The 113144-nt window shown below is 59.3% G+C and carries 115 protein-coding genes, 1 tRNA gene and 1 pseudogene (1 of these 117 running past the window's edge); 56 read left to right on the forward strand and 61 right to left on the reverse strand.

From position 1 onward, the window contains the following. Window positions 1-304: 304 nt before the first annotated feature. From ACFWW2_RS11300 to torA, 3 genes are read left to right on the forward strand one after another with little or no spacing between them, the layout of a single operon-like run. Window positions 305-916, forward strand: coding sequence for a hypothetical protein (locus ACFWW2_RS11300; protein WP_393928171.1), 612 nt, complete (start codon window positions 305-307; stop codon window positions 914-916). Beyond that, the gene (locus ACFWW2_RS11305) at window positions 906-1541 is read left to right on the forward strand and encodes a molecular chaperone (RefSeq protein ID WP_393928173.1); all 636 of its coding nucleotides are present in this window, start codon (window positions 906-908) and stop codon (window positions 1539-1541) included. Before ACFWW2_RS11300 ends, ACFWW2_RS11305 begins: the two co-directional genes overlap by 11 nt. Beyond that, window positions 1534-3990, forward strand: coding sequence for a trimethylamine-N-oxide reductase TorA (torA, locus tag ACFWW2_RS11310; RefSeq protein WP_393928175.1), 2457 nt, complete (start codon window positions 1534-1536; stop codon window positions 3988-3990). Before ACFWW2_RS11305 ends, torA begins: the two co-directional genes overlap by 8 nt. A gap of 84 nt (window positions 3991-4074) precedes the next feature. Here torA and ACFWW2_RS11315 read toward each other — a convergent pair whose 3' ends face one another. After that, window positions 4075-4437 (reverse strand): cytochrome c3 family protein, encoded by a 363-nt coding sequence (locus tag ACFWW2_RS11315; protein ID WP_393928177.1) that lies wholly within the window; start codon window positions 4435-4437, stop codon window positions 4075-4077. Between the two features lie 3 nt (window positions 4438-4440). Beyond that, entirely contained in the window at window positions 4441-6039 is a 1599-nt protein-coding gene (locus ACFWW2_RS11320) for an FAD-dependent oxidoreductase (RefSeq protein ID WP_393928179.1), read from the reverse strand. A gap of 110 nt (window positions 6040-6149) precedes the next feature. On the opposite strand from ACFWW2_RS11320, the gene ACFWW2_RS11325 reads away from it, so the two are divergent. The 6 genes from ACFWW2_RS11325 (at window position 6150) to ACFWW2_RS11350 (ending at window position 11720) form a co-directional block, all read left to right on the forward strand. Further along, window positions 6150-6272 (forward strand): hypothetical protein, encoded by a 123-nt coding sequence (locus ACFWW2_RS11325; protein WP_393928180.1) that lies wholly within the window; start codon window positions 6150-6152, stop codon window positions 6270-6272. Between the two features lie 30 nt (window positions 6273-6302). After that, the gene (locus ACFWW2_RS11330) at window positions 6303-7604 is read left to right on the forward strand and encodes a surface lipoprotein assembly modifier (RefSeq protein ID WP_393928182.1); all 1302 of its coding nucleotides are present in this window, start codon (window positions 6303-6305) and stop codon (window positions 7602-7604) included. A 165-nt stretch (window positions 7605-7769) separates the two neighbouring features. Beyond that, complete coding sequence (locus ACFWW2_RS11335; RefSeq protein WP_393928183.1) at window positions 7770-8147, forward strand: hypothetical protein; 378 nt, start codon at window positions 7770-7772, stop codon at window positions 8145-8147. 72 nt (window positions 8148-8219) lie between these two features. Continuing rightward, window positions 8220-8519, forward strand: coding sequence for a hypothetical protein (locus tag ACFWW2_RS11340; RefSeq protein ID WP_393928184.1), 300 nt, complete (start codon window positions 8220-8222; stop codon window positions 8517-8519). Window positions 8520-8657: 138 nt separating this feature from the next. Beyond that, on the forward strand, window positions 8658-11075 hold the full coding sequence (locus tag ACFWW2_RS11345; RefSeq protein ID WP_393928185.1) for a calcium-binding protein: 2418 nt from the start codon (window positions 8658-8660) through the stop codon (window positions 11073-11075). A 33-nt stretch (window positions 11076-11108) separates the two neighbouring features. After that, on the forward strand, window positions 11109-11720 hold the full coding sequence (locus tag ACFWW2_RS11350; RefSeq protein WP_393928186.1) for a hypothetical protein: 612 nt from the start codon (window positions 11109-11111) through the stop codon (window positions 11718-11720). A 707-nt stretch (window positions 11721-12427) separates the two neighbouring features. Here ACFWW2_RS11350 and ACFWW2_RS11355 read toward each other — a convergent pair. Next, window positions 12428-12517, reverse strand: a tRNA-Ser gene (locus tag ACFWW2_RS11355). Between the two features lie 312 nt (window positions 12518-12829). Between ACFWW2_RS11355 and ACFWW2_RS11360 the strand changes: the two genes are divergently transcribed. The 3 genes from ACFWW2_RS11360 to ACFWW2_RS11370 are packed head-to-tail and all read left to right on the forward strand — an operon-like array spanning window position 12830 to window position 17017. Continuing rightward, window positions 12830-14908, forward strand: a complete 2079-nt coding sequence (locus ACFWW2_RS11360) for a tetratricopeptide repeat protein (RefSeq protein ID WP_393928187.1) — start codon at window positions 12830-12832, stop codon at window positions 14906-14908. Window positions 14909-14951: 43 nt separating this feature from the next. Further along, window positions 14952-16181, forward strand: coding sequence for a putative DNA modification/repair radical SAM protein (locus ACFWW2_RS11365; protein WP_393928189.1), 1230 nt, complete (start codon window positions 14952-14954; stop codon window positions 16179-16181). Further along, complete coding sequence (locus ACFWW2_RS11370) at window positions 16181-17017, forward strand: TIGR03915 family putative DNA repair protein (protein WP_393928191.1); 837 nt, start codon at window positions 16181-16183, stop codon at window positions 17015-17017. The genes ACFWW2_RS11365 and ACFWW2_RS11370 overlap by 1 nt, the downstream gene beginning before the upstream one ends. Before the next feature lie 17 nt (window positions 17018-17034). Here ACFWW2_RS11370 and ychF read toward each other — a convergent pair whose 3' ends face one another. Then, window positions 17035-18132: a redox-regulated ATPase YchF gene (gene ychF / locus ACFWW2_RS11375; RefSeq protein ID WP_393928192.1), complete on the reverse strand. Its 1098-nt coding sequence runs from the start codon at window positions 18130-18132 to the stop codon at window positions 17035-17037. A 126-nt stretch (window positions 18133-18258) separates the two neighbouring features. On the opposite strand from ychF, the gene trpA reads away from it, so the two are divergent. Together trpA and ACFWW2_RS11385 are read left to right on the forward strand one after the other, a co-directional pair. Continuing rightward, window positions 18259-19050 (forward strand): tryptophan synthase subunit alpha, encoded by a 792-nt coding sequence (trpA, locus tag ACFWW2_RS11380; protein ID WP_393928193.1) that lies wholly within the window; start codon window positions 18259-18261, stop codon window positions 19048-19050. A 58-nt stretch (window positions 19051-19108) separates the two neighbouring features. Next, window positions 19109-21118 (forward strand): prolyl oligopeptidase family serine peptidase, encoded by a 2010-nt coding sequence (locus tag ACFWW2_RS11385; RefSeq protein WP_393928194.1) that lies wholly within the window; start codon window positions 19109-19111, stop codon window positions 21116-21118. Window positions 21119-21130: 12 nt separating this feature from the next. Here ACFWW2_RS11385 and ACFWW2_RS11390 read toward each other — a convergent pair whose 3' ends face one another. After that, window positions 21131-21925: a GGDEF domain-containing protein gene (locus ACFWW2_RS11390; protein ID WP_393928195.1), complete on the reverse strand. Its 795-nt coding sequence runs from the start codon at window positions 21923-21925 to the stop codon at window positions 21131-21133. Window positions 21926-22075: 150 nt separating this feature from the next. On the opposite strand from ACFWW2_RS11390, the gene ACFWW2_RS11395 reads away from it, so the two are divergent. Next, window positions 22076-23239, forward strand: a complete 1164-nt coding sequence (locus ACFWW2_RS11395) for an L-lactate dehydrogenase (protein WP_393928196.1) — start codon at window positions 22076-22078, stop codon at window positions 23237-23239. Here the strand turns inward: ACFWW2_RS11395 and ACFWW2_RS11400 are convergent. Next, window positions 23236-23379, reverse strand: coding sequence for a hypothetical protein (locus tag ACFWW2_RS11400; protein ID WP_393928197.1), 144 nt, complete (start codon window positions 23377-23379; stop codon window positions 23236-23238). The two genes, ACFWW2_RS11395 and ACFWW2_RS11400, sit on opposite strands and share 4 nt — an antisense overlap. A gap of 95 nt (window positions 23380-23474) precedes the next feature. Between ACFWW2_RS11400 and ACFWW2_RS11405 the strand changes: the two genes are divergently transcribed. Both ACFWW2_RS11405 and ACFWW2_RS11410 read left to right on the forward strand, forming a co-directional pair. Then, window positions 23475-24167 carry a helix-turn-helix transcriptional regulator gene (locus tag ACFWW2_RS11405; RefSeq protein WP_393928198.1) on the forward strand — a complete coding sequence of 231 codons (693 nt, stop codon included), beginning with the start codon at window positions 23475-23477 and terminating at the stop codon, window positions 24165-24167. 142 nt (window positions 24168-24309) lie between these two features. Continuing rightward, window positions 24310-24555, forward strand: a complete 246-nt coding sequence (locus tag ACFWW2_RS11410; RefSeq protein WP_393928199.1) for a hypothetical protein — start codon at window positions 24310-24312, stop codon at window positions 24553-24555. A gap of 57 nt (window positions 24556-24612) precedes the next feature. On the opposite strand, the gene ACFWW2_RS11415 is transcribed toward ACFWW2_RS11410, so the two are convergent. Next, on the reverse strand, window positions 24613-25773 hold the full coding sequence (locus tag ACFWW2_RS11415) for an MFS transporter (protein WP_393928200.1): 1161 nt from the start codon (window positions 25771-25773) through the stop codon (window positions 24613-24615). Between the two features lie 142 nt (window positions 25774-25915). Here ACFWW2_RS11415 and ACFWW2_RS11420 point away from each other — a divergent pair, with 142 nt between their 5' ends. Beyond that, window positions 25916-26695, forward strand: a complete 780-nt coding sequence (locus ACFWW2_RS11420; RefSeq protein ID WP_393928201.1) for a universal stress protein — start codon at window positions 25916-25918, stop codon at window positions 26693-26695. Window positions 26696-26702: 7 nt separating this feature from the next. Here the strand turns inward: ACFWW2_RS11420 and ACFWW2_RS11425 are convergent, their stop codons facing one another. Further along, window positions 26703-27959 (reverse strand): NADH:flavin oxidoreductase/NADH oxidase family protein, encoded by a 1257-nt coding sequence (locus ACFWW2_RS11425; protein WP_393928202.1) that lies wholly within the window; start codon window positions 27957-27959, stop codon window positions 26703-26705. A 232-nt stretch (window positions 27960-28191) separates the two neighbouring features. Between ACFWW2_RS11425 and ACFWW2_RS11430 the strand changes: the two genes are divergently transcribed. After that, the gene (locus ACFWW2_RS11430; RefSeq protein WP_393928203.1) at window positions 28192-28848 is read left to right on the forward strand and encodes a 50S ribosomal protein L25/general stress protein Ctc; all 657 of its coding nucleotides are present in this window, start codon (window positions 28192-28194) and stop codon (window positions 28846-28848) included. A 352-nt stretch (window positions 28849-29200) separates the two neighbouring features. Then, a complete protein-coding gene (locus ACFWW2_RS11435; RefSeq protein ID WP_393928204.1) occupies window positions 29201-30133 on the forward strand; it encodes a jacalin-like lectin in 933 nt (310 codons plus the stop codon). Between the two features lie 178 nt (window positions 30134-30311). Here the strand turns inward: ACFWW2_RS11435 and ACFWW2_RS11440 are convergent, their stop codons facing one another. The 6 genes from ACFWW2_RS11440 to ACFWW2_RS11465 all read right to left on the reverse strand — a co-directional run bounded on the left by ACFWW2_RS11440 (window position 30312) and on the right by ACFWW2_RS11465 (window position 34784). Next, window positions 30312-31052 (reverse strand): leishmanolysin-related zinc metalloendopeptidase, encoded by a 741-nt coding sequence (locus tag ACFWW2_RS11440; protein WP_393928205.1) that lies wholly within the window; start codon window positions 31050-31052, stop codon window positions 30312-30314. 126 nt (window positions 31053-31178) lie between these two features. Further along, on the reverse strand, window positions 31179-31637 hold the full coding sequence (locus ACFWW2_RS11445; RefSeq protein ID WP_393928206.1) for an OsmC family protein: 459 nt from the start codon (window positions 31635-31637) through the stop codon (window positions 31179-31181). A 212-nt stretch (window positions 31638-31849) separates the two neighbouring features. Next, window positions 31850-32797: a 2-hydroxyacid dehydrogenase gene (locus ACFWW2_RS11450; RefSeq protein WP_393928207.1), complete on the reverse strand. Its 948-nt coding sequence runs from the start codon at window positions 32795-32797 to the stop codon at window positions 31850-31852. Beyond that, window positions 32794-33132, reverse strand: coding sequence for a tRNA-binding protein (locus ACFWW2_RS11455; RefSeq protein WP_393928208.1), 339 nt, complete (start codon window positions 33130-33132; stop codon window positions 32794-32796). Before ACFWW2_RS11455 ends, ACFWW2_RS11450 begins: the two co-directional genes overlap by 4 nt. Further along, window positions 33125-33940 (reverse strand): pyrroline-5-carboxylate reductase, encoded by an 816-nt coding sequence (gene proC, locus ACFWW2_RS11460; RefSeq protein WP_393928209.1) that lies wholly within the window; start codon window positions 33938-33940, stop codon window positions 33125-33127. The genes ACFWW2_RS11455 and proC overlap by 8 nt, the downstream gene beginning before the upstream one ends. 340 nt (window positions 33941-34280) lie before the next feature. Then, window positions 34281-34784 (reverse strand): YbjN domain-containing protein, encoded by a 504-nt coding sequence (locus ACFWW2_RS11465; protein WP_393928210.1) that lies wholly within the window; start codon window positions 34782-34784, stop codon window positions 34281-34283. A gap of 235 nt (window positions 34785-35019) precedes the next feature. On the opposite strand from ACFWW2_RS11465, the gene ACFWW2_RS11470 reads away from it, so the two are divergent. Both ACFWW2_RS11470 and ACFWW2_RS11475 read left to right on the forward strand, forming a co-directional pair. Then, a complete protein-coding gene (locus ACFWW2_RS11470) occupies window positions 35020-36051 on the forward strand; it encodes a M42 family metallopeptidase (protein WP_393928211.1) in 1032 nt (343 codons plus the stop codon). 330 nt (window positions 36052-36381) lie between these two features. Further along, on the forward strand, window positions 36382-36774 hold the full coding sequence (locus tag ACFWW2_RS11475; protein WP_393928212.1) for a hypothetical protein: 393 nt from the start codon (window positions 36382-36384) through the stop codon (window positions 36772-36774). Window positions 36775-36819: 45 nt separating this feature from the next. On the opposite strand, the gene ACFWW2_RS11480 is transcribed toward ACFWW2_RS11475, so the two are convergent. Together ACFWW2_RS11480 and ACFWW2_RS11485 are read right to left on the reverse strand one after the other, a co-directional pair. Next, the gene (locus ACFWW2_RS11480; RefSeq protein ID WP_393928213.1) at window positions 36820-37044 is read right to left on the reverse strand and encodes a hypothetical protein; all 225 of its coding nucleotides are present in this window, start codon (window positions 37042-37044) and stop codon (window positions 36820-36822) included. Window positions 37045-37131: 87 nt separating this feature from the next. Beyond that, window positions 37132-37380, reverse strand: coding sequence for an accessory factor UbiK family protein (locus ACFWW2_RS11485; protein ID WP_393928214.1), 249 nt, complete (start codon window positions 37378-37380; stop codon window positions 37132-37134). 102 nt (window positions 37381-37482) lie between these two features. Here ACFWW2_RS11485 and lgt point away from each other — a divergent pair, with 102 nt between their 5' ends. From lgt to ACFWW2_RS11510, 5 genes are all read left to right on the forward strand, one after another. Next, window positions 37483-38361 (forward strand): prolipoprotein diacylglyceryl transferase, encoded by an 879-nt coding sequence (gene lgt / locus ACFWW2_RS11490; protein WP_393928215.1) that lies wholly within the window; start codon window positions 37483-37485, stop codon window positions 38359-38361. Further along, window positions 38358-39416 (forward strand): class I SAM-dependent methyltransferase, encoded by a 1059-nt coding sequence (locus ACFWW2_RS11495; RefSeq protein ID WP_393928216.1) that lies wholly within the window; start codon window positions 38358-38360, stop codon window positions 39414-39416. Before lgt ends, ACFWW2_RS11495 begins: the two co-directional genes overlap by 4 nt. Next, window positions 39413-40168, forward strand: a complete 756-nt coding sequence (gene pgeF / locus ACFWW2_RS11500) for a peptidoglycan editing factor PgeF (RefSeq protein ID WP_393928217.1) — start codon at window positions 39413-39415, stop codon at window positions 40166-40168. Before ACFWW2_RS11495 ends, pgeF begins: the two co-directional genes overlap by 4 nt. A 225-nt stretch (window positions 40169-40393) precedes the next feature. Then, the gene (locus ACFWW2_RS11505; RefSeq protein WP_393928218.1) at window positions 40394-40555 is read left to right on the forward strand and encodes a hypothetical protein; all 162 of its coding nucleotides are present in this window, start codon (window positions 40394-40396) and stop codon (window positions 40553-40555) included. Window positions 40556-40765: 210 nt separating this feature from the next. Further along, the gene (locus ACFWW2_RS11510; RefSeq protein WP_393928219.1) at window positions 40766-41500 is read left to right on the forward strand and encodes a Hint domain-containing protein; all 735 of its coding nucleotides are present in this window, start codon (window positions 40766-40768) and stop codon (window positions 41498-41500) included. Here the strand turns inward: ACFWW2_RS11510 and ACFWW2_RS11515 are convergent. The 3 genes from ACFWW2_RS11515 to ACFWW2_RS11525 are packed head-to-tail and all read right to left on the reverse strand — an operon-like array spanning window position 41493 to window position 44551. Beyond that, a complete protein-coding gene (locus ACFWW2_RS11515; RefSeq protein ID WP_393928220.1) occupies window positions 41493-42872 on the reverse strand; it encodes an MATE family efflux transporter in 1380 nt (459 codons plus the stop codon). The two genes, ACFWW2_RS11510 and ACFWW2_RS11515, sit on opposite strands and share 8 nt — an antisense overlap. Before the next feature lie 42 nt (window positions 42873-42914). Beyond that, on the reverse strand, window positions 42915-43811 hold the full coding sequence (locus ACFWW2_RS11520; protein ID WP_393928221.1) for a nickel/cobalt transporter: 897 nt from the start codon (window positions 43809-43811) through the stop codon (window positions 42915-42917). After that, window positions 43793-44551 carry a DUF1007 family protein gene (locus tag ACFWW2_RS11525; protein ID WP_393928222.1) on the reverse strand — a complete coding sequence of 253 codons (759 nt, stop codon included), beginning with the start codon at window positions 44549-44551 and terminating at the stop codon, window positions 43793-43795. The genes ACFWW2_RS11520 and ACFWW2_RS11525 overlap by 19 nt, the downstream gene beginning before the upstream one ends. Between ACFWW2_RS11525 and ACFWW2_RS11530 the strand changes: the two genes are divergently transcribed. Continuing rightward, complete coding sequence (locus ACFWW2_RS11530; RefSeq protein ID WP_393928223.1) at window positions 44535-45182, forward strand: TIGR02453 family protein; 648 nt, start codon at window positions 44535-44537, stop codon at window positions 45180-45182. The genes ACFWW2_RS11525 and ACFWW2_RS11530 overlap by 17 nt on opposite strands. Before the next feature lie 23 nt (window positions 45183-45205). On the opposite strand, the gene ACFWW2_RS11535 is transcribed toward ACFWW2_RS11530, so the two are convergent. Genes ACFWW2_RS11535 through ACFWW2_RS11550 form a run of 4 tightly spaced genes read right to left on the reverse strand, consistent with a single transcriptional unit; the run spans window position 45206 to window position 49086 of the window. Continuing rightward, the gene (locus tag ACFWW2_RS11535) at window positions 45206-46831 is read right to left on the reverse strand and encodes an SDR family oxidoreductase (protein ID WP_393928224.1); all 1626 of its coding nucleotides are present in this window, start codon (window positions 46829-46831) and stop codon (window positions 45206-45208) included. After that, window positions 46828-47232 (reverse strand): thiol-disulfide oxidoreductase DCC family protein, encoded by a 405-nt coding sequence (locus tag ACFWW2_RS11540; RefSeq protein ID WP_393928225.1) that lies wholly within the window; start codon window positions 47230-47232, stop codon window positions 46828-46830. The genes ACFWW2_RS11535 and ACFWW2_RS11540 overlap by 4 nt, the downstream gene beginning before the upstream one ends. A gap of 37 nt (window positions 47233-47269) precedes the next feature. Next, complete coding sequence (locus ACFWW2_RS11545) at window positions 47270-48205, reverse strand: isopenicillin N synthase family dioxygenase (protein ID WP_393928226.1); 936 nt, start codon at window positions 48203-48205, stop codon at window positions 47270-47272. Continuing rightward, window positions 48202-49086, reverse strand: a complete 885-nt coding sequence (locus tag ACFWW2_RS11550; protein WP_393928227.1) for an NAD-dependent epimerase/dehydratase family protein — start codon at window positions 49084-49086, stop codon at window positions 48202-48204. Before ACFWW2_RS11550 ends, ACFWW2_RS11545 begins: the two co-directional genes overlap by 4 nt. A gap of 109 nt (window positions 49087-49195) precedes the next feature. Between ACFWW2_RS11550 and ACFWW2_RS11555 the strand changes: the two genes are divergently transcribed. From ACFWW2_RS11555 to ACFWW2_RS11580, 6 genes are all read left to right on the forward strand, one after another. Further along, on the forward strand, window positions 49196-50482 hold the full coding sequence (locus ACFWW2_RS11555; RefSeq protein ID WP_393928228.1) for an alpha/beta hydrolase family protein: 1287 nt from the start codon (window positions 49196-49198) through the stop codon (window positions 50480-50482). A 175-nt stretch (window positions 50483-50657) separates the two neighbouring features. Continuing rightward, entirely contained in the window at window positions 50658-51845 is a 1188-nt protein-coding gene (locus ACFWW2_RS11560; protein WP_393928229.1) for a hypothetical protein, read from the forward strand. Next, window positions 51842-52627, forward strand: a complete 786-nt coding sequence (locus tag ACFWW2_RS11565; protein ID WP_393928230.1) for a trypsin-like serine peptidase — start codon at window positions 51842-51844, stop codon at window positions 52625-52627. Before ACFWW2_RS11560 ends, ACFWW2_RS11565 begins: the two co-directional genes overlap by 4 nt. Before the next feature lie 78 nt (window positions 52628-52705). Next, window positions 52706-54664 carry a DNA topoisomerase IV subunit B gene (gene parE / locus ACFWW2_RS11570; RefSeq protein WP_393928231.1) on the forward strand — a complete coding sequence of 653 codons (1959 nt, stop codon included), beginning with the start codon at window positions 52706-52708 and terminating at the stop codon, window positions 54662-54664. Between the two features lie 108 nt (window positions 54665-54772). Further along, window positions 54773-55147, forward strand: coding sequence for a hypothetical protein (locus ACFWW2_RS11575; protein WP_393928232.1), 375 nt, complete (start codon window positions 54773-54775; stop codon window positions 55145-55147). 682 nt (window positions 55148-55829) lie between these two features. After that, window positions 55830-56552 carry a DUF1194 domain-containing protein gene (locus ACFWW2_RS11580; protein WP_393928318.1) on the forward strand — a complete coding sequence of 241 codons (723 nt, stop codon included), beginning with the start codon at window positions 55830-55832 and terminating at the stop codon, window positions 56550-56552. Here ACFWW2_RS11580 and ACFWW2_RS11585 read toward each other — a convergent pair. From ACFWW2_RS11585 to ACFWW2_RS11595, 3 genes are all read right to left on the reverse strand, one after another. Continuing rightward, the gene (locus tag ACFWW2_RS11585) at window positions 56520-56912 is read right to left on the reverse strand and encodes a c-type cytochrome (protein ID WP_393928233.1); all 393 of its coding nucleotides are present in this window, start codon (window positions 56910-56912) and stop codon (window positions 56520-56522) included. The two genes, ACFWW2_RS11580 and ACFWW2_RS11585, sit on opposite strands and share 33 nt — an antisense overlap. A gap of 75 nt (window positions 56913-56987) precedes the next feature. Then, the gene (locus ACFWW2_RS11590; protein ID WP_393928234.1) at window positions 56988-57629 is read right to left on the reverse strand and encodes a DUF3047 domain-containing protein; all 642 of its coding nucleotides are present in this window, start codon (window positions 57627-57629) and stop codon (window positions 56988-56990) included. 97 nt (window positions 57630-57726) lie between these two features. Then, the gene (locus ACFWW2_RS11595) at window positions 57727-58110 is read right to left on the reverse strand and encodes a c-type cytochrome (protein WP_393928235.1); all 384 of its coding nucleotides are present in this window, start codon (window positions 58108-58110) and stop codon (window positions 57727-57729) included. Window positions 58111-58217: 107 nt separating this feature from the next. On the opposite strand from ACFWW2_RS11595, the gene ACFWW2_RS11600 reads away from it, so the two are divergent. Next, window positions 58218-58652: a DMT family transporter gene (locus ACFWW2_RS11600; protein ID WP_393928236.1), complete on the forward strand. Its 435-nt coding sequence runs from the start codon at window positions 58218-58220 to the stop codon at window positions 58650-58652. Here ACFWW2_RS11600 and ACFWW2_RS11605 read toward each other — a convergent pair. The 5 genes from ACFWW2_RS11605 to ACFWW2_RS11625 all read right to left on the reverse strand — a co-directional run bounded on the left by ACFWW2_RS11605 (window position 58636) and on the right by ACFWW2_RS11625 (window position 62992). Beyond that, window positions 58636-59610, reverse strand: a complete 975-nt coding sequence (locus ACFWW2_RS11605; RefSeq protein ID WP_393928237.1) for an Ldh family oxidoreductase — start codon at window positions 59608-59610, stop codon at window positions 58636-58638. The two genes, ACFWW2_RS11600 and ACFWW2_RS11605, sit on opposite strands and share 17 nt — an antisense overlap. Continuing rightward, entirely contained in the window at window positions 59607-60290 is a 684-nt protein-coding gene (locus ACFWW2_RS11610) for an ABC transporter ATP-binding protein (RefSeq protein ID WP_393928238.1), read from the reverse strand. Before ACFWW2_RS11610 ends, ACFWW2_RS11605 begins: the two co-directional genes overlap by 4 nt. Next, window positions 60283-61551 (reverse strand): ABC transporter permease, encoded by a 1269-nt coding sequence (locus tag ACFWW2_RS11615; protein WP_393928239.1) that lies wholly within the window; start codon window positions 61549-61551, stop codon window positions 60283-60285. The genes ACFWW2_RS11610 and ACFWW2_RS11615 overlap by 8 nt, the downstream gene beginning before the upstream one ends. Before the next feature lie 125 nt (window positions 61552-61676). After that, entirely contained in the window at window positions 61677-62384 is a 708-nt protein-coding gene (locus ACFWW2_RS11620; protein ID WP_393928240.1) for a ThuA domain-containing protein, read from the reverse strand. Continuing rightward, entirely contained in the window at window positions 62384-62992 is a 609-nt protein-coding gene (locus tag ACFWW2_RS11625) for a DUF2937 family protein (protein ID WP_393928241.1), read from the reverse strand. The genes ACFWW2_RS11620 and ACFWW2_RS11625 overlap by 1 nt, the downstream gene beginning before the upstream one ends. 91 nt (window positions 62993-63083) lie before the next feature. Between ACFWW2_RS11625 and ACFWW2_RS11630 the strand changes: the two genes are divergently transcribed. Next, a complete protein-coding gene (locus ACFWW2_RS11630) occupies window positions 63084-63962 on the forward strand; it encodes a hypothetical protein (protein ID WP_393928242.1) in 879 nt (292 codons plus the stop codon). 2 nt (window positions 63963-63964) lie between these two features. Here the strand turns inward: ACFWW2_RS11630 and ACFWW2_RS11635 are convergent, their stop codons facing one another. Both ACFWW2_RS11635 and proS read right to left on the reverse strand, forming a co-directional pair. Beyond that, the gene (locus ACFWW2_RS11635; RefSeq protein ID WP_393928243.1) at window positions 63965-64525 is read right to left on the reverse strand and encodes a peroxiredoxin; all 561 of its coding nucleotides are present in this window, start codon (window positions 64523-64525) and stop codon (window positions 63965-63967) included. Further along, the gene (gene proS, locus ACFWW2_RS11640; RefSeq protein ID WP_393928244.1) at window positions 64522-65862 is read right to left on the reverse strand and encodes a proline--tRNA ligase; all 1341 of its coding nucleotides are present in this window, start codon (window positions 65860-65862) and stop codon (window positions 64522-64524) included. Before proS ends, ACFWW2_RS11635 begins: the two co-directional genes overlap by 4 nt. Window positions 65863-66010: 148 nt before the next feature. On the opposite strand from proS, the gene ACFWW2_RS11645 reads away from it, so the two are divergent. The 7 genes from ACFWW2_RS11645 (at window position 66011) to ACFWW2_RS11675 (ending at window position 73666) form a co-directional block, all read left to right on the forward strand. Then, entirely contained in the window at window positions 66011-66133 is a 123-nt protein-coding gene (locus tag ACFWW2_RS11645) for a hypothetical protein (RefSeq protein ID WP_393928245.1), read from the forward strand. Between the two features lie 73 nt (window positions 66134-66206). After that, window positions 66207-67331, forward strand: coding sequence for an RNA ligase (locus tag ACFWW2_RS11650; protein WP_393928246.1), 1125 nt, complete (start codon window positions 66207-66209; stop codon window positions 67329-67331). Window positions 67332-67454: 123 nt separating this feature from the next. Continuing rightward, complete coding sequence (locus tag ACFWW2_RS11655; protein ID WP_393928247.1) at window positions 67455-68033, forward strand: YceI family protein; 579 nt, start codon at window positions 67455-67457, stop codon at window positions 68031-68033. A 67-nt stretch (window positions 68034-68100) separates the two neighbouring features. Next, a complete protein-coding gene (locus ACFWW2_RS11660) occupies window positions 68101-69204 on the forward strand; it encodes an AI-2E family transporter (protein ID WP_393928248.1) in 1104 nt (367 codons plus the stop codon). Window position 69205: 1 nt separating this feature from the next. Next, on the forward strand, window positions 69206-69865 hold the full coding sequence (locus ACFWW2_RS11665; RefSeq protein WP_393928249.1) for a chromosomal replication initiator DnaA: 660 nt from the start codon (window positions 69206-69208) through the stop codon (window positions 69863-69865). Between the two features lie 50 nt (window positions 69866-69915). Continuing rightward, window positions 69916-72084: an RNA degradosome polyphosphate kinase gene (locus ACFWW2_RS11670; protein ID WP_393928250.1), complete on the forward strand. Its 2169-nt coding sequence runs from the start codon at window positions 69916-69918 to the stop codon at window positions 72082-72084. A 40-nt stretch (window positions 72085-72124) separates the two neighbouring features. Continuing rightward, window positions 72125-73666 carry a Ppx/GppA family phosphatase gene (locus tag ACFWW2_RS11675; protein ID WP_393928251.1) on the forward strand — a complete coding sequence of 514 codons (1542 nt, stop codon included), beginning with the start codon at window positions 72125-72127 and terminating at the stop codon, window positions 73664-73666. A gap of 181 nt (window positions 73667-73847) precedes the next feature. Here ACFWW2_RS11675 and ACFWW2_RS11680 read toward each other — a convergent pair whose 3' ends face one another. The 5 genes from ACFWW2_RS11680 to scpA all read right to left on the reverse strand — a co-directional run bounded on the left by ACFWW2_RS11680 (window position 73848) and on the right by scpA (window position 78796). After that, window positions 73848-74216, reverse strand: a complete 369-nt coding sequence (locus ACFWW2_RS11680) for an AAA+ family ATPase (protein WP_393928252.1) — start codon at window positions 74214-74216, stop codon at window positions 73848-73850. Window positions 74217-74252: 36 nt separating this feature from the next. Further along, window positions 74253-75251, reverse strand: coding sequence for an endonuclease/exonuclease/phosphatase family protein (locus ACFWW2_RS11685; RefSeq protein ID WP_393928253.1), 999 nt, complete (start codon window positions 75249-75251; stop codon window positions 74253-74255). Continuing rightward, the gene (locus tag ACFWW2_RS11690) at window positions 75248-75928 is read right to left on the reverse strand and encodes a TerB family tellurite resistance protein (protein WP_393928254.1); all 681 of its coding nucleotides are present in this window, start codon (window positions 75926-75928) and stop codon (window positions 75248-75250) included. Before ACFWW2_RS11690 ends, ACFWW2_RS11685 begins: the two co-directional genes overlap by 4 nt. A 107-nt stretch (window positions 75929-76035) precedes the next feature. Further along, window positions 76036-76629, reverse strand: coding sequence for a VOC family protein (locus ACFWW2_RS11695; protein ID WP_393928255.1), 594 nt, complete (start codon window positions 76627-76629; stop codon window positions 76036-76038). A 40-nt stretch (window positions 76630-76669) separates the two neighbouring features. After that, window positions 76670-78796: a methylmalonyl-CoA mutase gene (scpA, locus tag ACFWW2_RS11700; protein ID WP_393928256.1), complete on the reverse strand. Its 2127-nt coding sequence runs from the start codon at window positions 78794-78796 to the stop codon at window positions 76670-76672. Between the two features lie 93 nt (window positions 78797-78889). Here scpA and ACFWW2_RS11705 point away from each other — a divergent pair, with 93 nt between their 5' ends. Then, window positions 78890-79360 (forward strand): DUF4174 domain-containing protein, encoded by a 471-nt coding sequence (locus tag ACFWW2_RS11705; protein WP_393928257.1) that lies wholly within the window; start codon window positions 78890-78892, stop codon window positions 79358-79360. 19 nt (window positions 79361-79379) lie between these two features. Here ACFWW2_RS11705 and ACFWW2_RS11710 read toward each other — a convergent pair whose 3' ends face one another. The 5 genes from ACFWW2_RS11710 to ACFWW2_RS11730 form a co-directional block, all read right to left on the reverse strand. Beyond that, window positions 79380-81377 (reverse strand): acetyl-CoA carboxylase biotin carboxylase subunit, encoded by a 1998-nt coding sequence (locus tag ACFWW2_RS11710; RefSeq protein WP_393928258.1) that lies wholly within the window; start codon window positions 81375-81377, stop codon window positions 79380-79382. A gap of 96 nt (window positions 81378-81473) precedes the next feature. Beyond that, window positions 81474-81680 carry a hypothetical protein gene (locus ACFWW2_RS11715; RefSeq protein ID WP_393928259.1) on the reverse strand — a complete coding sequence of 69 codons (207 nt, stop codon included), beginning with the start codon at window positions 81678-81680 and terminating at the stop codon, window positions 81474-81476. A gap of 341 nt (window positions 81681-82021) precedes the next feature. Then, complete coding sequence (locus ACFWW2_RS11720; RefSeq protein ID WP_393928260.1) at window positions 82022-82369, reverse strand: hypothetical protein; 348 nt, start codon at window positions 82367-82369, stop codon at window positions 82022-82024. 68 nt (window positions 82370-82437) lie between these two features. After that, window positions 82438-82581 carry a hypothetical protein gene (locus ACFWW2_RS11725; protein WP_393928261.1) on the reverse strand — a complete coding sequence of 48 codons (144 nt, stop codon included), beginning with the start codon at window positions 82579-82581 and terminating at the stop codon, window positions 82438-82440. Window positions 82582-82915: 334 nt separating this feature from the next. Further along, a complete protein-coding gene (locus tag ACFWW2_RS11730; RefSeq protein WP_393928262.1) occupies window positions 82916-84445 on the reverse strand; it encodes an acyl-CoA carboxylase subunit beta in 1530 nt (509 codons plus the stop codon). 192 nt (window positions 84446-84637) lie between these two features. On the opposite strand from ACFWW2_RS11730, the gene ACFWW2_RS11735 reads away from it, so the two are divergent. Further along, window positions 84638-85849 carry a multidrug effflux MFS transporter gene (locus ACFWW2_RS11735; protein ID WP_393928263.1) on the forward strand — a complete coding sequence of 404 codons (1212 nt, stop codon included), beginning with the start codon at window positions 84638-84640 and terminating at the stop codon, window positions 85847-85849. Between the two features lie 51 nt (window positions 85850-85900). Further along, entirely contained in the window at window positions 85901-87301 is a 1401-nt protein-coding gene (locus ACFWW2_RS11740) for a short-chain fatty acyl-CoA regulator family protein (protein WP_393928264.1), read from the forward strand. Window positions 87302-87314: 13 nt separating this feature from the next. On the opposite strand, the gene ACFWW2_RS11745 is transcribed toward ACFWW2_RS11740, so the two are convergent. The 6 genes from ACFWW2_RS11745 to betI all read right to left on the reverse strand — a co-directional run bounded on the left by ACFWW2_RS11745 (window position 87315) and on the right by betI (window position 93575). Beyond that, window positions 87315-87533 (reverse strand): hypothetical protein, encoded by a 219-nt coding sequence (locus ACFWW2_RS11745; protein ID WP_393928265.1) that lies wholly within the window; start codon window positions 87531-87533, stop codon window positions 87315-87317. A gap of 82 nt (window positions 87534-87615) precedes the next feature. Then, a complete protein-coding gene (locus ACFWW2_RS11750) occupies window positions 87616-88212 on the reverse strand; it encodes a thermonuclease family protein (RefSeq protein WP_393928266.1) in 597 nt (198 codons plus the stop codon). A 115-nt stretch (window positions 88213-88327) separates the two neighbouring features. Further along, the gene (gene betA / locus ACFWW2_RS11755; RefSeq protein WP_393928267.1) at window positions 88328-89986 is read right to left on the reverse strand and encodes a choline dehydrogenase; all 1659 of its coding nucleotides are present in this window, start codon (window positions 89984-89986) and stop codon (window positions 88328-88330) included. A 2-nt stretch (window positions 89987-89988) separates the two neighbouring features. Continuing rightward, entirely contained in the window at window positions 89989-91440 is a 1452-nt protein-coding gene (gene betB, locus ACFWW2_RS11760; protein ID WP_393928268.1) for a betaine-aldehyde dehydrogenase, read from the reverse strand. Window positions 91441-91485: 45 nt separating this feature from the next. Then, window positions 91486-92994, reverse strand: coding sequence for a choline-sulfatase (gene betC / locus ACFWW2_RS11765; protein ID WP_393928269.1), 1509 nt, complete (start codon window positions 92992-92994; stop codon window positions 91486-91488). Next, window positions 92991-93575 carry a choline-responsive transcriptional repressor BetI gene (gene betI, locus ACFWW2_RS11770; RefSeq protein ID WP_393928270.1) on the reverse strand — a complete coding sequence of 195 codons (585 nt, stop codon included), beginning with the start codon at window positions 93573-93575 and terminating at the stop codon, window positions 92991-92993. Before betI ends, betC begins: the two co-directional genes overlap by 4 nt. A gap of 92 nt (window positions 93576-93667) precedes the next feature. Here betI and choX point away from each other — a divergent pair, with 92 nt between their 5' ends. From choX to choV, 3 genes are read left to right on the forward strand one after another with little or no spacing between them, the layout of a single operon-like run. After that, window positions 93668-94591, forward strand: a complete 924-nt coding sequence (gene choX, locus ACFWW2_RS11775; protein ID WP_393928271.1) for a choline ABC transporter substrate-binding protein — start codon at window positions 93668-93670, stop codon at window positions 94589-94591. 54 nt (window positions 94592-94645) lie between these two features. Next, complete coding sequence (gene choW / locus ACFWW2_RS11780) at window positions 94646-95476, forward strand: choline ABC transporter permease subunit (RefSeq protein WP_393928272.1); 831 nt, start codon at window positions 94646-94648, stop codon at window positions 95474-95476. After that, the gene (gene choV, locus ACFWW2_RS11785) at window positions 95473-96486 is read left to right on the forward strand and encodes a choline ABC transporter ATP-binding protein (RefSeq protein WP_393928273.1); all 1014 of its coding nucleotides are present in this window, start codon (window positions 95473-95475) and stop codon (window positions 96484-96486) included. The genes choW and choV overlap by 4 nt, the downstream gene beginning before the upstream one ends. Here choV and ACFWW2_RS11790 read toward each other — a convergent pair. From ACFWW2_RS11790 to mgtE, 6 genes are all read right to left on the reverse strand, one after another. Continuing rightward, on the reverse strand, window positions 96483-97385 hold the full coding sequence (locus tag ACFWW2_RS11790) for a DMT family transporter (RefSeq protein ID WP_393928274.1): 903 nt from the start codon (window positions 97383-97385) through the stop codon (window positions 96483-96485). The two genes, choV and ACFWW2_RS11790, sit on opposite strands and share 4 nt — an antisense overlap. A gap of 36 nt (window positions 97386-97421) precedes the next feature. After that, the gene (locus ACFWW2_RS11795) at window positions 97422-98171 is read right to left on the reverse strand and encodes a YebC/PmpR family DNA-binding transcriptional regulator (RefSeq protein ID WP_393928275.1); all 750 of its coding nucleotides are present in this window, start codon (window positions 98169-98171) and stop codon (window positions 97422-97424) included. 72 nt (window positions 98172-98243) lie between these two features. Then, on the reverse strand, window positions 98244-100025 hold the full coding sequence (locus ACFWW2_RS11800; protein ID WP_393928276.1) for an SLC13 family permease: 1782 nt from the start codon (window positions 100023-100025) through the stop codon (window positions 98244-98246). A gap of 70 nt (window positions 100026-100095) precedes the next feature. Then, entirely contained in the window at window positions 100096-100911 is an 816-nt protein-coding gene (locus ACFWW2_RS11805) for a TIGR00282 family metallophosphoesterase (RefSeq protein WP_393928277.1), read from the reverse strand. Window positions 100912-100989: 78 nt separating this feature from the next. After that, window positions 100990-101532, reverse strand: a complete 543-nt coding sequence (locus tag ACFWW2_RS11810) for a 5-formyltetrahydrofolate cyclo-ligase (protein WP_393928278.1) — start codon at window positions 101530-101532, stop codon at window positions 100990-100992. Further along, on the reverse strand, window positions 101532-102905 hold the full coding sequence (mgtE, locus tag ACFWW2_RS11815) for a magnesium transporter (protein ID WP_393928279.1): 1374 nt from the start codon (window positions 102903-102905) through the stop codon (window positions 101532-101534). Before mgtE ends, ACFWW2_RS11810 begins: the two co-directional genes overlap by 1 nt. Window positions 102906-103003: 98 nt before the next feature. On the opposite strand from mgtE, the gene guaD reads away from it, so the two are divergent. Next, window positions 103004-104308, forward strand: coding sequence for a guanine deaminase (guaD, locus tag ACFWW2_RS11820; protein WP_393928280.1), 1305 nt, complete (start codon window positions 103004-103006; stop codon window positions 104306-104308). Then, window positions 104305-104754, forward strand: coding sequence for a Tsi3 family protein (locus tag ACFWW2_RS11825; RefSeq protein WP_393928281.1), 450 nt, complete (start codon window positions 104305-104307; stop codon window positions 104752-104754). The genes guaD and ACFWW2_RS11825 overlap by 4 nt, the downstream gene beginning before the upstream one ends. A gap of 18 nt (window positions 104755-104772) precedes the next feature. Here ACFWW2_RS11825 and ACFWW2_RS11830 read toward each other — a convergent pair whose 3' ends face one another. The 3 genes from ACFWW2_RS11830 to ACFWW2_RS11840 are packed head-to-tail and all read right to left on the reverse strand — an operon-like array spanning window position 104773 to window position 107356. Next, window positions 104773-106110: an 8-oxoguanine deaminase gene (locus tag ACFWW2_RS11830; RefSeq protein ID WP_393928282.1), complete on the reverse strand. Its 1338-nt coding sequence runs from the start codon at window positions 106108-106110 to the stop codon at window positions 104773-104775. Next, window positions 106103-106942 (reverse strand): inositol monophosphatase family protein, encoded by an 840-nt coding sequence (locus tag ACFWW2_RS11835; RefSeq protein WP_393928283.1) that lies wholly within the window; start codon window positions 106940-106942, stop codon window positions 106103-106105. The genes ACFWW2_RS11830 and ACFWW2_RS11835 overlap by 8 nt, the downstream gene beginning before the upstream one ends. 42 nt (window positions 106943-106984) lie before the next feature. Further along, the gene (locus tag ACFWW2_RS11840) at window positions 106985-107356 is read right to left on the reverse strand and encodes a helix-turn-helix domain-containing protein (protein WP_393928284.1); all 372 of its coding nucleotides are present in this window, start codon (window positions 107354-107356) and stop codon (window positions 106985-106987) included. 273 nt (window positions 107357-107629) lie between these two features. On the opposite strand from ACFWW2_RS11840, the gene ACFWW2_RS11845 reads away from it, so the two are divergent. Then, complete coding sequence (locus tag ACFWW2_RS11845) at window positions 107630-108589, forward strand: NADPH:quinone oxidoreductase family protein (protein ID WP_393928285.1); 960 nt, start codon at window positions 107630-107632, stop codon at window positions 108587-108589. Here ACFWW2_RS11845 and ACFWW2_RS11850 read toward each other — a convergent pair. Then, window positions 108579-109484 (reverse strand): LysR family transcriptional regulator, encoded by a 906-nt coding sequence (locus tag ACFWW2_RS11850; protein WP_393928286.1) that lies wholly within the window; start codon window positions 109482-109484, stop codon window positions 108579-108581. The genes ACFWW2_RS11845 and ACFWW2_RS11850 overlap by 11 nt on opposite strands. A gap of 81 nt (window positions 109485-109565) precedes the next feature. Between ACFWW2_RS11850 and ACFWW2_RS11855 the strand changes: the two genes are divergently transcribed. From ACFWW2_RS11855 to ACFWW2_RS11870, 4 genes are all read left to right on the forward strand, one after another. Then, the gene (locus ACFWW2_RS11855) at window positions 109566-109787 is read left to right on the forward strand and encodes a DUF1127 domain-containing protein (RefSeq protein WP_393928287.1); all 222 of its coding nucleotides are present in this window, start codon (window positions 109566-109568) and stop codon (window positions 109785-109787) included. Window positions 109788-109938: 151 nt separating this feature from the next. After that, window positions 109939-110715, forward strand: a complete 777-nt coding sequence (locus tag ACFWW2_RS11860) for a Bax inhibitor-1 family protein (RefSeq protein ID WP_393928288.1) — start codon at window positions 109939-109941, stop codon at window positions 110713-110715. A 356-nt stretch (window positions 110716-111071) separates the two neighbouring features. Then, window positions 111072-111620 carry an integrase arm-type DNA-binding domain-containing protein gene (locus tag ACFWW2_RS11865; protein WP_393928289.1) on the forward strand — a complete coding sequence of 183 codons (549 nt, stop codon included), beginning with the start codon at window positions 111072-111074 and terminating at the stop codon, window positions 111618-111620. Between the two features lie 149 nt (window positions 111621-111769). Further along, the gene (locus tag ACFWW2_RS11870; protein WP_393928290.1) at window positions 111770-112276 is read left to right on the forward strand and encodes a tyrosine-type recombinase/integrase; all 507 of its coding nucleotides are present in this window, start codon (window positions 111770-111772) and stop codon (window positions 112274-112276) included. 406 nt (window positions 112277-112682) lie between these two features. Here the strand turns inward: ACFWW2_RS11870 and ACFWW2_RS11875 are convergent. Together ACFWW2_RS11875 and ACFWW2_RS11880 are read right to left on the reverse strand one after the other, a co-directional pair. Then, a pseudogene (locus ACFWW2_RS11875) lies at window positions 112683-112772 on the reverse strand (integrase core domain-containing protein); the annotation flags it as partial. Between the two features lie 214 nt (window positions 112773-112986). Further along, on the reverse strand, window positions 112987-113144 hold the 3' portion of the coding sequence (locus tag ACFWW2_RS11880) for a hypothetical protein (protein WP_393928291.1). The gene runs 274 nt beyond the window's last position; only the last 158 of its 432 coding nucleotides appear in the window; its start codon lies off the right edge, out of view; it ends in the stop codon at window positions 112987-112989.

Raw genomic sequence — 113144 nt, forward strand, 5'->3', positions numbered from 1 at the left:
GAATGGGGACTTGATCTGCGGAAACCATCAAGGCCAGCGGACCTAAGAACCGCGCGAACAGGCCGAACACAAGACCGTATCTGACAAATTGCTAACTGCTTCGAAAAAAGTCTTGCTTTGCAGGGACCATCCACACAGGACAGAGTGGGCTTCTGCAGATTGACTATTGTCAATCTTGCCGTGACGAATTTGCGCATTCTCATCACACAAGGTGCCTTGGTGCGAAACCTCGCGGGAGAGTTCATTTTTTATGGCTGTCACTTCAGCATGCAAAATCTGTCTACAATCCATTGGTTTTCTGCTGTTGAGCGGCCTGTTGGTTGCTGATCAGGCTCTCGCAGAAGAACATCGCCTTTATACAAACGCGGAAAAAAATCTGTATTTGCAACCACACCACGTTGGGCGCACCCAAATCGCTGGCATCATCTTTGCTGCGACAGAAGTGACCCTGCTGGAACAAACCCAAGACGCGCTGCACGTCCGTTTGACCGGCTGGCGAGAACAGGGTGCGGATCGCGCCATCTATGAACAAATGGGCCAACGTATTCTGGCGGCCAGCCTCAGGGTCGGTGCGCAAGAGCGAACGATCCTGGGCGATCCGGTTGTTGATCCTGAAACCGATCTGATCTGGCACCCTATCAGCCTCGATGTGTGGGTCAGCCCTGATCGGCTGACCCCTGATCCAAATCTGCTTTGGGACCAAGGGGTGGCGATGTTTCAAACGGCTTGCGCAAATTGCCACAGTTCGATGCGTCCCAATGATTACCTGTCGAACCAGTGGATCGGGCTGATGAAATCCATGGAACGCTACATCACGCTGGACAAACCCGACTATCGGTTCTTGCAAAAGTACCTGCAACTGCATGCCAGCGACATGGATCCTCCGCTCTCAGTGGAGAACCCCCATGCAGATTAAACAGGACACATCGGCATCGCGCATTGTGGTTTACCGGCTGCTATCGGACCTGTTTGCGCAACCTGCAACCGCTGCAAAGATCAGCCAACTGGCGGCGGTGGCAGTGCAAGAGGATTTGAACGACGACCCCTGTATCGGCCCGCTGCTGGCCCGCTTTCAGGTGTTTGACAAAGACCCCACCCTTTCGGAAAGCGACCTCGCTGGGGCCTATGCCTTCCTCTTTCTGGGTGCCGGGGGGCCGCAGAGTGTGCCGTCATCCCAAAGCTCTTTTGTTGATCCCCGTGGGCGTGTTTGTCAGGCGCCGACGGCGGCCATGGCGCAGCACCTCAAAGACCTGAATATGCATGTCGCGGGCACCTATCGTGAACCTGCAGATCACATCGCGGTCATTCTTGCTGTGGCGGCGCAGCTGATTGCGTCGGGTAGGCCAACGGCCCAGCAAATTGAATTTCTGGAGGATCATCTGGCCGCATGGCTGCCGGAATTTGGCACGGCCTGCGCCCGCAGCGATCAGCATGGTTTCTACACCCTGCTTGCGCGCACTGCCGAAGATGTCGTTGCAGAGGATTTGAAATGGCTCCGGACCCGTCCGGTCCGGGTCAAGGAGGAAGAAGAAAATGTCTGACCAATCACCACATCGGGGACTGACCCGCAGGGGCTTTCTGGAAACCACATCGCTGACGGGTGCCGCCGCTGTGCTGGGGCCATCTGTGCTGGGCGCTGGCATGGCACAGGCCGCGCAAAACGGCGAGGTGCTGACTGGATCACATTGGGGTGCGTTTCATGCCACCGTGACGGACGGCAGGTGGACCGCCGTGCGGGGCTGGGAAGAAGATCGCTTTCCCACCAAGATGCTGGAAGGTGTGATGGACAGCGTCTATTCCCCGACGCGGATCAAATACCCCATGGTGCGCCGCGCCTATCTGGAAGGCGGCCCGGGGACAGCATCAGACACGCGTGGCCGCGATGATTTCGTCCGCGTTAGTTGGGATCAGGCCCTGCAGCTTGTCGCGGATGAGGTCGCACGGGTGCAGGAAGAGAGCGGTCCAAAGGGCATCTTTGGTGGCTCCTACGGTTGGAAAAGCCCCGGCAAGTTCAACAACGCGCGCAACCTGTTGCGGCGGTTCCTGAATGGCACAGGCGGATTTGTCAGCCATGTAGGGGATTATTCAACGGGGGCGTCTCAGGTCATTATGCGGCATGTGCTGGGCACAATCGAAGTCTATGAACAGCAAACAGCATGGCCTGTTGTGGTCGAAAATACGGACCTGATGGTTTTATGGGGCGCCAACCCGGTTGTGACCAACAAGATTGGCTGGGTCGTGCCCGATCACGGTGCCTATGAGGGGATGGAGGACTTCAAGGCCGCCGGCAAACGCGTGATCTGCATTGATCCGATCCGCAGCGACACAGCCGCGTATATGAACGCCGAGTGGATCGCGCCCAAGCCGCAGACGGATGTCACCATGATGATGGGCATCGCACATACGCTGCTTGAGGAAGGCCTACATGATCAGGCGTTCATGGATACCTACACAACCGGATTTGATCAGTTCCTGCCTTATCTGACGGGCGAAAGCGACGGCCAACCCAAGGACGCAGATTGGGCCGCCGGTGTCTGTGGGGTAGAGGCTGATGTCATCCGCCAGTTGGCCCGCGACTTCGCGGCCAATCGCACGATGCTGGCCAGTGGCTGGTCGACGCAGCGGATGCACCACGGTGAACAGGCCCATTGGATGCTTGTGACATTGGCAGCTATGCTGGGGCAGATCGGTTTGCCCGGTGGGGGGTTTGGGCTCAGCTATCATTACTCCAGTGGTGGGTCGCCTTCGGCCAAAGGGCCAAGGCCATCGGGGATGAACGCAGGGTCCGTACAGCTTATGCGTACAGACGCGCAGCCCGATGCATCAGACCGTATTCCGGTGGCACGGATCACCGATATGCTGGAAAATCCCGGTGGTGCCTTCGACTTCAATGGTGAAGCAGGCATCTACCCCGATATCAATCTGGTCTATTGGGTCGGCGGCAACCCCTTTGCCCACCACCAGGACCAGAACCGCCTGCTGCGCGCGCTGCAGAAAGTCGATACCTTCATCGTGCAGGATTTCCAATGGACCCCAACGGCACGGCACGCCGACATCGTCCTGCCTGCCACCAGCGCGTTTGAACGCAATGACATCGAAATGTACGGCGACTATTCGCAAAAAGGCGTTCTTGCGATGAAAAAAGTGATCGAGCCGATGTACGAGGCGCGATCCGACTTTGATATCTTCGCCGACCTGTCCGACCGCTTTGGCACCCGCGCGTATTTCGACGAAGGCAAGGACGAGATGACGTGGATCAGGCAGTTCTACGAGACGACCTTTGATCAGCAAGAGGCGACAGGCATCACAATGCCGGACTTCGATACGTTCTGGGATCAAGGCTATGTCATGTATCCGGTAACCGATGAAGGGCGCAGCTTTGTCCGCTATGCGGCGTTCCGCGACGATCCGGTGCTGGAGCCCTTGGGCACACCGTCCGGCCTGATCGAGATCTATTCGCGTAATATCGAAAAGATGGGCTATGACGATTGCCCGCCGCACCCCACATGGATGGAACCGATTGAGCGGCTCGATGGCCCGGATGCCAAATATCCGTTGCATGTGTCCAGCCAGCACTCCATCGGGCGGTTGCATTCGCAGCTTTGCGGCACGTCATTCCGCGAAACCTATGCAGTTGCGGGGCGTGAACCGTGCCTGATCAACACTGCAGATGCTGCGGCGCGCGGTATTGCGGATGGCGACGTTGTCCGGGTCTACAATGATCGCGGGGCATTATTGGCCGGCGCAGTAGTGACCGACGATATCCGGCGCGGTGTGCTGAAAGTCAGCGAAGGCGGTTGGTATAGCCCGGCTGAGCCGGGTACCCCCGGCACCGTTTGCGCCTATGGCAACGTGAACATCCTGACGCCTGATCTTGGGACGTCCAAACTGGCGCAGGGCAACTGCGGGCACACGGCCAACGCTGAGGTGGAAAAGTTCGTCGGCACCCCACCTGCGGTGACCGTGTTCGACACACCGCGCAACGGCTGAATGATGCTCAATCTGCCAGCTAAAAGCCACCTGCGTTTGCGCGGGTGGCTTAGTCATGTGGCAGGGTCTCAGTCAGCGACTGTCTTAGGGTACGGTGTATCCCCAACTGTGACAGCCCGCGCAGGCGTCAACCGAAGCGCCATGCATGCGGTGACAGCTCGCACAGGGCAAATCACCCTTGTGGGAGGCATGGGGGTTGGGTTCGATTTCGGCCGTTGTTTCGGCAAGGCTCTGGCCCAGACCATGACAGACCGTACAAGTCTCCGTCGCAACAGGTTGGGCTGGCGGGTTTTCCACATGACAGGCCATGCAGGACAATCCGGCATAGGCATGGGTTGTTGCCAAAGTGTTGTCATCCGCCGCACCCGCAGATCCAATGCAAATCCACATTGTAGCAGCGACCAGCAAGGTCGCCGCGCGCGTGCAGAGTGACCTGTTGCAGGCCATGACTTATGCGTCCCGTGGCGACTCGGCAGCTGCATTTGCGCCAGCAATCCGCCCGAACGCCAGACACTCACCAATGTTCGCGCCTCCTTGCGGGTATTGCACAAAGATCGACCCAAGTTCACCGGCACTGTAAAGCCGCTCAATCGGTGCGCCAAAGGTATCAAGGATCTGAGATTTGGCATTGCGGCGTGGTCCGCCAAAGGTGTTGTTCAAGCCCGGCCACAAGGGAACGGCGTAATAAGGCGGCGTATTAAGTGGCGCGATCGTGTTCATCGGACGATCAAACGCCCTGTCACGACCCCGACCATGCCCAGCATTGAAGCCTCGAACTTCATCGGTGAGGGCATCAGGGGCTACGCCGATCTTGGCTGCGAGACCTTCCAGAGTGTCGCTGCTGGAAATCCAGCCACTTTCAACCTCGGCGCTGTTGTCGTCGCTCCAGTCGTACATACCGATGGGTCCCGCCGCGCCAAAGGCCGTCCACACAATCGGGCCTGCCTGACGACGCTTTTCATCAAACACGAACCATGTCGGGATGCGCGGCCACGTGTAGTTGACAGTGTCGTAAACCAAAGCATTCCAATAGCCGGAATACCCGCCAAGCTTGGTTTCAGAATTGAAGCGCCTGCCGCTGCGATCGACGATCACATAGCTACCGGTCCCAAAGCTGGGTGCAAAGGCCGTTGGAAAGTCATCAAATTTGAATTTGAAGCCACCGCCAAGCACGGTCATGTGCCATAGGTCTGCACCCACATCCTGTGCCATGCGCAACCCGTCACCGGTATTGTCAGGGTTGCCGTAAAACACCATGGGATAAGAAGGCAAATAAGTGCGATGCGCAGCCTGATCGAATTCATATCCGCCAGTCGTCAAGACAACTGCACGCGCGGCACGAATAGATTTTTCGACACCGTCTTGAAGGACCCGCACACCCACAATCGCCCCAGACGGATCAGCAATCAGCCGGTTTGCAGGGGTGTTCCAGCGCACCTCAATGCCGCGCTCTTGAACCAGACCATCAAGGAATGCAAAGAGGTCAACACCAACACCCGCTGTGCCATCCGGTTTTTTCATCTGGTAGGCTTTGATGGCGTCGTTGCCCGGCCAGTCAGAGTCCCGACCAGCGTTGGAAAACATCTCAAAACCCGTGGCACCCATCGCGGTCAACCAGTCGCGGTTCTTGACGCTTTCTTCGGCCCAGACCCGAATGGTATCATCATCGATGTCCTTGGATTCCGGCATATCGACATTCACCAGTGATGCTACGCTCATATAAGCGAGCGTATCCTCGACCGTGTCGGGCGACAAAAAGACGCCAAGGCACATCTGCGTGTTTGATGTGTGAGCGTCTTCGGCTTGTTTTTCAATGACCATCACCCGGGCACCGGCGTCATGGGCGGTCACGGCTGTGACAGCTCCTGCCCCGCCATACCCGATGACCAGCACATCCGTTTCAGCATCCCAGCTTTCAGGCACTGGAAGTGGTGACGCGAGCGCGGGTGTTCCGGACGCTGCGACTACGGCTATGCCGACGCCTGCTCCTTTAATGACATCCCGGCGAGTGGTGCTTGATTGGGACTTTGTTTTTGCGTGATGTGTCATGATGGTCTCCTTCAATCTTGAGTGCGGTGCCTTGGCCTCATCAACACGAAAAGCTGATCCAAAGGCGTCGTGCGAGGCCTTCGCTGCACGCAATTGCCTATCCTCGATTCATGATCGATCTGGCACACAACCCATTGAGCATTATCAATCATGCAGCACACTTGGCACTTAGACTGGTCAGCGAGGTCAACGCGCCATTTGGTGTGTCTGACGCGACGATTTCCACCGCTTAGCGAGTGATGTGCAGCAAGGAAGGCAAGCCAATGAAACAGACAAATCTTCGCAACTACGGCCAGTTGTTTTTGGCGTCATTGACACTGGCTTTGTCGGTGCATGCGGGCGTCGCACAGGCCTTGCCCCGGTTTGGTAGCGAATGCATTACCTGCCACGAAACCAGCACTGGCCCCGCTCCCGCCACAAGCACTGCCATCGCGCCTACGCCGGTGCCCGAAGTACGCGTGCCCCCGCTTTGGGAGACAACGGAAGACGCTGTGACCGACGAAAATACGCAAATCCTGCCAAAACCATCGCCACAGGCACCTCAGACCCAGGTTGCGCAACCAGCAAGCAGGCCGACTACCACCGCCGAAACCAGCCCAGTTGCAGCAACTCCGTTGCAACAGCCAGGGCACACAGGACGGAATGCGCATAGAGATCCATTGTCGTTCGGACTGACCGTTGGGTTCTTGTCCAGCACGGACATTGAGCAACATCGGTCTAACTCCATCTTCCACGGGTCAACCGAGGCCTCCTTCTTCCAACCCGGTGCAGAGGGTGGCGGGGAAAATGAAGACACCGATCCGGAGGCGGGAAACCGGCTGCATCTGGGGGCGCTCGCGAACTATCAGGTCGGGCTGGGCAACAGGTCTTCCCTCACCTTTGGCGCGCACGTGTTCCGTGATGATTTCATCGATGAAGACTTCCATCGCCTGAACGCCCGCCTGAGCGTCGGATGGCGCCAAAGATATGACGGGCAGATGCTGCGACTGACAACCTATTTCCAGCAAACTACCTTTGACGGCGATGCCGATGACCTCAACGATGACTTTATAGCGCTTGGGTTTAAGGCGGACTACAACCGCGATCTGGCCAGTGGTGCGACATTGGTGGGTGCCCTGCACGTCCGTCAGCGCGACTATGATGACGAAGACGACCCGCGCAAAGGCGAGTTCAGCTCGGCTCTTGGCTTGCGGCACATCGGTCCAGACCTGAGCAGCGAAGAGTATGGCGTCGCCTTCGTGACCCGCAACAATGCCAGGCGGAAACGCAATCGCTATTACAGCCCCTCCGTCTATGCCTCGATGACGCGCCCGATCACCCCGACAACAACGCTTGGACTGTTTGGCGAGTTGGGCATCCGGTCTTACAAGGCAGATGATCCAACCGAGGGCGAAGCCCGGTCTGACAGCTTTGGCGAGCTTGGTTTTTCGCTTCAGTACAGCCGCCTGAACATCATGTCCGCATCGCCGCGTTTTTCATGTGCCTATAACCAAACCGTCTCAAACATTGAACGCTTTGATAGTCACGCGACATATTGCGCATTGGTGCTGGAAACTCGGTTCTAAGGCAGGCGCGGGCTGAGAAATGATTGGTATGCAGCTGCAACAGCAGTCGTTGAGGCATGCTTGAGCGATGTCAATCACGGCGCATTTCGCATTGCTAGAATTGCAAGATCACAACTGCGCCATTGTCGCGGCAAGTGAAGAATACTGCAATTGAGAGGATACGACATGACACATTCAAAATGGCTCGCCGCCTTGGGCGCAGGAACCATGGCGCTTTTGTGGGCTTGTGCCCCAGCGCCGGAACCTAGCATTGGAGTCATCTATGCTGAACCAACATTTGACAAATTCGGCAATCCGTCTTGCCGTCCGGGCGATGTGCCCATCGGTGGGCCCTACACCGCGGACTTGCCGCTATGCTCTGTAATTGGAGGTGCGCCTGTTGATGTGGTGGCCGATGTTGACACTGTGGATGATAGCAATGGTGTCGTGATCGTTGATCCAACTGATCCAAACGGGGGCAACCAGAACCAGAACCAGAACCAGAACCAGAACAACAATCAGAACCAGAACCAAAACAACAATCAAAACCAAGGTGGTGGCTGATATGCGCGCCCCTTTGCTATGATCAGCAAGCAAAGGTTGGCCCGCGCAACGTTGACGACAGCGCGCGGGCTGTTGGTGCTGATCACGCTGTTTTGGGGAGGGTTTGCGCTGCTTTCGGGAATTGATCCCGACGGGGGCCTTCCATGGTGGCAAAACCTTACGAACGCCGCCCCGTGGGTCGCACTTGCTGGCGTGGTTTGGATTGCATTCAAATGGCCGCGCATTGGAGGCTGTTTGATCATCTTGCTTGGGGTGGCCTCGGTAATCTTCTTCAATGCATGGACCACACCCGTGGTCCTGTTTGGCATCGCACTTCCAATGTTACTTGCAGGGGGAATGCTGGTGCTTGGCGGTGTGCTTACTGTCAGATAGCCACGCCCTCGACTATTGAATGTCAGGATTGATTTTCGTCAATCCGCGTCTCTCAATACAAATCACAATTAGTGAATATGTTGGGGCAACGATGCCCTCACCCGCGTAATTAAGCGCGAGTCGGAGGAGAAACGAAAGATGGCCATTCCAATTAATCCAAGCGAAGTTCTGGACTTTGATCAACCGCTGAACACAGATCCTGATTATACAGCGGTGCATGTGTTCAGTACCGCTGATGTGACCGCGACATTTGATGGCGACAAACAAGGTGACGAGGGCGCAAATTACGTTGATTTCAGCGGTGCCAACGGGACTAGAGTCACCAAAGAAGGCGTCACACTTTACCCGATTGACAGCGAGTTCGGGTTTAACGTGACCGATTTTGTCGGTGCGGAAGAAAAAGTAATTGATGGCTCATATACTGAAGGCTGGGTCGGCGACCTGGTCGAAGGTGGCAAACAAATCGGTCTGGTGGTCTCGGACGCCCCGACAGACACGTTCAAGACCCCCGCTGTCCTTGGCACTTGGTTGACTGGATTGGGCGACAACAAGGTCAAAGCTTCGACTGAGCACTACGTGACAATGCAGAACATCCTGTCCGATCAGATGTTTCCCGGCGATCCAGATGCGGAATATCTGCTGGACGATGATCTGATCCTGCTTAGCCAGAATGAATTGTACGATGGACAGTATGTGTCGGACCTATTGAATAATGTCAGAATAGACGCCGATGGCATGGAAGTCGCACTTGCGGTGGAGGACCAGGTCACGGACGCCAACCAAGATGGCGTTATAGACCTTAAGGATCTGCTGAACCCCAACGAATCCACGATTGAATACGACATCGCCTATGGTGACGACTACTCGGTCACGATGAAGGATGACGGCAAGCTGCTTTATCGTTGGGGCAATGCGGTCAAACGGCCTAATGACGTGCGTCTAGATGTGGAACTGCCGCTTCCGGATGAATGGGAAGAGGTTGATAACTTCAGCTCGCTGAAGCCACTCTTCAGGATCATGGCGGCGGAACTGGTGATCCACCACACGATTACCAACAACCCCAATGATCAGGTCCGCCCCGAGGATTTCGAAAACGAATCCGCGATTGGTAAGTTGCCCACCTATGAGGAAGAGATCATCGGTGATCGGATCATCTGGCGCACCACCGATGATTACTATGCCGGGAACGGTGATCTCTACGAGGCTGGCACAATCCTGCGCGACACAGCACTGGTTGATGCGGTTGCCGGCTCCACCATTGTTGAGATCGGTGCGGCCTCCGAAGACCTAGAGATGGGCTTTACCAATGCATGGTACACCACCATGGACCGCGAACCGTTCGAGCCTGTGTTGAACGCCGATGGCACAGAATACATCACTGGTCCGCGCTGGCGCTTGCTGCCTGACAAGTACGGCCAAGACTTGCCCGGTGTCGTGATCCCGATCGACCCAAGCGATCCGTTGCCGGTCACCAAAGACGAGGAAAAGTACGAGGTTGGGGCCGAAACCCAAACCGTTCTGAACCTGCTGGATTGGGCCACCCCGATTTCACCGCTTGAGATCAGCGCAGGCTGGCAGAACAACGCCGGCCAAGTGTCGGTCAATGGCGTCAATATGACCAACGATCTGAACGTGGCCTTCTATATCAAAGGCGATGTGAAACCAGCGACGATCTATAGCACCGAAATTCTGCTGGACTATGAAGAGGTCGATCTGTTCGACTTTGGCACATCCATTGCTGGCACGGCTGAATCTGACTTCCTTGTCGGGATTGGCGAAAACACCTTCACAGGTGGCGGCGGTGATGACCTGTTCGTGCTGTCCTACGGTACCAGCGTCAGCGATGTTGTCACAGCAAGCGTGATCACCGATTTTGAGGTCGGCAGCGACAAGCTTAGCCTCATCGGCTTTGACGCTTTGGCCGGGTTCAATGTCGATTTGCTCGAAGATCGCCAGTTGATCCAGCAAGGCGTCTCGGGCGATGATCTGACGATCTCAGTCGCCGATGGCACCGGCTTTTCGCTTGTGGCCACGCTGGAAGGGGTCGCCGCTGAACTGGGTATCCTTGACGGCACCGTTGATCCAGGCGAGGGCCTGTCCCTTCTGGACAGCTTCCTGATTACAAACCCCGGCGATGGCACAGCCGGTGCACCAGATCAAAACATCATTATCGGGACTGAAATGGCCGATAGTCTGACTGGCACCCTAGGGGTCGATCTGATCTCGGGTCTTGGTGGGAACGACTACCTTTACGGCCTGGCGGGCGATGACGTGCTTGACGGTGGCGCTGGCATCGACTGGATTCACGGTGGCGCGGGCGCGGATGATTTTGTCTTCGCAGCCGGCAATGGGTTCGACATTGTCTATGACTATGAAGACGGTGTTGACCAGATCCAACTCGATGGCCTGCTGTTCAGCGACCTGACGATTTCGGATTACCGCGGTACTGGTGCCGCAATCCAATCCGGCATGGACGTCATGATCCTTCGCAATGTCGATTTCACCGCAATCACCGAAAGCGACTTCATCCCGGATGATGCTTTGTTGGTGGCCTAATGGCCGGATCGCGCTCTTAGAAAGGAAAGACCTATGTTGAAAATATACACCTTAGTTGCTTTTTCTGCATCAGCAGCCTTATTGGCAGGATGCAGCAATAACAGCAGCGACGATGGCACAACGACGACGCAAAACTACACATCCTTCGCCGAAATCCAGCCAGATGCAGCCACGATGCAAAGCACATACACCGACCCCAACGGCACGCTTTTGATGTGGATCACCCGTGCGACGGAAGCGCAAATTCCTGACACCGGAGGCGCGACTTATAAAGGTTTTGTCAATCTGCCTTTGTCCGATGGTGACCTGATTGGAGAGCTAGCGATGGTTGCAAGTTTCAGTGCTGCCGCCGGAAGCATTGACAGTTCGGCAACCGGTTTCTTTCACGAAAACAATGGTGCCTACACCGGTACGCTCACTGGCACGGGTGCATTGGTCCAAGACGCGCCTCCGGGTGTGCCGCAGGTATCAACAGCTCTTGATGGGCCTTTGTCAAATGGTGGAACCGACTACACGACAAGCTTAGCTCTTGCCGGTGATATCGTTGCGAACGGCGCCGATCCGTATGGGGCCGTGGCAGGAACGGCAGACGGAAACGTTGGCACGGACGTCTTCCTTGGCGGTGTCTTTGCAGCCGAGCGGTAGCGCGCAACTTGTCCAAAATCGAAACGCCGCCGCTGAAACAGCGGCGGCTGTCCGTGCAAAGATCAAGCGCGATGATCACAACCGCTGCGAACATCCTCGAGACTAGTCTTGGCCACATACACCTTGGTTGTCTTCTTTGCGCACCGGAAACAAAACGATTCCAAGCGCACATGAGGTGTCTTCTTTGCTGAAGAAGATCAGAGCGGGCGTACGCACGCTCGACCTCTGATCCAATCTGATGAGCAAGGCTCATTTCAGCTAGTTCTCTGCTGTATCCCTGCTGCTCCGCAGTCCAGTCGCGGAACGCCGACCGAACCGTCGATACTCCAGCGCGCGGTCGCGTGCTTCGTTTAAGGTGACGACATCAGCGCCGCCAAGGCCAAAGTCTGTGCGCAACGGTTTGCCTTCGCGGTTGCGCTGTCCCTTCACTGTGACGCGCAAATCCAGCGTCTTGCGCCAGATGGATCGACCACGAGGTACAAGCCGCTCCCGTCGCCGTGGCGACCGGGGCCAAGGGTTCGGACCAGATTTTTCGTCAGCTTTCCGCTCAGAGCAGCCATGAAAATACCACGATTTCTACCACGCAATGAATAGAAACGAATCTAATCGAAGAGAAATCAAAAGCAATAACGAATGCATATAAATCAACAAAAACAGCCCCATATGGGGCTGAATGAGTACCAACAGAATTGAATGAGAATGGGGGGTGGCGGAGACGAAGGGATTCGAACCCTCGAGACGGTTTCCCGCCTACTCCCTTAGCAGGGGAGCGCCTTCGACCACTCGGCCACGTCTCCGCTGACCCGTTTATCCATGCCGCCTGACCGGGGCAAGGGGCGAAATAGCCAAGGACCGTTATTTCTCGGCCCGGTGGAACGGTGCGGATCATGCAAAGCATTTGCACGTGCACTGCGCTCTACTTTCCTTGACCAGATGGGAGCGGTTCGAACCAACCGGGTCGACGGTCTACAGCGTATCTGCCAGCACAACCCACATTTTTGCTTTCTCGATGCGGACAGCCGACACCAATCAATCTGTGATTGTGACTAGTCTGACGATCAGGTTTGTGTTCCTTTGAACAACAAACAATCGACCAGATAAGAGGTGGCATGTTCGAAAGGGCCCTTCATGGCGATAATATCGCAGCGGCCTTTGCAGTGGCTGCGACAACCGCAGATCTGACTATCGCGGCTGGTACAGCGACCACGATAACCGCCGCATTGTCGGGCGTCGCGATCTACAAATCCGCGGACAAGCCGGTTAAGGCGCTGGCCCAACAGATGGCAAGGCTGATGGAAACCGCGTTGGCCAGCGCCCAGATAGCCGACCAGCGGAAACGGATCGTGGTGCAGATGCTGGGCCAGTATCAGCCCAATGAGACCGCGTTTGTCCGACACGACTTGAATGCGGCGGCCATCGCTGACAGCCTGTGCCATCAGATCACAACAACAGCCAAAGACCCCGCACACAAAACTGACATCGCACTGCGGGATTTTACCACCGTCATCATCGCAACGCTGACACCTGTCCTCGAGGACCCAGCGGTCATTCAGTGGATTCAGCCCGCCATCTTCAAGGCTTTGCTCGAGCGCACGCAAAAATCGGGCCAGGCCGACCGGTTGCGTGACGAAGGGATCACGGAGAAAGCCATCATCCGGTTAGCCCAGCGCTACTCCGAAGGGATCACGGATGTGGGCGAGGCCTGGCTGGAATTGCAGAATGCAATGGATGTGGCGGTGCGCGTTCAGCAGGAAGGGCGGGTCACCTCCAACCAGGGCAATTTCGTTGATGCAGTGCTGAGGCGGGTGGCGGATCTGGCGGCACAAGGTGCCTATGTCGACGCTGGCGCCGCTATTGACGCCGCACTGGCCGAGGAAGAAGCCGCCCACACTGCCCGCAAGATCCGGCTACTGGATCGTGGGGTTGAGATCGCGCGGCTGGACAACAATCCAAGGAAAGCCGCATCACTGCGTTTCGCCAAACTGCAGATACAAGTCCCACCAAACGCGTCTTTTGATCACCTGCGCGGCCTGCAGAACAAATGGTACTGGCGCGGAAGGGATAGAGGACTGCGGTTTGATCTGGAGGTTGCGATGCATCTTGCAGAGCGCAGTGTCTCGCTATCCCAGAGCAAGAAACAGCAAGGTATGGCTCTCAATGATTTGGGTAATGCGTTGTGTCTCCTGGGGGAGCGCCAGACCGGCACAGAAAGGCTTGAACAGGCCGTCGCCGCTTATACGTCCGCACTCAACAAAAGAGATCGGTCCCAAAGCCCGACAGACTGGGCCATGACCCAGAACAATTTGGGAAATGCGCAGGCCATACTTGGCGCACGCGAAAGCGGCACGGACCATCTGGAGCAGGCTGTGACCGCCTTTGGCGCAGCTCTGCAAGTCAAAACTCCAGACAGTCCGCCACAGTATCGGGCCACGATACAAAACAACCTCGGCAACACATGGGCAATCTTGGGTGAGCGCAAAGGCGGCACGGCGGAGCTTGAACAGGCCCTAGCTGCTTATACTGCCGCCTTGCAGGTCAGGACCCGGGACATAGCACCAATGGACTGGGCCATGACGCAGAACAATCTGGGGAATGCGCTCTGCACACTGGGAGAGCGTGAAGACGGCACCGAACAGCTGGAGCAGGCCATTGCTGCCTGTAATGCCGCGCTTCAGGAGCGGACTCAGGACAAGGTTCCCTTGGATTGGGCCACGACACAGGACAATCTGGGCAAATCGCTGACATCCCTTGCAATACGGGAAGGCCGGACCGACAGGCTACACCAAGCGGTCACCGCGTTTACCGCAGCCCTGTCGGTAAGAAAACAAGACCAGCTTCCGCTGAACTGGGCTACCTCGCAGAACAACCTCGGTCATGCGCTGACAGCGCTTGGTATACAAGAAGGTGATGAAGACAGGCTTGAACAGGCCGTCGTCGCACTCAACGCAGCTACCGAACATTGCACCCTCGAGAGTAGCGCGCTCGAATGGGCGAAGATACAGTGTAATCTGGCCAAGGTCGCTATCGCTTTTTTCGACCTGACCGGCGGTGTGTCGCGGCTTGATCAGGGCCAGGCATATCTTGAATTGGCGCGACAGGTTTATGCGAACGCAGGCGCAGCGTCCTATGTGGCCGTAACCGACCGCCTTTTGATCGACATCACCAACCGCCGCGACGCTTTGTCCTGACGCCGGGCTTGCCCATGAGCGAATGAGAACATATCATGAACAAATGACCCAACTCGCCGAAAAGCTTGCCATTCTGTCCGATGCCGCCCGTTATGACGCCTCTTGCGCGTCCAGCGGGACGACCCGACGCGATAGCCGTGATGGCAAGGGGCTGGGGTCGACCGAAGGGTCGGGCATTTGCCATTCCTACGCACCCGACGGGCGCTGCATCAGCCTGCTCAAGATCCTGATGACGAATTTCTGCATCTATGATTGCGCCTACTGCGTGAACCGGGTGTCATCCAATGTGCGCCGGGCGCGGTTCACCGTGGATGAGGTCGTGCAGTTGACCATCGAATTCTACCGGCGCAACTATATCGAGGGGTTGTTTCTGTCCTCCGGTATCATCCGGTCGCCGGACGCAACGATGTCCGACATGGTGCGGATCGCCAAGCGGCTGCGTCAGGATGAGGGGTTTCGTGGCTATATTCACCTCAAATCCATCCCGGACGCCGCCCCTGAACTGATCGCGGAAGCCGGGCTTTATGCCGACCGCCTGTCGATCAATGTCGAACTGCCGACTGATCGGGGGGTCAAGGCCTATGCGCCCGAGAAAAACCCGACCACCATTCGCAAGGCGATGGGCGATGTCAAAACGCGGTCTGCCGTGGCGGGCGAGCGCAGCTATACCGGCAAGCGCCCGAAACGCTTTGCCCCGGCTGGCCAGTCAACACAGATGATCGTAGGCGCAGATGGATCAACCGATGCCACCATCCTGGGGCAATCCACCCGACTTTATGGCAACTACGGGCTGCGCCGGGTCTATTATTCGGCCTTTTCACCGATCCCGGATTCATCCGCCAATCTGCCCCTGATCAAGCCACCGCTGATCCGGGAACACCGGCTCTATCAGGCCGATTGGCTGCTGCGGTTTTACGGGTTCGATGTGGATGAAATCACGGCGGCCCGGACCGACGGGAACCTCGATCTCGACATTGACCCGAAACTCGCCTGGGCGCTACAGAACCGGGCGCTGTTCCCCGTCGATGTCAACCGCGCCAGCAAGGAGATGCTACTGCGTGTTCCCGGCTTCGGCACACGTACAGTGGGCCGGATCCTGCAGACACGGCGGCACCGGGCATTACGCTACGACGATCTGTTGCGGATGGGCGCGTCGCTAAAGAAGGCAAAGGCGTTCATCACCGCCCACGGCTGGACACCCGGCAAACTGACCGACAGCACCGATTTGCGCGCCCGTTTTGCACCACCTCCCGAACAGTTGAGCCTGTTTTGATGTATACCGTCCCACTGCCTATCATCGGAACCGATATGGCTTGGCGTGATGCGGCCAAGCGATTGATCGGCGCCGGTGTGCGCCCGGCCGACATCCTTTGGGATTATGGGACCGGGATGGGTGAGCTTTTCGCCACCGCAACGCCCCTTCCTCCGCCCAGCCGCAAGGTGAAGGCCCCCAAAAGCTTTGTGCAGATGGCTGACGTGGTTGTCTGGCACAAGGACCCGCAACGCTTTGCCCGGTTATACGACCTGTTATGGCGACTGCGGCATCAGCCCGGCGTCATGCAGGACCGGGCCGACCCGGAACTGGCTAAACTGCGGCAAATGGAAAAGGCGGTGCGCCGCTGCCAGCACAAGATGAAAGCCTTTGTGCGGTTTCGTGACTTGCGCCAGGGCGGTGACAGGCGCAGCTTTGCCGCCTGGTTTGAACCGACGCATCACACGGTCGAACCCACTGCGCCATTCTTTGCCCGCCGCTTTGCCGATATGGACTGGATGATCGCCACCCCCGATGTCTCCGCACAATTTGTCGATGGCAACCTGTCATTCCATCCCGGCCAGCCCAAGCCCGACCTGCCCGAAGACGCGGCAGAGGCGCTGTGGGGCACCTATTTCTGCAACATCTTCAACCCGGCACGGGTCAAGATACAGGCGATGACATCTGAAATGCCCAAGAAATACTGGAAAAACCTGCCAGAGGCGCAGTATATCCACGACCTGATCGCCGGGGCCGAGGCCAAGGTGCGAAAGATGCAAGAGGCCGGGCCGACAATACCGCCCGAGCGGGTTCAGAAGATCAAGGATCAACTCAGAAAACGACAGAACGACCCGTAAGTGCGTTTGATCCCGTCTTAGGTATTGAAAAGGAAATGCATCACATCGCCATCCTTGACGATGTAACCCTTACCTTCGGCCCGCATCTTGCCTGCTTCCTTGGCTGGCTGCTCACCCCCCAAGGTCACAAAGTCATCATAGCTGATCGTTTCTGCCCGGATGAAACCCCGTTCAAAATCGCCATGGATCACGCCTGCGGCCTGCGGGGCTGACGTGCCTTGCTTGATGGTCCAGGCGCGCGCCTCTTTCGGGCCGACGGTGAAATAGGTCTGCAGATGCAGCAATTCGTACCCCGCGCGGATTAACCGATCCAGACCGGCCTCTTCCAACCCCATTTCGGTCAGGAACATCTCCGCCTCTTCGGCGTCAAGCTGGCTGATTTCCTCTTCAATCCGGGCGCTGATCACAACGTGGGAGTTGCCTTGGGCAGCAGCCATCTCGGCCACCTTAGCCGACTGGCTATTGCCTGACCCGGCGCTGTCTTCCTCGACATTGCAGACATACAGAACCGGCTTGGTCGTCAGCAGCTGCAACATCTTCCAGGCCTTGGCATCTTCGGCATCCACCGCAACAGTGCGGGCCGGTTTACCCTCTTCCAGCGCGGCCTGGGCCATCTTCAAAAGGCGTTCCTGCTGCACCGCCTCCTTGTCGCCGCCGCGCACCTTGCGCACGATATTCTGCATCCGCTTTTCGATGCTTTCCAGATCGGCCAGCATCAGTTCCGTCTCGATCACTTCGGCATCGGCGACCGGATCAACCCGGCCATCCACATGGGTTATGTCATCATCTTCAAAGCAGCGCAGCACATGGGCAATGGCATCGCATTCACGGATATTGGCCAGAAACTGGTTGCCCAGCCCCTCACCCTTTGACGCGCCTTTGACCAGCCCGGCGATATCGACAAATGTCATCCGGGTCGGAATGATCTGTTTGGATTTGGCAATCGCCGCCAGCTTGTCCAGCCGGGCATCGGGCACGGCCACATCGCCCACATTGGGTTCGATGGTGCAAAACGGGAAATTCGCGGCCTGCGCAGCAGCCGTTTTCGTCAGCGCGTTGAACAGGGTCGATTTGCCCACATTCGGCAATCCGACGATACCCATTTTGAAACCCATTTGCGTTCTCCTGATCTGTTCGCGCGCTTCTAGGGGGTTGCAGCGCCCGGTGCAATAACCCCCTACCCCATTGCCTTTCGCCGGGGTTTCGCGCAAACCCTGTTGCGGACCAAGCCGGGGACAAGAATGAGCAGAATAGACGCGAAATTTGCGCAGTTGCGCAGCGAAGGGAAAAAGGCCTTTGTCGCCTATGTCATGGCGGGCGATCCCGACTATGAAACCGGGCTAGAGCTGGTCAAGGGTCTGCCCGGCGCGGGCGTCGATATCATCGAACTCGGCATGCCCTTCACCGACCCGATGGCCGATGGCACCACCATTCAGCTTGCCGGTCAGCGGGCGCTGGAAGGCGGGCAGACCCTTGAAAAGACGCTCGAATACGCCCGCGCGCTGCGGCAGACCGATGACGTGACCCCGATTGTGATGATGGGCTATTACAACCCGATCTATTCGCGCGGCGTTGACGCGTTTCTGGCCGATGCGGTTGCGGCCGGGATCGACGGGCTGATCATCGTTGATCTGCCGCCCGAAGAAGACGACGAACTCTGCATTCCGGCCCAGAAGGCGGGCATCAATTTCATCCGGCTGGCAACCCCGACCACGGATGACAAACGCCTGCCCAAAGTGCTCGAAAACACATCAGGCTTTGTCTACTACGTCTCCGTCACCGGCATCACCGGCACGGCAGAGGCGCAGACCGCCGATGTCGCCCCCGAAGTCGCCCGGATCAAGGCGCAGACCGATCTGCCCGTAATCGTGGGCTTCGGCATCAAAACGCCCGAGGCCGCACAGGCCATTGCCGAAATCGCAGACGGCGCCGTTGTCGGCTCTGCTATCGTTGCGAAAATCGGCGCGGGCGACAGCGTGGATGATGTGTTGGCATTCGTGAAATCGCTCGCCGACGGCACCCACAGGGCCTGATCCGCGCGGCTGTCAGTTTGGGCTGGAACATCGCCAAACGGCGTGCCAGCCTTGCCGCATGACAGATATATTCCCAGAGCTTGAAGCCGACGCTGACGCCATCGCGCGTTTCACGAAAACCCAGGTCGCCCGAACCGAGGCGGCATTCTGCGACGCGCAATTTGATGCGGATGTGGCGCGGGTCACCGACATTATCGAGGACCCGGATAATCTGGGCGGCCTGATCCGGCGCGGCACCTGGATCTACAACTTCCACCGCAGCGCCACCCACCCACGCGGGTTGTGGCGACGGTTGCCCGAAACCACAAAGCCCGCGCCAGATGCCGACTGGCAGCCGGTTTTTGATCTGGATGCATTCTGTGCGGACACGGGCGAGGATTGGCATTGGGGCGGCGCCGAAACGCTGTATTCCAATCCCGACCGGGTGTTGATTATCCTTTCCTTCGAGGGGTCCGACCGCGACAGACTGCTGGAATGGGATTGCAACGCAGCAGCCCCAGTCCCCGATGGCTTTGACATCGCACCGGCCCGCTGTGGTGCCGCCTGGCTGGACGCTAACACGATCCTTCTTGCCACCGCAGATCTGCCCGGCGCCGCAACGCGGTCCGGCTGGCAGGGTCGGGTCATCAGGTTGCAACGGGGCATGGCCCTGGCCGCCGCGCCGGTGGTCTTCGAAGTCGACCACGACGATCTGCTGGCCACCACCTATACAATTTCGTTGCGGGATGGCGGGCGGGGGATCGCATTCGGCCGTATTCGCAACATCGGCGATATGGTGACCACCCTTCATCTGAATGATCAGGACTATGTGCTGGACGCCCCAGCGCATACCATGTGCAGCCACAATGACACGCATTTCGCCTATGTCGCCGCTGATGAAGGGCCCGATCCAGCGGGCACGCTGGTCCTCGCCCGGATTGACGGCAGCGACAAGCGCATCCTGTTTGAACCCTCAGCGCGGCGGGCCGTTAATGCTGATACCATTCTGTTCACGCGCGATCATCTGTTCTGGGTGGAACAGGACACGCTGGAACCCACATTAATGCGGCAGGACCTGACAGATCCATCAGCCACCGCGACACCGCTGCCCCTGCCGGTGGAAGCGCAATCCATCTGGATCATGCCATTCGATGCCGAGCCGACGGGAACCGGCCCGCTGCAAATCCTGCCCTCGGGGTTTCTGTCGGTGTCACAGGTCTGGACCTTCGGCCCCGATGACGCGGTGCCGGACTACACATTGCTCACATCCGCGACGGAGACGTTTGACAGCACCGGGATGGAAGTACGGCTGCATATGGCAACCTCGGACGATGGCACCGAAATCCCCTATCACATCGTACTGCCCAAGGATCATGCCGAAAAACAGGCCAAATTGCCCGTTCTACAATACGGTTATGGCGGGTTCGGCGTTGCACTCTCGCCCGGCTATCAGCGGGTCAATGGCCCGCTTTGGCTGGAACGGGGTGGGGCCTATGTGCAGGCTTACATTCGTGGCGGGGCCGAGTTTGGCAAAGGCTGGCATTTGGCCGCCAAGGGCAAAAACCGCATCCGCGCACTTCAGGATTTCGCCGCCGTGGCGACAGATCTGGTCACGCGCGGCTACACCACACCCGACCGCATCGCCTGCCATGGCGGCAGTAATGGCGGGCTGCTCTGCGGGGTGATGCTGACCCGCTATCCTGACCGTTTCGGCGCGGTCTGGGCCAGCGTCGGCGTGCTGGACATGCTGCGGTTTCACCTGTTTCCGGCAGGGGCTGGCTGGATCGACGAATATGGCGACCCCGATGATCCGGACGCACGCCAATGGCTTTTGGACTACTCGCCGCTGCACAACGTGGCGCAACACAGCGAACAGCCCTATCCGCCTGCCCTGATCGACACCAACGAAAGCGATGACCGGGTGGATCCGTCCCATTCCCGCCGCTTTGCCGCAGCCTTGCAGGCCGCCGGGCAACCGGGTTGGTTTCACAGCCGCTCTGGCGGGCATGGCGGCGGCGGTCAAAGCAAGGGGATCGCGCGGGAAGAGGCGCTTGGCTTTGCCTTTCTGCGGCACAGCCTGCCCGATTGAACCCGTCCTGTTTTAAGAGGCGCGGGCAACCGGCCCCGCCGTGGGCAAGGCCGCCATATGCCAGCGGTTCTTGCCCGCCTGTTTTGCCTTGTACATTGCCCTGTCGGCTTCGCGCAGCAGATCGGACGGGTCCGTTGACGGCGGCAGGAACGCGACCCCCACCGACGCGGTTACGCGCAGCGGCACACCGGGCAATTCACGCAGCGACACCTTGTCACGCACGGTTTCGCAGATCGCCTCTGCCAAGACCTCGGCCTCCTGGCGCAGGGTTTTGGGATTTACCGCATCCATCACAACGGCAAATTCATCGCCGCCCAGCCTGACACACAGGCCCCGATCATCGGTCAAAAGGTTGATCCGCGCCGCAATCACCTGCAGCAGCCCATCACCAACACGGTGGCCGTGTTTGTCATTCACCGCCTTGAACCCATCAAGATCGACCAGGATCAGGGCCGCCTTCGGGGACGGTTCACGTTTCAGTTTGGCATCCATGTGCTGCGTGAATTTCCGGCGATTGCCAAGACCGGTCAGCACATCATGCAGTGCCAGATGGGTGGCATGGGCCTCTGCTTCCTCTTTCTCCGTGATCACCGCGCGCAGGCGCCGGTTTGCGCGGTACATCAGCAACGGCAAGACCACCGGCAAGATAAAGGCGAGCGAGAAATACTCATCCAGTTGCCAGTCTTCATGCGCCCGTGTGTATTGATAAACGGCCTCGAACAGTTCGATCTCTGCCGCGATAAAAAAGGTCGTCACGGCCAGACCGACAACAACCCAGACAACCCAGTCTTTGTAAAACGGTTTCATGATGCTCACCCACAGCAACTTTGCCGACAATATCAAGGCAAAGAACAAGAAAACGTTAACGAATGTTCGATAACGGCCCTTGCGGCCCAAAACTGGTTGAACTTTTCCGCCAAATCGGTAAGGTTTAATTACCAATTTCGGGAAAATACCATGCCGGTAATCACCACAATCGACGACCTCAGACGCATTCACAAGCGCCGCGCGCCCAAGATGTTCTATGACTACGCTGAAAGCGGCAGCTGGACGGAACAGACCTTTCGCGAAAATACCTCCGATTTCGACCTGATTCGCCTGCGCCAGCGGGTGGCGGTGGACATGTCCAACCGGACAACCACATCGCAGATGATCGGGCAGGACGTGGCGATGCCCGTCGCCCTCGCCCCTGTCGGCCTGACCGGCATGCAATGCGCCGATGGTGAAATCAAGGCTGCTAAGGCAGCCGAAAAATTCGGCGTGCCATTCACCCTGTCCACCATGTCAATCTGCTCGATCGAGGATGTGGCCGAACACACCAGCACCCCATTCTGGTTCCAACTTTACGTCATGCAGGACGAGGAATTCGTTGATAACATCATCGCCCGGGCCAAGAATGCAGGCTGTTCCGCACTGGTGCTGACCCTTGATCTGCAAATCCTCGGTCAGCGGCACAAGGATCTCAAAAACGGGCTGACAGCCCCGCCGAAACTGACCATCCCCACCATGATCAATCTGGCCACGAAATGGCGCTGGGGGCTGGGGATGCTGCAGACCAAACGCCGGTCTTTCGGCAATATCGTCGGCCACGCCAAGGGCGTCGGCGACACCAGCAGCCTGTCATCCTGGACCGCAGAACAGTTCGATCTGCAATTGGACTGGGATAAAATCGCCAAGCTGAAGGAAAAATGGGGCGGCAAGCTGATCCTCAAGGGCATTCTGGACGTTGAGGACGCAAAGAAGGCAGTTGAAATCGGTGCCGACGCCATCATCGTCAGCAACCACGGCGGGCGGCAACTCGACGGGGCGTTGTCAGCCATCCGCATGCTCCCCTCTATCGTGGCCGCGGTGGGCGACCAGATCGAGGTGCATATGGATAGCGGCATCCGCTCGGGCCAGGACGTGCTCAAGGCGCTCGCTCTGGGGGCCAAAGGCACCTATATCGGGCGCGCCTTCATCTACGGCCTCGGCGCCATGGGCGAAGAAGGCGTGACCAAAGCGCTGGAGGTGATCCATAAGGAACTGGATATCACCATGGCCCTTTGCGGTCGCCGGGACGTGCAGACATTGGACCGCGACGTGCTGCTGGTGCCGAAAAACTTTGAAGGGGAATGGGCCTAACCCCGCCGCAAGACCGCAATCAACCACGCGATCAGGCGGGCCTGCCGTGCCCTGTCTCGGGCCACCCGACGCTCGACCGCTTTGGCATCCCACGGACCCAGCTTATAGTGCATCATCACCGCATGATCATAGTGGCTCATCTGACATCCTCGCTTTTGACCAGATGACCACAAGGCTCCTGACAGGCTGATGTCAGCAGGGCCTGTGCTAGTGTCAGCAGCGAAAGGGTGCAGACATGCCAAAATCCAACCGGCTCTTCGAGATTATCCAGCTCCTGCGGGCGGCCAATCACCCCATGCGGGCCGAGGATCTGGCCACAAAGCTAGAGGTTTCGACCCGCACGATCTATCGCGACATCGCGGCTCTTCAGGCGATGCAAACGCCGATCGAGGGGGCGGCAGGCATCGGCTACGTCATGCGGCGCGGTTATGATCTGCCGCCACTGAACTTCGACACAGAAGAGATCGAGGCGCTGCGCGTGGGTCTGGCCATGTTGTCACGCACCGGCGACGGCGCGCTGCAAAGTGCCGCCTACCGCATCCACGCCAAGATCGACGCCTTGCATGGGGCCGCGGACTGGCTGCAGGTCTCTCCTTGGGGTGCCGCACCTGACGATCCATCACAGGGCTGTGTTTCGGTCGCGCATCTGCGGCAAGCGATCCGCGACGCGCAAAAACTGCGGCTGACCTATTGCGATGGGCAAGGGAAAAGCACATGCCGCACCATCCGGCCTCTGGCGCTGGTCTATCACGTGGAATGCGTGATCATAGCGGGCTGGTGCGAGTTGCGCGGCGGGTTCCGGCATTTTCGGGCGGACCGGATCTATGCCTGTGAAATGCTGGCCGATACCTTTGCCGATCAGGCCGAGGCCCTGCGCAAACTATGGGCCGAACATAACCGCTGGGACACGCGAGAGGAGGCCGGTTGAAACCGCTTCCCAGCGCTTTCTGACCGGCCCCAAAACGTCAATCCATTGACTCAACGTAAATTTGAACACAATGTGATCACTAATCCGGCCAGTTTTCCGGGTCGGTTTTCCGAGTGTGAACAAATAACAAGGAGTTTCTCACATGCGCTATTCAACACATCTGATTGCAGCCGCTGCGCTGACGTTTTCGGCAGCAACGGCCAATGCGGGCGGCCTGTCCCCCGAAATCATGGAAACACCACCGCCGATGGAAGACAAGATGGAGCCCGCAGGGTCCTCAATCAATTCCACCTATGTCATTCTGGGCATTCTTGCCGCGCTGCTGATTGCAGCGGCTATCAACGCCAATGATGATGACGACGATCCGGAACCCACACCTGATGCATGAACTGGCAAACTGATTGCCGAACATACCCAAGGGTCGGCCACCGCCGGCCCTTTTTCGTCAGGCGGCCATCTTGGCCCGACCAGTCGGAGCCAACCGCGAGACGGCCATCGCCAGCGGCACCGCGCTGATCAACAACAGTGCCACCGCCGCAAATGCGACCCGCAACCCAAACGCCTCTGACATCAGCCCCATCAGCATCGGCGCAAAAAAGAACCCGGAAAAGCCGATCACGGCCACCCGGCTGATCGCCTCGGTCCGCAGATGGGGTGCGACCAGCTTGCCCACCAGCGCCAGCCCCATGGGGCCGATGACCGACACGCCCAGCCCCAAAATACCAAAGCCCAGATAGGCGATCACCGGGGTGGGTGCGACCGCAGCAATCACGGCACCCGATGCGGAAATCAGCGATGCGGTGACCACAACCACCACTTCGCGGTAACGCTCGGCAATGGCCTGGCCTGAAAACCTGCCAACGGCCATGGTCAGGCCCAACATGGCCGGACCCAGTGCGCCTTCCGCAGCACCCCCGCCAAGGGTGCGTTCCACATGCAGCGCCGACCACGCCTCGACCGTCGCCTCTGACATGAACGCCACCAGCACGATCGCGCCGCACAGCACAATCGGCCACAGCGGATAGCGTCCGGCGTAACCGTCCTCAGCGGCAACATAGGTGACATCCATCCGCATGAAGGGGACCATCAAAATACAAAGCACGCTGAACGCCGCAAATACAGGGGTCGGGGGCAGCCCCATCTCTCGGGTGACACTGACAACAATTGCAGCAGCGGCATAAGCTACGGAAAACATCGCATGATTAGCGTTCATCAAAGGGCGGTCATGCTTGGCCTCCAACTCGCTCACACGGGCATTCATCACCACGTCCAACAGGCCAGAGGCCAGACCAACCAGCGCCATAGTCGCCGCAAAAAGCAGGGGCAGCGTCATCCACCCGGGCAACAGCCATGCCAGCGACAAAAACACAACGCCCACCTGCATGCCGCGTCCGCCCAGCACCCGGTCGGCGCGGGGGGCCAGCCACATTGCCGAGACAAGGCCCGTGGCAGAGCCCAAAAGCAGCAGGCCGAACACCGCATCGTTCACGCCAAGCTGCGCCTTGATGACCGGCACATGGGCCGCAAAACAGCCCCAGAATACGCCAACCACAACAAAGGCGGCGGCGGGGCGACGGGACACGGACAAGGCATTCAGAACAGACATGCGCCCATGCCTGCCCGCGATTTTTTCCCAAAGCAAGTTTCAAATGAGGCACCGGATTTCCGCCTGGACATCCGGTCGCAGGTTCTTGTGCGGCGCTCGCCAATTCTTACATCGAGGGTGGGAATAAAAGGGGATCACACACATGGAACATATCATCGTCGCCAGCGACCTGTCGGACCGCTCAGAACAGGCATTGCTGCGCGGTGTGAACCTCGCACGACGCCTGGGCGCGAAGCTCAGCGTGCATTACGTTGTCGACAGTGCAATGCCGCTGGCCATCGCCGAGGATGTGAAGTTTCAGGCACAAACCGCGCTCGAAACCGCGATGCAGGCTCATGTGCAGAACGGTGATGTGACCTACAATATCAGCGTTGAGATCGGCGATGTTGTTGATGAAATCACGCAGGCCGTCCGGCAGATCAACCCCAGCCTTCTGGTGGTCGGCGTTCACCGTAGACGGCTGTTTCTGGACCAGATCAAGGAAACCACGATGGAGCGTCTGATCCGCGCCAGCCGCCAGCCCGTTCTGCTGGTCGCAGGCCCGGCCGATCAGGAATACACCAATGCGCTCGGGGCGATCGATCTGTCCCGCGCTTGCGAATCCGCTCTGCGGCACCTGCGGCGCATCGCCCCCGATGCGGCGCTGACACTGTTCCACGCGCATGAGGTGTCATTCCTCAAGGAATCGCAACGCGACTACGCGACCTGGAAAGCCGTCGCATCACTGCCCGAAAACATCCCCGATCCGATCTTTGTCGAAGCATCCCCAGCGGATGCCGTCCATGATCTGATGAAAACGGGCAAATACGATCTCTTGGCCCTCGGCGCGCATACCCGCTCCAACCTCAGCCGTCTGATGCTGGGCGGTCTGACCGCAGGGCTGATCCGCAACCCGCCCTGCGATCTACTCGTCGCGCGGTAGCCGGCGTTCAAGCCCGGCGCTTGCTGAACGCGGCCTTGCCCAGCGCCCAAGCGTTTGCCAGCACCGTGCGCCATGCCGACATACCGGGATCGGGGTCCTTGCCCTGCCCCATCCGCCTGATTTGGGTTTCGTAGTAAGTGATCGCGAGCATGAACATGATATCCAGCTTGCGAATGCCTGTACTGGGACGGCCCACCTCTCGGGTATAGGCCGGATCGGCAGCGGCATGTCGTGGCAGCTCAGGATCAAGCGTCAGCGCCCGCGCGATACCCACAAAATCAGTGGCACCTGACGCCAGCGCGGCCTCCATCGCCGCGACAGACCGAAAACCGCCGGTCACGGCAAGGGGCACATCGGTGCGCTTGCGGGCCTCGGCCGCGAAATCCAGGAAATAAGCCTCCCTCTCACCGCTGGATTGCCTTGCCCCGGTCATTGCCGGGCTTTCGTAATTGCCGCCGGAAATCTCGATCAGGTCAATGCCCTCATCCGATAGGGCGGTGATCAGATCATAGGCTTCTTCGCCTTCAAACCCGCCTTTCTGGAAATCCGCGCTATTCATCTTGATAGAAACAGGAAAATCCGGGCCGACCGCCTGCCTGACGGCGCGATACACCTCCATCACGAAACGACGGCGGTTTTCGGCGGTCCCGCCCCAGTCATCGGTGCGACGGTTGTGGTGCGGCGACAGGAACTGACTGACCAGATAGCCATGTGCGCCGTGTATCTGGACACCATCAAAACCGGCACGCTGCGCAAGGGCCGCCGTTGTGGCATAGCGCAGGATCAAGGCTTCGATCTCTGCCTGCTCAAGCGCACGCGGCGTGGCAAATGACGCCTGAAGCCCCGCACCCAGCGCAACAGCACTCGGGGCCACCGGCGCCGGGGTCAGAAATTTAGGGCTTTGCTTGCCGGGATGGTTGATCTGCATCCAGAACCGGGCGTCAGGGTTGGCACGATGAACCGCATCGGCCCAGGCCGCAAAGCGGTCCAGATGGGTGTCATCCTCCAACACGACATTCCCCGGCTCACCCAATGCGGCACGATCAATCATCACATTGCCGGTCACGATGATCCCCGTGCCACCGGCGGCCCAGCGTTCATAGACGCGGTAATGGGCGTCCGTGGGCAGAAACACACCCTGCTCCGCCATCACCTCGCTCATTGCTGATTTTAGAATGCGGTTCGGCGCCGCGATCCGGCCCTGCGGATCAAACGAGCTGAACAATATCGGGGCGTGCTCCGGGGTTTGTCCGTGGGTGGTCATTATCTGCCTGATCATTATTGGAAGGGTGTCGCGCGATCAGCGTCACCCATCCTTGCCCTATCTTCAATCAGCAACGTTGCGTCGGTTCAAACTGTCTGCAAAAGCAGGGCTGGCCAGGTTTCAGCAAATTCGCCAAAAACCTCTTTCCAAACGCCCGAATCCCGCCTATAGCGCAGGCTTCATCGGGCTCGGACACCCTTGGAGGCGGGCCCCTACATCAAAGGACTATACTATGGCTGGAAAGATCCCAGATCTGAACGCCACGGTACGCGCGGGGACAGGCAAGGGGGCCGCCCGCCAAGCTCGCCGCGATGGCGACGTACCTGGCATTGTTTATGGCGGTGGGGCAGACCCACAGGCGATTAACATCCCATTCAACTACCTGCTGACCATGCTGCGCAAAGGGCGCTTCATGTCAACGCTGTTCAACCTGAAAATCGACGGTCAGGAAGACGTGCGGGTGATCTGCCGGAACGTGCAGCGTGACGTGGTCAAAGACCTGCCAACTCATATCGACCTACTGCGCCTCAAGCGCACAAGCCGTGTGAAAATCTTCATCCCGGTCGAGTTTGCAAACGCAGACACCTGCCCTGGCGTGAAAAAAGGCGGCGTTCTAACCGTTGTGCGCAACGAAGTCGAGATGGACGTGCTGGCCGGTGACATCCCTGATCACATCACCGTCGATCTGGCCGATGCCGAGATGGGCGATGTGATCCACATCAGCGAAGTCACACTGCCTGAAGGTGCAAAGCCGGTCATCGACCGCGATTTCGTCATCGCCAACATCTCCGCGCCACGCGCCTTGGTTGCCGAAGACGATGACGACACCGAAGAGGTCGCAGCGGACGAAGTACCGACAACGACCGAAGAAGAAGCCGAAGCCGAATAAGCTGCCCGGCAGCGACGAATTGAAGGGCACCCAATGCGGGTGCCCTTTTTTGTCGCGTGTGTTGTCCTTGGTGTTCGAAAGGCATCAAACTATGATCCCATACGTTCGACGTGCGACCGCGTCGAAAAACACCTTCACAGGAAAGCCGAACTTCGCCGGATTTGGAAAATGCCCCGGCGAAGCTGAGAAAACAGACACTAAACCTTCGCATTCACGCACGTTAACTGCGAGCGCAGAAACATTTTTCCACCTGAGCGAGAATAAACCCCGGCGTTGCCGCGTAACTCCATCACAAGGCAAAAATATTGAGGCCTTGGTTAAGTTCAACGCATAGCTAGATGGAGATAAAGTAATGTCTATTGTAACCAAACCAATCGGTGGAGACGGCGGAAAATCGTTTGAGATTGAGGCCGTTCGGACCATCGGATTCCGTTCAGGCAACCGGGTGGATGCGCTTGTCCTGAATGGGTCGCGCAAAGGCGGCGGCGGTGGCCGCGAGAGCCAGGTCCTGGAACTTCAGGGCGACGAGTATATCGAGCATATGGAAATCTGGGCCAACAAACACAAGAACAGGTCCACGCGCATTCATAAAATCTTCCTGCGCACAAGCCGCGGCCGCACCCTGTCGGTGGGCAAGGCGTCCGGCACCAAGACAACCCTGTCGGGCGTGCGCATTCTTGGTCTTGGCGGTAAGAGCGGCGCAGAACTCGACAAACTTCGGGTGCGCTACATCGAAAACTACACGCCGTCGGACATTATCGAACAAGGCGCTTTGGCCGTGATCGGCGTGATCCCGCAAGGGCAGACGACGGAAACATTCGTCTCCAGCCGGGTGTCGAAACTATCAGCGTCGAGCCTCTTTCTCGAGATTGTCTCAACCGTTGAGACCTCAAGCGAGACCGGCGGTGCCGTTGGTGAATTTACCGCCAAAGCCAGCTCAACGTTTGGGCTGTCGGTCACCACGTCAAGTGAGTTCCGCGAAGAGATCGAGACCGAAACCTTCGAGAGCGAAAAGATCACTTACGCACCGCCGGCAGGTCATGTCGGGCTTGAGGTTATCCAGATCGACGTCTTCAAGGCGAGTGATGGCACAATCTGGCAGTTCCCCGTGTCGGAGCCGTCGATTGTCTCCACACCGGTAGCCAGCAGCCCGGCGCTGTTTGCCAATGTCTACGACATGACTGGAACGCTGAGCCTGAACTTCCCGGCTCTTGCCCAGGATCGTGTTGAGAAGAACGGTCAGGACTATTACGCGCTCAAAGCTTTGACCGCAGCAGCGGCCTGATCACATCCAACCTTGCTGAGGGGCGCAGATTTCCCCTCAGCCCCTGACCGAACCACGGCTTCCGCAGAAAGGCTCTTCTTCAGAGGAACCTGCTGCGGAGGCCTCACTGTTCTTCAGCCCGCCGATGATTTTCTCTTCGGTGACAGGAAGGTCACCAGCATAGTTTGAGACAACCCTACTAGCACGCAATCACGATCGGCTCTGGCCGGTCCACACGGCACAGATCGCAGGTGCGCACCGCCTCTGTCACACCCATCAATGCCAGTTGGCGGAAACTGGGCAGTTCAAACGGATCGGCGGCGGAATAATCCACCTCGTAACCGATATCCTCGAACGACCCGATCGACATCCGGCTCAGCGGGCGGTCGGCACCGGACAGAAATCCGGTCAGTAACTCATCCCCAAAGATCAGTTCGCGCCAATGGGCCTCGCGCGTGCCACCGCCGCCGGTATTCGCCACGGGCACGGCAGATCCGCCATCGGGATCAAGTGCTATGTATTCGCGTGACGCCGCAGGACCGACGAACCGAGGGTCAGCCGTCCCGGCCCCGGCAATCAGGCGCTTGGCCGACCACAGCGTGCCGAACCCCAGCACATGGGCCATCTCATGCAGGATCACATCAGCAAAACTGCCCTCTGCCTCCAGCCGGGCGATATCGGCCTCATCAAATTGCATCACCCCGGTCACCGGCAGGCCGGTATCGCTGCGCAGGGCGGTTGGCCCCGCCTGCCCCAGAACGCCCTGTTCGCCGTCAATCGGTTCGATACTCGCGTCGATCTGAAGACCGCGCAGGGTCTCACCATCCACATCAATCGGATCAAAGGAACTATCAATCACCCGATCCCACATCGCCGCCGAACGCTCAAAGACATCTCGGCGGGCGGCTGACATGTCTCCTGAAAAAACAAGTGTGATCATCGACGATACCTCCTTGTGATGGGTCTGGGGCCAAGACAACCGCAAGATGCCGGAATTGACCAGCCCGTACAGCGATGGGTGGCAAAAACGCGCAGGCGGCGGGCAGCGGCAATGGGCGCAACCTCGCTACGTCAAACGGATCTCAACCTCGGTCTTGACCGATTGCGCAATGTAACATTTCTCATGGGCCGCCTCATGCAGCGCCTGCAACTCCCGGTTATCCGGCCCCGGGCCGGCCCATCGGGTCGTCGGAAACAGGGTAACCTTCGCCATCCACATCCCGCCATCTGCCGCCTGTGACATTTGGCCCACTGCGGGATCATGATAAGCTTCTGCCTCATGCCCCGCCTGCCGGGCCAGATCAAGAAACCACAGCATATGGCAGGACGAAATCGAAGCCACAAATGCCTCTTCAGGATCAATGGCGCCGGGGTCCGAATAGGGCACCGGCACCACCTGTGGTGAGGCAGAGGCGCGGCAAACAGCCCCGCCCCCCAATTGCCACTGGTGGTTGCGGCTGTATCTGCCATCCGCGAACGGACCGCTTTCGCGGACCCAGATCACGCTTGCCTGATATTCGTGCATCCTTGCCGTTCCTTGCCACCATCAAGAGAGCCGACCACCCCGGAAAGCCAAAACCAACGATCACTGACAAAATACGCGCACCATCCCCCAATGCCCGACACTATTCCTGCGCCACACCGACATGGCATTTCGCAGCAAAACCAAGCTATTACGGCATATCAATGGAATTCAGTTCAGGCCAGCAGCGCGGCACAAGAGACGCAAAAGCGGCGTCAGACCGCCTGTGGCAGCGGGCGGCCTTCATCCCAGGCAATGATGTTATCGAGCGCCATTTGCCCCATCGCCTCGCGCACTTCCAGCGCCGCCGTGCCCAGATGCGGCAGCAGAACGACATTTTCCAAGGCACGCAACGCCTCCGGCACCAGCGGCTCTTTTTCGTACACATCCAGCCCCGCCCCGGCGATCCGCCCGGCCTGCAACGCGGCAATCAGGGCGGCCTCATCCACCACATCGCCACGGGCGATATTCACAAAAATGCCGGTCGGTTTCACCGCGGCCAGCGCTTCGGCATTGATCAGATGGGTATTGTCGCCACCACCCGGCACGGTGACCACTATGATATCAGCCTGAACCATCAGATCGGTCAGGCGATCCACCTGACGGGCGGGCAGATCGACTTCCTTACGCGAACGGTTATAAAAAATCACTGGCATATCAAAGCCATAATGGCAGCGCCGCGCCACCGCCTGCCCGATCCGGCCCATCCCCACGATGCCCACGGTCTTGCCTGTCACATGGGTGCCAAGCATCTGGATCGGCGTCCAGCCCTCCCATTTCCCGGCCCGGACAATCCGCTCTCCTTCGCCTGCACGGCGACAGGTGGACAGTATCAGGGTCAACCCGATATCGGCGGTAGCATCGGTCACGACATCCGGGGTATTGGACACCTGCACGCCTGCCGCCTTGGCGGCAGCCGCGTCAATATGGTTATACCCCACCCCGAAATTCGCCAGCACACCGCAGCGCAGATCACCGGCAAAGGCATCGGCGACAAACTGATCCCCCAGCGTCGGCAATATCGCGTCATAGTTGCGCAACGCCTCCGCGGCTTCGGCAGGTGTCAGCCCCATATCGGCCTCGCGCAAGGTGACATCAAAGCGGGCGCGGGCGGCGGCAATATTGGCATCGGGCAAGGCCCGGGTGATCAGCAGCTTTTTCAATGCAAACGCCCTCCATTCGGCACATTCTGGTCCGGGCCGACAAGTACAACCTCACCCGCTTCATCCGGCATCCCCAGCACCAGCACCTCTGACATGAACTTGCCAATCTGGCGGGGCGGGAAATTGACCACCGCCAGAACCTGCTTACCCACAAGTGTTTCTGGCCCATAATGGGCCGTGATCTGGGCCGAAGTTTTCTTCTCCCCCAGCTCACCGCCGAAATCGATCCACAGCTTAATGGCCGGCTTGCGCGCCTCCGGATAAGGCTCGGCCCGGATCACGGTACCGACCCGCACATCAACCTTCAAAAAGTCATCAAACGAGATCTCAGCCACGGGCCAACTCCTCTGACCGGCGGGTCGCGGCGGCGACCGTTTTGTCCATCAATGGTTTCAGCCCCTTGGCCTCATCCATCAGCACCTCCAGCCCGGCCTGGGTGGTGCCATTGGGCGAGGTCACATTGACACGCAATTGCGCAGGGTCCTCATCCGCCGCCATGGCAAGCGCCCCTGCCCCGGCAACGGTCGCCTTGGCCAGTTGCATCGCCAGATCGGGGGCCAGCCCTTGCGCTTCGCCTGCGGCGGCCATCGCCTCGATCATATGAAACACATAAGCCGGGCCGGACCCGGACAGACCGGTGACCGCATCCATCTGTGCCTCGCTGTCCAATCGCACCGTCTGCCCTACTGCCTGCAACAATGCCTCGGCCAGCGCCATATGCGTCTCCGTCGCCCGCGCATTGCCAATCAACGCCGTGATCCCCTGCCCCACCGCAGCGGGGGTATTGGGCATCGCGCGGATAATCGGGGTGTCAGCCCCCAGCACCTCTGCGAATTTGGCGATCGGGGTGCCTGCGGCCACAGACACGAGCAGCGCATCACCATTGCCAAGGTCCTGCATGGCCGGCAATGCATCACCCATCATCTGCGGCTTGACCGCGATCAGGACAATCGCCGGGTCGGCGGGCAATTCGGTGTTCAGATGCAAGCCCTGCGCCTGCACCCAGTCTGACGGATGCGGATCGATCACCCAGACAGACGCGGGCGGCAGACCACGGTCCAACCAGCCAGCCAGCATGGCCGACCCCATCTTGCCACAGCCCAGCAAGACAAGACCGCGCCGCTTCAGATCACCATCAATCATGGAAACTCCCCCATTCGTTGCCCGGAGGTCAGGGCCTGTTGCCATTCAACATGTGCCACCGGTTTCAGGCAAAATTGCTCAGTTCTAGGAAAAAGAGCGCAGGACTAACGGGTTAATTCAAGCTCTTTTGACGCAGAAATGGGCAATTTTGACGAAATCCTTGCTGGACGCGGCGCATTTTGCCTCTGCCATCGCGGATTTGCCCTGCCGATGAACCACATCGCTGCGGTCAAATCAGCTTGTCAGCGGCAAAATGTGTCTCGCGCTGGTGGCGCATGTTGAATGGCAACAGGCCCTCGCCAAACGTAAGATGGGTTTAAACCCATCCTACGTGAAAAAATCAGGCGCGCCCGTAAGCCCCGCCAATGGCAACCTGCACGGCCTCTTCAGGGGTGCGGTCGGCCCAGGTGACCAGTTGAATGGCCGGGTAATACTGCTCGCAAGCCGATACTGCCGCATTGATCATCGTATCGACCTGATCGGGTCCGGCCATCTGGTCGCCGGTCAACACCAGGCCATAGCGGTAGACCATCAGTTTCTGCTCACCCCACCATGTGAACGATCCGGCCCAGCAGCGATCATTGATGGTGTTGAGCGTCTCGAAAAGGGCCGGCATCCGCTCTGCGGGTGGCTCCATCTCATAGGTGCAGATCAGACGCAGCGTCTCATCATAGGCCGACCACGCCAATGTGATCGAATAGGTGCGCCACTGGCCTTCGACGGCCATGGCGATCTGGTCATCATGGATACGGTCAAATTCCCATTCGTGGTGTTCTGCGATATGTTCCACCAGATCAATCGGGTGAAGGTCCTCTGCCTCAAGGTAGTGTTCAGATAATGCCATAATACGCAGCCTCACTGCTTTGGCGCTCGGGTCATGGCAGCGCCCCAAGCGCTAGGTGCCTGCTCTAGGGGCGGTGTTGTTCACGTTTATCCCCTACGAGATATGGTGGAGGCAATCACCCCCTCCTGTAAAGCAATTTCTTGGGGATAAGTGATCCGTCACGAATTTTTCTGCCCGAGAATTGCGTTCGGGCCAACTTGATGAACAAAGTGTTAACAAAACAGGAGCCAGCGCCATGAACACCGATCTTCTCAAACGTCTGTGCGAAACCCCGGGCGTGCCGGGCCACGAACAGCGGGTACGCGATCTGATCATGGATGAGATCAAGGGCATGTTTGATGAGGTCACAACCGATCCCATGGGCTCGCTCCTCTGCCGGCGAAATGCCAAAGCCAAGGACGCCCCCAAGGTCATGCTGCTTTGCCATATGGATGAAATCGGCTTTCTGGTCAGCCATATCAGCAAGGACGGGTTCATTTATCTGCAGCCTGTCGGCGGCTTTGACGCGCGCAACCTGTTTTCGCGGCGTGTGCTGGTCTGCACGGATGATGGCGACTTCAAGGGCGTGATGAACCCCGGCGGGAAACCGGTTCACATATCGACCCCCGAAGATCGCAAGAAAATCCCGCCTGCCGGTGACTTCTTTGTTGATCTGGGCATGGGCAAAAAAACCCGCGATCTGGTCAAGGTCGGCGATTTCGTCGTGATGGACGAACCCTTCCTGGAAATGGGTGACAAATACGTCTCAAAGGCGCTGGACAACCGCATCGCATGCTGGCTGGGGATCGAGGCGATGCGCAAGCTGGGCAAGAAAGGCAAAGGGGCTGAAATCCACGTGGCCTTCACCTGCCAGGAAGAGGTGGGGCTGCGCGGCGCGCGCACTGCATCTTATGGCATCAAGCCCGATATCGGGTTGGGCATTGACGTGACACTCGCCTGCGACACGCCGGGTGTGCCGGACAAGGACGCCACGACACATCAGGGCAAAGGCTTCGGGCTGCATGTGCGCGACAGTTCCTTCATCGCCGACAAGGCACTGGTAAGCGACATCGAAACCCTCGCGAAGAAAAAGAAAATCCCCTATCAGCGCACAATGCTCGCCGCTGGCGGACAGGACGGCGCCGCCGCCCAGCAAGCCGCCGCCGGGGCGCGGGCGGTCGGGATCACCGTCGGCACACGCTACATCCACACAGTGACCGAGATGATCGACAAACGCGACCTGCAGGCGGCGCTGGATATTCTTGTGGCTTATCTGAGCGAATACTGAAAAGTATAAGAAGGTCCTAAAATGTATTTGATGAAGCTACTCGGCGCAGCGGTTCGGTTCTTACTGAGCAAATTCATTATCTTCGCAATGATGCTTTTTCTGCTCATCTCCAGCCACACGGTTGGATTTGTGGCCGATCTCACGGGACGCGCAATAGCGGCAGCGACAGCGGGCACTGTCCGCGCGGTAACATCACCCACGACCGTTGCCAATCAGTCTCGGCAAATCAGCAGTCTCAGATCGCAAAATGATCGGCTTACACAGGATCTCAGCCGCGAACGGCGCACGACGCAAGCGTTGCGGACGCAAAATCGTACCATCTCAGCAACTTTGAACCGCGTCAAAGGCAGGGTCGGACGCACCGCGACCTTCAATGTTTCCAGCACGTTCGGCGAAGCCCTCCCATTCTATGGTATCGCCATCATCGTTGGTGCGACCACATACGAACTGAAAAGCTCTTGTGATACAATGAATGACCTCTACGATCTGCAGGTCGCAATTGATCCGGCGACAGCGACGCCTGATGATCGTGATATGGTGTGCGGGCTGCAGGTGCCAACCACGGAAGAGATTTGGTCAGCGATCAAATCGTCACCCGGTGCGGTCTGGGACTCAACAGTTCAGTCGGCCCAGGATGCGGGCGCCTGGGCCGCATCGCTGGAACGCCCTGACTTCTCTGGTGTTTGGAACAGAATGATCGGCAGTATCTCTGACTGGTTTTGACGCGTTCATGAACGACGCACAGAGCATGATCGCCGGGTAGCGGTTTTAGGCCTGCCCGGTAAACTTTGCCAACAATTCGTCGATATCCAGACCAAGACTGTCAAGCATCGACAAATCAAAGCCCTCTTCTTCGATAAACGCCTTGGCCTTTTCGATGTCCAAACCTTCGAGCATGGACGCATCAATCCCCAGCTCTTCCAGCTTGGCACCAAGGTCGAAATCGCCGCCTATCATACCGGCGGCCTGACCCATCATATCACCCAATCCCATTGCACTTGTCCTCTATCTTGGCTGAGACAAAGCCTGCCTGTGCCATAGCGGAAAAACAACGGGGAAAAATCCGCGATCCGACGCAGATTACTTTTTCTTCTTGCCTTCCAGCGCCTCGATCCGTGCCTTCAGCGCCTCGTTCTCTTCACGGGCTTTCTGGGCCATGGCCCGCACCGCGTCGAATTCCTCACGCGTGACGAAATCGCGTTCCGCCAGCCAGCGGTCCATCAGGGATGACATGGCGGTCTGCGCCTCATCCTTGGCGCCCTGTGCCACGCCCATTGCGTTGGTCATCAACTGGCTCAGGTCATCGAAAATCTTGTTCTTGGTCTGCATCATATTCTCCAATCAGTTTCCTTCTATATGGGCCCAAGCAAAGCATCGCACAACCCGACAAGGCTGGTTGACTTCGCCGCACCTCCGGGAAACACATGGCCCATGTTGGCTGCTATCCCCTTCCCCGATATCTCACCCGAAATCTTCGCAATCGAAGTCTTCGGCTTCAACCTAGCCCTGCGCTGGTACGCGATGGCCTATATCGTGGGCATCGCCATTGGCTGGTTCATCATCCGGGCCGCGCTGAGGCGCCCGCATCTGTGGCGGAATGGGCCGCCGATGGGGGTGGAAAAACTCGAAGACCTGCTGACCTATATCGTCATCGGCGTCATCGGCGGCGGACGTCTGGGCTATGTCTTTTTCTACAAACCGGCAGAGTTTCTGGCCAACCCCGTTGATATCATCCGTATCTGGGATGGCGGGTTGTCGTTCCACGGGGGGTTCCTTGGCGTGGTGCTTGGAGTCTACCTGTTCAGTAGGCGCCACAATGTCTCCCTGCCGGATCTGTCCGATATCATCGCCGTGTCCGCCACCCCGGCGATCCTGCTGGTGCGGATCGCCAATTTCGTCAATGCAGAACTATGGGGCCGCCCAACCGATCTGCCATGGGGCGTTATCTTTCCCGGTGCCAGCGCACAGGCCTGTGCCACCGTCACAGAACCCTGCGTGCGCCACCCCTCACAACTTTACGAGGCCGGACTCGAAGGGCTGCTGCTCGGCACCCTTCTTCTTTTCCTTGCCTTCCGTTTCGGCGCGCTCAAAAAACCCTGGCTGCTCACTGCGATTTTCTTCATGGGCTACGGGCTCGCCCGGTTCATCGTGGAATTCGTCCGCCAGCCTGACGCGCAATTCGTGAGTGTCGGCAACGAACTGGGCCTGCGCCTGCATATCGACGGTTACGGCCTGACCATGGGCCAGTTGCTCAGCCTGCCGATGATCATTGCCGGGATCACCGTCATCCTGATCGCCCGCCGCCGATGACCCCTTTGGGCGACCTCCTGATCGCCCGCATCGGGCGAACCGGGCCGATCACCCTGGCCGACTATATGGCCGATTGCCTGATGCATCCCGAGCATGGCTATTACGCCACCCGTGACCCGCTGGGCGCCAAAGGCGATTTCATCACGTCCCCCGAAATCAGTCAGATGTTCGGCGAACTGATCGGGCTGGCACTGGCGCAGGCGTGGCTGGATCAAGGGGCGCCCAACCCCTTTACGCTGGCCGAACTTGGCCCCGGGCGCGGCACGCTGATGGGTGACGCGCTGCGGGCGACCCGCGCCATACCTGGGTTTCATGACGCCGCACAGGTGCATTTCGTCGAAGGCTCGCCAGTCCTGCGCAGCGCGCAGGCCGAAGCCGTGCCAGATGCGCAATGGCACGACAGCCCTGACACGCTGCCTAACGGCCCGCTGTTCCTGATTGCCAATGAATTCTTTGACGCGCTACCCATCCGGCAATTCGTCAGGGACGGGTCAGGTTGGCGCGAACGAATGGTCGGGCTTAAGGATAATAAACTGCATCTCGGCCTATCAGATGCCACGCCACTGACCATGCTGGCCCACCGGCTGGACGACACGCAGGACGGCGATCTGGTCGAGATTTGCCCCGCCCTGCCCGGTATCATCCAAATGATCGGAACACGGATCGACAGCCATGGTGGGGCCGCCCTGATCATCGACTATGGCGACTGGCAATCGCTGGGCGACACGCTGCAGGCCGTTACAGATCACAGCCCCTGCGATCCGCTGGACCAACCCGGCGCGGCCGACCTGACCGCCCACGTAGATCTCGCCGCCGTTGCCGCCAACGCGAATCCAGCCAAACATACCCGGCTGACGACGCAAGGCGTGTTCCTAGAACGCCTTGGGATCACAAACCGTGCTCAAGCGTTGGCGCAGAAACTGACAGGCGACGTGCTTCAATCCCATATCAAGGCACATCGGCGCTTGACCCACCCCGACGAAATGGGTGACCTTTTCAAAGTGATCGGCCTCTATCCCGCAACGGCGACTCCGCCACCCGGACTGGAACCATGACGCTGGAAATCATCACCGACCCTGCCCTCAAGGGCACAACCCACGGGTTTTTCACGCGGGCCGGTGGGGCGTCCTCGGGCGTATTCAAAGGCCTGAACTGCGGCTACGGCAGCTCGGACCAGCATGATATCGTCAGCATCAACCGCGAACGGGTGGCCAAGGCGCTGAACGTTCAGCCTGACAGGTTGGTGGGGGTCCACCAAATCCATTCCGCCGATGCGATCAGCGTGACCGGCCCCCTTGGCACCACGATCAAGGCTGACGGGCTGGCCACGGCAACACCAGGGGTTGCACTGTCGGTGCTGACAGCGGACTGCCAGCCGGTCCTGTTTGCCGATCAAAAGGCGGGGGTGATCGGGGCAGCCCACGCCGGATGGAAAGGCGCGCTTGACGGCGTGCTGGAAGCCACAATCAAACAGATGGAGACGCTCGGCGCGGCCCGCGCCAATATCGCCGCCGTCATCGGCCCCTCCATCAGCCAACGCAATTACGAGGTCGGGCCGGAATTCCTAGACCAGTTCCTACAGGCCGATCCGACCTATAGCCGCTTCTTCGCCGGCGGATCGGGGGATCGAATGCATTTCGATCTGCCCGCCTTTGGGCTCTACCGGTTGCGGCAGATCGGGGTGCGCTCCGCCACATGGACGCGGCACTGCACCTATGCCGACCCGGACCGGTTTTTCAGCTACCGCCGGTCGGTCCACAAGAAGGAAGCGGATTATGGGCGGCTCATCGCTGCAATCCGGCTCTAAAAGCGGCGCGAATGGGGCTTTTAGATAACGGGTTCAACTCCTGTTCATCCTGAATGACCCCAAGTCAACCTTTGATACCATATTTTTCAATGACTTAGCCAAATATCCGGCCAATTCCTGCCCGTTCCATAACTTTTCATGTCTCTGCCAAACTGTTGCCCGTTTGGTTGGTCACCTTCTGGGGACAAGGGTTAGGGGATGACGACAAAAGAAGAAGGCGAATCCATGAACGATCGTTGGCAAAAATCTCTCGAGGCTGCAGTAGCCGCATATGACACCCCAATGCCCTGGGAACGTGGCACGCAGCGTCAGGCGCTGATCACACGGCGCAAGCTGCGGATCGATGAGATCCTCAGGGAGCGGGCAGAGGAACGCCGTCAGGCGTAATCCCTAGTGGGCCGGATATCGGCGCGCTGTCCTGGCGCGTTGACAGTATCCCCGGTCTGAACCTGCGACCACAGAAAACGGGCCTCTCATCAGGATGATGATGCGAACAATAAAGCGAGATCAATTTGACGGACCATTTCCATCACGCATATCTTGCTTGTCCGGGCACTGCCCTGTGGCGCACAAACTATATTCAGGGGGCCGGTCAGCATGGACCGCGCCGCTAGCATAGCCGGGCCGTCACCACGCAAGATGATGCAAGCCCGCAAATATCAGGTCACGTACCTCAACGACGCCTCCGAGATTGAGGATTTCACCCGCATCGCACCGGCAGCGCCCGCGTTCGAGGATGCGTTCGGCGCGCTCGGCCACGGGGCCATCCTGCAAACCGCCAACGGCCCGATGGCGGTCGAGGATCTTCTGCCCGGTGATCAGATCCGGCTCGCCTGTGGTGATTTCGAAACGCTGCTCTGGCGCGGCTCCATGACCATCAAACCGGGGGATGAGGCGACCAGCCCCGATGCCTCCAGCCTGATCCGGATCACAGCCGATGCGCTGGGGCTCGACCGACCATCACCCGATCTGGTGCTGGGGCCTACCGCCCGGCTCTACCACCGGGCCAGCAATGTGCGGACCCTGACTGGCAGCCGCGCGGCCTATATTCCGGTGCGTGATTTCATCGACGGTAACGCATTCGTCGAATTGCGGCCCGCCACCCCGGTTGCGGTTTATCAGCTCGGCTTTGCCAGCCACAGACGGCTATCGGTCAACGGGATCGAAATCGAAAGCCTGCACCCCGGAACCGCCTTTGCCCTCGGCCTGCGCGGCGACCGGCTGGCGCAGTTCCTGTCGCTCTTCCCGCATAAACACAGCCTCGAAGACTTCGGGACGCTACAATACCCCCGGCTACGCTTGCGCGACCTGGACCTGTTCGACCTCAAATAGCCGGTGCAGTGACGGCCTTCGCTCCGATACGGACCGACCGTCCCCAGAACCGCCACATCAGCAGCAGTGCCGCCACCGCCAAGCCGATGACAAGGCCCAGCCACAGGCCCACAGGCCCATAGCCCAACGTGAACGCCAACACATAGCTGGCTGGCAACCCGATCACCCAATAGCTGATCGTCGCCATGACCATCGGTACGGTCGTGTCCTGCACCCCCCGCAACAGCCCCAGCGCCATGACCTGTGCCGCATCCACGATCTGAAACAGGGCGGCGACGATCACCAGACTCGCGCCGATACGCAGCAGGGTCACCCGCTCCGCCTCATCAGGGTCAATGAAGAGAGACACCAGAACCTCGGGGATCATCATGAAAACAGCCGAGGTCAGGATCGCAAACAGCGCCGACATGCCAATCGCCGTCACACCGCCCCGGCGCAACAACAGCTCGTCCCGACGACCCAGCGCACGGCCCGCCCGCACGGTCGCGGCCTGACTGAAGCCAATATGGACCATGAACGCCATGCTCGCCAATTGAATGGCAATGCCATGGGCGGCCAGTTCGATTGCACCAATCCAACCCATCATCACAGCAGAGGCGCTGAACAACCCGCCTTCGGCCAGTGAGGTCAGACCAATCGGCCAGCCAAGCTTGAACACCCGGGCCATGATCTGTGAATCGCTACGCCAGAAATTCTTGAACAGTTCAAACTGCGGCAGTACCCGCAAAGTATAGATCAACAGGATCAGCACGGTCACAGCCGTGACCGACAACGATGCAATCGCCGCCCCCTGAATACCCAGTTCCGGCGCACCCCAATTGCCGAAAATCAGGGCATAGTTGACCACCACATTCATCAGCGCCGCACCAATCGTGGCCCATAAAATAATCGCCGTATGCTCCAAAGCCGCCAGAAACGACTTCATCGTCATGACGATCAGCGCCGGGATCATCTGCCAGATGACAATCTGAAGATAGATATGGGCCAATGCCGCAACCTCGGGCTCCTGCCCGATGGCAATCAGAATCTCCTCAGCCCAGAAAAACGGGATCGTCACGGCCAGCCCATACATGATCGACAACCACAGACCCATGCGGGTCACCCGGCGGACCTGGGTGTCATCGCGCTCTTCAGCAGCGGCGGCCACCATCGGCGTAACGGCCTGCGCAAAACCGGCGCCGACGATGAAAATGACAAAGAACATCGTACCCGCAATGGTCGACGCCGCCAAAGCAGTGACATCATACCAGCCCAGCATGATCGTATCGGTGATATGGATCGCAAACTGGGCCAGGTTGCTCAGAATCAGGGGCATTCCCAGCACCCAGATCGCCTTGGCGTGGTCCTGATATGTCTGCGCGGGTTGGGTCATGCGCCCAGCCTTAGGCGCGATTTGACGCATGGTAAAGCGCTATCAAAGGCTGCGCAGCACCAGTTGCCCGGCCAGGATCGCCACAATGCCACCAGCCACCAGTTCGGCCAGCGCAAGCGTGCGCGCAACACCCGCACCGCTGACCAGACGCAAGGCACTTTCGCGAAACCCGACCGCCAGCACCGCCACGGTAATCGTGATGGATGCTGTCCCCAGACCCATCACAAACGCCCCGATGATCCCGGCCCAGTCCAGATCCAGACGCCAAGTCAGGATCAACAAAAACAAGGCACCCGTGCAGGGACGGATGGCAATGGTCCCCACCACAATCGCGGCATCACGCCAGGACCGCACGCTTTCGGCCTGCTCGATCGTCGGACCATGGGCATGACCGCAATGACCACAGACCGCATCCTCCCCATGATGGGCGTGGTCGTGGACCTGCGACGCGGCCCGCAAATGGCGGACGCCCCGCCACACCAGCCACAAGCCAACCAACCCGATCAAACCGTAACTCAGCGGGGCCATGATCCGGTCCGCCGCCCCTGTCATCTGTTCGCGGCCCCAGCCGAGCAGGAACACCCCGGCATAGACCAGCAGCACAGCGGTCGCGGCCTGCGCGAGGGACGAGGCAAGCGCCAGCCCCGCCAGCCGCCCGGCCGGCACACGCGCCCCGACACCGTAACCGCCAATCACCAGCTTGCCATGGCCCGGACCAGCGGCATGCACAAAACCATAGGCAAAACAAAGACCCCACAGGGTCAAAAGGGCCGCCATGTCACCGGCGCGCAAGGCCCGCAGGGCCGCCGCCATCGCGTTTTGCACATCACGTTGCGCCGCCGCCGCCATGCGGCTGATCTGATCGGCCCCACCAAAGCCCCACAGCCAGACCGCCGCCGCGATCAATGCGGCCAGCAGTGCTAAAGCGGCGCTGCGCATGTCACCGTGACCGTATCGGCAAAGGCCTGCCCGACCTCGGGAAACGCCTCATCCGGGCCCACATCGGACGCCGGACGCCCATAAAGAAGTTCCTCGACCATTGTATAGGCCGCATCCAGATTGGCAGGAATGATCGTGACCTCGCAATCATCACGACCCTCGATGCGCACAGGGCGCACCAGATCATAGGCGACATAGTAGAAGGGATCATAGGCGCGCACGATCAGCGGGCCATTGCGATCAGCAATGCTGGCCACCGGACGCAGATGGGTCTCGACAAAGATACCTGCCTCAAAGGTCATGCGGTGGTCACGCTTTTCGGCCAGCGGCAACACCGTCTCACCCTGCATCACCTCCAGATCACCGGTATAGTCCGGCGGCCAGGCCGTGATCTGCTCGTCCAGCAGGGTCTGCTCCGCCGCCGTCAGAACCGTATCACCATCCAGACCAATGCCCAGATCCGTGCTGACCAGAAGCGAAAAGAACTCATCATAAGTCCAGTCCAGCCGCACGGCGACGCCCCCATCACCATCAAAAACGATGACCATCTCGGTCTGCACAAACACATGCGGATGGGCCACCACAGGCAAAGGCAGCATCAGTCCGGCGATCAGTGAAAATGTCCGTAGCATGTCACCTAGGTAACGGTGATCAGGCGTCATCACAATGGACATCCACATCACACCCGCGCCATTCTGGCACCAATCCGCCAAGGAGAATGCAATGACCGGATACAACACGCTGATCAAGGACACGCGCAGCTTTTACAAAGCACTCGACGCCAACAATACGCGGGATTGGTGGCAAGAGAACAAGGCGACCTATGACACCGAACTCAAAGCGCCCGCGCTGGACCTGCTGGCGGCGCTGACGCCACCCCTATCCGACATCGCCGATGCGCCGATCACATCCAAACTGTTCCGACCCCATCGCGATGTCCGGTTTTCCAAGGACAAGACGCCCTATAACACCCATCTCCACATGATGTGGGCCATTGACGGCGACGCGCCTCAGAACCCGGTGTTTTTCTTCGGGATCGGGCTGGATTACGTGACCGCAGGTGTCGGCATGATGGGGTTCGACAAACCCGTGCTGGCCAATTGGCGCAAGATGCTCGACCTCGACACCGACCGGATCATGGGGATCGTGGCCGATGTGGAATCCGCCGGTTTCAAATTGCGTGAACCCGCGCTGAAACGGGTGCCTTCACCCTATGATCAGGACCATCCCGCAGGGCGTCTGCTGCGGATGAAAGGGGTCGTGGCGGGCAAGGAATTGGGGGCCACGGCCAAACTGCCGGACGACATCATCACCGCGTTCAAAACCGCATGGCCGTTCAACGACATGTTGATCTCCATTGCCGAGGCTTAAGCGGGGATGGGTCAAGACCCATCTTACGCCGTGGCTCTGTCCTTCTCTCCCGACAGCGTCCCCCGGTAATGCACGATCAGCGCCCCGGTCAACGGGGCTTTCAGCGCCACATCAAAATGAAACGTTCCATCTTCGGCATGCTCATGGGCGATGCTCTGGGGTAGCAGGAACTGCGGTAGCGGGACAGGGCCAAGCCGGCCGGACAACACCGGAAACTGAAGCTTACCATCCCTGACATGCAGACCCAGCACAAAGGTGAAAGGACCAAACCGCTCTGTCATCTGGCCACCCTGCTGCCGTAGATCGGACCGAAACACCTTTTCGCCGAACTGCCGTTCCCAGACCTCACCCACTCCATCGGGCGTCATGGTCACCGTCACCGCAATATCATCCGTCGCCTTCGGAAACCCGAACAGCGCACCAATCAGCCGCGACAACAGCGATGTGCCACGCGCCACGGTCGCCCGCCCGGTCAGGCGACGCGGGCCATAGACCTGATGGGCCTGCTGCACCGGCCCCGGCAGTTGATCGAAATCCGCGCCCAACTGGCGAACAAACAAGGGCGTCAGACCCTCCTCCATCCGCTCCGTCTCAACCGCCAGATCAGCCATCCCCGCCTCAATCGCCGCAAGGCTCGCCGCCGCCAACGCTGGTCGCGCGCCCGCAGCAATCGCCGCCGCATCGCGCAGCACGACACGGGCCGCAACAGCCGGGATGAACGGCCCCTCACCCGCCCGCGCGATCAGGCGCCAGACGCGCCGCTGCCACCCCTCCGGATAGCGCGCTGTCACCGCCACGAACATCCCGCCCTCATCCGTGCCAAAGGGCCAAAGCAGCTTGGCCAACCACAGCATCAGGCGGACAAACCAGTCGGGTATCCCAAAGCCCAGCTTGCCCCGCATCCACGAAAACGCCGCCAACCCGTAATTCATAATGGACAGTTCCAGCCCCGCCCGAAACAGCACCGTCCGCGCAGCAAAGGCCGACATAAACAGCCGATGATCCGGCACCTCGATCATCCAGCCCTTGCGGATCATCCCCTGCCCCAGATCAAACCGGTCCGGCCGCGACCAACTGCGCACCGGCACCTTCGCCCCGTCAATCGTCACATCAAAAGAGCACCCGCATTGATGCAGGATGCTTTCCACCACCGCCTTGCCACGCGGGGCACGATTTCCCGGCAAAATAGCACTACTGATCGTGTCGACCTCAAGCGCACCCTCCGCCAGTGCCGCCACAGCGGCCGAGGATATCGCTGGCACGCTGGACACTCCCGATAACACAAAAACACCCGCCGCCTTCGCGGCGTCATCCAGCACACCAATGCCCGCACAAAAGACAGGATCATCCGCCAGATCGAGGTAATGCACACCCTGCGCCACACAGGCGCGGGCAAAGGCATAAGGATCATCGCCATAGGCATGAAACGGCCCGGCAGCATCGACCACAGCATCTGGGCCAAGCGCCCAAAGCCCCGCCAGATCGCCCTGCCGATCCACGATCAGCGGCTGCGCGCCCAGCTCCGCCGCCAGCTTTGCGGCCTTGTCCCCCGACCGGCCCGCGACGACCACATCATGCCCATCACGGACCAATAACCGGACCAGCCGGGCGCCAAAAACACCATATCCGCCCAGCACCACAACCTTCATGGCAAAAGCCGCGCGCGAAAGGCCGGATCAGGCAACGCGCACATATCGCCCCGGCCAAACATGGCATATCGGTTCCGGGCCACACGGGCATAAAGCCAGTCACGCAAACGCTTGGGAATAATGCGCAAAATCGAACAGAGCCTGCCCCAGCCACCCGACCGCTCGCCCACCCGGATCACCGCATCAAAATCACGCCAGACGGTATCGCCTTCAATAAACAGCCAACTGTCGGGGTCCAGCGCATCCAGCCCATGTGCGCGCATCAGTTGCGCGCCGGTCTCACCCTGAATCGTGGCGATGCGGATCTCACCGGACCGGTCCAACCGGTGGAGCATACGCGCACCCCACGAACACAAGGCACAGGTCCCGTCCATCACGGCAATCGGCTGGGCATCAGTCATGGCAAGCGCCCTAACCCCAATCCGCGCAACATACAATTCAAACGCCGGTCGCCTGAAATTTCTGCATCAGATAGGGGCCCGATCGCACCGGCGGATAGGCATCCGACCCGTCAAGCGGCACGATCTCGGCATCCCAGTCCGGCTGATGGAAAAATGCCAGCGACTGGCGCGCCGGCTGGCCCGGTATGGCCACGACACGATGCAATGTGCTGACCCAGCGGTCCGCCGTCCACCGCGCCATCAGATCCCCGATGTTGATCACAAACGCCCCGTCCGGCGCTGGCACGTCCACCCATGTGTCACCTTGCTTGACCTGCAGGCCCTGACGGCCCGGCTGCGGCAAAAGGATGGTTAGCGATCCATAATCGGTATGCGCCCCGGCGCGCTGTTGCCGATCCAGCGGTGCATCAACCGTGGCCGGATAATGCAGCGCCCGCAGTGCCGAAATCGGGTCGCCGATGAAGCGGTCAAAATGGTCCTCCGGCAGTTTCAACGCTACCGCAAAGGCACGCATGATCCGCGCGGCCAGCGCCTCCATCGCCGCATAATACGCTTCCCAAGCGGCACGGAATCCCGGCAGATGCGGCCATAATGTGGGCTGATAACAGAACGCCATCGCCTCATCCGACGCATCAACAGGCACCCGTAAAGGCCCGCCGTTAAGGCTTTCTTTCAGATCAGGCGGTGTGTCCTCTCCCTTCGATCGGGCCAGTGCCTCGGCATCCGGGCCAAGATACCCATAAGGATACCCCTGATAAGGCGGCGCGACCGCCTGTTTCTGCGCCAGGTCCTGCTGAAAAAACGCATCCACCGCTGCCCGGACCGCGTCAATCACCGATTGGTCCACCCCATGCCCCCGCAACACCAGAAACCCGGTGTCCCGGCAGATCCGGTCCAGATCAGAGGCCATGTCGTGGCGTGCGTCTTGACGCGCGGCCTCAAACGCCGCCAGATCGAAAACCGGAAAACTCACCCCAACACATCCCGCCAGGAGTGCTTCGGCGCAAACCCTACCATGCGCTTGGCCTTGTCATTGGCATACATTGTATCATCCGGGCGCATCTCGCGGCGCAGCTCCACCCCCTGATAAAACCGGTCAATCACCTCGGCGCTGGTAATCCCCACCGACAGATCATCGTTGGACACGTTAAACACCTGATACCCCAACCCGTCGGTCTTCAGGCAGCAATCCACCATATGACCCAGATCGCGGGCGTCGATATAGGCAAAGATATTGCGGCGGCGGGTCGCGGGGTCGGCCATAAAATCGGGAAAATTCTCAGCATATTCATGCGGTTCAATCACGTTATTGATGCGCAACCCGTAGACATCCGCACCACTGCGCGCCTGAAACGACCGCCCCGTAACCTCATTACAAACCTTGGACATGGCATAGCTATCATGGGGCACGGTCGGATGATCCTCATCCACCGGGACATAATCCGGCTTCACCTCACCATCGGCAAAACACACACCATAGGTCGTCTCGGAACTGGCGAAAATCACCTTGGGGATACCCAGCTTCACCGCCGCCTCTATGACGTTATATGTGCTCAACGTATTCTGGCGAAAACACTCCCCATCGGTGCCGATCATGACACGCGGCACGGCAGCAAAATGCACCACGGCATCATAGCGAGGCACGCCCGTCCCTTCATCCAATTCATGAAAATCGGCGAACTGCGACATCGCGCCAATCACCTGCCCCGCATCGCACAGATCAATCAGCAACTCCGAACAGTCGAGACCTGATGGCACCCGGTCCACATTCAAGACCCGATGCCCCTGTTCCAGCAGATACCGGATCGCCCATTTGCCCGCCTTGCCGCTGCCGCCTGTAAAGAAAACCCGCATGTCATTCTCCCTTTCGCGCAGTCTAGGACACGCTGGCCCAACTTCAACGGTATTCATCCAGCAAGCGGACGGATACGTTAACCGCGACTCAAACACGCAGGAGACACCGATGCGCACCATGACCGCCGCTCTTGGCATTATCGCCGCCACCGCCGCCCATGCCGAAAACCGCATCGACATCGTGCGGCCTGACGCGCCGGAACTGGCAGCCTATGGCGATCACAAGATCGGGGTCACCACGATGACCTTCACCAATCCCAACCAGATCGACGTGGTCAATACCGGGGCGACAGGCGACATCGCCCGCTATGACCGCAGCCTGACCGTCGAAATCTGGTATCCCGCAACCGATGACACCACCCCCGGCGGCACGCTGACCGCATTGGTGCGCGACGGCGTGACAGAGGCGACGCTGACAGGTCAGGCGGCCCGCGACGCCACCCCCGATACCAGCCAGACCTTCCCGCTCGTCATCATCTCGCACGGCTATCCGGGCAACCGGTTCCTAATGTCGCCTCTGGGTGAAAACCTCGCTTCCAAAGGCTACGTGGTCGCCTCCATCGACCACCGCGACAGCACCTATGACGACCAGACCGCCTTTGGGTCCACCCTCGTAAACCGGCCCTGGGACCAGCGGTTCGTGATTGACAGCATCACCGGGCTGGGCGGCGATCTCGGCCAGATCGTGCAGGACGATAACGTGGCCATCATCGGCTATTCCATGGGCGGCTACGGCGCGCTGATCTATGCAGGCGCCGGGGTCACCAAAGCCTCCACCGAATACACATGGGGCGCACCGCAGGGACTGCTGGAACGCAACATGATGGGCACCGAAAGCCATGCCGGGCTGGAAGACCCCCGCGTGAAAGCCTTCGTGGCCTTCGGGCCTTGGGGGAACAATACAGGCTTCTGGGACGCGGATGGCTGGGCGGGCATCGACAAGCCCCTGATGCTAATCGCAGGCAGTGTGGATGACGTCTCGATTTACGATGATATCCGGGGCATTTTTGACGACACGGTCAACACCACCCGGCACCTGCTGACATTCGAAAACGCCAACCACAATGCAGGCGCCCCCATGCCCGCACCGGTGGAAACCTATGATCTACCCGCCAATGACGACGGCTGGTTCCCCTTCGGCCATTATTCCGATGCGGTCTGGGACACCACGAAAATGAACAATGTCAGCCAGCACTTCATCACGGGCTATCTGGACCTGCACCTCAAAGGGGATGACGGCAAGGCGGACTATTTCGACCTGGTCCCATCCGGCACCGACGCCGTCTGGTCCGTTGATGACAACGGCGATCTTCAGGATGACCACACCTATTGGATAGGCTTCCGGCCGCGCAGCGCCTTCGGGCTGATGTTCGAAACAAAACAGGCGGGGGAGTAACGCTGTCGGCGCACCACACCAAATCCTGACACAGGATTTGACGCCAGACTTTCTGCGAAAGTCTGCCTGTCCCGGCACCGGACACCGCCGGGCCTTGCGCGCGCAACCTGCCACGCCCAATCTGACACCATTCAATTTGGGCATTCGGGGGCTGAGGCCAATGGTTTTCAGAAACGTGGCACTGTTGCTCATTCTTCAGGGCACACCGCTTCAGGCCGAGGAACGCCAGTTCGCCGACATTATCTACACACCACTCAGCGGGTGGGACGGCGGCAGGGAAAGGGATGGAACCAAGGTCTTCCTCTCTGACCTCCCCGATGATCGCTGCGACATCTGCCGGTTCTACCTCAGCGGCTCGCGAGCACATCAGGGCGGTCTGGCCAGCTTTCTCGACGCCAATCTGACCCGGTTCGAAGACCCAGGCGACCGCGACCGGTTCACCGCGATGGGCCCGCATTCAGACATCACCATCGCCGGACATCCCGCCCGGATGCAAGGCTACCGGTTCGGGCGGCGCGCGCTTTACATCCTGATTGCTATCGACCTCGGCGACCGAAAATCGCTGCTCGGCTTTCGGGGGAATTTCTATGACGATGACGACCTGCGCGAGGTGGGGGATGTTTTCGCCAGCCAGATCGCTCCGTTCTTCAACACGCTGGAATTTGTCACAAACCCTGACGATCTGCTCCTGCCTGCAGCGACCCCCGGCAACATGTCCGGCGTCTGGTGGGGGTGGCGGCAACGCATGATGCCCGCCATTGACGGCACACTCAACCTCAGCATCGACCATCAGGTCCTCACCTTCTATGCCGATGGCCACGTCTATCGCGGGGCATCCCCAACCGGGGTCGCCACCATGGATCGGGACGCGATCGCAGGCACATTCGACAAGAACCTCGGCGTCTACACCCATCAGGGGGCGCGGCAAATCAACATCACCTATCTGGACGGGCGGCGCGAAACGCTGAATTGGGACAGATCCGAACGCAAATGGACTGATGGTGATATCCTTTATCAAGAGGTCACACCGCTCTCTGACGGATCGCCGCTTGACGGCGGCGTTTCCGATTTCAGCTATACCGGCTTCACCCCCGGCAGCGGGATCGACGGCGGGGCGGCCAGCGCCTCCAGCACCACTTTCTTTCCTGATGGGACCTTCACCGGCGAAAGCTTCGGCTCAGTCTCTGCGACCTTCTCCGGCGGCGGGGTGACCAGCAGCAACACAAGCAACCAGCGGGGGCGTTACGAGGTGAAAGACGGGCTTCTGATAATGACCGACCAGACCGGCAGTACAACAGCAGAAATCATCTTAGAAACCGGCGACGGCATCCTGATCGGCGATCAGTTTCTGGAACAGGAATGATCCGGGCCGCCCTCCTGACATTGCTGCTAATGGCCCCCACAGCAGCGCCTGCCCAATCCGGACCCGACGGGCTGTGCCGGGCCAGCCAGACCCAGGGCTGCCCCGCCATCCGCGCCCGCGAGATCGTTGACGTCACCCAGGCCCCGTGGCGCGGCATCGGGCGGGTCAATTTCGCCAGCATCCAGATCAGATCGCATTGCACCGGCACGCTTGTCGGCGACAACATCGTCTTGGTCGCTGCCCATTGCCTCTACAACAGCGCGCGCAAATCCTGGATCCCGGCACAAAGCATCACCTTCGTTGCAGGCTATCAGCGCGGCGAGCATATCGCGGCCTCACCCGTGGCCCGCTACATCCTTGACGACAACCAAGACCCGACCAGCAACAGCTTCCACCGCAATCCATCCAGCGACTGGGCGCTACTGGTGCTCGAAACCTCCATCGGGGCGCAAGTGGGGGCGCTGGCGACCGGTCACCCGAACATGGATGAAACACCCGTACTCATCGGTTATCCGGCCATCCGCCCCCATGTCGCCTCCATCGCCCGCGACTGCGGCCCGATCCGGCAGGACGCCGGCGCAACGCTTCTCCGCAACACCTGTGCCGCCATGAACGGCGATTCCGGTGCGCCACTTCTGTCCATGGCCACAGGCACACCCCGGATCATCGGGGTCCTGTCCGCCGTCACCGCGGGCAGCAACGGCCTGCAAACCATCAGCGTTGCAGCCAGGCAATGGGAACCAGCCCTGCACGCGCTGCAAAACAACGCGTCTCAGCCCTGACAACGCCCAATTCCCCAATTGCCCCGGCCCCGCCCGCCTGCCATTATGGGCGCAATCAAAAGAAATGAGCAGCACATCATGGCCGACGATCTCCTCTCCGGGGGCACACCCGACGACTACAACGCATCCTCGATCGAAGTGCTTGAGGATATGGAGCACGTGCGCCTGCGCCCCGGCATGTACATCGGCGGTAAGGACGAACGCGCACTGCACCACATGGTCGCGGAAATCATCGACAACTCTATGGACGAAGCCGTGGCAGGCCATGCCACATGGATCGAAGTTGAACTGCACGATACCGGAAAAGTCACCATCCGCGATAACGGGCGCGGCATCCCCACAGACGAACACCCCAAACACCCCGGAAAATCCGCGCTTGAGATTATCTTTTGCACGCTCAACGCAGGCGGCAAATTCTCGGGTGAAAACTACGAAACCTCCGGCGGTCTGAACGGGGTCGGCTCATCGGTCGTCAATGCGCTGTCAGACTATCTGCACGTCGAAGTGGCGCGGAACAAGCAACTGGTCGGCATGACATTCGCGCGGGGTGTTCCGCAAACGAAACTGGAATCGCTTGGTGCGGCCCCTAACCGGCGGGGCACGGCGGTCACCTTTCACCCCGATCCGGAAATCTTTGGCGCGCTCACCCTCAAACCGCGCACATTGTTCCGCATGGCGCGGTCCAAGGCCTATCTGTTTTCAGGCGTCGAAATTCGCTGGAAATCCGGCAAAGACGACGGCGAAACGCCCACCGAAGCGACCTTCAAATTCCCCGGCGGCCTGTCGGATTATCTGCACGAAAGGCTCGAAGGGGCGACCACATACGCCGACAAACCTTTCGCAGGCAGCGTCTCCTTCAGCGAAAAATTCGGCGAGGCAGGCAAGGTCGATTGGGCCATCAACTGGACACCAGCACGCGACGGCTTCATCCAATCCTACTGCAACACCGTGCCCACACCCGAAGGCGGCACCCACGAATCCGGCTTCTGGTCGGCTGTCCTCAAAGGCATCCGCGATTATGGCGAACGGGTCGCCAACAAAAAGGCCAAACAGATCACCCGCGACGATCTGATGACCGGCGGCTCGGCACTTGTGTCGATCTTCATCCGCGATCCGCAATATGTCGGCCAGACCAAAGACCGGCTGTCCAACGAAAGTGCGCAAAAAATGACCGAAGGCGCCGTGCGCGACCATTTCGACAACTGGCTGGCCAATGACACGAAATCCGCAGGCGCGATCCTCGATTTCCTCGTGCTGCGCGCCGAAGAACGTCTGCGGCGGCGTCAGGAAAAGGAAACGGCAAGGAAATCCGCGACGAAGAAACTACGGTTACCCGGCAAGCTAACTGATTGCACGTCAAAAGACCGGGCGGGAACCGAGCTTTTCATCGTCGAGGGTGATTCAGCTGGCGGCTCCGGCAAAGGCGCACGCAACCGCGAAAATCAGGCGCTCCTGCCGCTCAAGGGCAAGATCCTGAACGTCCTCGGGGCGGCCTCCAACAAGCTGACCACCAACGCCGAAATCAACGACCTCTGCGAGGCGCTCGGCGTCGGCATGGGCACGCGGTTCAACGTCGATGACCTGCGCTATGACAAGATCATCATCATGACGGACGCGGATGTGGACGGCGCCCATATCGCCTCGCTCCTGATGACCTTCTTCTTCACTCAGATGCGGCCCCTCATCGACCACGGCCATCTGTATTTGGCCTGCCCACCGCTCTACCGGCTGACCCAAGGGGCGAAACGAGTCTATGTGGCAGATGACGCGGAAAAAGAGGCCGTCCTGGCCAAAGGCCTTGGCGGCAAAGGTAAAATCGACGTGCAACGGTTCAAGGGGCTTGGCGAAATGGACGCCAAGGACCTGAAAGAAACCACAATGGACCCCAAAACCCGCAAACTGATCCGGGTGACAGTGCATGACGAAGAACCGGGGGATACTGCTGATCTGGTCGAGCGGCTGATGGGGAAGAAGCCCGAACTGCGGTTCCAGTACATTCAGGAGAACGCGCGGTTCGTGGAGGAGTTGGATGTTTGAGAAAGTGCTTTGAACTATACTCGCGGTTCTAAAAACATGGTAATCGTCATTTGGGCAACCTACCAATAAGGCAATTCGACAACGGCAATTAGTACTATGGAATACACAATGAATAGCGTCCTAAGACTGATAACGTTGTCTGTACTAACAGTGTTCGTTGCAGCCAAAGCCGAAGCAATGACTCTGGATGAATTAGGACAGTTTTGTACGGGATCTGGTTCTGAAAATTCGACTACGCTAGACCCAGCCGCTCAATTTGGCTTCTGCCTTGGTTTAATTCAGGGATCTGCTTACGTTTTACATAGCAATTGCGTTTTGGGAAACGGCACCCTGGGTATCGGAAAAATTGGACAGATGCCTACTAACACTGAGTCGGTAAGTAGATTTGTTGCTTGGTGGGACAATAACAAGGAATTGGGTGCGATGGATGCCTCTCTGGGGCTATTTCTTGCTCTACAAACACTCTATCCTTGTGAGCAGTAACCGAACTTGAGGTGTGAATTTTTTTGATGGAGTAAACTATCAGGAAGCACATCCAAAGGTGCGCATAAGGATACTCAATTGACCGCAACAAACCAACCCAAGGGCAGTGCCCGGACCTCGGGGTGGGCGCACCGACGGAACTGCTTTGCGGAACATGGCCATCAAAACTGGTGCCACCACAATTTGAGACGCTGCAAAAGCGCCCTCCCCGTGGGGGAGGTCCGGGCGCTGCCCGGCGATGCCGGGCGGGAGGTTTGAGAGGCCGCGCACAGCCCCAGACCGCGCGCTGCCCGGCAAGCCAGACGGGACATCTCCACCGGAGCGCCGTATATGTAGGGTGGGTGAAACCCACGCGTCTGAAGCATCCGCTCCGCCGCCCCGGACTTGATCCGGGGCCTCGCCCTCACCATGAGGTCCCGGGTCAAGCCCGGGACGGGCGGTCTTCGCAGAAAGGCCCCAAAACCTTAACACCGCATTCACACCCCCACCGCACGCCCCGTTAAACCCGGCCTTTGCCCGCCAGGGGTCCGACGTTTTGCCGACGCATCGCCGACGCGATGCCGACACGCCAAAACGCCACAAAATCACGCATTAACGATCGATTCGGCCCATTCGGGCGCAATCCACCGCACGCACCCCCACCGAACGTTGCTTCACCCCCCCGATGCGCTACCATCCAGACATGCGCCATTTCATCCTCGCCCTCCTCCTCGCCGCGCCTGTCTCCGCCCAGGAGATCGAAACCGACCTCGAACTTGTCCTGCTCGCCGATGCCTCCGGCTCCATCGACGCCGACGAGTTGCTGTTCCAGCGCCAATCCTACGCCACCGCCATCACCGACCCGGCGGTCGTTTCGGCCATAGAAAACACGCTCTACGGCTCCATCGCGGTCACTTACGTCGAATGGGCCGCCACGCAGGCGACCGTCGTCGACTGGACCCTTATCGCCGACATGGAAAGCGCCACCGCCTTTGCCGAAGCCCTCATCGGCCCACCGCGCCAGGCCAGCGGACGCAACGCCATCGGGGCCGCCCTGCTTTACGGAAAGGATCAGATCGAATCCAATGATATCAATGGCTTCCGCCGCGTGATCGACTTTTCCGGCGACACGATGGCCAATTCATTCGGCCCGCCCATCACCGTCGCGCGGGATCAGGTCGTGGCCGCAGGCATCACGATCAACGCCCTGCCCATACTGCGGAATACGCAATGGCAAACCGACGATCTGCCCGCCGCGTATGAGGTAAATATCATCGGCGGGCCCAACGCATTCGTCATGCCCGCGCGGTCAGGGCCGGAGTTTACCGATGCGGTGCGGCGCAAGCTGATCCTCGAAATCGCAGGCACCACGCCGCAGAGTGATTACGCCAGCCTATTGCTGCAGACCCTGCAGATAAGCCAGTAAATCCACTATCGGCTGCGAGGTCATGATCGGCTGCCCGGTCTCGGCCTTGGTGGCGACATCATTGCCTTCAAAAAAGTCACCATAAACCGGCATCGCACTGCCATGGCTGACCAACGGGTCACGCCCGTCAATCCGCATGACGACTCGGATCACCGGAAAAACGCCATCATTTCTTGTACTTAGCGTCGTCAAATCCGCGGGACGCACTACCAGCGAAGGCGACATCGGGCCGTTTCCAACAGCCGCGGTGCCGTGACATGTGGCGCAATAAAACTGATAAAGCGCCTCACCTTCCTGCGCATCCTGTGCCACGGCAGGGGCGGCAAACGTCATCATTAGGGTCAGTGAAAGCCAGCGCATCGGATCCTCCGTCATTACGATCAAGAGAAGCCTAGCGGGCCATCAACCGGCCCGCGTTGATGCAGGTCAATACGCCTAGCGCAGTGTCAGATTGCCAATCGCCGCGCGGATCATGCTGTCGGTATCATCGCTGTCGCCAGACACCGCCAGTCCCACCAACGCGCCCGGTTCACCGCCAAACGCACGCGCATAATCCCCAGCAAGATCAACGTTTTCGCTATGCGATCCCGTTCCCGCCTGACGCAGCGCAATCGTCACACCCTGCCCCGGCGGGCCATAGGGCGACCGGATCACCTGCCCCCGGCTGTGGTTGCCGCCCCAGGCATATTGCATGATCCGCACGTCTTCATTGCCCAGAAGGCTGCGGATATTGGCCCCTTGCAGGCTGGGTGCCACGCTTTCGGGCACAAAGACGAAATAAAGCGACACGTTCCGATCATCGCCGCCTTTCTGGCCCAGATTGGTGGGTGGGACCGACTGCTCCACCGTCCAGGACCACGATGCGCCACGGCTCCCCCAATCGGCGGGGCTGACCCGTGTCCAGGCGATCGACACTGACCCGTTCGACACCATGCTCAGGCTCTGGCCAAAGGAATAGTCATTCGAACTAAAGAGCGACAGGCGCTGCTCCTGCCAGCCAGTGGCAAAACTGATCGGACCGGCATTGGCCGTCAGGGTCGTGGTCAAAACAAGTGCGGCGGAAAGAGCAAGGCGCATCAGACATTCCTTTTCGTGGACCTGACAAATCAGCTAGCCCACCAAAGGTCATCGGACACCAATATATTCCAATTCTCACATGATTGTCAGCAATGCGTCATTCCTGGATGCTTTCCAGATACTCGGCCAGAACCAGCAGACGCATCGGCACCGGCGTACCCAGACCGTCCTCTTCGACAATCACCACATCCCCCATATCGCCCGCGCCAAACTCCGGCATGGCGACGCTGAAATGCGCGCCGCGATCAAGCCCGTCAATCGTGCTCATCACCTGATTTCTAGGGAAAATACCGCCATTACGGGCTGCAATCTGCGTCAGATCCGGTGGGGCCACAGCCAGCGCGCGCGCCGCTGGCCCACCACCCTTGCCATCAGCAACATGACAACTGGCGCAATCGGCCATGAAGGCCGTGCGCCCGTCCACAGGCTCCTCGACACAGGCCGCCAGACCCAGCGCCGCCAGAATGATGAAATACCGCATGTTCTGCCTCCTGTTTTGATCAGACTGTAACAAATCGAGGGCGCCCGCCACTATGATCTGGATCATGCGGCCCCTAAGCTGCACGAAATTTCAGCAAAGGACCGCCCATGCCCCACCACATCCTGATCATGCTGGCCGCCGGAATAGGTATCCCGGTTCTGGCCGCCCTGAACGCCGCATTGGGCCGCCATATCGGGTCACCTGCAGTGGCGGCGACGGTGCTGTTTGTCGTGGCCTTCAGCGTGGCCGCTGTCACTGCGCTTCTCACCAACCCGGCAGCGGTCAGCAAACTGCCAGCCGCGCCGAAGCATCTGTTTCTGGGCGGTACGCTGGTTGCGTTCTACGTGCTGTCGATCACGTGGATTGCACCCACGATGGGTGTCGGCAACGCGGTGTTCTTTGTGCTGCTGGGGCAACTGATTTCAGCGGCGGCCATCGACCACTTCGGGCTGTTCAGCGCGCAAACCTCTCCGCTGACCTTGACCCGTACCGCCGGGATCGCCCTGATGGCGGCAGGCGTTTTCGTCACGCAGAAAGTCTGATCACCTGTTCCCACAGCGCGTCGGGCACATCGACATCCTGCATCACATGACGGCTGGCACCGGGAATGCGTGTGCCTTCCTGTACGGCCACGGCCTCAGCCAAACTCCCGAAACGATCTGCAAAATCAGCATGATAAGTGCCCGGATCCAGCAGGAAATAAAACTGCCCCAACCCATGCGGCGGCCCATCGGGCAGCTTCAGCCCGCCAACATCCAGCGAATTGACCGATCCGGTCATGCCAGCGGCCAGCAGTTCTGCCATCAGCCCGAACCCCCAGCCTTTGTAGCCACCCGCACTGACCAGCGCGCCTTTCAGCGCAGCCTCCGGGTCGGTCGTCGGCTGGCCCTCGGCATCAACCGCCCAGCCCAGCGGAATGCTCTCTCCCGCAGCCTTGGCCATGGTGATCTTGCCCAGCGCCACGGCAGACGTCGAGAAATCGAAATGCATCGCCGGTGCGCCATTGCCCGGCACGCTCATCGCAATCGGGTTGGTGCCGATCACCGCCTTGTTGCCACCGGGCGGAGCGACGACGGGCGAGGCATTGGTAAACCCGATCCCGATCAACCCTTCGCCTGCAATCTGTTCGGTGAAATACCCCAGCGACGTGCAGGTATGCGCATGGGCCACAGCGAGCGTCGCCACACCGTTTTCGCGGGCGGCCTTTACGGCACTCGTCAATGCCACCTCAAACGCATATTGGGCAAAACCTAAGCGGGCATCGGACAGAACCGCACCAGGGCGCGGGCGGCTGACCACCGGATCAACCGTGCCCTTCACCCGGCCGGATGTCAGCTGCACGCAATAGCTTTCCAGATAGTACAGCCCGCAGATGACATTACCCAACGCCTCGGCCCGGGCCACGGCCTTGGCGACTGACCGACCCTGCCGCTTGCCCGCACCATGGGCCGTCAGCGCCGCAAAACTGCGCTCTTCAATCTCAGTAACATCAACTCTCATAACGTCTCCAATACACCGCCTGTCATCCGCACCTGCCGGTCCATCCGGGCCGCCAGTTCCAGATTATGGGTCGCGATGACGGCGGCAAGCCCGGTATCACGCACCAGCGTCATCAAGGCATCAAACACCCTGTCGGACGTGTCGGGGTCAAGATTGCCCGTCGGTTCATCCGCCAGCAACAGGGCCGGTTCATTGGCCAGCGCCCGGCAGAACGCAACCCGCTGCTGTTCGCCCCCTGACAGGGCCGCAGGGCGGTGCGTCGCCCGTTCCGCAATCCCGACCCGGTCCAACAAAGACATGGCACGATCATGAGCCGCCTTGTCGGCCACGCCATTTGCAAGCTGTGGCAGGATGATATTTTCCAGCGCAGTGAACTCCGGCAGCAGATGGTGAAACTGATAGATGAACCCAACCGTTGAACGGCGCACCGCCGTCCGCCTGCGGTCCGACAGGCGGGTCATATCCTCGCCCTCAATCGCGACGGTCCCCGCATCGGGTGTATCCAGCAGCCCCGCGATATGCAGCAGGGTCGATTTGCCGGCACCAGACGGGGCGACAAGTGCCACCACCTCGCCCGGCTCCACGGTCAGCGTAGCGCCTTGCAGCACCTTCACTTCGTTCGGTTTGCCGTGGTTGTAGCCTTTGACCAGATCGGCCACCTGCAATGTCGGATCACTCATAGCGCAGCGCCTCAACCGGGTTCATCCGGGCGGCACGGCGCGCGGGAAAGATCGTGATGATCCATGATAGGCCCAGCGACAGGGACATCGCCTTGATCACATCCGACAGATGCAACTGGGCCGGGACGTTGTAGATGCCTCTGATCGACGGGTCCCAGACCCCGCCCCCGGCCACATAATTCACCAGACTGAAAATCTGATCGATATAGATCGCAAAGAGACACCCCAGCACGACGCCAAAGAACGTTCCAATCGTTCCGATCCCGGCGCCACAGATAAAGAACACCCGCAGGATCGACCCTTCGGTCAGGCCCATCGTGCGCAAAATCCCCACATCGCGGCCCTTGTTTTTGACCAGCATGATCAAGCCGCTGATGATGTTCATCGACGCCACCAGCACAAGGATCGACAGGATGATGAACATCACATTATCCTCGATCGTCAGCGCCCGCAGGAACCGGCCCACACGATCCTGCCAGCTATAGGCCCACATACCCGGCCCGGCCGCATTGGCCACGATTTGTTTCAGCTCTTCTGACCGGTTGATATCGTCCAGCCGCACCTCCAACTCGTCCGCCACACCATCGCGGTTAAACACCAACTGAGCCACGTCAAAGGGCAGATAGGCGCGCACCTGATCAATCTGATAGCGCCCGGTGGAAAAGATATACACGACCTCATAAGCATTGCGCCGGGTCGATTGACCCATCGGTGTCGCGGCCCCGCCCCGTGTCGTGACCACGACCCGGTCACCCAAGCTCAGCCCCAGCGTCTCCGCCAGCGCGGACCCAAGTGCGATCCCATTCGGCAAGTCATTGATATCACCGATGGTGCGCTCACTTTGCACAATCGCGTCGGATTGTTTGAGGTCCTCCAGCCCGATGCCATAGATATCGGCCAGCGCGATACGCCCGGTCACCCCTTCGGCCATGGATTGGCCACGCACCAGCGGGGCCACACTTTCCACACCCTCCACGGTTATGATCCGCTCGGCCATGTCTTCGAATTCCGTGATGACCTCGCCCGGCTGCACGACCGAAATATGGGCATTCGCCCCGACAATCGTGTCGATGAACTCCGCCCGGAACCCGGACCGAACCGCCAAGGTCGCGATCAGGGCAAAAACCGCCAAGGTCACACCGATCAGGCTGATCCAGGTCATCACGCTGACCCCGCCCTCGGCGCGCTTGGCACGGATATAGCGCCAAGCAATCATCCACTCGAATTTGGCAAAGGGTCGGGTGTGTTTCACCGTGGCCATGACTGCTCCTGCCTGTGTTTCGGCGCAACGTGGTGCGTTCACCGCCCACGGTCAAGCGTCTTTCCGCCAGATCAGGTGGCTGAGCGGATCAAAGTCCAGCATGGCACCCTGCCCCGCGACAAAGCCTACCAATGATTGCCCGGCGTCATCATCGGCGTCAGGTCCCGACCCTTGGCCGCAGCCTTGCCCGCAGCCGCCCAAAGCAACCCGCGCCGCAGCATTTCCCGCGCGGGCCCCTCAGCAATCACATCAGGCTGATGGCCCAGCGCGTTGTAATAGACCCGGCCCAATCCCCAGTCCCTCGTCCAGGCGACCGGCATATCCACCGGACCATTCGGGCTGTGATACCACGTCACCACATCCGTGCGGGTCGTGGCCAGAATCCGGTTCGCGGGATCGACATGCAGATAATACTGCTCTGACACCACATCGAAATCCGGAATGCCCGTAACCAGCGGATCATCCGAGGTGATCCTGACGCGATAGTTCATGCCATCACCCCCCGGATGCGCCACCCAATTGGCCCCGGTCATGAATTGCCACAATGGGCTGCTGCGGAACGCGTCGCACATGCCGCCGTGGCAACCAGCAAGGCCGGTGCCCCTCGCCACGGCCTCTGACACGTTGGTGGCGGCCTCACGGCTCAGCACGCCATCGGTCCAGACCGGCACGATCAGGTCATAACGCTGCAAACCCTCAGCATCGTCAAACGGGTCAAGAGTATCGGCCAGCGTGACATGACCGCCCGCCGCCTCAAGCATATCCCGAAAGAGGCCTGCGACCTTCTCGGGCTCATGCCCGTCCCATCCGCCCCAGACAATCAAGGCATGCATCAGCGCTGCACACCGGCCAGACGCGGCCTGCTGTCGGGCGTCTGTGCCACCAGCGTCGGGCGGGCCAGCGGCGGATCGGGACGCAACCCCGGCTCATGCCGCTTGGGTGCGGCCTTCGCCACGATCTTGCGCCTGCGAAACGGCATCGCCAATGCGCCGAACAGAGCGGCCAGCGTGGCCCAGCCCCCGACAAACCCTGCCCCGGCAGCGGCAGCCCCGGCCGTACTGACCGGCACGGCGGGTGTGAAATCCGACCAAACCTCTTGCACGGTAGGGCCATCGGCCATGCGGTGCGGCAAGATCAGGCGCTGCAAAGGCGATGCGGCCTGCAGCACTGTCAGATTGTCAGCTAGCCGGGCATGGCGGGCAAAAAGGGCGCGCATGTCAGCCTGATGACGCAGCTGGAAATCCGAACCGGACAGATCCTGCAACGCCTCTTCACGGCCCATGCCTTCGGCCAGGGCAGAGGCATCAAATTCCTTGACCACAACGGTCAGCGCATCCACCTGCCCTGCAAGGCGCTGGATATACTGCTGCGAAAATTCGGGAAATTGCGACAGACCCGCCGCCCCGGCCAGCCCACCGACCAAACACAGCGCGCGGATCATGCCCGGACCCTCCGACGAACCAAATTCTTCATCTGCGACCTCAATGCATCTTGTTTTTTTGTGGTTATAGCAGAGAAATCAAACGGAGCGAATGCAACTGCGCCGTGGCAGCATTCTCTTGCCTGTGAGTGCAACCGTTTCAACACATCTGCGGCCCGATACCGCAATAACGCGCAACGCGTCGCCAGAGGAACCTATGTTCACCATCCACAAAATCGCTTTTGCCTTTGTCAGGCAGAACCCGGTATTTCTGGCGACACTCACCCTTGTAATACTCGGAGCACAGCTCATTCTCGCCCCGTTCGGGATCGGTGCGTCTGGTGTTCTGGTGTTATGGATCTGTGCGTTTTATGTGCTGTTCCGGGCGATAGTGTTTGACGAGCTTGCATTCTGGGCAACGGCAAGAACACAAACGCGCCCCTCAGGTCTGGCTGGCTTTCTTATTGCCGCACTTTTGCTTCTGATCGGGTCCATCACGTTTGGCGTCTTTGTGTTTTCCATGATCTTTGGCTCGATCCTTGACGGCTACCCCGGACCGCAATCCGCACCCGGTGTCGCTGCACTGCTGCTTTTTCTGGGGTCATTCGGGCTTCTGTCGCTTTTCGGAACCGGCCTGCCCGCCGCCGCAGCAGCTGATCGCTGGGGGCCAAACATTTCACTGCAACGTGCACCACGCACCTTGTGGCCTATCTTCACCGGTTTGGTGGCAGGACCGGGCATATTCGGGGCTGTCGCAATGGGTCTTGTCCTTGCTGCGGAAAGTGGCGCGCGTATTATTGGCTTCAGTACCAGCGCGTTGGGCATCTTCCATCCTGTACAACTACTGATCGCGTTTGTGATCAATCTCGGCACGCTGCTTTACCTGCTGCTGACCGCCGTCGCGCTCACACGCGCCTATCAGCGCGTCGCTCCGATCGAGGTCAAAGCCGCCATGGGTATTCCGGAAGACAAGGCAGAAGTTTTCGCCTGATCTCAGGCGTTTGCGGTCAACCAGCCGATCACGTTGTCCGCATCCTGATCCGGGGGAAAGACCGGATAAAAGACGTGCGCAATCTTACCGTCACGCACGATCATGGTCAGGCGCTTGAGCAGGGTTTGCCCATCCACCTCCATGCTGGGCAGATCAAGGGCCGCGCGCAATGCGCCGTCCTTGTCGGACAGCAGGGGAAAGGGCAGATGCAGCCGTTCTGCCGCCTCTTGCTGATAGTCGGTGGCTTGGGTCGAGACGCCGAACAGATTGTCCACACCATAGCCCCGCAGTTCCTTGAAATGATCGCGGAAGGCGCAGGACTGCGGTGTGCAACCGCGGGCACCTGGAATGTCATCCCAATCCTCAGGCAAATCCCGGTCTGGACGGCCCGTCATCGGATAGATGTAAATCACCGTCAGCCCGCGCTGGGCCCCGAGGTTGACCGATTTGCCATGCGTTCCGGGCAAGCGGACATCCGGCAATTTCTTGCCTTCCAGATGATCTGCGCCGCCATCGTCAGACGGCGCAGGGATCAGTGACCAGTCCACATCGTTCAGGCTCATGAGATACCCCGATAAATGTCGGCAATCCGTGCAACGGCCTGCTCTGGCGGCAATTCCTCGTTGTCGCCGGTGCGGCGGCTGGTCAGTTCGACCACCCCGTTTTTCAGTCCACGTGGGCCCACGGTAACCCGCCATGGCAGCCCGATCATGTCCATTGTGCCGAATTTGGCCCCGGCCCGTTCATCGCGGTCGTCATAAAGCGGCTCAAGACCCAGCGCGGTCAGGCTGTCATAAAGCGACTGGCACGCGGCGTCGGCTTCGTTGTCACCCTGCTTGAGGTTCACGATCCCGCAATGGAACGGGGTCACACCTTCCGGCCAGATAATGCCTTTGTCATCATGGCTGGCCTCGATGATCGCGCCCAACAGACGGGACACCCCGATGCCGTGACTGCCCATATGCACCGCTGCCTTACCGCCCTTACCGTCATCGACGACCGCACCCAGCTTTTCGGAATAAAGGGTGCCGAAATAGAATATCTGGCCGACCTCGATCCCCCGGGCCGTGCGTTGCCGGTCCGCCGGGACCTTGGCGAACAGGTCCGCATCATGGGTCTCGTCCGTGCGGGCATAAAGCGACGTGAACTCGTCCATGATCGCCTGACACTGGTCATGGTTGTCAAAATCCACATCTCGTTCGCCCATGCGGATATCGGTGACCGCGCTGTCATAGAACACTTCGCTTTCGCCGGTTTCGGCCAGCACGAGAAACTCGTGGGTATAATCGCCGCCAATCGGGCCGCTGTCGGCGCGCATCGGAATCGCCTGCAGCCCCATGCGCTCATAAGTGCGCAGATAGGTGACCAGATGGCGGTTATAGGCGTGCAGCGCGTCTTCCTTGGTCAGGTCGAAATTGTAGCCGTCCTTCATCAGAAACTCTCGGCCGCGCATGACGCCAAAACGCGGGCGGACCTCGTCCCGGAACTTCCACTGGATCTGGTAGAGCGTCAGCGGCAGGTCCTTGTAGGACCCGACATTCGCCCGGAACACATCGGTAAACATTTCTTCCGCTGTCGGTGAAAACAGCATGTCGCGGCCATGCCGGTCCTGCATTCGTAGCATTTCCTCGCCATAACCATCATAGCGGCCGCTTTCGCGCCACAGGTCCGCCGATTGCAGCGTCGGCATCAGCATCGCGATATGCCCGGCCTTGGCCTGCTCCTCATGCACGATGTTTTCCAGCTTGCGCAGCACCTTGAAGCCCAGCGGCAGCCACGAATAAATCCCGGCACTCGCCTGCTTGATCATCCCCGCCTGCAACATGTAGCGGTGGCTGACAATCTGCGCCTCGCGTGGCGTTTCTTTCAGTACAGGCAGGAAATAGCGGCTCAGGCGCATGGATGTCCCCTTGGCATGATCATTTCGCATCGGTGTAGGGCGCAAGCGACAGGCTGACAAGCAACAACCGTCACCCGATTGTTTCCAAATCAGCAATTGACGCAGCCACCCCGCCTGCCCTATGCCCCGCAACTTCAAGGAGCACGAAATGACCAGCCTGCGCCAGATTTCAAACCAACTGCCAGCCATTGCCACAGGCAAGGGCCGGTTTGGCTATGCGCAGGCCAATGATGGCATTCTGCGGCTGCTTGAAAGGGGCTCATCCGGGTAAACCCACCCGACATGACAACCTGACGGCAAGCCGCTTCATCCCGAAGCGGCTTTTTTATTTTTGGAGAAGGACAATGAAAGTCGAAATCAAGACCCTGGACGATGTGCTGCCCCATATCTCGTATGATGACGGGATCGTGGTGTCAGAGCGCGCGGGCTATACCGTGGTGGATTATGTGTTCGTCACGCCGAATACGTTTGCCAACCCGGTGGCCCAGCAATGCCGGGGTCTGAAATTCGGCGCCGATGAACGGCTCATCGCGCGGCCCTTCCACAAGTTCTTCAACATCGGGGAAAGGGAACAACCGCACGACATCGACTGGACCCGGCCTCATGTGATCATGGACAAGCTCGACGGGTCCATGGTGCATCCGGTCACTCTGAATGACGAACTGGTGTTCATGACCCGGATGGGGATCACCGATCAGGCCAAGGCGGCTCTGTCCGTCGCCTCCGACGCGGTCAAACGGCTCTGCGTGGACGTGATGGCCGCCGGGCAAACGCCGATGTTCGAATTCACCGGGCCGGACAACCGGATCGTGGTCGACTATGCGGATACGCGGCTGACGCTACTGGCCGTCAGGGACATCATCAGCGGGGCGTACATGGGCCACGCGGATCTGACGGCGCTTGCGGCCCGATATGGGGTGCCGGTGGCTGATACCTTCGGGCAAGTGACCCATGCGGATGCGTTCATCACAACCGGGCGGGCACTGACCGGGGTTGAAGGCTACGTTGTCGCGTTCGAGGACGGGCACAGGCTGAAACTTAAGGCCGACGGCTATGTGCTGCGGCACAAGGCGCTGGCCGGGGTGGCCTACGAGAAGAACGTGCTCGCCTGGATCGTAGAGGACGCGTTGGACGACGTGCTGCCGCTCCTGCACGGCGACGTGGCGGACCGGGTGCAAACCTATCAGGCACGCCTGACAGCCGCGATCAACGCCCGCGTGGCAGAGCTGACAGGCTTCGCCGCTGCGTTCGAAGGTGCCGACCGGCGGACCTACGCCATGGCCGTGAAGGACAAGATCGACCGGCGCCTGCAACCGGTGGCCTTTGCCATCGCCGATGGGCGCGACGCGCGGGCAGCGATCATGAAGCTGCTCAAACGGTCCACCGGGTCGGAAAACCGGGTACACGAAATCCGGGACCTGTTCGATCTGGACTGGAAAGGGTCGGACCTTGTGATGCGCGATATTTAAGCAAAACCCATGTCCGGGCGACCGGGCATGGGTGCCACAACATGAAATTTCTGTGAAAGGCGCGAATAATTGGATCGCCACGGGCGTAGCCCTTATACATTCATCTTATCAAGGAGCGTCCCCATGATCCGCCTTATTGCCATTCTATTCATACTCCTGCCGCTGGGCAGCTTTGCCGCGCCCATTAACTATGCCCTGCAGGCCGACCGGTCAGAGGTCGGGTTTGTCTATACCCTCAGCGGGGCCAATAACCGCGGGTCCATGCCTGTGCGGTCCGCCAATATCGTCATCGACCTGCAGCAATTCGCCAATTCCAGCGCCGATGTCACGCTGGATGTCAGCCGGGCCCGCACCGGGCTGATCTTCGCCACAGAGGCGCTCAAAGCCGCAAGCGTGCTGGATGCGCGCGGTCACCCGACGATCCGGTTTCAATCCACCGCCGTGCGCGCCAACAACCCGCGTAACCTGTCCGAAGGTGGTCAGATCGACGGGCTTTTGACGATCAAAGGTGTGACCCGGCCTGTCACGCTCAACGCCGCCGTTTTCCGGCAGCGCGGCGCGCCCGATGGCGACCTGAGCCAGCTGAGCTTTCGCATCTCTGGCGCTGTGAAGCGGTCCGATTTCGGGGCCACCGGGTACAGTGACATCGTTGCCGACACGATCAATATCGACATCGCCGCACGGGTGATTGCGGCACCCTAATTTGCATCGCCCCTTGCACAGCCATGATCCATAACGCATCTATCGGAAAGGTAATTATGGATCATGCATGGCACTTCCGGTTTCTCAACAAGCCAAATACTGGGGCATCGCCACAGCTGTTTTTCTGGTCGTCTTGTGGTTTCTGGGGGATGTGATCCTGCCATTTGTGCTGGGCGGGGCCATCGCCTACTGCCTTGATCCGATCGCTGACCGGCTAGAAAAGGCAGGATGCACACGGGTGATTGCGGTGACGATTATCACCATTGTCGCGGCCCTTGTTTTTGTGCTTCTGATCCTGCTGGTTATCCCGACCCTGATCCAGCAGACCGCGGCCCTGATCGACACGGCGCCAGAACTTTTCGAACGGCTGCAGGCGGGACTGACCGAACGATTTCCCCAGATACTCGACGCTGACAGCACCGTTCGCCAGCAACTTCTGGCGATTGGCGAAACGATCCAGTCAAAAGGCGGGGAGCTGGTCAATGGGCTGGTCAGTTCTGCGCTTGGACTGATCAACGTGCTGGTCCTGCTGATCATTGTGCCAGTTGTCGCTTTCTACATGCTGCTGGACTGGGACAACATGACAGCCAAGATCGACAGCATGCTGCCCCGCGACCATGTTGACACGATCCGGCAACTGGCCCGCGATATCGACCGGACTTTGGCTTCTTTCATTCGCGGTCAGGGCACGGTCTGTCTGGTGCTGGGTACCTACTACGCCGTCGGGCTGATGGCGGCGGGGCTGAATTTCGGCCTCATCGTGGGCTTCATCGCCGGGCTGATCACCTTTATTCCCTATGTTGGCGCGCTGGTTGGCGGTGTGCTGGCCGTTGGGTTGGCCCTGTTCCAGTTCTGGGGCTCGGTCGAGGTGACGGACGGCGAAACCGTCACCTATGCCACCAACTGGGTGCGCATCGGGATTGTCGCTGGCATCTTTGGCTTCGGACAGTTTCTCGAAGGAAACATTCTGACACCCAAGCTGGTCGGCGGGTCTGTCGGCTTGCACCCCGTCTGGCTGCTTTTTGCGCTATCCGTCTTTGGCTCGCTTTTCGGCTTTGTGGGTATGCTCGTCGCCGTTCCCGTGGCCGCCGTGTTGGGGGTCGTCGTCCGTTACGCGCTGGAGCAATACAAAGACAGCCTGCTTTATCGCGGCAAATCGACCGGCGACTAGGATGAACAACCAACTGTCATTCGACTGGCCAACAGGTGTTGCGCTGGGGCCTGATGACTTCTTTGTGTCCGAAGCCAACGCGCAGGCCTTTGCGATGCTCGAAGCCCCCGATAGCTGGCCGGAACGTAAGCTGGTGATCGCCGGGCCGACAGGCTGTGGCAAAAGCCATCTGGCGCGCATCTTTCAAAACCAGCAAGGCGGCGTGATCATCGACGCGGGCACCCTGCCCGCCGACTATCAGACTGATGCGCAGACCGTGATCGTCGAAGACATGGAAACGCTGCCAAAGGCGGCGGAAGAGGCGATGTTCCACCTGCACAACCACCTGCGCAACACCGGCGGCACCCTGCTGATGACGGCCCAAACACCGCCCAGCCGCTGGCCCATCACCCTGCCCGATCTCGCCAGCCGGATGCAGGCGACAACCCTAACCCAGATCAGCAACCCCGATGATGCGCTGCTGCAGGCGCTGATCATGAAACTTTTTGCCGATAGGCAGATCGCACCAAAGCCCAATCTGGTGGCCTATCTGGCCTCCCGCATCGAACGGTCATTCGCCGCCGCTGCCGATATCGTGGCACGGCTGGACGCAACCGCGCTGGCCTCGGGCGACAAGATCAACCGCAAACTCGCCAAGCGGCTGCTGGACAACCCCGGCTAAGCCCGCGATACTTGTCATACGCCTGCAACAGTTTCAGCAGACAAGGCCCCATGACCAAAGCGAATTTTCTTGAAGGGGACTATCCGGCCCCGACGACGCTCGATATCGACCACAGCACGCCTGCGCGGTTCTTCAACCGCGAACTCAGCTGGCTTGGGTTCAACTGGCGTGTGCTGGAAGAAGCGGAAAACCCTCGCGTGCCCTTGCTCGAACGGCTGCGCTTTTTGTCGATCTCGGCCACCAATCTGGATGAATTCTATACCGTCCGCGTCGCGGGCCTGCGCGAACTGGTTCACGAGGGCAACAGCACCCCCGGCCTTGACGGGCTGACACCCGCCGAACAACTGGTTGTCATCGACACTGATGCGCGCCGCCTGATGGCGCGACAACAAGAGGTGTTCAACATCCTGCAGGCCGAAATGGCCGATCAGGACATCCATATCCTCAGCCAGGCAAACCTCACCAAAGACGATATCGCATATCTCGAGGATGTGTTCATCGAACAGGTTTTCCCAGTCCTGTCCCCGCTTGCCATCGACCCCGCACACCCCTTCCCCTTCCTGCCAAACGAAGGGTTTGCACTGGCACTGCAACTGGAACGGCCCAGCGACAAACGGCAATTGCGCTCTCTCTTGCCGGTCCCTGCGCAGATCGACCGGTTCGTCCCCCTGCCCTCTGACAGCGGCCAGCGTTTCCTACCGCTGGAAGAACTGCTGCTTGTCCAGATCGCCCGGCTGTTCCCCGGCTATCAGATTAAGGGGCATTGCGCCTTCAAGGTCCTGCGCGACAGCGACTTGGAGGTCGAGGATGAGGCCGAGGACCTCGTGCGCGAATTTGAAGTCGCCCTCAAACGGCGCCGCCGGGGCGAGGTCGTGCGCCTCAAAATGTCCGCCGGGGCGCCCTCTGCACTGAAAACACTGATCATGTCCGAACTCCATGTGACCGAAGACACCGTGATCGAGGTGGACGGGCTGATCGGCATCGCCGACCTTGGCGAACTGGTGCTCGACAATCGGCCCGATCTGCTTTGGCCGCCTTTTAGCCCCCGCGTGCCCGAGCGGGTGCAGGACCATGACGGCGATATGTTCGCTGCCATCCGGCAAAAGGACATGCTGCTGCACCACCCTTATGAAACCTTCGATATGGTTGTGCGTTTCCTGAAACAAGCGGCCCGCGATCCCAACGTGGTGGCAATCAAGCAAACGCTCTACCGCACATCGAAGAAATCCCCGATTGTCGAAGCGCTGTGCGAGGCGGCAGAAGACGGCAAATCCGTTACCGCGCTGGTGGAGTTGAAAGCGCGCTTCGACGAGGCCGCCAATATCCGGCAATCCCGCCGCCTCGAACGGGCGGGGGCACATGTGGTCTATGGCTTCCTGCAATACAAAACCCACGCCAAGATCAGCACCGTGGTCAGGCGCGAAGGCGACAAACTGGTCACCTATACCCATTTCGGCACCGGCAACTATCACCCGATCACGGCGCGCATCTACACCGATCTCAGCCTCTTCACCTGCGACGCCAAGCTGGGGCAGGACGCGACCAAGGTGTTCAACTACATCTCTGGTTACGCCCAGCCTGAAGACCTCAAACACCTCGCCATCTCACCGCTGACGCTCAAGCAAACCCTGCTCGACCGGATCGCGGCAGAGGCCGAGAATGCAAAGGCGGGCAAGCCTGCCGTCATCTGGGCCAAGATGAACTCACTGATCGAAAGCGACGTGATCGACGCGCTCTATGCCGCCAGTCAGGCGGGGGTCAAAATCAGCCTTGTGGTGCGGGGCATCTGCGGTCTGCGGCCCGGCGTCACAGGGCTGTCCGAAAACATCCGGGTCAAATCCATCGTAGGGCGGTTTCTGGAACATTCGCGCATTGTCTGCTTTGGCAATGGAAGCGTGCTGCCCAGCAAAAAAGCCAAGGTCTATATCAGTTCGGCCGACTGGATGGGGCGCAACCTGAACCGGCGGGTCGAAACCCTGATCGAGATCAAGAACCCCACCGTCAAGGCGCAAATCGTCAGCCAGATCATGGCAGCCAACATGGCTGACGTGGCGCAAAGCTGGGTCATGTCCGCCGATGGCAGCTTTACCCGTGCTGTTATCGAAGAAGGCGAATTTGCCTTTAATTGCCACCGGTTCTTCATGGAAAACCCGTCACTGTCGGGGCGCGGCTCGGCCGGGGCATCGGACGTTCCGCAATTGACCCACACCGACGATTGACCGATACCTGATCGCGGGGCATCTGCGGGGACGGGACCACATGACGCAACAACCGGACACCATCGACTGGGGGCCGTTCGGCCGCCCTCTGTTCGAGGACGAGGCGGCACAAAACCTGCGCCGGGTCGGTGTCATCGATGTGGGGTCCAACTCTGTCCGGTTGGTCGTGTTTGATGGTGCGGGCCGTTCGCCAGCCTATTTCTACAACGAAAAAATCATGTGCGCCCTGGGTGCCGGTTTATCGGAAACCGGGCATCTCAACCCCGAAGGCCGGGTGCGGGCGCTGTCGGCAATCCGGCGTTTCGCCGCCCTGGCCGAAGGCATGGGGATCAGCCCGCTGACCGCTGTGGCCACCGCCGCGATGCGCGAGGCCAGCGACGGCAAAGAATTTCAAGATGAAATCCTGCGCGAAACCGGCATCAAGCTTTGGGTCATCGACGGCAAGGAAGAGGCGCGATTGTCGGCGCAAGGCGTATTGCTGGGCTGGCCAGGCAGTTACGGGCTCGTCTGCGATATCGGCGGTTCATCCATGGAACTGGCCGATCTGGCAGAAGGGCGCGTCGGGCGGCGGGTCACATCAGCGCTTGGCCCGCTGAAACTACGCGAAATCAAGGGCGGCAAGAAGGCGGTCAAGGCCTATGTGCGCGAGACGATGCAAAACCTGCATGACGAGATGGGCAATGAAACCGGCATGCGCCTGTTTCTGGTGGGCGGATCATGGCGTGCCATCGCACGGGTCGATATGGAACGGCGAGGCTATCCGCTGACGGTTCTGCACGAATACCGCATGACATCACGCAAGATCAGCAAGACCGCCGAATATATCCGCAGCTCTGATTTGCAGGAATTGCGGGCGCGCTGTGGCATTTCCGACAGCCGGATGTCGCTGGTGCCGCTGGCCACGATCGTGCTTCAGGAATTGATGCGCACCTTCAAACCCAAGGATGTCGCCGTCTCATCCTATGGAATCCGCGAGGGGATGCTGTTTGAACAGATGCCCCGCGCGCTGCGCGAACGCGACCCCCTGATCGAGGCCTGCCGCTTTGCCGAAGCCAAGGATGCCCGCCTGCCCGGCTTTGGCCGCGTGCTGTTTGATTTTGTCAAACCCCTCTTTCCGCGCGCAAACTGGCAACGTAAGCGGATCATCAAAGCCGCGTGTCTGCTACATGATGTCAGCTGGCGGGCGCACCCCGATTACCGGGCCGAAGTGACATTCGACAACGCCACACGCGCCAATCTGGGCGGGCTGAAGCACTATGAACGTGTGCTGCTTGGGCTGGCCCTGATGAACCGCTACACCAACAAGCCCGACAACCCCCGCTATAGCGATCTTTTCGCGATGTTGACCCCCGACCAGATCAAAGAGGCCGAGATACTGGGCAAGGCCATGCGTCTGGGCGCGATGCTCTGGATCAATACCGACGAACAACCGGGTGTCTTGAAATGGAACAGCAAGTCGCGCGAACTCACCCTCAAACTGACGCAGCAGGCCCGCCCGCTTTTTGGCGAAGTGGCCGAAGCGCGGTTCGGCGCGCTGGTCTCAGCCCTTGATGCAACGGGCACGGTCACATTCACGAAATAGCCACATCGCGCAACGTTCGCAGCCTTAATGGGGGTCAAAGCCGACAAAAGGTCCGACGTTTTGCCGACGCAAATCCGACGCGATGCCGACAGCGGTTTGGCCGTGAAAAACAGGCGTTAACCTATGATTCGCCTGCACCGGGCGTTGCCACCGTTCGGTGGGGGGTCACGCAACACCCAATCTAAAGCTCAATTTCACCGGTTTCGCTGTCCGGCATCCAGATCGGTGCATCCGGATCGCGGCGAATGATGATATCACCATTGGGCAGAAACTCCGGCGCCTGATAATGCCGGAAATCATCCACCTGGCTCAACAATTCTGTGAACGCAGGACCCATCTCTCGGGCGAACTCTCCGATCACCGGGGCCATGTCTTCCAGCGATCCGCGCAGTTCCGAAATCGCCGGTTCCATCTCGGACATGAGGCCGCGCATCAGCATCCGCGCGCCCTCTTCCATCAGATTAAAACCCTCTTGAACCTCGCCATCCTCCGCCAGGACAGGGGTGACGGTGAGGCCAAGGGCCAGTGTTAATGCAGCTATCTGTTTCATGCCGAAACTATAGCAAAATAAGGGATAACCCTCAAATCACAAAGCAATGTCCAGCACGACCGGAAAGTGGTCAGAGGCCAGCAAAAGCGCCTCGCGCAGATCGGCATTGGCATAACATAGCGGATGGTCAAACGGATGCCAGATCTGCCAGCGCGGATCTTTCGCCCTCAACCCGGGCGACACCATGATGTAGTCCAGAAGCGCCTGCAAATAAGGCTCTCCCTTCCGCTTGAAACGCGCGGTCACCGGCATCGCACCCAGCCTGCGACCAAGCGCCATCCGGGCGTGCGGATCGAACAACTGCATGCCGTTACCTTCGCCCAGAACAATCTCCACCCCGGACCTGCCAAACAGCTTTTCATACTCGTCCAACCCCGGACCATCATTGAAATCGCCCAGAACGATCAGATCGTCACCAGCAGCCAAATGCGCCTCGACCCGCTTGCGCAGCCAGATGCATTGGGCAAGCTGCTTGCGCCTGTTTTCAATGGATAATCTGGTCGCCGCCGCCGCATTCCGTGCGCCATGCGGCGCCTTGGATTTGGCATGAACACCAATCAACCGCAGCGGCCCATTCGGCGTGGTCACGGCAATCTCCAAAGGGGGTTTCGACCAGCGGATAATGTCAGGGGCCGCGTCCACATTCACATCCATGCGGAACTTGTTGTCGAATGGCGGACAGTCATCATCGCCCTGCGGATCATGGACCGCCTGCATCACCGCAGGATCATAAAGCAGCGCGATTTCCTGTTGGGTATCGTTCTGAAACCCGACAATCGCCGCCGTGGTCCGCAACCCGAAATACCTGGCAAATTCGACCAATGCCAATGTCCCGTCCCGTTTGCGGCTGCTGTCCGGGGCCTCGATAATCATCACGGCATCGGCATCCATCGCGGTAAAAACAGCACCCAACGCATCGGTCTGCTGGGCGCGGGTGACATCCCACCGGCCCGACCAACTGCCATCGGCGATCAATAAGCCGTTGTCATCAAACAGATTATTGAACCACTCGATGTTATAGGTCGCGATCCTCACACCCTTGTATCCTGTATCTGTTCCCAGGCCCGGTTGATCGCCACCATGCGGCGCTCGGCCAGTTTGATGGCCTCTTCCGGCACCCCCCGCGCCATCATCTGATCGGGATGGGTTTCACGCACCAGCTTGCGCCACGACGCACGGATTTCATCAAGCGGCGCGTCAGGTTCGACGCGCAAAACATCATAGGGGTCGCGCTCTGCATCCTCGACGAATTGCGCGCGGATGCTGCGGAAACGGCGCTCATCAAATCCGAAAATCTCTGCCACTTCCCGCAAAAACGCATCCTCTTTCGGGTGATAGATCCCGTCGGCCATGGCGATATGAAACAGCCCCTCCAGCAGATCACAAAGCGGCGCGTCATCCGCGCCATACATCGCCTTGATCCGGCGGGCATACGTGTCAAATCCCGCCACATCCTGCCGGGCCATGTTGAACACGCGGGCGGCGTTCTCCTCTTCCGCCGCCGGAATGACAAACACCTCGCGAAAGGCGATCACCTCGTCGCGCGTCACCACACCATCAGCCTTGGCCATTTTGGCCCCCAAAGCGATCACGGCGATTGTAAAGGCGACAGTCCGCTCCGGCGGCGTGCGCAGTTTTTCAAACACAGCCGACAAGCCCTCACCAGTAGCGAGGGCTGAAATAGCGTCAGCGATGCGGGTCCAGATCGACATAGGGTCCCTTTGTCCGGATGAGGCTTGCGGCGGCACCAAAACCATTATCGGCGCGATGTGCAAGCTTTCAAAGGCTTGCCACCGATTTAAGCCATGTTTTCTGACCGCTAGCTCAAAACACGCTCACCTTTGGGCGTGTCGAATATGGCGCGAAAATCACTGGGGCCGCGCGGGAAATGCACCCGTGGATCAGCAATTTCAACCAGGCCCGGCAAGGCCGCATCGGGATAGCTGACCTCGAACCGGCGCAACCGGCAACCACTATCGGGCAGGCGTGTGGCAGGATGCGTCGTGCCCTCGGCCCAGCGGATCAGCGTGGGAAAGGCCCCGCCGAAGGGCAGGCTGCCATCTTCGGGCACAGTCAACTGCCAGCGCAAATCGCCCCGTGCCAGATCAATTGGCGGGCCGGTGATTGCCATCGTTTCATCGAAACTGTCGGTCTGACAAATCCAGTTCGCCAAACGGGGCGGGCCGCTGTATTGATCCAGGCCAAACCAACGCGGCCCGTCAAACGGTGCTGCGTTCGGGTCCGGCGCAATGACTTCCAGATAGATATCACCCAGCCCCAACAGCTTGTTATGCGTGCCATAGCGGACATGCTGGCCGCCCGGTTGCATGGTCACGCCCAATGTCCGTTCGACCCAGGCGACACCGTCTGCCAGCGTTTGGGCAGCCACGGCAAGATGATCCAGTTTCAGCATGGTCTGCTCCCGGCAGCGATCAAAATTCTAGAATTTTGATCTACCCGCGCGCCTGGCGGATCAACCCCAAAATATCCTGCGCAGCCTTCGGAATATTCGTTCCCGGCCCAAAGATTGCCTTCACGCCCGCGTCGTAAAGGAATTGGTAATCCTGTTGCGGGATAACGCCTCCGCAGATCACGATGATATCGTCCGCATCGGCGTCTTTCAGGGCCTGCACCAGTTTTGGCGCCAGCGTTTTGTGCCCCGCCGCCTGGCTGCTGATCCCGATGACATGCACGTCATTGTCGATGGCATCCTGTGCCGCCTCATCCGGGGTCTGAAACAGTGGGCCCACGTCCACGTCAAACCCGATATCGGCAAAGGCGGTGGCAATCACCTTGGCCCCCCGGTCATGACCATCCTGCCCCATCTTGACGACCAGCATCCGTGGACGCCGCCCTTCTTCCTCGGCAAAGGTATTGATGCTGTCCTGAATGGCGGCAAAACCTTCATCGCCCTCATAAGCCGCACCATACACCCCGGCGAGCGTCTTGACCTCGGCCCGGTGCCGACCAAATGCTTTTTCCATAGCCATGCTGATTTCTCCTACGGTGGCGCGGGCGCGTGCGGCCTCAATCGCTGCTTCCAACAGGTTGCCGCCTTCGTTTGCGCGGCGCGTCAGTTCGGCGAGTGCTGTGTCACAGGTTGCCTGGTCGCGGGTCGCCTTGGTCCGTTCAATCCGCGCGACCTGCGCTTCGCGCACCGCATCATTGTCGATATCAAGGATATCGATCGGATCTTCCTTGTCCTTGCGATACTTGTTGACCCCAACGATCACTTCGATCCCACGGTCGATTTCCGCTTGACGGCGGGCGGCAGTTTCCTCGATCCGCAGCTTGGGCATGCCGGATGCGACGGCCTTGGTCATACCACCCATCTCCTCGACCTCTTCGATCAAGGCCCAAGCGGCCTCGGCCAGTTCATGGGTCAGGCTTTCGACGTAGTAGGACCCAGCCAAAGGATCGACCACATTTGTGACCCCGGTTTCTTCCTGCAAAATCAACTGGGTATTGCGCGCGATGCGCGCGCTGAATTCGGTTGGCAACGCAATCGCCTCGTCCAGCGCGTTGGTATGCAGCGACTGCGTACCGCCCAGAACAGCACTCATCGCCTCGTAGGCGGTGCGGATCACGTTGTTGTAAGGATCCTGCTCCTGCAAACTAACGCCGGATGTCTGGCAATGGGTCCGCAGCATCGACGATTTTGGGTTCTTCGGTTCAAACTCCGTCATGATCCGCGACCAGAGCAGACGGGCCGCCCGCAGCTTGGCGGCTTCCATGAAAAAGTTCATCCCGATGGCGAAAAAGAAACTGAGCCTTCCTGCAAACTGATCCACATCCATGCCGCGCGCGATGGCGGTGCGCACATATTCGCGGCCATCGGCCAGCGTGTAGGCCAGTTCCTGCACGAGGTTCGCCCCGGCCTCCTGCATGTGGTAGCCGCTGATGCTGATCGAGTTGAATTTTGGCATCTCATTCGTGGTGTATTCGATGATGTCCGCAATGATCCGCATCGAGGGTTCCGGCGGGTAGACATAGGTGTTGCGCACCATGAATTCCTTCAGAATATCGTTCTGAATCGTCCCCGACAGAACGTTGCGCGGATGCCCCTGTTCTTCTCCGGCCACGATGAAATTGGCGAGGATCGGGATGACCGCGCCATTCATCGTCATCGACACGCTGACCTCGTCCAGCGGGATACCATCAAACAGGATCTTCATATCCTCAACACTGTCGATGGCCACACCGGCCTTGCCCACATCGCCCTCCACCCGCGGGTGATCACTGTCATAACCGCGATGCGTCGCCAGATCGAAGGCGACGGAAACACCCTGCTGTCCTGCATCCAGCGCCTTGCGGTAAAACGCGTTCGATTCCTCCGCCGTCGAAAACCCCGCATATTGCCGGATCGTCCAGGGACGGCCTGCATACATCGTGGCCTTGACCCCACGGGTAAAGGGGGCCGCTCCGGGCACGCCGCCCATATGGGGCAGGTCCGCGATATCCTCGGCGGTGTAAAGCGGCTTGACCTTGATCCCCTCCAGCGTGTCCCAGGTCAGCGCATCCAGCGGCTTGCCCCGCAACTCCTTGGCTGCAATATCTTCCCAGATTTTCTTGTCGTTCATGGAAACCTCCGGTCTGGGGTGGAAAAATTATTTGTGACCAAAGGCACTTGGCCCTTAGCTTTTCCCGAACCCGCCTCTATATCAGAGTGGATGATGAAATTGTTGAATATGCACGTGGCCGCTGCGGCGGTCTTTTTTGGGGCCACCGGCCTGTTTGCCCAGGACGCAACTGTGTTGGAACGCTGGGAAGAAGACCATGCACAGGTTTTCGACGCAGCGGACGTCACATTGGCCGACCTGCAATGGATCGCCCGGCCCCTTGTCGTCTTTGCCGACACGCCCAACGATCCGCGTTTTCGCCAGCAGATGGATCTGCTGCTCGGGGGCCTGGATGAACTGGCCGAACGTGACGTGATCGTCTTCACCGACACCGACCCGGAGGCCCGGTCGGACTTGCGGCTGGAACTGCGCCCGCGCGGATATATGATGGCGCTGGTGGCCAAGGATGGCAGCGTGGCCTTCCGCAAACCCTCACCATGGAGCATCCGGGAAATCTCGCGCTCCATCGACAAGATGCCCCTGCGCCAGCAGGAAATCGAGGACCGGCGCGCATTGGGGCAATAGGCTTTGATCGCCACAGTCTTCATTCAAATTCCATAATCACATCGTCAACCGCCAGACTATCGCCCGCATCAGCGTTCACCTTCTTGACCACGCCCTTGCGTTCGGCGCGCAAAATGTTCTCCATCTTCATCGCCTCGACAGTGCAAAGCGCCTGGCCCTCCTGGATTTCGTCGCCTGCGGCCACATTGACCTTCACGATCAGGCCGGGCATCGGGCAAAGCAGGAATTTCGAGGTATCAGGCGGCAGCTTCTCGGGCATCAGGGCAGCCAGCTCGGCCTGCCGTGGCGTGCGCACATGCACCTTGAGGTCAGCGCCGCGATAGCGCACCCGGAACCCGCCAGAGATTTTGCCGACCTTCAGCACCAGCGGGTCACCATCGACCGTCAGACGCGCCAGCGGATCGCCTGGTGTCCAGTCGCTTTCGACCCGCAGCGTGCGCCCATTGATCTGCACATCCGCGCCCGCACGGTCGGCGGTGATCACAACGTCATGCGACTGCCCCTGTAGGCTCACCACCCAATCTTCGCCCACATGGCGTTCGTGATTATCCATCCGCCCAGATATGCGCGCGCGGCGAATTTCGGCGACCCGGTGCATGGCGGCAGCGGCGGCGGCAACGCGGATGCAGGCCTCATCCGGCAGGGTCACGCCATCAAATCCTTCGGGATATTCCTCTTCGATGAACGCCGTTGTCATGTTACCGGACGTGAATTTCGGATGATCGTAAACCGCGGCGAGGAACGGCAGGTTATGACCGATGCCTTCCAACTCGAACCCATCCAGCGCCAGCCGCATCTCCTCGATCGCCGTGGCCCGGTCGGGCGCCCATGTGCACAGTTTGGCGATCATCGGGTCGTAATACATGCTGATCTCGCCGCCTTCGAATACGCCAGTATCATTGCGCACAGCGCGGGTTGGCGTTGCTTCCTCCACCGGTGGCCGGTAGCGGGTCAAACGGCCGATAGAAGGCAGGAACCCGCGATAGGGGTCTTCGGCATAAAGCCGGCTTTCCATCGCCCAGCCATTGATTTTCAGGTCCTTCTGTTCGAATGGCAGCTTTTCACCCGCCGCAACACGGATCATCTGCTCGACCAGATCGACGCCAGTGATCAGTTCGGTAACGGGGTGTTCGACCTGCAACCGGGTGTTCATTTCGAGGAAATAGAAGTTGCGGTCGCCATCCACGATGAACTCGACCGTCCCCGCGCTGGTGTAAGCAACGGCCTGCGCCAGCGCGACCGATTGCTCACCCATGGCTTTGCGCGTTGCCTCATCCAGAAACGGGCTTGGTGCCTCTTCGATCACCTTCTGGTTCCGGCGCTGGATCGAACATTCGCGTTCATGCAAGTAAACGGCATTGCCGTGACCGTCGGCCAGCACCTGAATTTCGATATGGCGGGGCTGGGTGACGAATTTCTCGATGAAAATCCGGTCATCGCCAAAACTGCTGGCCGCCTCGTTCTTGGACGACTGAAAGCCTTCACGTGCTTCATCATCGTTCCAGGCGATCCGCATCCCCTTGCCGCCGCCCCCGGCACTGGCCTTGATCATCACCGGATAGCCGATTTCGTTCGATATCTTCACCGCCTCATCGGCGTCTTCGATCAGGCCCATATAGCCTGGCACGGTCGACACGTTCGCCTCCTGCGCCAGCTTTTTTGAGGTGATCTTGTCACCCATCGCCTCGATCGCGCCTTTGGGCGGGCCGATGAATGCAACGCCGGCTTCGGCCAGCGCCTCGGCGAATTTTGGGTTTTCGGACAAGAAGCCATAGCCGGGATGCACGGCCTCTGCCCCGGTCTGGCGGATGGCATCCATCACCTTATCGATGACGATATAGGACTGGTTGGCCGGGGGCGGACCGATATGCACGGCCTCATCCGCCATTTTCACATGCAGCGCGTTGCGGTCCGCATCGGAATATATCGCGACCGTCTGGATGCCCATCTTGCGGGCGGTCTTGATCACGCGGCAGGCGATTTCGCCGCGATTGGCGATGAGTATTTTCTTGAACATTATCTTCCGTCCCCAAAACGCAAAACCGCCGCCGGGGCGAAACCCCGACGGCGGCTTTGATGATGTCCGCGTCCGTGATGGACGCGCTGATCTAGATTAGCGGCAGCCGTTGATGCCTGCGTCGTCACACAGCACGCCAGCGGCGGCACCTGCGAGGATTGTGCCTGTGCGGTCTGTGCCCAGCACTTCTGATGCGACCAGGCCTGCGCCTGCACCTGCGACGCCACGTTCAACGTCGCCTTCAAGACAACCGGCAAGGCCGAATACGGCAACTGCGGCAAGGATGATTGATTTTTTCTGCATAGTCTTCTGCCTAACTTGTTTTTTAAGGTAGCCCGAGAATCGGCGCCTACTGCATTGAACTCAATAGCCTCGGCACTGTGATATCCAATAACAATCCGCTTTTTGCCGATTAATCGGCGGAAAACGGAAACCGGCCTGCCCCGGGTAAGGGCAGACCGGTAAAGGGAAGGGTAACGGTGTTGACAACTTGCAACACTGCGCTTGCTGGAACGCCTTGCTGCAATTTCGACACTGAATGAAGAAATGACTGTTGAACAGTGGCGGGATTGCATCCCCCAGAAATGGGCAAATTCCCGCTTAGATTGCGGTGCGATCAGTCCATTCCCGCCAGATATCCGCATCTACATACCCTCGATTTCAGGAAAACTGATGCGGGCCAAATCGACATTGATCTGCAACAGTGCGTCATAGCTGGCCGGATCAAACGGATCTTCGGCGGGAATCACCTCGCGACCGAAAAGCCAGCTCAGCCGCCCTGCATCGAGATTTCCGCGCACAAAAGGCTGGTCGCCAAAGTGATCCCACAGGGCATGCATGAACCCGGCATCGGCGCGTTTGTCCGGCGGGCGACGGTCAGGATAGCGCACGCGCTCTGTCAGCGGGGTGGCCCCTGCCTTGTTCGCGCGCCGGATGATGAACTGAAAATCTGTGCCGGGCAGACGCCCCGGAAAGCCGCGATGCTTTTCCATGTCAGGTGCCCCGCATCGCGAAGGGGGCGGACCGGACGAACCCGAAGGTCCGCCCGCACCATGATCGACTAGTGAATGTCGCGGCCGATTTCAGCCGCTTGGAGAACAGCCGCGTCCGACGTGACCCGTAGCGAAGCGCGGTCCTGGCTGCCCGATACAGCCACAAGCGCCATAAGCGCCGCCACTGCAAAAGCCATAAGTCCTTGTACCATTCTTCTTGCCTGCCTCTGTCTTTGCGGGGTTGTCGGCTGTCCCAATCCCGACATCCCTGCGAGGGTGCGATACCATGTCCGCATTTCCAAAGAGTAAGCAAAAAGTGTTTGTTTTCACATGCGTCCAGACCGAAGCTGCGCATATGTGACGTAGGGGCATCATGCGCAAGAACGTGCCTAGCACCGACCCCAGCATTTTGCGGATGACCCGAGGCCACCCACGAGATACGGCGCATCCGTGCGATTCCAAGCAATGCCGACACGGCAGCATAATTTGGCGCGGATTTGCCGATCGGCCAAAGACCGCCCAATCGTCTGCTTTGGCAAAGACCGGTCATAGCGGGATGTTGTCGTGCTTTTTCCACGGGTTCTGCAACTGCTTGCCGCGAAGCGACGCAAATGCCCGGCAAACCCGTTTCCGAGTGGAGTGCGGCATGATCACCTCGTCAATGAATCCCCGTTCGGCAGCTACAAACGGGTTCGCGAAACGATCCTCGTAATCCTTGGTATGCTTGGCGATCTTGTCGGCATCATTCAGGTCGGCCCGATGAATGATCTCTGTCGCACCCTTGGCGCCCATCACCGCAATCTCGGCTGATGGCCAGGCGTAGTTGAAATCGCCGCGCAGATGTTTAGACGCCATCACATCATAGGCGCCGCCATAAGCCTTGCGCGTGATCACCGTGACCTTGGGCACCGTCGCCTCACCATAGGCGAAAAGCAGTTTGGCCCCGTGTTTGATCACCCCGCCATATTCTTGGCTGGTGCCAGGAAGAAAGCCGGGCACGTCCACAAGCGTCAGGATCGGGATTTCGAACGCATCGCAGAACCGGACGAAACGCGCGGCCTTACGGCTGCTGTCGATGTCCAGACATCCCGCCAGCACCATCGGCTGATTGGCGACAACGCCCACTGTCGATCCCTCCAACCGGATAAAACCGGTCAGAATGTTCTTGGCGAAATCCTCCTGAATTTCGTAAAAATCACCCTCATCGGCGAGCTTTGTGATCAGCTCCTTCATATCGTAGGGCGTGTTCGGATTGTCCGGGATCAGCGTATCAAGGCTGTCTTCGATCCGGTTCACATCATCAAAGAATGGGCGCACAGGCGGCTTCTGGCGGTTGTTCAGCGGCAGGAAATCAACCAGCCGCCGCACTTCGGCCAATGCCTCAACATCGTTTTCAAAGGCACCATCCGCGACAGAGGATTTCTTGGTGTGGGTGGACGCACCACCCAGTTCTTCGGCGGTCACCACCTCGTTCGTGACGGTTTTCACCACATCCGGCCCCGTCACGAACATGTAGCTGGAATCTTTCACCATGAAGATGAAGTCAGTCATCGCGGGGCTATACACCGCGCCACCGGCACAGGGCCCCATGATCACGCTGATTTGTGGCACGACGCCAGACGCCATGATGTTGCGCTGAAACACCTCGGCATAGCCTGCAAGCGATGCGACCCCTTCCTGAATCCGCGCACCACCGGAATCGTTGATCCCGATCACCGGCGCGCCGTTCTGAACAGCCATATCCATGATCTTGCAGATTTTCTGGGCATGGGTTTCAGAGAGCGATCCGCCAAAGACGGTAAAATCCTGGCTGAAGACATAGACCATACGCCCATTGATCGTCCCCCACCCGGTGACAACACCATCACCAGCGGGCCGGTCCTTTTCCATGCCGAAATCCGTGCAGCGGTGGGCGACGAACATGTCGAATTCTTCAAACGACCCGTCATCCAGCAACAGTTCGATGCGTTCACGCGCGGTCAGCTTGCCCTTGCTATGTTGGGCGGCAATCCGGCGTTCACCACCACCCAGCCTTGCCGCATCGCGCCGTGTCTCAAGTTCCTGCAAAACATCCATGCGCGTTCTCCCCCCGTTGATTGGTGGTTCATTAACCGGTTTGCCGGGAAAGCAGAAGTGTGAATGAGAAGATTTGCAAACTATAGGATTTGCACATAACATATTTTGCAAATTCGCAAACCCGTCTAACTGCAGGCCCGCTGTGCAAATCCGGCGATGGACAGCACCACCCCCACACCCTAAGTCTGACGGATGTCCGCCCTGCCCATCATACGCTTTCTGGATCGCACGACACCGCCGCATATCCTGACACTGATCCTGATCACAGGCATGTCGGCGCTGAACATGTCGATCTTTTTGCCCTCACTGGCGGCGATGACCGACTATTTCCAGACCGATTATGCAATCATGCAGATCGCCCTGTCAGGATATCTTGCCGCCACGGCGGTGCTGCAAACCTTTATCGGTCCGTTCTCGGATCGTTACGGTCGACGCAAGATCGTCATAGGCTCGCTGGTGATCTTTGTCTTCGCCACGATCGGCACCTATTTCGCCACAACGGTCGAGGCATTCCTGTTCTTTCGCATCATGCAGGCGGCGGTCGCCACGTCCATGGCGCTCAGCCGCGCCATCGTCCGCGATATGGTTCCACAGGCCGAGGCCGCATCAATGATCGGCTATGTCACAATGGGCATGGCCATTGTGCCGATGGTCGGGCCGATGATCGGCGGCGCACTGGACGAGGCATTTGGCTGGCACGCCACCTTCATTTTCCTTGCACTGGCAGGAACAGCCGTGCTGGTATTGTGCTACCTGGATTTGGGCGAAACCGTTGCGGGCAAAGGCGTCAGCTTTGCCGACCAGATTAAAGGCTATCCCGAATTGTTCCGTTCGCCCCGTTTCTGGGGCTATGTTCTATGCTCTGCCTTCAGCTCCGGTGCGTTCTTTGCATTGCTGGGCGGGGCCTCATTCGTGGCCAGTAGCATCTTTGGCCTGTCACCATTGTGGAGCGGGATCGCATTGGGCGCGCCTGCCATCGGATATGCCGCGGGCAACTTTCTATCAGGCCGGTTTTCTGTGCGGATGGGCATCAACTGGATGGCGCTTTGCGGCACCGGCGTGACGATTGCAGGGCTGGGCATTTCACTGATCCTGACACTGGCAGGGGTCGCGCATCCGCTGAATTTCTTTGGGTTCTGCGTTTTTCTGGGCCTTGGCAACGGGATGACGCTGCCCAATGTCATGGCCGGGTCAATTTCGGTCCGCCCACATCTGGCGGGTACAGCCAGTGGGCTGGGCGGCGCGATCATGATTGGCGGCGGGGCGGCACTGTCCCAGTTTGCTGGCGGGTTGTTGACGCTTGAGACGGGCACACTGCCTTTGCAACTGGTGATGCTGTCCGTCTCTGTTCTGGCCATGCTGTCGGTTCTGTTTGTGATCTGGCGGGAAAGACGGATCGCTTGACGGCGCATTTGCACCAGCTAAACCTGACAAGCAAAGTTGCAAAGGTGTCCGATGGCCGTTCAAAAACTTTATGCCGGTGCAAAGCTGCGTGAATTGCGCGGCCGCCTTTCGCTGACGCAAAAGGTCTTTGCGGAGAAGCTGGGCGTTTCGCTGCCTTATCTGAACCAGATGGAAAACAATAACCGGCCGGTGTCGACATCGGTCGTACTGGGGCTGGCGCAGGAATTCGGCTTTGACGTGACAGAGCTGCAGTCCGGTGATGAGGCGCGTCTGGTTGGGGACATGCGCGAGGCCTTGGCCGACCCGGTATTTACCGGCCCTGCCCCGGCCCTCGCTGATCTGCGCCTTGTGGCGTCCAACGCCCCTGCCCTGGCGCGCGCCTTTCTTGACCTGCACGCCGCCTATCGCCAGACCCATGAACGGCTCGCCTCACTGGATGAGGCGTTGGGTCGCGAAGACGCCCGCCTGCAGCCCAGCCCGTGGGAAGAGGTCCGCGATTTCTTCCACTATTGCGACAACTATATCGACGCCGTTGATCGCAGCGCGGAACGGTTTGCAGCTCAGCGCAAACCAGACGAAGCCGTGGCCGAGGCGGTGATCCGCACCCTTGCCGCGCGTCAGGTGACAGCGGTGATCACCGACGCGGATACGGTCAGGCATTACGACGCGCAGACCAAGACGCTGACCATCGCACGCAATGCCCATCCCGCCACGCAGACCTTTCAGCTATTGCTGCAACTGGCCCTGATCACGCAGGAACCCCTGTTGAATGCCACGCTTGATCTGGCCCGGTTTCAATCGGAGGAGGCGCGCGGCATCGCAAAGGTCGGGCTCGCCAATTATTTTGCCGGTGCCGCGCTGATGCCCTACGGCCAGTTTCTGGCCGCCGCGCAAGAGACGCGGCATGATCTGGAAATCCTCGGCGCCCGGTTCAGTGCCTCACTGGAACAGGTGGCGCATCGCCTGTCGACGCTGCAGCGGCCTGGCGCCAAGGGCATCCCGTTCTTCTTTGTCCGGGTCGATCAGGCGGGCACCATCACCAAACGCCATTCTGCCACCACATTGCAATTCGCCCGCTACGGCGGGGCCTGCCCGCTGTGGAATGTGCATCAGGCGTTCGAATTGCCGGGGCAGTTCCTGCGCCAATTGGCCGAAACACCCGATGGGGCGCGGTATTTCTGCCTGGCCCGCGACGTCAGCAAATCCGGCGGGGCGTATCACCAACCCACCCGTCGCTATGCGATTGGATTAGGGTGCGAGGTGCGCCATGCCCCTGCCCTTGTTTATGCTGATCATCTGGATACAGGATCGGCTGCGGCATACGCGCCTATCGGCATTTCCTGCCGAATTTGCGAACGCCGGAATTGTCATCAACGGTCAGTTCCACCGCTGGAACGACATCTGCGCGTCGATCCCAACCGTCGCGGGGTCCTGCCCTATCAGCTTGACTAAGCTGCGTGTCGCCTCAGTCAAGCTCGCGGAAAAACCGCTCCATGGCCTCTCTCGCGTGATTATAATCCTTGTGCAGCCGAAAGAGGCTCAATTCGTCTGTTCCGTCCTGCTCGGACATTTCCAAGGCATGCAAACTTGCATGATAGTGCTGCAACAACCGTGCAAATTCGGAATCGACCTCATGCAAAGCGTCGGCTTCGCGTTTTGTAAGAACCAGTCCGATGTTTTTCATGGAATCAACCTCCATGATTCGCTACTCGCTCATAAGTTTATCACATCAAGTCAAGATCAACCTTGACGTAGATCAAAGCGCACTATCGCCGCGACGCCCGCCAACCGGCAGCGCGCGCCTCTGCCTCGGTGCAGAACCAGCGTTCCCCATTGCTTAGATTGATGCGCGTGCGGTCATATCCATCGGCACCGGGCAAATGGTAAATGCGTCCATTGGCCGAAATATTACCTTTGATCGCGCAGTCCGGATCAGGGGCAGCTGTCGTCTGGATCCGCGCTGCCCTGTAGTCTGACGGGCGGTCAATCTCAAACGCCCAAAGGCCGCGCCCGGCAACCGCAGCGGCCTTCTCATCCAGGTCATAGGCATCCGAATAGCGGCGATAGGCCCAGGCCCATCCTTCGCTGACGATGACCGCCCCCATATCCCGCCCTTCAACAACACAAGACGCCACCACCCGACCATATCGGTCGGTATCAACCTGTTCGCACGTGGCCTGCCGCCCCTCAAACTGCAACAACACAGCATCGCGCGCCCATCGGCCACAATCGCGCGTCTGCCCATTAACCGTGCAAGGCTGCCCGATCTCGGGGGCATCGATCCCGTGCAACCGCACCCGCACATCACCGACATCCAGCGTATCGGCGTCGATCACACGCACCGTCCCACTTGGGTCAGCCATGGCGGTCGTCCCTGCGCAAAGCGCCAGCAATCGTATCATTCGGGCAAACATGCCTTGCCGTAGTCGGCGGGCCACACCCGATCAATCAAAATCTTAACGAAGGGTTAATAATGTCTTACCGCTGTGCCGTTTCCCAGTTGGGATGTACCCAGGGTTTGTCATTGGCCGGCGGCAACGGGTGCCGCTGCAGGATGCGATCCGACACCTTTTCTCCGACCATGATTGACGGGGCATTCAGGTTCCCATTGGTGATACGTGGAAAGATTGAGCTGTCGGCAACGCGCAGCCGGTCCACACCAATCACCCGCGCTTGCGGGTCCACCACCGCCATCGGGTCGTCAGCCGCGCCCATCTTGCAGGTCCCGCACGGGTGATAGGCGCTTTCGGCATGGTCGCGGATAAACGCATCAAGCTGCTCATCTGTCTGCGCGGCGGCACCAGGTTGAATTTCGTGCCCCCGGAATTCATCAAAGGCAGGCTGGGCAAAAATCTCGCGCGTCAGCCGGATGCATTTGCGGAATTCATCCCAGTCCTGTGGATCGGACATGTAATTGAATTCAATGCGCGGGTTCTCATCGGGATCGGCAGAACGCAGCGTGACCTGCCCGCGCGACACCGATCTCATCGGCCCCACATGGGCCTGAAATCCGTGGCCTTCAGGCGCGACCTTGCCATCGTAACTCACAGCAATTGGCAGGAAATGGAACTGGATATCGGGATAGGCAATGCCTTTGTCCGAGCGGATGAATGCTGCGCTTTCAAACTGGTTTGAACTGCCCAGCCCGGTTTTCCAAAGCAACCATTCCAACCCGATCTTCGCCTTGCCCCGCAGATTCCAATAGGAAAACAGCGTCACAGGCTTCGTCGCGGCCTGCTGGATGTAAAGCTCCAGATGGTCCTGCAGGTTCCGGCCTACGCCGGGCCTGTCAGCGACCAGTGTGATCCCGTGTTCAGCCAGATGCGCAGCGGGGCCGATCCCTGACAACATCAGCAGTTTGGGCGAGTTCAAGGAAGAGGCCGCAATGATCACCTCTGCATTGGCATGGATGATCTCGACCTTGCGGCCGCGGCTGACTTCCACACCGGTTGCGCGACCATCTTCAATAACGATACGGCGGGCCAGCGCCCGCGTGATTGTGCAGTTGGGCCGTTTCAGCGCGGGCCGCATATACGCGTTGGCCGCCGACCAGCGCCGCCCTTTGTAAATGGTCGCATCAAACGGGCCAAACCCCTCCTGCTGCTCCCCGTTATAGTCGCCGGTGATCGGATAACCCGCCTGCGCGCCCGCTTCGACAAACGCCCGTGTCAACGGGTTCTTGCGAGGGCCGCGCGTCACATGCAGCAGGCCGTCTTTGCCACGCCAGGCCGGGTCGCCCCCATGACCACCGTCATGCCAGTGTTCCATCCGTTTGAAATAGGGCAGCACGTCGGCATAGGACCAGCCTTGCGCGCCACTTTCGGCCCAGTGATCGAAATCATGGGCGTGGCCGCGCACATAGATCATACCATTGATCGAGGACGACCCCCCGATCACCTTGCCGCGCGGCGTCACCAGTTGACGCCCGCCTAGATGCGGCTCCGGCTCGGTTTTCAGCCCCCAGTCGTAGCGTTTCATGTTCATCGGATAGGACAGGGCCGCCGGCATCTGGATGAATGGGCCGGCATCGCTGCCGCCGGCCTCGATCACCAATACCTGCTTGCCCGCCTCCGCCAGACGATAGGCGATAGCGCAGCCTGCCGAACCGGCCCCGACGATCACGTAATCTGCGCGCATGGTCAGAACGGTGCCTCCAGATCGCCCATGCGGACATAGACACCCTTGATCTGGCTATAGTGTTCGATGGCGGCCTTGGAATTTTCGCGCCCCACGCCGGACAGCTTCGATCCGCCAAACGGCGCCTCGACCGGGGCATCGTTATAGGTGTTGATATAGCAGGTGCCTGCCTCAAACCCGGCGGCCATACGATGGGCGCGGGTCAGATCGGCGGTGAACACACCAGCGGCCAGCCCGAACTCCGTGTCGTTGGCGCGGGCCAGCACCTCATCCTCGGTTTCAAAATCCAGAACCGACATGACCGGTCCGAAAATTTCGTCCCGCGCGATTGTCATGTCGTCGGTGACATCTGCAAAAACTGTCGGCTCAAGAAAGAAGCCGTCACGATCCACACGCTTGCCACCAGTAACAAGTGTTGCGCCTTCTTCCACGCCCTTGGCAAAGAAACCTTCGACGATATCGCGCTGACGTTCCGAAACCATGGGGCCAAAATTGGTCTCCGGGTCCTGCGGGTCACCCATTTTGACATCTGCCAGACGTTCCGTCAGTCGCTGGAGGAATGCCTGTTTGATGCCCTTCTGCACGAACACGCGGGTGCCGTTCGAACAGACCTGACCCGAGGAATAGAAATTGCCCAGGATCGCACCAGACACCGCATTTTCCAGATCGGCATCGTCAAAGATCACCAGCGGCGATTTGCCCCCCAACTCCATCGTCACATGACGAATGCCCTCGGCCGCCGCAGCGTAAACCTTACGCCCTGTCGGCACCGATCCGGTCAAGGAGACCTTGTCAACGCGCGGGTCCGTGACCAGTGACGCCCCGACAGCACCGTACCCCTGAATGACGTTGTAAACGCCCGCCGGTGCGCCAGCCTCGTGCAGGATCTCTGCCACCTTGAGCGCGCAAAGCGGTGTGGTTTCGGACGGTTTGAACACCATCGCGTTGCCGCAGGCCAGCGCGGGCGCGCCCTTCCAGCAGGCGATCTGCGTTGGATAGTTCCACGCGCCGATGCCCACGCAAACGCCCAGCGGTTCACGGCGCGTATAGACGAAATCGTCGCCCAACTGGATATGTTCGCCGGTGATGCTGGCGGCCAGCCCGCCGAAATACTCCAGCGCGTCGGCCCCGGATGTGGCGTCGACAACGCTGGTTTCCTGGTAGGGCTTGCCGGTGTCATAGGTTTCCAGCACAGACAGATCATGGTTGCGTTCGCGCATGATATCTGCCGCTCGGCGCAGCACGCGACCACGATCCGTCGCGGTCCAGCCTGCCCATTCCTTTTGCGCGCGTTTCGCCGACGCCAGCGCCTGATCAACAATCGCAGGGGTAGCGGCATAGAGCTTGGCGATGATCTCGCCGGTTGCCGGATAGATCACCTCGATTGCATCTCCGGCTTTGTCTTCGATGTATTGGCCGTCGATGAAATGGCTGGCCTTGGGTTGTGTGTTCATGGTCGGGATGCCTCCGGCGGGAGTATTTGGGGAAGAAAGAAGATGTTATTCGCCACGAGGAAAACGCTGGTTTTCTTCGACGACGTTCAGATCCATGTGGTTGCGCATGTATCGCTCTGATGCTTTTTGCAGCGGCTGATAGTCCCACGGATAATATTTGCCGTTGCGCAGCGCCTCGTAGACGACCCAGCGGCAGGCCTGGCTATGGCGCACCTCTGCGTCGTATTTGGCAAGGTCCCAGCGTGCCTCGGATTTTGCGCGCAACTGGGTAAGTGTGCCCTGATGCGCTGGTTCGTCGGCCAGATTGGTCAGCTCATGGGGATCAGCGTCCAGATCAAACAGTTGATCAGGGTCCAGCGCGCAGCGATTGTATTTCCACTTGCCATAGCGCAGCGAAACCAGCGGGGCATAGCTGGCCTCGGCCGCGTATTCCATTGCAACAGGTGTATCGCGGGTGCCGCCCTGGCCCAGATGTACAAGGCTTTCCCCTTCGGTCCATGGCATCACCTCGGACATATCGACACCGGCCAGATCGCACAGGGTCGGTGTTATGTCGATCGTGCTAACAGGTGTCGGGTTCAGACCGGGCGCCATATCGGGGGCCGCAATCATCAGCGGGACGCGCGCGGATCCTTCGTAGAACGACATCTTGAACCAAAGACCGCGTTCGCCCAGCATGTCACCATGGTCCGAAACAAAGAGGATCGTGGCCTCCTGCCGCGTATCCTGCAGCGTTTGCAACACCTCACCAACCTTGTCGTCGACATATGAGATATTGGCGAAATAGGCACGCCGGGCGCGACGGATATGGTCATCGGTGATGTTGAAATTGTCACGATCATTCGCGTCCAGAATGCGGCGGCTATGGGCGTCCTGATCCGCATAGGGGATCGGGCCGACATCCGGCATCAGATGTTCGCAATCCTCGTAAAGGTCCCAGTACTTCTTGCGCGCAACGTAAGGATCATGCGGGTGGGTAAAGCTGACAGTCAGGCACCATGACCGATCATCGTGCCCGCGCGACAGATCATAGAGCTTGCGTGTCGCGTGATAGGCGACCTCGTCGTCATACTCCATCTGGTTGGAAATCTCCGCCACACCAGCACCGGTGACGCTGCCCATATTGTGATACCACCAGTCGATCCGCTCACCGGGTTTGCGGTAATCCGGGGTCCAGCCGAAATCAGCCGGGTAGATGTCGGTGGTCAACCGTTCCTCGAACCCGTGCATCTGGTCGGGACCGACAAAATGCATCTTGCCTGACAGGCAGGTCTGATAGCCCGCACGGCGCAGGTGATGGGCGTAGGTGGGGATGGATGACGCGAATTCAGCCGCATTGTCATAGACGCCCGTGCGCAATGGCAATTGACCCGACATGAATGATGCACGGGCAGGCGTGCAAAGCGGCGACGCGGTATAGGCATTGGCAAACCGGGTGGACCTTGCCGCCAGCGCCTTGAGGTTTGGGGCATGCAACCAGTCTGCCGGACCATCAGGGAACAGCGTTCCATTCAACTGATCCACCATGATGATCAGGATGTTCGGCTTGGTCATTGCACCCTGCCCTTCAATTCCATCTCAAGAGACGCCAGAACCTGCCGGGTCGCGTCAGACCGTTCCGCCGCGTCGCGCGCCAGACCCTGACGCAGGTAATAGCCATCAATCAACGCAGCGATACGGGCCGCCGCCTGGTTGGCACCTGTGCCAATCAGTGGGCGCAGATCATGGACCAGATTGCTGTGCAGTCGGCGCTGATAGACCTGCAACAGCCGGTGCGCGTCTTCGGATGTCTGTGCCAGAACATAGAAATTCAGCCATGCCGCAATGACATCCGGCTGAAAGTTCGATGAGGTGAAACCGGCGCGAATAATCGCCTCAAGCCGCGCGCGATGTCCGTGCGCTTGACCCAGCGCCAACCGAACCTCTGCCGCATAGATCGCCAGCGTATGGCGCATCGCCGCCAGAAAAATCTGTTCTTTTCCGCCAAAATAGTGATGCGCCAGCGCCGAGGACATACCCGCCCGCTTTGCAATGCTGCTGACCGTCACGTCCAGATTTCCGGCTGCACCGATTTCATCAATCGTGGCTTTCACTAATGCGGCGCGGCGGATAGGTTCCATTCCAAGCTTTGGCATCTGATCCTCGGATTTGTTGTTGCCACTGCAGTAAATTGTTCTTTATTGACTCGTCAATCAATAAAAAGATGACGTAAAACCGGGAGACTGAAATGAAACTGAAATCCACCCTGTCCGCACTGGCCATCTGCGCTGCGGCACCTGCCCTCGCCGATTGCGACCAAGTACGTTTTTCGGATGTCGGCTGGACTGACATCACCGCCACAACTGCCGCAACGTCCATCGTGCTTGAGGCTCTGGGTTATGAGACATCGACCGATATCCTGTCGGTCCCTGTCACCTATGCCTCCATGGCGCAGGGCGATATTGATGTGTTCCTTGGCAACTGGATGCCCACCATGGAAGGCGACATCGCCAGCTACCGCGAGGCGGGAACAGTGGACACAGTGCGAACCAACCTTGAAGGGGCCAAATACACGCTGGCCACCAATGCCGCAGGCGTTGCCGCCGGGATCACTGATTTCGCCTCAATCGCGCAGGCCGCCGACGCACTGGACAGCAAGATCTACGGTATCGAAGCCGGCAATGACGGCAACCGCCTGATCCAGGACATGATAGACGCCAACGCCTTTGGACTGGATGGATTCGAAGTTGTCGAAAGCTCGGAACAGGGGATGCTGGCACAGGTCGAACGCGCCGATGACCGGGATGAACCTGTTGTGTTCCTCGGCTGGGAACCGCATCCGATGAATGCCAATTATGACATGACATATCTGCCGGGCGGCGATGACTATTTCGGGCCTGATCTGGGGGGTGCGACCGTCGCCACCAACACCCGCGCAGGCTATGTCGATGAATGCCCAAATACCGGAAAACTGCTGCAGAACCTCGAATTCTCGCTCGCCATGGAGAACGAGATCATGGGCGCGATCCTGAATGATGACGTGGACCCAGAGGATGCGGCCAAGGCATGGCTGGCTGCCAATCCCGACGCATGGACCCCGTGGTTGGACGGTGTCACCACCAAGGACGGTGGTGATGCGGTGGAAGCTGTAAGCGCCGCATTGGCCGAGTAAAATTGAAAAGGGGAGTGGTCATCCACTCCCCTTTTTTGAGTGACGGGGACACTGATGAACTGGCTGACAGACAATAAAATTCCGGTCGGCGACTGGTCCGAGACAGCCGTTGACTGGCTCAAGGATAATGGCCGCCCGGCCTTTGACGCGCTCAGCGACGGTTTGGACTGGATGATCGACGGGATCGTCTGGTGCCTGCAAACGCCGCCGGAATTCGTGGTTGTCATCCTGTTTGTGGCGCTGACCTGGGTATTGCAACGGTCTTGGAAGGTCTGTCTGCTGGTGCTTGCCTGCCTGCTCTTTGTCATCAATCAGGGCTACTGGGACGAAACCACTGATAGTCTCGCGCTGGTGCTGTCATCCTGCGTGGTCTGCATGGGGCTGGGTGTGCCCATCGGCATCTTTCTTGCGCACCGACCACGCGCCTATCAGGCGCTTAGCCCGGTGCTTGACCTGATGCAGACGCTGCCCGCCTTCGTCTACCTGATCCCGGCCATCGTGTTCTTTGGCCTTGGCATGGTGCCGGGTCTGTTTGCGACCGTCATCTTCGTGCTGCCCGCGCCGATCCGGCTGACCTATCTGGGCGTGTCGAACACCCCTACCCCGCTGCTGGAAGCAGCTGAATCCTTTGGTGCCACCCCCACCCAGCGCCTGTGGAAAGTGGAACTGCCCTACGCGTTCCCGCAAATCATGGCGGGGCTGAACCAGGTCATTATGCTGTCGCTGTCGATGGTCGTCATCTCGGCCTATGTGGGGGCCAACGGGCTGGGTAAACCGGTGGTGCAGGCGCTTGGCCGAAACGATCCCGGGCTCGGTTTTGAATCCGGCTTTGCCATTGTCGCCGTTGCCATCATGCTGGACCGTATGTTGCGGGTGAACAAATGAACGCCGTCGAATTTGATAATGTCTCGATCGTGTTCGGGGCCAAGCCTGAAAGCGCGCTGCCCCTGATGGATCAGGGGATGGAGCGGTCGGAACTTCGCGAAAAAACCGATCAGATCCTTGGCGTCCATAACTGTTCGCTCGACGTCGAAGTCGGCGAGATCCTTGTGCTTATGGGTCTCTCCGGCTCTGGCAAATCGACACTCCTGCGCGCGGTGAACGGTCTGAACCCCGTTGTCCGGGGCGAGGTGCGTATCTTTGACGGCGACTGGTCCTGCAGCGTCGGCAGCGCGTCGGCGCAGGATCTGCGCCGGGTGCGACGCGAATGTGTGTCAATGGTCTTCCAGCAATTCGGCCTGCTGCCATGGCGAACTGTGCGCGACAATGTGGGCCTCGGGCTGGAACTTGGCGGCATGTCCAAAGCAGCCCGCAACAAGCGCGTTGATGAGGAACTGCATATGGTGGGCCTTGATGACCGCGCCGACGCGCTTGTCGGCGAGTTGTCCGGCGGGATGCAGCAGCGCGTGGGCCTTGCCCGCGCATTCGCCACAGACGCCCCCATTCTGCTGATGGATGAACCATTCTCGGCGCTCGACCCACTCATCCGCACCAAACTGCAGGACGAACTGCTCGACCTGCAGAAGCAACGCAACCGGACCATCATTTTCGTCAGCCACGACCTTGATGAGGCTTTCAAGATCGGCAACCGGATCGCGATCATGGAAGGCGGACGGATCGTGCAATGCGGTACCCCGCGCGATATCTTCACCAATCCGGTGAACGATTATGTGGCGGAATTTGTCGCGCATATGAACCCGCTTGGCGTGCTAACCGCGCGCGATGTGATGACCAGCGGATCAGCGGAAGGCCCCGCCATCGACGTGGAAACCCCTGTCCATGACATCATTCAGCAGATTGAGGCTGAGGCGCTGCAAGTCACCGAAAACGGTGTCGCCGTCGGCAAAATTACCCAAAGCTCGCTGCTTGCGCGCCTGGCCCCACCCGGCAGCTAGACCTTGGTGGCGTTGACCACTGGCGTGATCGCGCGGCGGGCCAGGGCCTCGCGCCAGGTGATAAAGCTGACCGATGCCATGATGATCGCGCCGCCTAGGATAACCCAGCCATCAACCGCTTCATTAAAGGCGAGATAACCCAGCAGGACTGCCCAGACCAATTGCAGGAAGGTCACGGGCTGGGTGACCGTCAGCGGGGCGGCGGCAAAGGCCAGTGTCATCGTGTAATGTCCCGCCGTCGCAAAGCACGCGACCAGAAACATCCAACCCAACTGGCCCAGCGTCGGCGTAACCCAGACGGCAAGGGCAAAGGGGGCAAGACCAATCGTCACCGTGATCGACAACATGCCCACCACCACTACCGCCGACACCTCGCCCGACAATTGCTTGGCGATAAGATAGCCCGCCGCAAAACCAACAGCCGTCCCAAGCATCGCAATATGGCCGGGATCAATCACCTTCACGCCCGGACGCAGGATAATCAGCGCACCAATCAGGGCGACAATGACCGCGGCCAACCGGCGCGGCGGCAGCTTTTCCCCCAGAAATAGGGCGGCCCCCAGCGTGATATAGATCGGCGACAGATAGTTCATCGCCGTCACCTCAGCGATGGGAATGCGGGTCATGGCAAAGAACCACAGGATCACCGCCACCGTGTGAACGAGACCGCGCACACCAAACAGCCGCAACTGGCGGGGCGTCAGCCGCGCCGCCAGTATGGGCCGGATCATCGGGATCAGGAAAACAAGGCCCAGAATATACCGCAGGAAAGCGGCCTGCGCTGCGGGCAGATCATCACCGACATGTTTCACAATGGCCGTGACGGCAACGAAATTGAACCCGGTCACCACCATCCAGAAAATACCCTTTAAGGGGTGCGAGGCTGGCAACTGGGTCATGGGGCAGGCGTGGCATCTAGCCCACCCAAAGGCAAGTCAGCTTTCCGCAAAAGCCGCCATCACCTCGTCGGACGCTTCGAAGTTGGCCGTGACCCGCTGGATATCATCATCCTCTTCCAGCGTGTCGAGAAGCTTCATCAGCTTGGTCAGCCCCTCCAGATCAACCTCGGTCGTCATGTTGGGTTTCCAGATCAGCTTGGTCGATTCAGATTCGCCCAGTTCAGCCTCCAGCGCGTTTGAAACCTCGTTCAGGTCGGTATCGGCACAGATGATCACATGATTGTCGTCATCGCTTTGCACATCCTCTGCCCCGGCCTCGATCGCGGCCATCATCACGGTGTCCGCATCAGCAACGGAAGCGGGATAAACCACCTCCCCTTTGCGGTCGAACATGAAACCGACCGAACCGGTCTCGCCCAGATTGCCGCCATTCTTGGAAAAGGTCGAACGCACGGTCGATGCCGTCCGGTTGCGGTTGTCGGTCATCGTCTCGACAATGACGGCAACGCCGCCGGGGCCGTAGCCCTCGTACCGGATTTCGTCGTAGTTTTCAGCGTCGCCACCCTGCGACTTCTTGATCGCGCGGTCGATCACATCCTTGGGTACGGAGTTCGACTTGGCTTCCTTCACCGCCAGACGCAAGCGCGGGTTCTTGTCCGGGTCCGGATCACCCATCTTGGCAGCCACCGTGATTTCCTTGGCAAGCTTGGAAAACAGCTTGGACCGCAGCTTGTCCTGCCGTCCCTTACGGTGCTGAATATTTGCCCATTTTGAGTGGCCAGCCATCGGAAACCTCGTCAGATGTGGTGTAAATCTGCGCCTCTATAAGGCATGGCAGTACAGCCCCGCAACCCTGTGCTAGAGCGGCCAGATATAGGGAATGACAAAGGATGCGATGGGGGCCAAGGAAAGGTTCAGCGGAATGCCGAATTTCAGGAAATCCGCGAATTTATAGCCGCCGGGGCCGTAAACAAGCGTGTTGGTCTGATACCCGATCGGGGTGGCAAAACTCGCACTCGCCGCGATCATGACCGCCACCACCAGTGGGCGCGCATCAACACCCAACGCGCTGGCCAATCCGATCGCGATGGGTGTCATGACAACCGCAACAGCGTTGTTCGACACCAGTTCTGTCAGGATGCTCGACAACAGATACACTGCCAGAACGATGAAAAAGCCGGGTAGTACCAGCATGAAAGGCGACAGCGTATCGGCGATAATGCCTACAGCGCCGGATGATTGCAGCGCAGACCCGACGCCCAGCATCGCAAAGATCAGCGCCAACAGGCGTCCATCGACATAGGAAAACGCCTCATCGGCGTCGATACAGCCGGTCATCAGTACTGCCGTCACGCCCAGCATCGCCAGCAGCAGGATCGGGGCGATGCCCAGTGCTGCAAGAACAACAACCCCCAACAGCACCGCAATGGCCACCGGTGCATGACCGCGGCGGTAGGCCCGTTGCGACGGGACCGACACATCGCCCAGGTTCATATCCTCGCCCAGGCGCTGAATATCCTCTGGCGCGCCTTCCAGCAGCAGCGTGTCACCTACGCGGACGACAAGGTCATCCATCTGGCGGCCGATATTTGTGTCCCGCCGATGCACCGCCAAGGTGTAAACCGCATAGCGCCGCCGCAACCGCATGGAGCCCAGCCGCCGCCCAACCATTTTGCAGTTCGGGGTGATCAGCACCTCGACCGTTGTCGTCTCAACCGCCGACACCTGATCGACACGCCGCAAATCCTTGGTGGCCTGCAGCGACAACAGTTCTGTCATTTCCGTGCGCAACACCACGCGGTCGCCGACCTGCAGGTTGACGCTGTCCAGATTGCGCCGCAACGAGGTATCGCCCCGCACCACGTCGATCAGGCGCACGCCGTCCCGTTTGAACAGCTGCACGCCGGTCACCTGCCGGCCAATCAGGTTGCTGTCGGGCGGTATGACCGCCTCGGAAAAGAACCGCATCTTGGACCGATCAGACAGCATCGTCGCCATGCTTTGCCGGTCCGGCAGCAGGCGCGGGGCCATGAAATACAGATAGATGAACGTCCACGCGACCACGACAACGCCAACCGGCAGAATCTCCAGAATGCCAAAGGGTTTCAGGCCCGACGCCCGCGCCACCCCATCCACCAGCAGGTTTGTTGACGTGCCAAGCAGGGTCATTGTGCCCCCGACAATCGCCGCATAGCTCAGCGGGATCAGCAGCTTGGAGGCTGACGTGTCCAGTGTGCGGGCCAGTTGGACAAAGACCGGAATCATGACCACAACCAACGGCGTGTTGTTCATAATCGCGCTTGCGAAGGCGACAAATACAAGGCTGCCGCCAATGGCCCGTGCCGGGCTGATCTTGGCCTGCCGTTCCACCAGCTGGGTCATCGTGTTCAGCGCGCCGGTTCGCACCAGCGCACCGACAATGATGAACATAGCTGCGATGGTCCATGGGGCGGGGTTGGACAGTGCCAGCACCGCTGCCTCATAAGGCAAAACTCCGGTGACCAGCAGGACCGAAACACCAATCATGGCAACGACTTCGGTGGGGAAAACCTCGCGCAGGAACAGGATGAACATGCCCACCACCACGGCCATGGTCAGAAACGCAGCCTGCGTTTGCGTCAGTGCAAATAAATCACCCATTAGCTGTACTGTCGCCACTTGTGGACCGCTCGGCAAGCGGCATCTGGACCGCGGACGCTGCGTCGATCATTCAGCTGGGACCCGCCTGCGGCAGCAAGCCACCCCTGCGCACCATCTCGATCCTGGTGGCCTTGCCGGTTCGATCATCGGTTTCGACATAAATGCCGGACAATGTGGCCTCCGCAGTGGCAGGTGTGAACCGTGCTTTGGGCATACCGGTGACAAACCGGCGCATCGGTTCCGTTTTTTCCATACCGATGACTGAGTTGTAGTCGCCACACATCCCCGCATCGGTCAGATACGCAGTCCCGCCCGTCAGGATCATCGCATCGCTGGTTGGGACATGTGTGTGCGTTCCAACCACAATACTAGCCCGCCCATCGCAGAAATGACCGGTCGCCATCTTTTCCGACGTCGCCTCGCAATGGATGTCAATCAGGCTCGCCTGCACCTGTCCGCCCATCGGGTATTGGCGCAGCACCGCGTCGAGGGCCGAAAACGGATCGTCAAAGGGCCGTTTCATGAACACCTGCCCCAGAACCTGCGCGACAAGCACCTTGCGGCCACCCGGTGCGGAAAAGACGCGCGCGCCGCTGCCGGGTGCAGCTTTGGAATAGTTGATCGGGCGGATGACACGCGGCTCACTTTCGATAAAGGTCAGCATATCCTTCTGATCAAAGGCATGGTCGCCAAGTGTGACAACATCGGCACCAGCATCCAGAAGCAGCTTGGCATGATCCCCCGACAACCCCATGCCCGAGGTTGCGTTTTCGCCATTGACCACAACAAAGTCGAGCCGCCATGCATCGCGCAACTGCGGCAGATGCGCCGTTACCGCAGCACGGCCCGCACGGCCCATCACATCGCCAAGAAAAAGTATTTTCATGGCCTACTGTTAGGCGCTGTTGCAAAAATCTTCTAGAAGATTTTTGCGGCAACGATTTTTTGCAAAAAATCGTTTAGTTCACCGTAGGGAGACGACATCCCGTTCGGTCACGATCATGTCCAACAGCTGATCGGTCTGTTCGAGCGGCAGGTTATCATCCTCCTGTGCTGCATAGGCAAAACCGATGGCCAGCACAGAGCCGCGCTTGCGCAACCCTTCCAGCGTGCGATCATAAAAACCGCCACCATAACCCAAGCGCCCCCCGCGCCTGTCAAACGCAACAAGGGGCACTATCACGATTTCCGGTGTCATCCACTCGCCGCTTTCGGGGATCATTGCGCCGAATGCACCGGGCACCATCGGGCAGTCTGGCTCCCATATTCGAAACTGCAGGGGTTGCCCCGCACCCATGATCACCGGGACACCAACAGCTCCATGTGCCGCAGCCTCAGCCATGGCCGCCACCGGATCAATTTCGGTTCGCATCGCCATGTAACCGGCCAACGGCACACCGCGATAACCCGCCAAAACCTCGCTCAGATAACCCGCTGTCCCGCACCCCGCCTCATGCGCGACCTTGCGCCGGGCAAAGGCGGCTTTGCGCGCGGCGGATTTATCCATCACAGCAGCCAAAGTGCTGCAAGGCCAAGGAAGGCAAAGAAACCGACCACATCCGTGACCGTCGTCACAAAGGCACCAGAGGCGAGCGCCGGGTCAATGCCAAACCGTTCGAGCAGAACGGGAATGACCGTCCCGGCGAGGCCCGCCACCGCCAGATTGATGACCATCGCCACCCCAATCACCACACCCAGCATCGGTGATCCAAACCAGATCACCCCAACCACGCCCATCACAACGGCAAAGAGCAGCCCATTGATCAGGCCAACCAACACCTCGCGGCGGATAACCCGCCAGACATTTGCCGTGGTCAAATCGCGGGTTGCGATGGCACGCACAGCCACGGTCAGGGATTGTGTCCCGGCATTGCCCCCCATCGACGCGACAATGGGCATCAACACCGCGAGGGCGACCAGCCCCGCAATCGTTTCCTCAAACAGCGCAATCACCATTGAGGCGAAGATCGCCGTCACCAGATTGACCGCCAGCCAGGGAAAACGGCGGCGCGTCGTGGCAATCACCCGGTCGGACAGGCTGCCCTCGCCCACACCGGCGAGGCGCAGAATATCCTCTTCCGCTTCTTCTTCCAGAAACGCCATGGCGTCGTCGATGGTGATCACACCGACGATCCGGTCGTCATCGTCAACCACCGGTGCCGTGATCATGTGATAGTGGTTGATCGCCTGTGCCACCTCTTCCACATCCTGCGCGACATGGAAGGTGCGGAATGTATCCTCCATCAGGTCGCGCAACAGCATGTCGCGCGGATGGCTCAGAATCCGGCCCAAGGTGACATATCCCACCGCCTTCAACCGCGGATCGACCAGGATGATGTGATAAAACTGATCCGGCAGAACAACGTCAGAACGCAGGTAATCAATCGCCTCGCCCACGGTCCAGTGTTCCGGCGCGCGAACCAGCTCGGACTGCATGTGGCGGCCGGCAGATTCTTCAGGATAGGTCAGCGCCTGTTCGACAACCACCCGGTCGCCCGCATCTAGCGCGTCAAGAACCGCCTCTTGCTGGTCCTCGCCCAGATACTCGACCAGATCGACGACATCGTCGCTTTCCAGGTCGCGCACAGCCTCGGCCAGCTCAGCCGGGGCCAACTGCCCGATCACCTCTTCGCGCAGCTGTTCATCCAGTTCGGACAGCGTGTCACCGTCCACGCCACCTTTCCATACCCTCAGCAGATCGCGGCGGCTGCGCGGATCAAGCTGCTCCAGAAGGTGGGCGATGTCGGCCGGGTGCAACGGGTCGAGCAGCGCATCAACCCATTCGGCACCACCGGTGCGTACCGCCTCCATCACATCATTGATCAACCGATCCGTGATGCCAAAGGCTTCGTCTTCGTTGTTGTCCGATTGGTCTGTCATACCGCCCCTCGTTGCACCTGCACCATAGCTTCTCGCGCGCCGCGCACAACGGCCATTGAGCGATTTACGCCCCCGCTGCCTCGCCATATGGTGCCGGGATGAGCAAGCATCTTCTCCTTGGCCAGACCTTAGGCTTTTCCGGTAATCCGCTGACGGAAAACTGGCGTGATGTCACCGATTTTGACAGCGCTGGCGGCGTGTTGATTGATGGCGACAGAATCGCGGAGACCGGGAATGGTGCCGCCATGCAGGCGAAGTACCCGGACGCAGCCATCACCGATTATGGCGATGCCCTGATCAGCGCAGGCTTCGTCGATGCCCATATGCACTATCCGCAAACAGCGATCATCGCGAGTTGGGGCAAGCAGCTGATTGACTGGCTCAACACCTATACGTTCCCTGAAGAGGCGCGTTTCAGCGATCCGGCTTATGCCGATCAGATCGCAAACCGAACGCTGGATCTCGCTCTGGACCACGGCACCACCACCCTGACCAGTTTTTGCACCATCCATCCGACAAGTGTCGATGCGTTCTTTGGCGCGGCCGCTACCCGCCATATGGCTGTGGTGGCTGGCAAAACCTGCATGGACCGCAACGCGCCTAACGATCTGCGCGATACTGCGCAAGGCGCCTATGACGACAGCAAACGCCTGTTGAACGCCTGGCACGGCAAGGACCGCGCGCAATACGCCATCACCCCTCGATTTTCGCCAACCTCAACGCCGGATCAACTCAATGCGCTGGGCGCGCTCTGGGCGGAATATCCTGATTGCCTGATGCAGACCCATCTCAGCGAGCAACTCCCGGAAATCGCCTGGGTGAAAGACCTGTTTCCAGACGCCCGCGATTATCTGGACACCTATGAAGCTTTCGGATTGCTTGGGGCACGGGGGCTCTACGGCCATGCCATCCATCTGGAGGACCGGGAGGTGGCGCGATTGCGTGAGGTTGGCGCGGCGGTCATCCATTGTCCGACGTCAAACACCTTCATCGGCTCGGGCCTGTTTGACCTGATGGGGCTGGCCAAGGCTGGCCTGCAGGTCGGGCTGGCGACTGATACAGGCGGTGGATCGTCATTTTCCATGCTGCGCACGATGGCCGCCGCCTATGAAATTGGGCAACTGCGCGGGACCGCATTACATCCGGCGCAACTGATGTGGCTGGCCACCGAGGGGTCCGCGCAGGCGCTGCAGATGAATGGCCAGATTGGCCATCTTGGCGCGGGGGCCATGGCGGATATCACGGTTCTCGACCTTGCCGCGACTTCGGCCATCGCCCAACGCAGCCAGCAGGCACAGGATATCTGGGATGCACTTTTTCCCACGATCATGATGGGCGATGACCGATCCATTGCAGATGTGTGGATTGCCGGGCAGCGGTATGAGCGCGGTGAAAGCCAATGACGCGGGTAAGATCAATACTGATATCCACGCTGTTGCTGACGTGGCCTTTTGTAGTCGAAGCAGAAAGTACACGGATTGATGCATACGGTTTCAGCATATCGCTGCCGGACGGGTTTGCTGCGACGCAAAAGGATGGCGGTGTGCAGCTGGCGCAGACCGGCATGCGACGTACCGTTCAGCGGTTGGAGATCTTCACCCAGGATCAGCCATTTCAGACAGCCACGCGACAATTCACCCTGCGCGATGTGGCAGGCTTTGATCACCCATTTCTTTCTGCAGTCGAACGGCTTGGCGCCGGTTCAGGCGGAACAGAGTACAGGCTGACGGCAGTTGGAACGGATAACACCGGTCAGACCGTGGTGATGATCGCGCAGGATCAACTGGAAATCGGCACGCCCGGCTTTGCGTTCGCGTGGGACGTACTGGCCAGCTATCAACCACGATAAATGCGCGGGGCTCAGGAGTTACTCGGCCAGCCGCGCGGCCAAGGTATTCTGGCGGTTAATCACCTTGTCCAAATCAATTGTCTGCATTCGGCCATCTGCAACAACCTGACGGCCTTCCACAAACAGGTCACGAACCTTTGCCGGACCGGCCAGAACCAGCGCGGCCGGGTCCCACGACCCTGCATTCTCAACCGCCCTCGCATCCCACACTGCGATGTCCGCCCGCTTGCCAACAGCAATCTGACCACAATCATCGCGCCCCAGCACGGCAGCCCCGCCGCGCGTGGCGATCTCCAGTGCTTCGCGGGCGGACATGGCATCGGCCCCATTGGCTACTCGCTGCAACAACATCGCTTGCCGGGCGTCGGCCACCAGATTGCCTATATCATTGCTGGCCGATCCATCCACGCCTAGGCCGACGGACACGCCGACATCACGCATCTGCCGCAGTGGCGCGATGCCCGAGCCAAGGCGGCAATTGGAACAGGGGCAATGGGCGACACCTGTCTGCGTGCGGGCGAACAAATCAATCTCTTGCCCATTCAGTTTCACACAATGCGCATGCCACACGTCATCGCCGACCCAACCCAGATCTTCAGCATATTGTCCGGGACGGCAGCCGAATTTCTCGAGTGAATAAGCGATGTCCTCATCATTCTCGGCCAGATGTGTATGCAGCATCACACCCTTGTCGCGGGCCAGAACTGCCGCATCGCGCATCAGATCACGACTGACGGAAAACGGACTGCACGGTGCCACGCCAACACGGGTCATCGCCCCTGGGCGCGGATCATGAAACGCATCGATCACCCGAATGCAGTCTTCCAGAATGACGCGCTCTGCCTCGACCAGACTGTCCGGCGGCAGACCCCCGTCATTTTCGCCAATGCTCATCGCGCCGCGGGTGGCATGAAACCGCAAACCAATCTCAGCGGCGGCAGCAATCGTGTCATCCAGCCGCGCCCCATTGGGAAACAGATACAGATGATCCGAGGTCAGCGTGCAGCCAGACAGTGCCAGTTCCGCCAATCCGATCTGGGCTGACACGAACATCTCTTCCGGGCCAAAACGCGCCCAAATCGGATAAAGACGCTGCAACCACCCAAACAAGAGCGCGTCCTGCGCACCCGGCACCGCGCGGGTCAGGGTTTGATAAAGATGATGATGGGTATTGACGAGACCCGGTGTGATGATGACCCCGGTGGCGTCAAAAACATCTGCATTTTCAGCGGGCAGATCAGCCCCAATGGCCGCGATCACGCCGTCGCTGATCAGAATGTCCGCGTTCGCCAGTTCGGATCGCGCGTCATCCATCGTCAGGATGACGGATGCATTGCGGATCAGCAGGTCAGGCATTTATCGCATCACGCAGGACCGCCAGAGCGGCGGCATGTATCTGGGCATTTGCCGCGGCCAGCGCACGACCACCTTCATGGGCCGGGCCACCATCCCAATCGGTCACGATGCCGCCAGCTGCCTCGATAACGGCAATAGGGGCCTGAATATCATAGGCATTCAACCCCGCCTCAATCACCAGATCGACCTGCCCTGCCGCCAGCAACGCATAGCCATAGCAATCCATGCCATACCGGGTCAGCCGGGCCTGCGCAGAAACGGCCTGAAAGGCCCGCATCTCATCAAGCGTTCCAACTTCTGGAAAGGTGGTCAGCACTGTCGCACCGGCCAGATCGCGAGTTGCCCGCGTCCGCAGCGGCAATAGGCCCAATGGCCCCATCATTTCCGCCAGGCCCAGCCCACCGGCAAATCGCTCACCGATATAGGGCTGATCAATCAGGCCGAAGATCGGTCCGTCCTTGTCTGCCACTGAAATCAGCACACCCCAGGTCGGCGTACCGCTGATATAACCACGGGTTCCGTCAATCGGGTCAAGCACCCATGTCAGATCGCTGCTACCCTGAAAATGGCCGAATTCCTCGCCAAGAATTGAATCGTCCGGTCGTTCCCGGCCAAGAACGTCCCGCATGGCCTGCTCGGCGGCGCGATCCGCTTCGGTCACCGGATCAAAGCCTTCGCCCAACTTGTTATCGGTCACCAGATCGGCAGTGCGAAAGTGGCGCAGAGTTTCAGGGCGCGCCGCATCTGCCAGCAGATGGGCAACCCGTATCAGGTCGGCATTGAACGCTTTGTCTTTGAACACTGTGCCATTCCCATCCACACCGGCTGTCACCGTTTGCGGTAGCGCGGGGCAGATGGGATGGTCAAGCCCGTGTCAGGCTGCTTCGCTCAGCACCCGCGCCAGGTCAAAAAGGCGGCGACGCTGGTTTTCTGGAATTGCATAGTAAGACCGCAGAAGCTCCAACGCTTCCTTGTCGGTCAGGATATCACCCGGCATATCACTGTTGTTGCTGTCTGCCGGAGGTTGAGTATCGAGGCCTTCAAAGAAAAATGAGACAGGCACGTTCAACACCTTTGCGATGTCCCAAAGCCGCGATGCACTGACGCGGTTCATACCTGTTTCGTACTTCTGGATCTGCTGAAACTTGATACCAACTTTTTCCGCCAACTGCTGTTGGGTTGTGCCGCTCATCCAGCGGCGGTGACGGATGCGCTTACCTACATGTACATCTACCGGATGTTTCATTCGTTTATTTCCTTAGTTAGAAAGCACGCGGCAACATGTTGCCAGTGCCCGATGCAGCGTTTAGCGCTTGGTTGAATCTGCAAGCGCGTCCTGCTTGATGATGTGCATGACACCATTCAAGCGTAACACGCAACGGTTGCAGCAGCAGACCTGACCTTAAAGACAGGTTCATGATGACACTTTTTACGCGACCGGTCAAAGCCGGCATCCTTTCATCTGCTGCGATGATTGGGCGATAAGGGTTAATAAAGCCATACCAAGAAGGATTCGTTTATGCGCACATTTCAGGTTTCATCGTTCAATAACGCACCAGAGGTTACAAATGTTCCCGCTCCGACCGCAAAAAAGGGGGAGGTCATTTTGGATATCGAAGCGTGCGGTTTGAACTTCGCGGACCTGCTGATGGCCAATGGCACGTATCAGGACACGCCGACCCCTCCCTTCACACTCGGGATGGAGGTTTGTGGCACTGTGGTTGCACACGGCCCGGATGTGTCCACGCCGCCGATCGGGACCCGTGTGGCCGTCTTTGGGGGCAGCGGCGGCATGGCCGAACAGGGTGCATTCCCGGCAGCGCTTTGCCGACAGGTGCCAGACAAGATGCCGTCAGAGGTCGCGGCAGGTTTCATGGTGGCTTACGGCACCTCTCACTTGGCTCTGAAACGGCGGGCGCAATTGCAGAAAGGTGAAACGTTGCTGGTGCTGGGCGCGGCGGGTGGCGTCGGGCTGACGGCCGTCGAAATCGGCAAGGCGATGGGGGCCACCGTCATCGCCGTCGCGCGCGGTGCGGAAAAGCTGGCCGTCGCAAAAAATGCGGGCGCGGATCACCTGATCGACAGCACAACCGACGACATCAAGGATGCAGTCAAGGCATTGGGCGGGGCCGACGTGGTTTACGATCCCGTCGGGGGTGATGCATTTAAGGCAGCATTAGGTGCGTGCAACCGTGAAGCCCGCATAATCGTCATTGGTTTTGCCAGCGGCAAGGTTCCCCCGATCCCGGCCAACATCATTCTGGTCAAGAACATCACGGTCATCGGCTTCTATTGGGGCGGCTACCTTGGCTTTCAGCCCAACGCGCTGATCGAGAGCCTCGGCGAATTGATGGAGTGGTACGATCAGGGGCGCCTGCAGCCGCATATTAGCCATGTTTTACAATTGGATGACGCGGCGCAAGCGCTCGAACTGATGCGCAGCAGGCAGTCCACCGGCAAGGTGGTTATCACGCCGTGACCGGCACCCGCATGGTGTAAAACCCGTCCCGCACGAACTGTGACAGGTCGGCGACAACCGGTCCGTCATTGATCGATGCGCTATACATATTCACGTTAACCTCCAGCAGACGCGGCAGACTGCCACCATGATTGATCGCTTCAAAATGGTGCGACGCGGTGCCTTCCAGAATAGTGTGCACTGCCAAATCAGCGCTGACTGTGGCCTCGATTGTGCGTGTTGACTCGCTCTCGACGGCCATCTCCCAGGGGATTCCGACAGCATCCAGCCGCCGCTGCACGTATTGCCGAAAGATACAGCGCTGCTCAAAGGCAAGCCGCAAAGGGCGCTGTTTCCACGCCTGCCCGCCCGGCGCGCCAACCCAGATCAGCGGCACCTTGGCCAGTGTTTCGCCGCCGGTTCCAACGCTGTCTTCAGTCGTCAGGATGACGTCAATCTCCCCCCGATTGAATTGCTCGACAAGCTTTCTTGTAAAAGATGAAACCAGATGCACCCTGACCCTTGGATAGGCCGCCGCGAACCGGCGGAGCACCTTGGGAATGACCGGGTAGATAATGTCATGCGGCACGCCCAGCGTGACCTCGCCTTCAAACTCGATCGCGGTCAGTTTGCCATAGATTTCGTCATTCAAGGCGAGCATCCGCCGGGCATAACTGAGCATCTGTTCACCCTGTGTTGTCAGGCCGATAGATCGTGCGGAGCGGTCGAGCAATGACACGTTCAGAGATTCTTCCAATCGTTTCAGCTGCATGGAAACAGCCGACTGCGTCAGGTTCAAAAGCCCTGCCGCCTTGGTCACACCGCCCGTGTCAGCAACGGCTACAAAGGATCGCAAAGCGGTCATATCCAGATTTCTCATTTCATCACCATAGCTGATACAAGACCCATCAAACATTCATTTTTATCATATGAGGTTCGCCGCTATATATCAAGCATTCTAATGATAACCACACAAACCATCACGAAAGGACAGGATATGATCACTGTCACGACTCAGGAATCCGTTAATGCGCGGTGCGGTGTGGCGCGGCCCGGGCTTTGGCGACGTATTGGCCGCTTACTGGCCCTGTCCCGGCAGCGCCGCGCGCTCGCCCGGCTTGACGACCACATGCTCAAGGACATCGGACTGACCCGTCATCAGGCTTATACAGAAGCACAAAAACGGGTTTGGGACGTCCCCGCCAGTTGGCGGGACTGATCACGAAACAAGCGGACCTGCGACATTCCCGCCCAAAACAATCAGATTTAATGATCTTGGTGCCGCGCGCCCTTGAAAACGTGCGGGTTTGTGCCAATATCACGCGCAAGGATGCCGGCTCGCGGCGCCACTGTTATATCTGGAGGTCTAAATGGCTCAATACGAGACAATGAAAACGGTCGGCGGGGTCCGCGCGGCCGCTATTGATGAGGGCTTGCGCGCTCATATGAACAAGGTCTACGGCACAATGTCCGTGGGCATGCTGATCACCGCCGTGGCGGCATGGGCAATTGCCGGTCTTGCGGTCACAAGTGACCCGACAAATGCGACCTACGCTCTGCGTGATGGTCAGTACCTGACCGGGCTTGGCGTGGCGCTCTATGCCAGCCCGCTGCGCTGGGTTATCTTCTTTGCACCTCTGGCCTTTATCCTGTTTGGCTGGGGCGCATTGCTGCAACGAGGTTCGGCGGCGGCTGTACAGCTTGGCTTCTTTGCCTTCGCTGCGGTCATCGGTGTATCGTTCAGCTCGATCTTTCTGGTCTACACGCCATACTCGATCACGCAGACCTTCCTGGTTACCGCAATCGCCTTTGCCGGTCTCAGCCTTTATGGCTACGTGACCAAAAAGGATCTGGCGCCGATGCGGACGTTCCTGATCATGGGCGTGATCGGTCTTCTGGCTGCAATCATCGTGAACCTGTTCCTGCAGTCTGACGCGATGATGTTCGCGATCGCCTCGATCGGTATCGTGTTGTTCGCCGGGTTGACCGCTGCTTACACGCAGCAGATCAAAAACACCTATGTGGAGCATGCAGCTGCCGCAGATCAGGAGTGGATGGACAAAGCCGCCTTTGACGGCGCGCTCAGCCTCTACATCTCGTTCCTGAACATGTTCCAGTTCCTGCTCTACTTCATGGGACAGGAATAACCGGACTTCAGACGACAAGAACACGAAAGGGCGGGTCATCCCGCCCTTTTTTGATTCCTTACAGAAGAGGTAGATTGAGCAACGTGCATATGTTGCCGCCATCATCTTTTCACCGCTGCAAAGCAACAGGCTTGGCAAGCGGTCACGACAAAGTCCGAAAACAGCACCCCACTCCAGCATGCTAGGCTCTCCACGGCGCTGGTGCGGTCGGGGCGCATCTAATAAAAGTATCAATATGCCCCACTGTGTATCCTCGCTACAGCTATTCCCAATAAAACATGGCCTATACTGCCTTACCCTATACCATTGCGCCCCAAGATACCCCACATGTTGAAGGGGACCAAAACGGGGACCGAATGGCAAGGACTACAAATGAGCTGACCAGCCAAGCCGCCAAGTCAGCAGCGGCCGGCAAGCATGGCGATGGCGCTGGGCTTTGGCTCTACAAGCGCGATGACGGCACGGCTCGCTGGGTGCTGCGCGTCACGGTCTTTGGCAAACGCAAGGAAATGGGTCTGGGCGCATTCCCCGCAGTGTCTCTAAAAGAAGCCCGCGAAAAGGCTAACCATTGGCGCAAGGTTGCAGCGGATGGCAAAAACCCTATCCGCGAACGAGAACGGGAGCGACGTGACGCCGAACGTAGCTTGCATCTTTTGTCTGATATCGCCGCTGATGCTTTTGAAAGCCGCAAGGCTGAACTCAAAGGCGACGGAAAATCGGGACGCTGGTTTTCCCCGCTTCAACCGCACGTCCTGCCCAAGCGGGGTAAAATGCCAGTCTCGGAGATTGACCAACGCGATATCCGTGATGCACTGGCCCCTATCTGGCATGAAAAAGCCGCGACCGCCCAGAAAGCTATGGATCGTCTAGGCATTTGCATGCGCCATGCCGCTGCATTGGGCTGAGAGGTTGACGTCCAAGCCACCGACAAGGCCAAAGCATTACCAAGCATGCGACGCCATACTGTAACCAACGTCCCTGCTCTGCATTGGCAAGAGGTACCCGCCTTTTACCAATCATTAGACGGGGCAGCATTGCTGAATTAGCTTTGCGGTTGCCCATTCTGACGGGGTCGCGTTCCGGACCGCTGCGCAACATCCACGTTGACCAAATCAATGGTGACGTTTGGACAGTGCCCGCAGAGGATATGAAGGGACGCAAAGGCGCGACAAAGGATTTTAGGGTTCCACTTTCGATAGAGGCCCAGCGCGTTATCGCAGAGGCCCGCAAATTCGCCCGTGACGGGTTCCTGTTTGCAGGCGCAAAGCGGGGCGTCATTTCCGATATGACAATGACAGCACTGATGAAGCGGCGCGGCTTAAAAGAGCGTCCCCACGGTTTCAGAACATCTCTGCGCGTTTGGCTAGCAGAGACGACGAACGCACCGCATGACGTGGTTGAAATGTGCATTAGCCATGTCGTCGGGCCTAAGGTAGTGCAGGCTTACAAACGGACTGATTTCTTGGAGCAAAGACATGCACTAATGGAGCTATGGGCTTCGTTCCTTTGCAGCAGACAGGGCGGCCCCACGCCCATGAAGGTAGTCGGTTCGAATGGCTAACGACGATTATAGCCCTGATATTGCCCCGATTGATTGCGCGATGGAACTGCTGAGTGACATTGAGGAAGCAAACGAAACCCCGATTTTGGATTTGTTTCAAACGTCATACATCAGGTTGGCTCTTATGCTCTGCCCTGGCGTCAAGACAATAATCCCGTCTCCCAATGTGATCTATTATGAAATAGAAGCAGTGGCGGCTTCGGACATAAGCATCGCGGCGACTGGCAACCCTGAAGCATATGACATGCTATCAGAGATTTGCCCTGCCAACATTTACACGGGTCAAGCTATCCCAAAGGAAATGCGCGCAATCTGCAGTCAGTTGGTTTGCGGCCAGTTCAAGCCACCGTCGCGGCGTGACTGCGAGTGTAAATTCGTCTTGCACTCCACAGGGCCCTGGAAGCCTGAACCATTCGGCATTGAGGACTTCGCGACGCAATGTGCCGTTGAAGCTTTCGTCATGAACGTTCTCCCAAGGCGATCCCGGGTAGATCTGGATCGGCTTGGCTTGTGATTTTGAGAGTCATTGCCGGATTGGTGACAAAGGTTCGTATCGTCGTCGAGCGCGAGACCAAGCAAGGCGAGGCGGAAGGGACCGAGCAATAGGATGCTTCCTAATGAAGGAAGGGCCAACCATTGTCAGAGGATGGCCGGTGCCATCTGGCTGGACGCGCTGGAACTGAAGGTCGAGATCGTGGGCTAGACGACGTTCAACAGGTGGGAATTTCACCATAAATAGTAGAGAACATCCAGGCGCACCGTGTCACCAGCACGATCACGGCCACCAATCCCCAAAGGGAAATGCCCGGCAGCACAACCCAATATTGTGCCTCCTTCGGCAAGTCCCATCCCGCCGCGCGGACTGCCC

The sequence above is a fragment of the Yoonia sp. R2-816 genome (genome assembly GCF_046762905.1).
Classification (GTDB): Bacteria; Pseudomonadota; Alphaproteobacteria; order Rhodobacterales; family Rhodobacteraceae; genus Yoonia.

Coding starts and splice junctions, on each gene's coding strand:
- ACFWW2_RS11650 (WP_393928246.1), top strand. CDS start 66,207: ATGAAAGTCGAAATCAAGACCCTGGACGATGTGCTGCCCCATATCTCG.
- ACFWW2_RS11335 (WP_393928183.1), top strand. CDS start 7,770: ATGACACATTCAAAATGGCTCGCCGCCTTGGGCGCAGGAACCATGGCG.
- ACFWW2_RS11330 (WP_393928182.1), top strand. CDS start 6,303: ATGAAACAGACAAATCTTCGCAACTACGGCCAGTTGTTTTTGGCGTCA.
- ACFWW2_RS11840 (WP_393928284.1), bottom strand. CDS start 107,356: ATGAAACATCCGGTAGATGTACATGTAGGTAAGCGCATCCGTCACCGC.
- ACFWW2_RS11370 (WP_393928191.1), top strand. CDS start 16,181: ATGTATACCGTCCCACTGCCTATCATCGGAACCGATATGGCTTGGCGT.
- ACFWW2_RS11485 (WP_393928214.1), bottom strand. CDS start 37,380: ATGCAGACCAAGAACAAGATTTTCGATGACCTGAGCCAGTTGATGACC.
- ACFWW2_RS11395 (WP_393928196.1), top strand. CDS start 22,076: ATGCCGGTAATCACCACAATCGACGACCTCAGACGCATTCACAAGCGC.
- ACFWW2_RS11505 (WP_393928218.1), top strand. CDS start 40,394: ATGAACGATCGTTGGCAAAAATCTCTCGAGGCTGCAGTAGCCGCATAT.
- ACFWW2_RS11790 (WP_393928274.1), bottom strand. CDS start 97,385: ATGACCCAGTTGCCAGCCTCGCACCCCTTAAAGGGTATTTTCTGGATG.
- ACFWW2_RS11845 (WP_393928285.1), top strand. CDS start 107,630: ATGCGCACATTTCAGGTTTCATCGTTCAATAACGCACCAGAGGTTACA.
- pgeF (WP_393928217.1), top strand. CDS start 39,413: ATGACGCTGGAAATCATCACCGACCCTGCCCTCAAGGGCACAACCCAC.
- ACFWW2_RS11850 (WP_393928286.1), bottom strand. CDS start 109,484: ATGTTTGATGGGTCTTGTATCAGCTATGGTGATGAAATGAGAAATCTG.
- torA (WP_393928175.1), top strand. CDS start 1,534: ATGTCTGACCAATCACCACATCGGGGACTGACCCGCAGGGGCTTTCTG.
- ACFWW2_RS11385 (WP_393928194.1), top strand. CDS start 19,109: ATGACAGATATATTCCCAGAGCTTGAAGCCGACGCTGACGCCATCGCG.
- choW (WP_393928272.1), top strand. CDS start 94,646: ATGAACTGGCTGACAGACAATAAAATTCCGGTCGGCGACTGGTCCGAG.
- ACFWW2_RS11325 (WP_393928180.1), top strand. CDS start 6,150: ATGATCGATCTGGCACACAACCCATTGAGCATTATCAATCATGCAGCA.
- ACFWW2_RS11830 (WP_393928282.1), bottom strand. CDS start 106,110: ATGCCTGACCTGCTGATCCGCAATGCATCCGTCATCCTGACGATGGAT.
- ACFWW2_RS11540 (WP_393928225.1), bottom strand. CDS start 47,232: ATGACTGATGCCCAGCCGATTGCCGTGATGGACGGGACCTGTGCCTTG.
- lgt (WP_393928215.1), top strand. CDS start 37,483: ATGTTGGCTGCTATCCCCTTCCCCGATATCTCACCCGAAATCTTCGCA.
- ACFWW2_RS11480 (WP_393928213.1), bottom strand. CDS start 37,044: ATGGGATTGGGTGATATGATGGGTCAGGCCGCCGGTATGATAGGCGGC.
- ACFWW2_RS11620 (WP_393928240.1), bottom strand. CDS start 62,384: ATGCATGCCTTGATTGTCTGGGGCGGATGGGACGGGCATGAGCCCGAG.
- ACFWW2_RS11515 (WP_393928220.1), bottom strand. CDS start 42,872: ATGACCCAACCCGCGCAGACATATCAGGACCACGCCAAGGCGATCTGG.
- ACFWW2_RS11565 (WP_393928230.1), top strand. CDS start 51,842: ATGATCCGGGCCGCCCTCCTGACATTGCTGCTAATGGCCCCCACAGCA.
- ACFWW2_RS11600 (WP_393928236.1), top strand. CDS start 58,218: ATGCCCCACCACATCCTGATCATGCTGGCCGCCGGAATAGGTATCCCG.
- ACFWW2_RS11350 (WP_393928186.1), top strand. CDS start 11,109: ATGTTGAAAATATACACCTTAGTTGCTTTTTCTGCATCAGCAGCCTTA.
- ACFWW2_RS11655 (WP_393928247.1), top strand. CDS start 67,455: ATGATCCGCCTTATTGCCATTCTATTCATACTCCTGCCGCTGGGCAGC.
- ACFWW2_RS11510 (WP_393928219.1), top strand. CDS start 40,766: ATGGACCGCGCCGCTAGCATAGCCGGGCCGTCACCACGCAAGATGATG.
- ACFWW2_RS11345 (WP_393928185.1), top strand. CDS start 8,658: ATGGCCATTCCAATTAATCCAAGCGAAGTTCTGGACTTTGATCAACCG.
- ACFWW2_RS11635 (WP_393928243.1), bottom strand. CDS start 64,525: ATGAGCCTGAACGATGTGGACTGGTCACTGATCCCTGCGCCGTCTGAC.
- ACFWW2_RS11595 (WP_393928235.1), bottom strand. CDS start 58,110: ATGCGGTATTTCATCATTCTGGCGGCGCTGGGTCTGGCGGCCTGTGTC.
- ACFWW2_RS11800 (WP_393928276.1), bottom strand. CDS start 100,025: ATGGGTGATTTATTTGCACTGACGCAAACGCAGGCTGCGTTTCTGACC.
- ACFWW2_RS11860 (WP_393928288.1), top strand. CDS start 109,939: ATGGCTCAATACGAGACAATGAAAACGGTCGGCGGGGTCCGCGCGGCC.
- ACFWW2_RS11855 (WP_393928287.1), top strand. CDS start 109,566: ATGATCACTGTCACGACTCAGGAATCCGTTAATGCGCGGTGCGGTGTG.
- ACFWW2_RS11810 (WP_393928278.1), bottom strand. CDS start 101,532: ATGGATAAATCCGCCGCGCGCAAAGCCGCCTTTGCCCGGCGCAAGGTC.
- ACFWW2_RS11405 (WP_393928198.1), top strand. CDS start 23,475: ATGCCAAAATCCAACCGGCTCTTCGAGATTATCCAGCTCCTGCGGGCG.
- betA (WP_393928267.1), bottom strand. CDS start 89,986: ATGCGCGCAGATTACGTGATCGTCGGGGCCGGTTCGGCAGGCTGCGCT.
- ACFWW2_RS11710 (WP_393928258.1), bottom strand. CDS start 81,377: ATGTTCAAGAAAATACTCATCGCCAATCGCGGCGAAATCGCCTGCCGC.
- guaD (WP_393928280.1), top strand. CDS start 103,004: ATGAGCAAGCATCTTCTCCTTGGCCAGACCTTAGGCTTTTCCGGTAAT.
- ACFWW2_RS11400 (WP_393928197.1), bottom strand. CDS start 23,379: ATGAGCCACTATGATCATGCGGTGATGATGCACTATAAGCTGGGTCCG.
- mgtE (WP_393928279.1), bottom strand. CDS start 102,905: ATGACAGACCAATCGGACAACAACGAAGACGAAGCCTTTGGCATCACG.
- ACFWW2_RS11660 (WP_393928248.1), top strand. CDS start 68,101: ATGGCACTTCCGGTTTCTCAACAAGCCAAATACTGGGGCATCGCCACA.
- ACFWW2_RS11305 (WP_393928173.1), top strand. CDS start 906: ATGCAGATTAAACAGGACACATCGGCATCGCGCATTGTGGTTTACCGG.
- ACFWW2_RS11410 (WP_393928199.1), top strand. CDS start 24,310: ATGCGCTATTCAACACATCTGATTGCAGCCGCTGCGCTGACGTTTTCG.
- ACFWW2_RS11320 (WP_393928179.1), bottom strand. CDS start 6,039: ATGACACATCACGCAAAAACAAAGTCCCAATCAAGCACCACTCGCCGG.
- ACFWW2_RS11580 (WP_393928318.1), top strand. CDS start 55,830: ATGCGCCATTTCATCCTCGCCCTCCTCCTCGCCGCGCCTGTCTCCGCC.
- ACFWW2_RS11605 (WP_393928237.1), bottom strand. CDS start 59,610: ATGAGAGTTGATGTTACTGAGATTGAAGAGCGCAGTTTTGCGGCGCTG.
- ACFWW2_RS11420 (WP_393928201.1), top strand. CDS start 25,916: ATGGAACATATCATCGTCGCCAGCGACCTGTCGGACCGCTCAGAACAG.
- betI (WP_393928270.1), bottom strand. CDS start 93,575: ATGCCAAAGCTTGGAATGGAACCTATCCGCCGCGCCGCATTAGTGAAA.
- betB (WP_393928268.1), bottom strand. CDS start 91,440: ATGAACACACAACCCAAGGCCAGCCATTTCATCGACGGCCAATACATC.
- ACFWW2_RS11625 (WP_393928241.1), bottom strand. CDS start 62,992: ATGATCCGCGCGCTGTGTTTGGTCGGTGGGCTGGCCGGGGCGGCGGGT.
- ACFWW2_RS11865 (WP_393928289.1), top strand. CDS start 111,072: ATGGCAAGGACTACAAATGAGCTGACCAGCCAAGCCGCCAAGTCAGCA.
- scpA (WP_393928256.1), bottom strand. CDS start 78,796: ATGAACGACAAGAAAATCTGGGAAGATATTGCAGCCAAGGAGTTGCGG.
- ACFWW2_RS11535 (WP_393928224.1), bottom strand. CDS start 46,831: ATGAAGGTTGTGGTGCTGGGCGGATATGGTGTTTTTGGCGCCCGGCTG.
- ACFWW2_RS11365 (WP_393928189.1), top strand. CDS start 14,952: ATGACCCAACTCGCCGAAAAGCTTGCCATTCTGTCCGATGCCGCCCGT.
- ACFWW2_RS11730 (WP_393928262.1), bottom strand. CDS start 84,445: ATGGATGTTTTGCAGGAACTTGAGACACGGCGCGATGCGGCAAGGCTG.
- ACFWW2_RS11715 (WP_393928259.1), bottom strand. CDS start 81,680: ATGCAGAAAAAATCAATCATCCTTGCCGCAGTTGCCGTATTCGGCCTT.
- ACFWW2_RS11360 (WP_393928187.1), top strand. CDS start 12,830: ATGTTCGAAAGGGCCCTTCATGGCGATAATATCGCAGCGGCCTTTGCA.
- ACFWW2_RS11665 (WP_393928249.1), top strand. CDS start 69,206: ATGAACAACCAACTGTCATTCGACTGGCCAACAGGTGTTGCGCTGGGG.
- ACFWW2_RS11415 (WP_393928200.1), bottom strand. CDS start 25,773: ATGTCTGTTCTGAATGCCTTGTCCGTGTCCCGTCGCCCCGCCGCCGCC.
- ACFWW2_RS11555 (WP_393928228.1), top strand. CDS start 49,196: ATGCGCACCATGACCGCCGCTCTTGGCATTATCGCCGCCACCGCCGCC.
- choV (WP_393928273.1), top strand. CDS start 95,473: ATGAACGCCGTCGAATTTGATAATGTCTCGATCGTGTTCGGGGCCAAG.
- ychF (WP_393928192.1), bottom strand. CDS start 18,132: ATGGGTTTCAAAATGGGTATCGTCGGATTGCCGAATGTGGGCAAATCG.
- ACFWW2_RS11585 (WP_393928233.1), bottom strand. CDS start 56,912: ATGCGCTGGCTTTCACTGACCCTAATGATGACGTTTGCCGCCCCTGCC.
- trpA (WP_393928193.1), top strand. CDS start 18,259: ATGAGCAGAATAGACGCGAAATTTGCGCAGTTGCGCAGCGAAGGGAAA.
- ACFWW2_RS11470 (WP_393928211.1), top strand. CDS start 35,020: ATGAACACCGATCTTCTCAAACGTCTGTGCGAAACCCCGGGCGTGCCG.
- choX (WP_393928271.1), top strand. CDS start 93,668: ATGAAACTGAAATCCACCCTGTCCGCACTGGCCATCTGCGCTGCGGCA.
- proS (WP_393928244.1), bottom strand. CDS start 65,862: ATGCGCCTGAGCCGCTATTTCCTGCCTGTACTGAAAGAAACGCCACGC.
- parE (WP_393928231.1), top strand. CDS start 52,706: ATGGCCGACGATCTCCTCTCCGGGGGCACACCCGACGACTACAACGCA.
- ACFWW2_RS11575 (WP_393928232.1), top strand. CDS start 54,773: ATGAATAGCGTCCTAAGACTGATAACGTTGTCTGTACTAACAGTGTTC.
- proC (WP_393928209.1), bottom strand. CDS start 33,940: ATGATTGATGGTGATCTGAAGCGGCGCGGTCTTGTCTTGCTGGGCTGT.
- ACFWW2_RS11705 (WP_393928257.1), top strand. CDS start 78,890: ATGAAATTGTTGAATATGCACGTGGCCGCTGCGGCGGTCTTTTTTGGG.
- ACFWW2_RS11590 (WP_393928234.1), bottom strand. CDS start 57,629: ATGCGCCTTGCTCTTTCCGCCGCACTTGTTTTGACCACGACCCTGACG.
- ACFWW2_RS11745 (WP_393928265.1), bottom strand. CDS start 87,533: ATGAAAAACATCGGACTGGTTCTTACAAAACGCGAAGCCGACGCTTTG.
- ACFWW2_RS11550 (WP_393928227.1), bottom strand. CDS start 49,086: ATGCGGGTTTTCTTTACAGGCGGCAGCGGCAAGGCGGGCAAATGGGCG.
- ACFWW2_RS11725 (WP_393928261.1), bottom strand. CDS start 82,581: ATGGTACAAGGACTTATGGCTTTTGCAGTGGCGGCGCTTATGGCGCTT.
- ACFWW2_RS11315 (WP_393928177.1), bottom strand. CDS start 4,437: ATGGCCTGCAACAGGTCACTCTGCACGCGCGCGGCGACCTTGCTGGTC.
- ACFWW2_RS11670 (WP_393928250.1), top strand. CDS start 69,916: ATGACCAAAGCGAATTTTCTTGAAGGGGACTATCCGGCCCCGACGACG.
- ACFWW2_RS11695 (WP_393928255.1), bottom strand. CDS start 76,629: ATGCTGAAACTGGATCATCTTGCCGTGGCTGCCCAAACGCTGGCAGAC.
- ACFWW2_RS11430 (WP_393928203.1), top strand. CDS start 28,192: ATGGCTGGAAAGATCCCAGATCTGAACGCCACGGTACGCGCGGGGACA.
- ACFWW2_RS11720 (WP_393928260.1), bottom strand. CDS start 82,369: ATGGAAAAGCATCGCGGCTTTCCGGGGCGTCTGCCCGGCACAGATTTT.
- ACFWW2_RS11465 (WP_393928210.1), bottom strand. CDS start 34,784: ATGGCATTATCTGAACACTACCTTGAGGCAGAGGACCTTCACCCGATT.
- ACFWW2_RS11645 (WP_393928245.1), top strand. CDS start 66,011: ATGACCAGCCTGCGCCAGATTTCAAACCAACTGCCAGCCATTGCCACA.
- ACFWW2_RS11795 (WP_393928275.1), bottom strand. CDS start 98,171: ATGGCTGGCCACTCAAAATGGGCAAATATTCAGCACCGTAAGGGACGG.
- ACFWW2_RS11445 (WP_393928206.1), bottom strand. CDS start 31,637: ATGCACGAATATCAGGCAAGCGTGATCTGGGTCCGCGAAAGCGGTCCG.
- ACFWW2_RS11675 (WP_393928251.1), top strand. CDS start 72,125: ATGACGCAACAACCGGACACCATCGACTGGGGGCCGTTCGGCCGCCCT.
- ACFWW2_RS11615 (WP_393928239.1), bottom strand. CDS start 61,551: ATGGCCACGGTGAAACACACCCGACCCTTTGCCAAATTCGAGTGGATG.
- ACFWW2_RS11690 (WP_393928254.1), bottom strand. CDS start 75,928: ATGTCGATCTGGACCCGCATCGCTGACGCTATTTCAGCCCTCGCTACT.
- ACFWW2_RS11530 (WP_393928223.1), top strand. CDS start 44,535: ATGACCGGATACAACACGCTGATCAAGGACACGCGCAGCTTTTACAAA.
- ACFWW2_RS11495 (WP_393928216.1), top strand. CDS start 38,358: ATGACCCCTTTGGGCGACCTCCTGATCGCCCGCATCGGGCGAACCGGG.
- ACFWW2_RS11805 (WP_393928277.1), bottom strand. CDS start 100,911: ATGAAAATACTTTTTCTTGGCGATGTGATGGGCCGTGCGGGCCGTGCT.
- ACFWW2_RS11440 (WP_393928205.1), bottom strand. CDS start 31,052: ATGATCACACTTGTTTTTTCAGGAGACATGTCAGCCGCCCGCCGAGAT.
- betC (WP_393928269.1), bottom strand. CDS start 92,994: ATGACCAAGCCGAACATCCTGATCATCATGGTGGATCAGTTGAATGGA.
- ACFWW2_RS11425 (WP_393928202.1), bottom strand. CDS start 27,959: ATGACCACCCACGGACAAACCCCGGAGCACGCCCCGATATTGTTCAGC.
- ACFWW2_RS11825 (WP_393928281.1), top strand. CDS start 104,305: ATGACGCGGGTAAGATCAATACTGATATCCACGCTGTTGCTGACGTGG.
- ACFWW2_RS11750 (WP_393928266.1), bottom strand. CDS start 88,212: ATGGCTGACCCAAGTGGGACGGTGCGTGTGATCGACGCCGATACGCTG.
- ACFWW2_RS11610 (WP_393928238.1), bottom strand. CDS start 60,290: ATGAGTGATCCGACATTGCAGGTGGCCGATCTGGTCAAAGGCTACAAC.
- ACFWW2_RS11390 (WP_393928195.1), bottom strand. CDS start 21,925: ATGAAACCGTTTTACAAAGACTGGGTTGTCTGGGTTGTTGTCGGTCTG.
- ACFWW2_RS11680 (WP_393928252.1), bottom strand. CDS start 74,216: ATGAAACAGATAGCTGCATTAACACTGGCCCTTGGCCTCACCGTCACC.
- ACFWW2_RS11630 (WP_393928242.1), top strand. CDS start 63,084: ATGCAACTGCGCCGTGGCAGCATTCTCTTGCCTGTGAGTGCAACCGTT.
- ACFWW2_RS11435 (WP_393928204.1), top strand. CDS start 29,201: ATGTCTATTGTAACCAAACCAATCGGTGGAGACGGCGGAAAATCGTTT.
- ACFWW2_RS11740 (WP_393928264.1), top strand. CDS start 85,901: ATGGCCGTTCAAAAACTTTATGCCGGTGCAAAGCTGCGTGAATTGCGC.
- ACFWW2_RS11520 (WP_393928221.1), bottom strand. CDS start 43,811: ATGCGCAGCGCCGCTTTAGCACTGCTGGCCGCATTGATCGCGGCGGCG.
- ACFWW2_RS11735 (WP_393928263.1), top strand. CDS start 84,638: ATGTCCGCCCTGCCCATCATACGCTTTCTGGATCGCACGACACCGCCG.